Genomic DNA, 101,731 nt, shown 5'->3' with positions numbered 1-101,731 from the left:
GCCCGAGAACAACTGGTGTGCGGCACTTCCTGGATCTTGAGCAGCAGCGCGATTGGATAGCGGGCAAGATCGACTTGTTGGACGCGGACGAGCGCCAAGAGTCCCTTGAACAGCGCTTCAAATATGTCGCTCGATTTGAAAAACTCCTCAGTCGCCCGCAAGCGAGGCAACTGCTGGAGATTCTCGGGCTATACGGTCCAAACTGCATTCCGATCATGCGCAAGACCGAGCGCTACTACTGGTCGGTTTCCTGTCTCCCATCCACCTCGGACAAGCCGCTCATACGCGTCAATGCGAGCTGGATGGAGCTCTTCACGCTCTATGCCCACGGCGACGATATCCGCGCCCGATTCATCGTGCATCTTTCGGATTTCACTACAGATGGTTCAGCAACACCGAGCCGGGTGGACGAACACTTTCTTGAGCAAAGTGTCGCGATGCCAGAGCACGTCAGTTACTTCTTCCCGCGTGGTGCTGATATTTTCGGCATCAATGTGCGCGGCTCTGTCTCGATCCGCAAATTTCTCACAAGCCGCCGCGTACTGAGCGCAATCCGCACCTTCAACCTGACGCACATGAACCGGGGACGGAACGCCTATCAGGCGAGCCATTGCTACAGTGTGGCGGATTACATGCAGGCAGTTTGAGGGTTCAATAGCTCGTTGGCGACCATGGAATTCTGACCTGTCGGTTCGCCGCAATCCCCGCAATGCGGCTGATCAGCTCGGCTTGACCGCCACGATGCGGAGGAGCCGTGAAGTTCCATCCAACAGGATGATTAGTCGCCGCGTCGCCGGCGAACGTCGGCCGATCGCCGAGCGGACCACGCTATGCGGGGGTGGCCGTTGGTACAGCGCGCCCTCAGCCGCGGACGCTTCGATGAAACCTGATGCACTCAACGGTCACGCGGGTCGGACAGAAGGCTTTTATGAGGTCGCTTCGAGACGGCGTTCTCGGACACACGTGCAGATATAGACACTTAGTTTGGGTTGCTTGTTGGTCCGGGAGGCGCGCAAGTGGGCGCATGGCTTTCGAAACGAAGCGAATGCCGGCTGCAAGGAGGAAAACATCATGGACGTGTATGAGGCGGTTACAAGCCGATGGTCGGTGCGCGGGTTCAAAGGCGAGCCGGTGTCGCGGGAGGTGCTTGAGCGCGTACTGACCGCCGCGGCTTGGGCGCCGTTCGGATCGAACATCCAGCCGTGGTTGATTAAGTTCTCGAACGCGTCGGGATTGTCCCGCCCGCTGTCACATCTCCGGCAGGCCGGCCTTTCGGAAGCCGTCGACAAAGTGGTCTCGTACGGATGCATCGCGCAGCGGCTGGGAGCTGAGCCAATGGCCGATCGTGAAATGAGGGTGGGCGATCAGGAACAATTCTGCTTCTCGCCGCGCCTCCTGACTGTGGCCTAACTGCGCAAGCGCAGCAGCCAGGAATTTGCGTGAGTTGGTACGATACGTGTCTTCCCTGCGGAGGGTAGCGGTTGCCGCCTCATAGTCACGCGCGGCGTATTGCGCCTGCCCAAGATGACAAAGATACCAGCAGGTTGGGTAGGGGTTGAGCCGCAAAGCCTTTTCGATCTGCGCTAGTCCGTCGGCAACCCTGCCGTCCAGCACAGACATGTCCGACATGGCGGCCCAGGTGTCGGCGTGGTTGGGGTCCAGCTCCAGGGCCTTGGCGAAGGCGGCCTCCGATTCCTCCCATCGCCGCTCATAAGCCAAGATGGTCCCCAGAACGTAACGGCAGCCGGCATCGTTGGGATCCAGGTCGACGGCCTTCTGCGCGAATGTCACCGCCATCCGACGGTTAGGATCTTCGGGCTCGCCGAAATGAGTCCAGGCAAGCCAGCGGTTATAGGCGAGTAGACCGAGCGCCTCGGCATATGATGGCTCGAGCTCAACCGCGCGTTGGAGCAGCATATAGGCTTCACGCTCAGTTTGCGGGGACTCTTCCGTCAGACGGCGCGCACGCACACACAGATCGTAGGCCTCAAGGTTCTTCGGCCGATTGCGCTGCTTCGGGATCGTCAGCCGGCCGACCAGGGCTTCAACAATCTTGGCGTTAACTTCATCCTGTAGCTCGAAAACATCTTCCACCGTCCTGTCAAACCTGTCCGCCCACAAGCGCTGGCCGCCAAGTGCGTCGATCAATTGAACATTGATGCGGACACGGCCCATTACGCGTCTGGCGCTCCCCTCGAGGACGTAGCGGACGCCGAGTTCCCGGGCGACCAACCGTACGTCGACCGACTTGCCCCTATAGCCGTTCACGGAATTGCGCGCGATCACGAACAGGCCAGCCGTACGGGAAAGGTCTATGATCAGGTCCTCGGTCAAGCCGTCGACGAAAGGCGCGTCCGTTTCATCCCCACTCACATTCGTGAACGGCAATACCGCGATCGAGGGACATTCGGGCAGCGGCAATATGTTCTGCAGTGCATCCGGCCAATGCCACACGTGGACCGGGCGAGTCAGGTTCTCCAGGTAGCGTTCGCCTCCATCAAAGAACCGGTCGCCGATCTTGCCAACGATCTCGTCGTGAACTTTGGCTGAAATGCAGATACCTCCCGGTGCGGCCTGCGTCTCGAGGCGCGCCGCGACATTGACGCCGTCGCCGAGGACATCTGCACCGTCGTTAACGACATCTCCCAGATTGACGCCTACACGCAAGAGCAGGCGCCGGTCTTCGGACGCAGCAGAGGCGGCCCGTTGCATTTCCAATGCTGCTGCGACCGCATGCACCGCGCTACCGAATTCGATTAAGAATCCGTCACCCATGACCTTGAAGATGCGACCGTTGTTGCGCGTCACCGCCGGCTCGATAACGCCAGAACGGAGTTCCTTGAGGTTTGCCAGCGTTGCGACTTCATCAGCCTCCATGAGGCGTGAAAATCCCACCACATCGGCGACGACGATGGCAGCAAGGCGACGCTGAAGAGATTGGTCCGTCATGTGAGGACAAGCCTAACGACTGAGTTAGGAAGTTATTGTTCAACCGCGAGTGAGTCAATAAGAGGTAAGCGGTATTGTCCGGGCGATCTCCTCCCCCATCGAGCCGTCATCCTTCGTTGTGATCGCCGGCGTCAGTCCGCAAGCTGTCCGGGGTCATTCCAGTGAGCCCTTCGGCGATCTTGCGTTCTCTTAGAACCATGACTGCCTTCATGATGTTCGGCGCAGGACCCTGCCGACCGATGACTTGGGAGGGCACCTGTGCAACCACTTCCTCGCTTGCATGCAATCTGAACTGCTGAAGCGCGCACGAAGCGGAACAAAACCACACTTAGTCCACTCGAGGTTCAGGTCACGGTCTCGACGACCATCGAACAGGGGCGAGCAATGTGTTAATCGTCCTGGAAGGCATGAGATTAGAACGGACGCATCAACGGCTGGGTCGGGCGGTGACGCATATCTCGCCAGCTCGCAGCGCTGGCGGTCAAACTCCGCTGAGGCCGGCGGGCTGTCGAATAAGACTACACAAAAATCGAGAATACTCACTGAGGGATGAGGCAATGGACGAAGATCATACGAAACGCATGATCCTTGAATTCCTGAGGCAGCACACCTTGGCGGTCATTGCGACATGCCACCGCAACGGAACACCGGAGGCGGCTACGGTCGACTTCTCGGTGCGGGACAATCTTGAGATCGCGTTCAGCACTTTCAAGGACACGCGAAAGTTCGACAATCTCGCGGAGCGTCCCGGCGTCGCGTTCGTAGTCGGATGGGACGACAATATCACGGTTCAATACGAGGGTGAGGCAACAAGGGTTCCTGCCGCAGATATCGAACAATACCAGGAAGCTTATCTCCACAGCCTTCCGGCGGCCAGGGAGTTCATCGAGAGAGGGGTCGTGATGTTCAAAGCGACGCCACGGTGGATTCGATATTCCGATTTCAACAAGGAGCCTCCCGAGCTGATCGAGATTCAATTCTGACAGACACAACTGTTTCCGGTCGCCGTCCGAGAGCTCGACTAAATCGTGACACCCGCCTTGAGGGCAAGATAACCTAGAGGAACGCGGAGGATCGGGCGGCTTGGTCAGCCTGAAAGAAATAGCTTCGGCCGTGATGTTTCTCGCAAGTGACCAGGCTGGAGCTATGTCACGTGGAATCTCATGACCGGTAGATGGAAAGAGCCTTGATCGAAACCTGCGCATGAGGTGCGTTCGCGAGGTAGCAGTGCCGCCGGATTGCGCCGGGCTCGTTTCACGTCGCGCCGACGTGGTCGGTGGCAACTGCCCGAACCTGCAGGATGCGATCGATAAGGCCCCATTCCAATGCCTCTTCCGCCGTCATGAAGCGGTCGCGATCCATCGCTTGCTCGAATTCTTCGTAGGTGCGGCCGCAATGCTCGGCGTAGAGCCTTGTCATGCGATGTTTGGTCTTCTGCATTTCCTCGGCATGGATCAGCATGTCCGATGCCTGTCCCTGGAATCCGCCTAGCGGCTGATGAATATGGATGCTGGCATTGGGAAGGGCAGTCCGTTCGCCCGGCTGGCCGGACATCAAAAGGAACGAGCCCATCGAGCGGGCGGTACCCATGCACAGCGTATGCACCGGGGCGTGAATGTAACGCATCGTATCGTACATCGCGAGACCGCTGGTGACGACGCCACCGGGCGAATTGATGTAGAGATGGATTGGCCTTTTGGGGCTTTCGGCTTCGAGAAACAGCAATTGTGCGCAGACAAGTGCCGAGACCGTGTCGTTTACCTCTCCGTTGAGGAAGATGATCCGCTCACGAAGCAGACGGGAATAGATGTCGAAAGACCGCTCTCCTCTGCTGGATTGTTCGACGACCATAGGGACGAGTTGCATTGCTTCGCGCATCGGCGAACTCCAATCATTTCGAGATTTTTCGGGGGGCTTACCGCGTCAGGCGGCGAGCATGAGGGTCGGGCTGTTGCCGTTGGCGACCGTTTTCGCCAGCCGCTCCAAGGTGGCGCCGGTCAGCTCGTGGACGATCCGCAGGCTGGTTCCGCCCGATCCATTCGGGGCGATCGTGAAGGTGACGGTGCTTTCGAGATGGGGCGGGGTATCGTCGCGCAATTTGTAGCGGATTTCCTCGCCTGGCGTTTCGGAGAGCGACTGTGGCTCGGCAAGCGCCTCCCTCGGGAGCCACTTTTCCCTGAATTCCGCGATGCTGAGCGCCCGCCAGACTTTCTCCGGCGACGCGTCCAGTTCGTATCTCTGCTCGAAGCCGCTTTCCGGCACCTTCGCCTGCACCTTGGCCTTCATGTCGTTCATTGATCCATATCCTTCAGCAAGAGCTTCAGAGCGTCGATGCGAGCCGGCCAGTAGGCGTGGTATTTCGCCAGCCATTGCGCGATAACGGCCAGCCCGTCCGGATCGACCTCATAGTTCATGAAGCGGCCCTCCTTTTGTTCGCGCACCAGCCTTGCCGCTCGCAGGACCGCGAGATGTTGGGACATCGCCGGCTGGCTGATATCCATGCCCTGGCGCAGCGCGCTGGCATTCATGCTGCCGTTCGCGAGCTTTTCGAAAATCGTGCGGCGGGTCGGATCCGCCAGAGCACGGAAAATATCATGTTCGATCATGACAACACATAAGCACACACTTATGCGATTCGCAAGGCTGCACGGAGCGGGTTTGCGGATTTATGGCAGGGATGCCTTTTTGGCCCATGCCGAGTGATGATACTCAACCGCTTGGGATTCCTGAGCGGCGGGCCAAATGAACAATTGTGTAGCCGGGGGATTCGTTATGATGGACAGGAGGAACGGACACTCCTTCAAGTCAAACCTGTCAAACTTGGATCCGCCTGTACCATTGCGACAAGCTCCAAGCCTCGTTTGTATTTCACGGGATCTGATCTGACCGCGTTGGCCTGCTGCAAATTGTCTTGGAGATCGGCGACCTTTACAGGGCAGGCGATCTTGTTTTCGACTGCTCGAATAACAAACTGATCGTCGGTTTCGTCTTTGCGGCGGGTTAGAGCGTTCACCGCATCAATGACGCCTTTGCTGAATCCCAGTTGTTGAAGACGTTCGAGGTTCCACCCGTCGCACTTCTCCACGATATCGTGAAGGAAGGCGACTGTCTTTTCTTTTGCACCTTCGACGCGATCGGCCACTCGCTTGCAGTGGCTGATGTACGGATTGCCTGTCTTATCCGTCTGCCCCTCATGAGCTTCGGACGAAACCCGTTGCGCCAACTCGAGTTCAGATACTTCGTCTGTTGAAATCTCGCCATGTTTTGACATCGAGCACTTCCTCCGCAGCGAAAACGCAACGGGTATCTTCGCGGTTCCGTCAGCGGGCGCCGACATCGTCGCAGTCAACAAACAGTCAGATGACAGTTTGAAGCCCGAGTTCCACTACTCTGCCACTGGGAAGGCCGAAGTAGTCGGTGGCGTTGCCTGCGTTCTGCGCGAGAACGATGAACAGCCGATCCTGCCAGAAGGGCATTCCGCCTTTCTTCGAAGGAAGGATGGTCCGGCGTGACAGGAAGAACGACGTCGACATGATATCGAACTTCAGTCCGAGCTTGCGCACAAGCACCAAGGCGCGCGGAATATTCGGTGTCTCCATGTATCCGAAGGTAATCACCAGTCGGCTGAACAGAGGACTGAAACTCTCGAGAAAGATCTTCTCCTCGTCAGGTACGAACGGCTCCGTCGCGGTGACGACGCTGAGGATGACATTGTGCTCGTGGAGGACCTTGTAGTGCTTCAGGCTGTGCAGCAACGCTGTGGGCGCGCCTTCGACGTCGCTCGTCAGAAAGACGGCCGTTCCATGCACAGTGGGAGGCGGCCTCTTGGCAAGCCTGTGGATGACACCCTCGAGCGGAACTTCATCGGCGCGCGTGCGGGCGGCCAGCAGTCGGCGTCCCGCCATCCACGTCTGCATGATAAGGCCCATGGTGCATGCCACGGTGACCGGAACCCATCCTCCCTCAGGAAACTTGGCGATATTCGCGACGAAGAACCCGGCGTCTATGAGAAAGAGCGGGACAATGACGGCTGCAGTGGTCACGGTCGTCCATTTCCAGATGTGCTTCATCACGACGAAGAGTAGGACGCTGGTGATGAGCATCTCGCCTGTAACCGCGATACCGTATGCTGCGGAAAGTCCGCTCGAACTCCTGAAATACAGAACGAGCGCTACGACGAATACGAAAAGGAACGCGTTCACTTGCGGCATGAAGATCTGACCGGAGTGTGTCTCCGAGGTGTGCAGGATCTGGAGACGCGGTAGCACGTTAAGGTGCATGGCCTGACGAACAAGGGAATATGCCCCCGAGATGACTGCTTGGCTCGCAATGACCGTGGCCGCGGTTGCCATACACACGATCGGCACCCGCGCCCATTCCGGGTGCATATCAAAAAAGGGGTGTTTCGTCATATCAGGGTTCGCAAGCACGAACGCGCCCTGTCCGAAGTAGTTCAGAAGCAGGCAGGGGAAGACGAGAAAAAACCATGCCGTCACGATCGGCCGTCGGCCGAAATGGCCAAGGTCCACATAGAGCGCCTCCGCCCCTGTGACCGCAAGAAATACGGCTCCCAGGACAGCGATCGCGTGCCCGACATTGCTCGAGGCATAGAGAATGCCATGAAGCGGGTTGAGGGCACTGAAGATCTCTAAGTCGTCGAGAATATGGATGCCGCCGCTTATTCCGAGAATCAGAAACCAGACCGCCATGATGGGGCCGAACACCGATGCAACCCCGCTCGTCCCGAAGCGCTGCACGAAGAACAGCGCGGCAATGATGGTGACGGTGATCGGCACGATCCATCCGGAGAGCCCCGGGGCGACGACCTGGATTCCTTCGACGGCGGACAACACGGAGATTGCAGGCGTTATGATCGCGTCGCCAAGAAACAGGGAAGCGCCTGCGACGCCCAGAACGAGGATCCATGCCGGCTTCCCAACGAAACTCTGGCGTGCAAGCGTCATTAAGGACAGCGTCCCGCCTTCGCCTCGATTGTCGGCCCTCAGAACGAACGATACGTACTTCACCGTGACGACGATCGTCAGAGCCCATACAATCAGCGAAAGAATGCCGAGCACGTTCTCCCGGTGCGATCCCGATCCTGCTGTCGCATGCAGAGCCTCGCGAAACGCATAGAGCGGGCTGGTCCCGATATCGCCGTAAACGACACCAAGCGCTGCCAAAACCAAAGCGGGTAACCCGCTTCGTGTCTCAATCGCCAGTTCCGGGTCTTCGGATCGGAGTTGCGGATAGGTCACCGGGCAGTCCTGATGGGAGTGAGTATCTTTTCGAGGTTACGGCTAATGATCTCGTTGAACGTTCGACAGTTCGATTGGTTCGAAGGGGCGAACCACACCTCTGTTTGATCCGTCATTTTCTCCGACCGGCGCAGAATCGTGCTTGCCTTGCGGTCCAAGCCCTACCAAATGCTCGGAGCGTTAGCTCGCGGCCCGCGCGAAAACGTTAAAGCCCGGTCGCCATGGTACCAATAAACTCGTTCTCCTTGGTGCTGCGCCTGCCAGGATTGCGCAATACCTTACCACATTCGCGATATTGCACATGCGGCATCGCTCACTAGGTCGAGGCGAGTTCGCAGGGAGTGTTAACCATCGTATCTCGGGTCCCGCAATCAGCGTCCGAACGTTGTTCAGGGCCCCACTCCCACTTGCGCATGACCTGAAACTCCAGACTCCTAGATTCCGCTCCGCGCTACAGGCTGCAACCCGGATATTTGTAGAGGTCGGCTTGAGACAGATCGGGCGGGCATTTCATGGCGCCTGTGGCCTTCTGGCCGCATGACGATGCCTTAGTCTGCGATATCGATGCATAACGCCCCTGAGAGACGCGAACCTTGACGCATTGCTTCTTGTCGGCGTTCCACCAGGTATTGTTGCCGCCAACGTCAACATAGCCCCGCGCCTGCATTTCGCTCTCGGCGCCAGCGGCTCGCGAGCCCACGAGGTCGGCGATATCGGATGGCGATTTGGCGAACGCGGCCAAGGGCACCAGGACTGCAAGGCAGATTGCTATTGTCAGGCGCATGATGATTTCTCCATGGCATACATACCGCGTGACGTTAGTAGAACCCAGTATAGTTGAGCAAGGCTGTGCTTAGTCGACCGCTTGCTGCCGAAGACCGGCGGGCTTGAAGTCCCCAAGCACCGCCCACTGCCAATCAGCCGGCACCTACCACAAAACTGTAGATAACGTAGGTCACGCCATTTATTAGTGACAACTAAATCGGCTACGCTTATTCGATCTTAGCAGTTAACGGCTCTATCGAATGACACGGAGGCTGATTTGCGAAAGACGGCTGTGAACGGAGAACACCTCGGAGCAGGCGCTCGGGTTCAGTGCAGCATCCTTCTGCGAGGTGCGCTATTCGATGCCCGCAACATACCTCCATATTACCAGGACTTCTCATTCATCAAACATGCTCTCAAGACCATCTGTCGTGAGAACGGAATTGAGCGCGACCGCAGGGCAAGGGTCGAGGTCGCTGCTATGGTAATCGCCTTGTTTCAGGAAGGGGCACGTTCCGAAGGTGAAATCGTCGAACGCGCCCGCCAGAGGTGGTCGGAGGCAAGTATCCAATAGACACGCCGAGCGGCCGCGGGTCGCGTTGTCCCACGTGGCCCACGGCGTCAGGGATAAGTCCACTCTCGACATTCCTGAACCGCACTAGATGCGGGATCCACATGGGTTTGAGCGCATTCGACACCCAAGCGGAGGGGTCTGCTTCGATACTTCCGTATAATTGGAATGGACTGGGGGTTCGGCGATCATGATGTCGGTAGCCGCCGCGGCAGCGCACCCGCGATTTTGATTGAGCTCAAGTCTAACGGGTGCGTCTGGCAGCGTATGGGTTCAGTTTGTCCGTTTTTGCATACTCCTTCAAGTATCGGACATTGCTTCAGCCCTATACTTTGCGTGGCCCGTGCAAGCAAATGGACTCGCGATATGGCGAGGATGCCCGGCGTGTGGCTGCACGACAAGCCAAGGGGCTGCGAGCGGTCGGTCCACCGCCGCCGCGCCCTGGTGCAACCAACGAAAAATGGAAAGGATGCCCAGATGAATCGCGCACTCGATCGGCAGCCACCCAGTGAGATGTTTTCGAGAACGTCATTTCTCGACATCGCCAACGCGGCGTATATCGAAAGCCTGCAGTCGCGATATCTGGAGGATCCGAATTCTGTCGGTCCAGAATGGCGCGATTTCTTCTCCTCGCTTGGCGACAATGCGGTCGATATCAGAAGAACAGCGGCCGGCGCATCCTGGAAGTCGGCGAACTGGCCAATGTCGCTCAATGGAGACCTGATTTCCGCTCTTGATGGAAACTGGGCCAAAGAGCTTGAGGTGAAAGCAGGACAAGGGTCGCCGTCGGACGGTGACAGACTCTCCGCAAACCGCGATACGGCACGGGCATTGGCGATCATCCGGGCCTATCGGATGCTCGGACATCGGGCCGCAAAGCTGGATCCACTGGGTTTGATGACACCTGACGAAAGCGAGGAATTGCAGCCTTCCTCCTATGGGTTCAGCGAGGCCGATCTTGACCGACCTATATTTGTAGACGGCCCCTTCGGGGGCGAACTGGCCACTATGCGCGAGATCCTGGATCGCCTGCGTGTCTGTTATTGCGGGACGGTCGGCTACGAATACATGCATATCTCCGACAGGACGCAAAGGACATGGATCCAGCAACGTGTCGAACCGTTGAACGCTGCGACCGAACTGGCACCTGATCACAAGCGGCGGCTTCTCCAGAAGCTCGTGGAGGTGACAGGGTACGAGCGGTATCTCAACAAGAAGTTCGTCGGCACGACGCGCTTTGGGCTCGACGGCGGGGAGTCGACAATCGTAGCTCTCGAAGAGATCCTTGAGCATGGTGTGGCCCTTGGTGTAACTGAGGTCGTTTTCGGCATGGCCCATCGCGGACGTCTGAACGTCCTTAGCCAGGTGATCCACAAGCCACACCGGGCAATCTTCAGCGAATTCAAGGGCGGATCATTCCTCCCGGACGAAGTTGAAGGGTCCGGCGACGTAAAATATCATCTGGGAACCTCTTCGGATCGGGAGATCGGGGGTAAGAGGGTTCACCTGTCCCTGATCGCCAATCCCTCGCATCTTGAGATCATCGACCCTGTGGTGCTGGGGAAAGTCAGAGCCAAGCAGGAACAGCACGGCGATACAGCCGAGCGCACGACGGTCCTGCCGCTCCTGATCCACGGCGATGCGGCATTCGCCGGACAGGGGGTCGTTGCCGAGAGCCTCGGCCTATCAGGCCTGAAAGGCTACCGGACGGGAGGCTCGGTCCATCTGATAATCAACAACCAGGTCGGCTTCACGACCGACCCGAGCTACTCTCGGTCCTCACCTTATCCGTCCGATGTCGCCAAGATGGTCGAAGCGCCGATTTTTCACGTGAATGGCGACGATCCGGAAGCAGTAGTACGCGTCGGCAGGCTCGCGATCGAATATCGCCAGACCTTTCACAAACCTGTTGTAATCGATCTGATTTGCTTCCGGCTCTTTGGCCATAACGAGGGCGATGAGCCGTCGTTCACTCAGCCCGAGATGTACAAGGAAATTAGAAAGCACATGTCGACGCTCGACATCTACGCGGAGAGGCTGATCGCGGAGGGGGTTGTAGGGAAGGGCGAGGTCGAGGACGCCAGCGAGAGGTGGGTTGAGCACCTTGATCTCGAGTTGGAGGCATCCAAATCATACAAGCCGAACAAGGGCGATTGGCTGGATGGCAAATGGGCGGGACTTGGCTCTGGCAGGGCGGAAAGCGAGGATGAGAGCGATAGCGCTACAGGCGTCGAGGTGTCGACGCTAAGGACCATCGGCGACAACATCACAACGCTACCGGACGGTTTCCACGCGCACCCCACTGTCGGTCGTTTCCTTGAGGCGCGACGTAGGGCAATCGAGGCCGGTGCCGGCATTGACTGGGCGACTGCAGAGGCGCTCGCATTCGGATCACTTGCCGTTGAAGGTTATCCAGTTCGTCTCTCGGGGCAGGACAGCGAACGCGGGACCTTCTCGCAGCGCCATTCGGTGATCATCGATCAGGAAACCGGGGCGCGCTGCGCGCCGCTGGCTTCCATCAGTCCCGACCAGGCGCCGTGCGAGACTTTCAACTCGATGCTGTCGGAGCAGGGCGTCCTTGGCTTCGAATATGGATACTCGCTTGCCGAACCGAACGCGCTTGTTCTCTGGGAGGCGCAGTTCGGTGACTTTGCCAACGGCGCCCAAGTGCTGTTCGACCAATTCCTGTCGTCGGCGGAGCGCAAGTGGTTGCGGATGTCGGGCCTAGTCTGCCTGCTGCCCCACGGATATGACGGTCAGGGGCCAGAACATTCATCAGCACGGTTGGAGCGCTATCTGCAAAGTTCGGCCGAGGGTAACTGGCAGGTTGCCAACTGCACGACCCCCGCCAACTATTTCCATATTCTCAGGCGGCAACTGGCGCGCAATTTCCGCAAACCGCTGATCTTGATGACTCCCAAAAGCTTGCTGCGCCACAAGCGGTGCCGGTCGGACCTCGTCGACCTCGGCACAACGGGGCGGTTTCAGCGCATCCTTCGCGACGAGGGCGAAATGGACGATGGAAACCCGGTCAAGCTGGTCCCCGACAGCAAAATTCGGCGGCTCCTGCTGTGCTCGGGCAAGGTCTACTATGATCTTCAGGATGAGCGGGCTATGCGGGCCGACCAGCTTCGGCATCAACGGCGACCGGTCAGATGTCGCGCCACGTTGCGGAGGTTGGCCTGTTTATGAACGCGGCGTTCGCCGCATAGTTGCGAATGGCAATCAACATGCGTTTAAGTTGATGTCGTTCCCAGAAAGACGGGCACGAGGGCAGGTGGACTACATGACGTCCACGTTCAATCCGATCGATCGTCGTTGTGCGCGTAGCGTGCGTCCAAGATGCCGAGGCAAAGGCGCTCCAGCATCGACCTATCTGTCGTTCTCGCGCAGCAAAGCGAAGTGAGGTTCAAGGAAAGACCATGGATACATTGCAAGTCATCAAGGCGCTCGCGCACCCGGCACGAATGGATATACTGAATTGGCTGAGGGATCCGGAGACGTATTTTGGTGATCAGGAACATCCCGTCGCAATGGGCGTCTGCGCCAACCAATTCCAGCGAAGTGGCCTGGCGCAATCCACTGTTTCGGCACATCTTTCAGCGCTGACCGCGGCCGGCCTCGTCACGAGCAGGCGGGTGGGGCAGTGGATTTTCTACAAGCGCAACGAGGAAGCCATCGCGACGTTCTTGAAGCAGCTTACGGACGACCTCCAGGGAAACAGGAAAAGCGTGGATCGCTCAGGTCGAGGCGAGGTCGATAACCACACGGCCGCGTATTCTCCCGGCGATGATGTCCTCAGCAAGTTGGGGTAGTCTGGACATGGGTTCGACGGTCGTCATCTTTCTTAGCTTCTCCCTGTCGAGATCGCGCTCAAGACGTCTCCATGCAGCGAGGCGTTGCTCGAGCGGGGCAGCGACGGAGTCCATGCCGATCAATGCGACGCTGCGAAGAATATGCGGCATCACGGTACCCGTCAGATCCGCGCCCCCGGCAAGGCCACAGGCGACGATTGCGCCGCCTCGTACCGTCTGAGCAAGGATGTTTACCAGCGTGTTCGAACCGACGCTGTCGATGCCGCCGGTCCAACGCTCCTTTTGAAGCGGCGGTCCTTTCTCCTGAAGACTTGCTCTATCGACAAGGCCGGTCGCTCCCAGGAAAGCAAGGTAGTCGTGCGTCTCGGGACGCCCTGTCGCCGCCGTGACATTGTAGCCTTGCGCCGAAAGCAGCGCGACCGCGACCGAGCCAACACCACCAGCCGCCCCGGTGACAATTACTTCGCCTGAGCCAGGCTTTATCGTGCCCCATTTCTCCAGCGCATCGACGCACAGGGCTGCGGTGTACCCGGCGGTCCCTATGGCCATCGCCTCCTGCATCGAAAAGCTGTCGGGTAGGCGGATTAGCCACTCCGCCTTGACTCGTTGATATCGGCAATAGGCGCCCCATTCCGTCTCGGACAGTCCCCAACCATTCAGGACAACCTTGTCGCCCTGTTGCCATTTTGGCGAACGGCTCTCCACAACCGTACCCGCCAGATCCACGCCAGCGATCATCGGCATGCGTCGGGCGATGCGCCCCTTGCCCGTGATTGCCAGGCCGTCCTTGTAATTGAGCGTCGAGTACGCGATTTCGACCAGAACGTCGTAGTCCGGCAGTTCTGCCATGGAAATCTCACGAAACGCGCCGCTTGTCTTGCCGTCCACGCTGTCGATCACCATCGCCGGGAAGCTCTTTTCCATGACTGTCTCCAAAGTGTCGTCCGTGTAGCGGTCGAATTGGCATCATTCACGCCGTAGCAAGCGTCCGAGGCGGTGGCGCGTTCACGGCTGTCGCCCCGGACGGCCGGAACCTGTGGCGGTACTCGACGGGCGTCACATTTATCCGTCGCATGAAGGCGCGACGCAAACCGGTTTGATCCGCGAACCCGCACAGGCTTGCGACCCTCTTTAACGGCGTGTCGCTCTCTTCGAGAATTCGCCGAGCGGCTTCCACCCTGGCAGCCTCGACGTAATCGCCGGGGGTCATGTGGGTTTCGCGCTTAAACGTCCTGGCGAAATTTCGGCTGCTCATCCCAAGCCGTGCCGCCAATGTTTCGACCGAGAGGTCGCCCGCGATGTTGTCGACGATCCATTGTGTGATGTCGCGGATCGGACCGATCTCGGCCGCCTGCGCTTCGAGATGAACGCTGAACTGCGACTGGCCGCCGGGACGCTGGAGGAACAGGATGAGTTCCTTGGCGACCCGCAACGCAATGCTTCGGCCGAAATCCTCTTCCACCAGGGCAAGGGCCAGATCCATGCTCGCGGTGACCCCGGCGCTAGTATAGATTGGACCGTCCTTGACGAAGATCGTATTTGGTTCGAGTCTCACGGTCGGAAACATGTTGGCGAGCCGGGAAGTGGAATTCCAGTGCGTCGTCGCCCGACGGCCGTCCAGCAGCCCCGCCTTTCCGAGAAGGAAGGCGCCAGTGCATATCGAGGCGAGCCGGCGAACGTGGCGCGATTCCCGACCTATCCACTGCAGAAGCTTTCGATGATCCTCATACTCGCGGATGCCGGGACTTCCGGCAATCAACAAAGTGTCGAACCCTTCCAGAGTGTCCTTGATCGACATATCCGGCAGAAATCGAGTGCCGTTGAGGGCGGTGACGGGCTCCATCGTCAGCCCCACGATTTCAAGCGAATAGCCGGCTCGCCCTTTCAGCTGCGTCGTGGCCTCCGAGAACACGTCCATCGGCCCTGCCACGTCGAGCATCTGAACGCCAGGGATGGTGAGGATCGCGATACGCATGGTCGGCCCCTGCTTGTGGGCCGCCCGCAGGCTCCGGGCCGTGCAAGCGGCTAGAGTTTCGATCTTAGGTCGCGGTAGTGTCCGGTCAAGCGCTCGAGGTTAAACGCTCTGTTGAGGCCGCTCGGGTTCGGCAGGACCCAGGTCCTCGCTCCGGCGAACACCTCGTTCTGCCGTCCCCAATCGCAATCACCGCGGCCACTGATCGCAGCGAACGCAGCCTTTCCCAGGAACGCCAGATTGTCCGGTGAGAACCGGTTGATTTTCGCCTCCAGCTCGGGCGCAGCCGTCACGTAGTCGTCGGCAGTCAGTTCGGCAGCACTCCTCGTCGCCCGCGACACTGCGGCTGTTATCCCACAGCCATAAGCAAGCAGTTCCTGTTCCTCCTCCGCCCTCAACAGGCGAGGGGTGAAGTCTACCAGATGCAGAACCCGCCAGAAGCGGTTGCTGGGCGAGGAGAAATTGTGGCCGTCCCGCTCAGCGGTGACGGCCGGATTGAGGCCGCAGAAGACAACGCGAAGGCCAGCCGCCAGGACGTCGGACAGCCCCCCGCTCTGGATGGCGGGAGCATCAACATCGAGGCCGCCTTCGATAATCGTGTCGTTCTGCGGGTCTCCACACATGGTCACACCAGCGCACGGCCCTCGGCCGATATCACCGAGCCCATGTCCACGATTTCGTCCGCCAGGATCATCTCGTTGTGAGGCTTTCCCGACGGGATCATCGGCAAGCAGTTTTCGGTCTTCTCGACCCGGCAATCGAAGATCACCGGTCCGGGAGTGTTCAGCATCTCGATGATCTTGCCGTCCAGTTCCTCTGGCTTTTCCGCCCGGATACCCACGGCGCCGTACGCCTCGGCGAGCTTCACGAAGTCCGGAAGGCTTTCCGAATAGGAATGGCTGTAGCGTTCGTCATGCAGCAACTCCTGCCATTGCCGGATCATTCCCATGTATTCGTTGTTGAGGATGAATATCTTGACCGGGAGCCTGTACTGTACGGCAGTCGACATCTCCTGGATGTTCATCAATATCGAGGCCTCGCCGGCGATGTCTATGACGGCGCTCCTGGGATGCGCGAGCTGGACGCCGATCGCAGCCGGCAGGCCATAGCCCATCGTCCCAAGCCCGCCTGATGTCATCCAGCGGTTTGGCTCGCTCAGATGGAAGAATTGCGCCGCCCACATTTGGTGCTGCCCGACTTCCGTCGTGACGTAGACGTCGCGGTCGAGTGTCAGCGCCCGCAGCCGCTCGAGCGCGTATTGCGGCTTGATGACTTCCGACGAATTACGATAGCCGAATGCCTTGCGTGCACGCCACGCCTCGATCTGCTTCCACCAGGGCGCAAGCCTATCCCTGCGCTCTTGCTGAGGCTGGCGTGGCCACCCGGCGATGAGGTCTTCCAGGACAGACAGGGCATCGCCGACGATACCAACGTCGACGGGAACAATCTTTCCGATCGACGACGGATCGATATCGACGTGGATCTTCCGCGATCCCGGAGAAAAGGCGTCGAGACGTCCTGTGACACGATCGTCGAACCGGGCGCCGAGGCAGAGCATGACGTCGCAGTCGTGCATCGCATGATTGGCCTCGTATGCGCCGTGCATGCCAGGCATTCCGAGCCACAGGTCGTCGGAGGCGGGGAACGCCCCCAAGCCCATCAACGTCGAGGTAACGGGCGCGCCGACAAGGGCGGCAAACTCGCGTAGCCGTGCACTCGCCTTGGGCCCGGAATTGATGACGCCGCCACCGGTGTAGAGTATCGGCCGGCGCGCCTCGGACAGAAGCTTTATGGCCTCCGCGATGCTTGCCGGACTGCCTTTGATCTGCGGCTCGTACCGATGGAGAGGGATTGCCTCGCGGGGGCCCGAGTAACGCCCGCGCGCGACCTGGATATCCTTCGGGATATCAATCAGAACAGGGCCGGGCCGTCCGGTGGTCGCTATCCGATACGCCTCATGCATGACATGAGGAAGTTCTTCAATGCTTCTGACCAGATAATTGTGTTTCGTACACGAGCGCGTAATGCCGATCGTGTCGGCTTCCTGAAAAGCGTCGGTGCCGATCAGGTGGGTAGGAACCTGGCCGGTGATGACGATCAGCGGGATCGAATCCATCAGCGCATCGACGATGCCGACGACGGTATTGATCGCGCCTGGCCCACTGGTGACGAGAACGACGCCCGGCTTGCCGCTCGATCGCGCGTATCCCTCGGCGGCATGGGCTGCACCCTGCTCGTGGCGCACCAGGATGTGGCGAAGCCTGGGCTCATCCAAGAGAGCGTCGTAAATCGGAAGCACCGCGCCGCCCGGATACCCAAAGAGGACTTCAGCCCCTTGGTCGGCCAAGGCTCGCACGACCATGGCTGCGCCCGTTATCTCTTCGAAGTTTGCCGTCGCCGGCGTCTTTGCGGTGATATTGATCGTCATGATTGAGGTCCAGTCTTAGCCCACAGGCTCTAGGTTCTATCAATCCAATATAGGCGCGCGACACCTGTCCGGAATTTCAATTCCGCGGCAAAAACAGACAATCCTACGTCGTTTACGGCCATGGTTTCAGGTAGCAGCGGTGTCCTCGCCGACACACCATCAGAGTTGGCTCGGCGCTAGCTGTCGCGCCGAACTTCTGCAATCTGCATCATCACCGACTTGATGACGCCTTCGTCATGCAATTCGCCGACCAGTAGTTTGAACCAGCTGAATCCGACCCACAGGGCGACCTTGTCGTCCACCTCGGCGGCCTGCAACTCGCCGCGCGCTGCACCGCCACTCAGCATCCGTCTCACGTCGGCGGTGCGATCTGGAAGAAACCTGTCGCGCAGCGCACTTAGGGCCTCCGGCGTACCCTGCGCCTCGGCGATCAAGCCGCGAAGCGCCGCCCCGGCCGGGTGCGACTCCCAGAAACGCCACAGACTGGTCGTGTACTGCACAAGTTCTTCAACAAGATTCCCGGTGTCTGGAACCGGCACGAAGGTCGAACGCTCGGCGGTGTAGATCGCGATAAAAAGGTCGGCTTTCGTCGGGTACCAGCGATAGATCGTCGTTTTTCCTGCACCGGCTCGGCGGGCGACCTCGTCGACTGAGAAACCGGCGTAGCCCTTTTCCGAAATCAGATCCTTGGCGGCGGCAAGCACAGCAGCCTCGGCTTCCGGGTTGCGACGCGATCCAATGGATGTTCGCTTCTTGGCAGGGGCGGGTATCGGTTTCGTGGTCATTGACAAGGCGTACCTCAACTTCGTGGCCCCGATCAACAACGATTACACTACGAATGATCGACCAGATGAGCGCGCGACTCGGAGGGCTCAAAAGGAACCGCGAAGTACTGGGTTTCCCTCTCTACAAGGCCATTCGCAAATTCCATTATGCTCACCGAGTAAGAGGGCGCACCGTCGTAGGTGAGGACAAACTCCGTGACCCACAGGTTCCCGCTGCCGATGATGCGGTGCACGGAAAAATGCTTCTTGTTTGGTTGAACGAAGCGGCTTTCCTGGATCTTCCTGCGTCCCCGGATACGTTCTCCGGATTGCGGATATTCGAGCAGGGCATTCTCCTGATAGATTTCATGCTCCAGCTCGAAATCCCCGGCGTCCGAGGCTGCCCAATGCCGTTCGAGCGCCGCCCTGAGTTCTCGATCTTCCATCTTGGACATTCCTTCCTCGAAATGCTTCCAATCTCACTTGGCTGCTTGCACCCCGGTGACACGGGGAATGAAGCCGGGAACTCCGGTGTCGACCACGCCGTTGAAGCGGATGTTCGTGGTTATATGCTCGCGCATCTGAAGCATCGCATCCTCGGGCAGGGTGGAAAAGTCGAAGTTCTCCTCGATCCGCTTTGGGTTCTGAGACGTCGTCAGGAATGCCGTTCCGCGTTGGGCTGCCCAAGCCAATGCGATCTGAGCCGGCGTCTTGCCGAGGTGTTTGGCTATCGTGGTGACGACCGGGTCCTCGAGCAGGTTTGGAACCATTGCATGGCCGAGAGCCGCGAAAGCCAAGAGAACGATGCCGTGTTTCTGACAGTATTCCAGCAATTCCCACTCGGGAAGGTATGGATGCGACTCTACCTGCACGATGGCAGGCTTGATCCGTGCTTCCTCGACAATCTCCTTGAGCTTGTCGAGCGAGACGTCGGAGAGTCCGATGGACCTGCACCGGCCGCTGTCGACAAGTTCCTCCAGTGCGCGCCACGTGTCGACCAACCTGACGCCAGGATCGTATATGACGTGTCCGTACTCGTCTCGCGGGTCCTTTTCGTCGCCCGGCAGGAAGGCGAACGGCGTATGTATGAGATAGGCATCGACGTAGTCGACCTGGAGACGACGGCAACTTGCTTCGAAGGCAGGTCCGACCCGTTCCGGGCGATGGTTTGTGTTCCAAAGCTTCGTGGTGACGAAAAGGTCTTCGCGACGCAAGGTACCCGCGGCGATGGATTCGCTGAACGCCGCGCCGACCGCTTCTTCGTTCAGATATCGCTCGGCGCAGTCGAAATGGCGGAACCCTGTCAAAAGTGCCGCCTTGACCGCCTGTTTCGTCGCAGTCGCATCGGGTATCAGTGTTCCAAACCCGGCGACCGGGATCGCGCCGGTGCCATGGGAGAGGGGGATTCTCTTGAAGCGGAGCATATCTGGGGCTTCCATTTGCCAATCCTTCGTTTGGGGCAAAAACTTGCATCGGCGCGAGGTTTTTCTCGTTGCGCCTTAGCCAGACCAGCCGCGATGACATCACGCGTCCTTCCTTGTAAAGCGACACCGTTTCCCGGCCTATTGTACCTTGGTGTCAACACGCTTTCGCCAGCACCGCACCGGGCTCAGCCGACGTCATTCGGATTTCTGGCGGAGCGTTTTCGATCGCCATTGTAAAAAGCTCCTGGGCGCGGCTGACGCCTCGTAGTACGTGGGAACCGATCGATTGCAGACCATGGGTCTGCGAACGCGACACGATTGCCGCAAAGGGCGCGGACATGAGGAACTTGCGTTGCAGAGGTCTGCAAAGCGACGCAATGCGGCTGACCTCGTTTACGGCAGGGCCGATAACGGTGAAGTCGAGACGGTCCTGGCTGCCGATGTTTCCGTAGAAGACATCTCCCACATGCAGCCCGAGATAGACATCCGTCACGGGACGGCCTTCGGCGCTGCGTTGCGCATTAAGTGCTACCAGCCGCTTGTCGAGCAAAGCGCGCGCATGGAGCGCGGCTGCGCATGTTCGGCTGGCGACGTCGCCTCTGAAGATCGCGAGCGTCCCGTCGCCCATCAGTTTGAGCACTTCGCCGCCGGCTTCCTCGATCGAGGAGATCACCGCGTCGGAGTAGTCATTGAGCATGGGAATGATCTCTTCAGGATCGACCGTGTCCGAGATCCGGGTGAAGTTGGCGAGATCGGAAAACCATAGCGCTGCAGAGATGCGTTCGCTCCGGCCACGCGTGATCCTTCCATGCAGCACATGGTTGGCCGCGCCCTCGCCGAGATAGACCTTTGCAATGGTGGAGGCAACACCACTCACCACCACGCACTTGACCGCAAGTGCAAGGCACGGCAGGAGGTCGCGCAGCGCCTGCTCGTCTGCCTCGGAAAAACCATCGGGCACGCGGGTCCCGAACTGTGAGAAAAAGCAATCAATTCCGCCGATGGCGCCTGGATCGTCAAAGCGGTGTGCCGTGGCGATGAAATCGGTAAACCCATCCCGCTTCATCGTGTCGACGAGAAAAAAGTCGGCCGGATCGCCATTCAGCAGCCGTCGGCGCAGCTGCGTGCCGCCCGTCCTCTTCAGATAGTGGAAGGCAGAGCGCTGCCAGTCGCTCGGGATGCCACCTGGATCGGCGAAACCGAACTCGAAGACACGTTGCATCCATCGGGACCGATCCCAGCGGTAGGCTCGGCGTTCGTACACCGGATGCAGCGTATCCATGACGGCGCTTGCCCTGTCGATCTGCAATCCACCAGCGTTGCAGCGCTCGCAGAACCCCGCGAGCAGGTCCTCCTCCGGCAAGCCCTTCAGTCCGGATTGCATCAGCCAGTTGGTGATGTTCTTGGCGTGGTGGTCGTCCACGGGAGCAACTCCTGCTATTGACCGTTGTAATCAACAGTCGATCGGTGCGGCGGTTTTGCCTCATCTCGTCGTCAGCGGATGCGGTGGAGAGGGCTTCATCAGGGAGACGACGATCAGCCCTGCAATCGCGGCCATGAAGGTGATCCAGAACCCGTCGATATAGGCCTCGACGTTCGCTTCCCTCTGGACGATCGTTGCCAGTACCGCCACGCCGCGTTTCAGGGCTTCGGACTGCGACGTTGCCGGTGCAGACCCTGAGCCAAGCTGAGCGATCATCGAACTCCACCCCGGCGTCGTCCCAGTGACGTGAAGGCCGATCAGGTACGAGTGCAATTGCTCGCGCTGGCGCACCCAGGTCGTCATCGACGTCGCGACGGTCTCAGAACAGATCAGGCGCATGACCTGGACATAGGCGACGAGGGATATGGCGCGGGCCGGGTTCACATTGCTGAACAGGGTTGCCACCGCAGCAAGAAACACAATCTCTTCGCCGAACGTCTGCAGGATCACGATCAGCCGGAACTCGGGCAGCGACCATATGCTGGTCAACTGTGTACCAAGCCATGCCGATATTGCGAAGCATGTGAAGCCGATGATCAACGTCCAACGTTGCTTGAACGTCCGGACAAGAGCCACAGCCGTACCGGTTGCCGCGACGAGAAGCAGAACTGCGTAGGGTGCGGTGAAGTCGCCGATCTGCTCCGGACGCAGGCGCGCCACGCTGACCAGGAAGTTCGGTTCCAGCAGCGAACTGCCGAGACTGGCGATCATGAAGCAGGCGATGGCGGCGAACCCTAACGCGATGTTTCTGTGACGCAGGATTGAGATATGAGCCCAGGGATCCTTGACCTGCGTCTCGTGCCACAAGAATACGCAGACGAGAAAGGCCGTCGCGGCGAGAAGCGACACAACATACCCCGAGCGGAACCAGTCCAGACGGTTACCCTGGTCCAAGGCGAAATAGAGCGTCGTCAAAGCTACGCCAAAGAGCGCCATTCCGCCCCAGTCGGCACGATCCAGAAGCTCCCGGTCGACCTTCATCGGTTTCCCGCCATACCAGAACAGGATGCCGATGACGGGCGCGACAACGGCGCCCTGCCAGTAGAGCCATTGCCATCCAATCGTTTGGGTGTAACTGCCGGCGGCATACAGGCCGAGGTTTTGCGCGAACGGTATTCTCAGGACGTAGAACGAAAGAGCAAAGATCCAGTACTTCCGATCAAGGTTTCGAAAGGCAACCAAGAGCGTTGCGCCGACGAAGATGCCAAGCACCATTGCTCTTAGAGCATGCAATGCGACGAGAGGTTCGAAGCCGTGGGCAAAGGGGATCGCAACGGAGATGACGGAATAGAGAATAGACGGCCCGATCATGACCCTCTTGACGCCAAACACGCCGATCAACCAACCGATGCTCGGTGCAACGAGAATTTGCGGTGCCGTCGCGAAGGTGCTCAGCCAGGCACCCTCGTCGAAACTCAAACCGAACGCGCCGCGCAGGTCCGCGAGGCCGATGCTTGCGGTCCGGACGTCGAAGGCAGTCAGTATCGACGCCATGACCATGGCAACCGCGACATATCCTTGTCGCGGAAGATCGCTTGAATGAACGCGCCTAGACATCGCGCTTTCCTTTTGTAGCTATTCGGGTTGTGACCGACATACCTGGACGCAGGCGCTCAAAGTTCGGTTGCGTCGGGTCGATTTCGATGCGCACGGTCAGACGTTGGGCAACCTTTGTGAAGTTGCCGGTCGCATTGTCAGGGGGCAAAAGGGCGAAGGTCGAACCGCTTGCGGGCGATATTTTCGAAACGATGCCGTGGAGGGTTTCTCCCGGCAGCAGATCGACAGAAATATCGACGGGCTGTCCCTCGCGAACCAGAGCCAACTGGTTCTCCTTGTAGTTTGCGAGGATGTAAACCTTCGGAAGCGGCACGATCGAGATAAGGTTCGTGCCCGTAGCGACATAGTTTCCGAGCTGTACGCTCCGCTTCGCGACAACGCCGTCGACGGGTGCGCGCACATCGGCGTAGCCGAGATCAAGCTCACGTGCCGCGACGTCAGCCACGGCGGTGTCGACGTTCGCTTTCAGCACGTCGCGCTGTTTTGCGATCACGTCGAGCTTGACCCGCTGAGCGATGACGGTCGCGTCGGTCATCTTGGAGTTCGCCAACGCCCGCTCGTGAGCCGCGGTAGCCTTTTCCAACGTCTGGACCGAGCTCGCCCTGCCGTCGATGCCAAGTCGCGTCTGGCGTTCGAGCTCCTTGCTCGCCTGGATTTCATCAGCGGCGGAGGCCTGCTGCTGCGCGACGGCGACGTCGATCTGGGTGAGCTGAAACGTTCGCTGGGTGTCATTGTCTTCGAGCTGAGCACGGGCCGCTTGAAGCCTCGCTTTCGCAGCTCGGAGAGCGACTTCGAACGGCTTTCGGTCGATCGAGAACAACAAGTCGCCAGCTTTGACACGCTCGTAGTCGCGGACCGAAATCCCGTCGACCGTGCCTGCGACGCGGGCGCTGATAGAGGAGACGTCCGCATAGACCGCCGCGTCGTCCGTCGTTTGCACCGATCGGCTTGCGACCCACCAATCCCAGTTGGCTCCGGCGCCGACAACGGCGGAAAGAGCGACGACGATCGCTGTGACAGGCACGACGAACGAGGACGGTGATGCTTTGTTGGGGGAGGGAGCCGCCGGATGCGTGCCGTCCTGAGTTCCAGGCAGCGCCGTGACGTTGGTTCCCGACTGTTCAGTTACTTGGTTCTTGTTTCTCAACCAGGCCATTCTCTTCGTCCGTTTGGTAGATCCGAGGTTCGCCTTCCGTGACGCTCGCGGCGTCCCGAAAGAAATCGGCGATGTCGGACCGCGTGGGCTTTCAGGTTCACGCGGCAGATGCGGCTCGCCGTTCCGTCGCTTCGTAGATTGGACATACGAAGCTCCACGACCCACCTCCGCATCTTCCGACAGGAGGGTCGGCAACCGATCAAATTCGCCCACGGCGACTTGCGGGAACAAATCCCCGGGCCGCTCGAAACCAAACCCTCGGCTGTAATGCGACTGATATAAACGATACGTATCGTTTCAACAAGATACGACCTATGAAAATACGCTTGCCCAGCTATTCGTCTTTTGATGACCGGGCGGCGCCGATCCGCCATGAAAGCAGGCCCGTCATCGAGCCGCCATTCAACCAAGGTATCGGCGACACCTTCGTATAATGGAATGCGCGTCCGTTTTCGGATGTTGTCTTGTCACGGGACCGGGCAACATGTCCGCTTGCGGATCAGAAGCCTTGGATCTCAACCAAGCGGATGGGGAGTATGTCTTATGGCTCGCCTTCTTTCCGTCAACGTCGGGTTGCCGCGCGACGTCGAATGGCAGAACAGGATCGTCAAGACGGCGATTTGGAAGAGCTCGGTCGAGGGTCCACGCATGGCGCGGACGTTGAACATCGACGGCGATGGGCAGGCCGACCGGGCCGGACATGGTGGCAAGCAACGCGCGGTGTTCGTCTACCAGATAGACTCCTACCGGTACTGGGAAAGGCACTTGGGCCGAAGCGACTTTGTCTATGGGCAGTTCGGAGAAAACTTTACGGTGGACGGGCTTGCCGACGCTGAGGTCTGCATCGGTGACTGCTATCGCATCGGTGGGGCGCTGTTCGAGGTGACGCAGCCCCGTGTCACGTGTTATCGGCTCGGCATTCGCATGGACGTGCCCGAAATGGCGGCTCTGTTGGTGTTGCATGACAGACCGGGCTTCTATTTTCGCGTTCTTGAGGAAGGCTATGTCCAAGCGGACGACGCTATCATCAAGACCGCATCCGGAGAGGGCGGCATGACTGTCTCGGAGATCAACGCGCTGCTCTACAAGCCTGGCCATCGCCGCGACCGATTGGAACGGGCGCTGCGCAATCCGTCGTTGAGCGCTGGTTGGCGCCGTTCGTTCGAGGCTTTGCTCACACAATCGGCCGAGGGCGCGAAGGTGACGGGAAATGCTGGCCTGACGGGCGTGATCGAGACGCGCCCGGCGTGGGGTGGCTTCCGCGAGTTCCGCGTTGTTCGCAAGACGTTGGTGGTTAATCACGTCACCTCGCTTGAACTCCAGCCGTTGGACGGGAGGTTGCTGGAGAACTACCTGCCAGGGCAATTCATCGTGCTCCGGCTGCAGCCACGCTCGGCTCCGCTCCTACTTCGAAGCTATTCACTGTCAGGCCGCGCGGATGGCCAGTGTTTCAGGGTAACCATCAAGCGGGAGCCGCACGGTGCTGCCGGCAGATTCGTAAGCGAAGAACTGAACGAGGGTGATCTCGTGGAGGTGAGCGCGCCGCGCGGCAGCTTCACATTGATCCGCGGCGGCGGACCTGTGGTATTCCTGAGCGCGGGGATAGGGATGACGCCGGTTCTCGGCATGCTTCATTCTCTCGCGGCTGAGAAGTCTTCGCGGGAGATCTGGTGGCTCTACGGAACGCGCAGCAGCCTGGAGCATCCATTCGCACAGGAGGTACGCGAGCTCCTTCGATTGCTCCCGAATGCCCATGGCCACACCTGCTACAGCGCGCCCGCGCCAGGCGACCGACAGGGCACTGACTATGACTCGACAGGCCACCTGGACACGGCGATCCTCAAGACGCTTGGCCTTCCGATCGAGAGCGATTTCTACCTCTGCGGACCTGCGAAGTTCATGAGCGACCTCACGGAAGGACTTGCTGGCGTCGGAGTTGCGCGCCATCGCATCCACACCGAGATGTTCGGTTCCGGTTCATCCATAACGCCAGGAATCGCAACTTCGCCGCGACAGCCACCGCATCAGCCGGCGGGCGAGCCCGGCTCCGGAGGATTGGTCTCGTTCGCCCGCAGCGGATTGGCCGTGCGTTGGAACCCGAGCATGCACAGCCTGCTCGACTTGGCTGAGGCATGCGATGTGCCGGCTCGCTGGTCCTGCAGGACCGGCGTCTGCCACACCTGCGAGACCGGATTGATCTCGGGCTTGGTTACCTATCAACCGAACCCGATCGATGGAGCCGCGGATGGCAATCTGCTGCTTTGCTGCTCGCAACCGGCAGGTGACCTCGTCATAGACCTATAGAGGCAGGGGTCGCACAAACGGAGGAATTGGACATGAGATCAGACATCGTTTCGGGAGCCGTTTTTCCAGACTACGAACTCAGCGATCACACCGGCAAGCGTCGAAAACTCTCGGAGTTGCAGGCCATCTATCCCATGGTGCTGGTTCTCAGCCGAGGCAGCTTCTGTCCCAAGGATCGACGTCAGCATGAGGGGTTGCTACAGCTCTATCGAGAAATGGAGGTCGGGTATTGCAGGCTGGTGACGATCAGCACCGATACCATTGCCGAAGCACACGAGTTCCGCAGCGGCGTCGGGGCGCATTGGCCATTTCTGTCGGATCCGAGACGGACGATCCAGCAGGATCTCGAAATCGCGGAATACACGGACCCGGTTCATAATCCGATGATCCCCCATGTCATTGTCCTCGAACCCGGTCTGGTCGTCTACAAACTCTACAATGGCTATTGGTTCTTCGGCCGCCCGACAGTTGAGGAGCTTCGCCAGGATCTGCGCGAGGTCTGCAAGAAATCCTGGCCCGACTGGGACATCACGCAACCGGAGTTGCGGTCAGCTTGGCAGGAAGGGCGTAAGGATATGTTCTTTCCCTATGGCAAATCCATCGCACAAACCCTGGCCGACGGTTAGCTCACCGGTTTTCGGCGACCCGACAGAGCATCGCCAAGGGCCCGATCCGGATCGCAAGAGCTATGCCTCCTACTTTTCGTTCACAGACCCCGACGGCAACGGCTGGACCGTCCAGGAGATCACCGGTCGCCTGCCGGGGCATCGCGGCGATCACACACACCGCAGTTGACCGCGGCTGTCTGGGGCTACGAGCCCTGATCGTCGAGGTGGTATTCCACCGAAGAACGGTGACGACGACGCCCCAGACGCCACGGGATCGCATGTGGGGCCGGTGGTGACCATCCGTGATGTCAAGCCGGGCGCGTCATCGGCTGCGTTCTGCGAGTGCTCGACGGACGGCCTTTTCGAGGGCGTCGTCGAAGAAAGGTTTGAAAAGACAATCGGATGCGCCCTGCGCAAGGAGCCTTGACCGCAGGTTCTCGTCATGGTTCGCGGTTATAAAGACGATGGGGACCGAGCTGTTGCGACGTAGGAGCTCGCACTGCAGATTCGGCCCAGACATTCCCGTCATAACGACGTCGAGAAGCAGGCAGCTCGTCGTCGCAAGGGCGCCCGAAGCGAGAAACTCCTCCGCCGACGCGAAGGCGATGCTGTCGAGGCCAAATGATTGAAGGAGCGCGGGCAGGGACTCGCGAACCGACACATCATCGTCTACGACCGAAACCAATGGACGAACGCTTTCCATGGCCAACTCCGTTACGGCCACCATACGGTATATCTGCCAACCGGTCGGACCACCGCGGGAACATGATTGAATCTAGGAGTTGTTCAACCTCCAGTACATTGTACCAAGGTATCGGTCCGCTGGCCCTTGATGTCGTTTGCACGATTCAGGAACAGCCTCCGGCGTGGCCATCAGACACGCTATGCCGCCAGCGATGTGATACAGGACCGGTTTCGGGGCCCCATGGTGGGGAGAACATCTTCGTGAAGAATATCCCGGCGTTATTGGCGAGAGCGTCGATGGAACCGAACCGACCCACAGCCCTGCCAGCTACCAGCTCGGCCCTCGCCAGATCGCTGACCTCGCCGTCGACGAGTTCGAGACGGGTTGTCCGATCGGACTACCTGGCCTTGCTGATGCGCCTTGATGCCCCGACGACGTTCCAACCCTTGTCGAGAAATGCCTTCACCAGTCCGGCACCGATCGGCTGGGACACACCCGTGATCAAAATCGTCTTGTGCCCGCTCATTCCTGCCTCCAATCGCGCAGGCAACCCACCCGCCCGCAATCGTCGTGGCCGTGGTATCGGCCTTCGATTTGTGCAAATCGGCAACTCCCGGGAACAAGGCTTCAATCCTTGTTCCCATGGAAGCATCTCCCGAAATGAGACCTCAGGCTAGTGTGCCAAGGTGTCTCCGATACTATCGGATGATGGCCTGGCGCGAAGGGTAACCCTTTGCCGTGGTCCTCAATGCATGACTACCTGATCGCCGAGCCGGAGGCGCGCAAACATGTTGACCAGCTCGGGCAGAGAACGAGCATTCATTTTGCGCATCAACTGACCGCGATGCGCCTTAACAGTTATTTCGCTGATCCCAAGTTCGAAAGCCACCTGCTTGTTCAGGAGGCCGTGGACGACGAAGAACATGACCTCGCGCTCCCGGGGGCTCAGCATTTGATAGCAGGATCGAAGGGCGGCCAGCTCGCTATCTTCACGCGTGAGTGCTGCACTGCGTTCCATGGCACTTCTTATGGCCTGCAATAGCGCAGCGGTGTCGATTGGCTTGGTCAGGAATTCGAATGCGCCGGCCTTCATTGCGCGCACAGTGGTTGGCACGTCGCCGAAGCCGGTCACGAAGATGATCGGTATCCTCCTTCCATCCGTGGTCAAAAGGCTCTGAAGGTCGAGACCATTCAAGCCCGGCATGTTGACATCAAGCACCAGGCAGCTCGGCCCAGCGGGTCGCGCATATGAAAGGAAGTCCTTCGCAGAGGCGAAAAGCAGCGGCTGCCATCCTGCGGATGCGATGAGAAGTTCCAGGGATTCCCGGACGGACACATCGTCATCGACGACAAACACAACGGGTCTGTCCAGAGCCTGGGTCTGCGTCTTTGCCCGCTGATGTGCGACCGCGATGGTACTGTACATAGCTTTCTCCTTTTGACTTCGCTCAGAACCGTCAAAACGCTCGCCGAGACATTCGACCGCCCTCGGCAAGGAGCAGTCGGCGCATCTCTTCGCCGCCTTGCTGTACTGAGCATGACCGGTAAAACCTGCCCATTGCGTGTGAGCCTGCGGTGCGGGCCGCCCGCGTTCCGACGCCGAGGTTCATGCAATCGGTTTGCTTCATCTCCAAGAACGAATCGAACATCAAATCCGTGCGACCGGATCAGATGGAGCGGCGGTTCCCGTATCGAAACATCCTCGTCGAGAATGCAAACGACCAGCTCCTTCTTCATCGCCGCGTCCTCGCTTGACCGAGGCCCGTCGCCAGGATTTGTGGTGCCGAATACGAGGGAAGTCGGAAGCCGAAGGTCGCTCCTGCCTTTTCGTTGGATGACGCGTACATTTGACCGTTGTGGCCTTCGACGATTGAGCGGCTGACCGACAGGCCGATGCCCATGCCGTCGCTCTTGGTCGTGTGGAATGCCGTGAAGAGCTGTTCGATATCAATAGCGATACCCGAACCTGTGTCCCGGACCGCGAGCTCGACCAGCCCCTCTGTTGTGATCGCCGTTCGCAAGGCGATTTCCCGAGGCTGGTGCGCGAGCTCGCCGATTGCGTCGATCGCGTTGCGGAGCAGGTTCATGATAACCTGCTGAAGCTGGACCCGGTCCCCTTCTACCGCCGGCAGTTGATCTGAAAGGTCCAACCGCAGTGCGATCCTGTTCCTTTGCAGGTCGCTCCCGATCAAGCCTACAACCTCGCGTGCGGCATCATTGAGGTCAAGCGGTTCGAGCGTTGCGGGCTGCTTCCTGAACAGTGCCCGGACCTTCCCGACCACTTCGGATGCGCGCTGTCCATCCCTGATGGTCCGGCGTGCCGCTTCCAGAGCGCCCTCGACGTTCGGTGGTGTCGCGGCGAGCATTCGAAGAGACGTGCTGGCGTTCGTGATGATCCCCGAAAGCGGCTGGTTCACTTCGTGGGCTATCGAAGCCGTCATCATTCCGAGGCTCATCACCCGTGTGATCTGCGAAAGTTCGGCCCTGAATCGGTCGCGGGCTTCTTCGGCAAGACGTCGCTCCGTGATGTCCTGGCCGGCGCCGATGCATTCCACATGGCCATCGGGATACTCGAGACTGCGCGCAACGACCCTTAGATGGCGGACGGACCCGTCACCTGAAATGATCCTGGCCTCATATTCGGGATTGTAGGCGCCGGCGCGAATTTCGTCGCGCCGGCGTGCGAGAACCTCTCTGTCGTCAGGGTGAATCCGCGTCGCCACCGCTTCCATGGTGATGACGGCGTCCTTGTCGAAGCCGAAGATGCGGCTGAGTTCGTCAGAGAAAATGACCTCATCGGTTGCTAGCTGCCAGCAGAAGGTACCGGTGTGACTCATCCGCTCGCCTTCCGCCAACAGCATTTCGCTGTGACGAAGTTTGTCCTCGGCCTTCTTCCTGTCGTCGATGTCGGTATTCGTTCCATACCATCGTGCCACCGACCCATCTTCGGCGAAGACCGGGTTGGACCGGATCAGGAACCACCTGTATTCGCCATCGCGACGGCGGATGCGGGCCTCTGCTTCGCCGGGAACGCCCGCTTGCAGCACCTCTTCCCACGTCTTAAGAAGGCCGGCGACGTCGTCCGGGTGAACGACTGCCCACCAGTGGTCGGCCTCATCTGCCGCGATCCCGGCAAACTCAAGCCAGGGTTCGTTCAGATATTCCACCTCTCCGCTCGGTGCTGCGGCCCAGGCCATGACGGGAATGGCGTCTACGATCTCCTGGAGTTTCTGCTCGTTGGCCGCTCTGGCGGCCTCGGCACGCCTCCGGTCATCGATATCCGTCAGGAACACGTACCATGGCGCGGTCGAGGGGTCCGGGAAGGGAACGCCATGAACCTGGAACCATCGATAGTCCCCGACACTACCCTTTACGCGCACTTCCAGATCAAAATTCTGTTCGGCTGAGATTGCCTCGTTGAAGATCCTTATCGCTGTCGGCAGATCGTCGAGATGTATGATGTCAGCATGTTGCCAGTTTCGAAACTCTTCAAGACTAACGCCGCAATATCGGGTGAGCTGTGCGTTCACGGCTTCGACTACTCCCTCACTGGAAAGGATCGCGACCATACCCGGCATGCTGTCGACAAGACGACGAGCAGTGCGTTCGCTTTGGCGGAGCGCTTCCTCCGTCTGCTCGCGTTCGGCGATTTCCTTCTTCAGGGCCACGTTGGCAGTGGCGAGCTCCATCGTCCGCTCGGCGATTCGCTCCTCAAGCATTGCTGCCAATTTTGCCTGACCGACATGACGCGCCGCCTCGTTGACCGCGAGTGCGGCCTGATTGGCGCCGACGTTGAGTACAAGGCGCTCCTCTTGCGACAGGAGCCTGCCATGGCACCCCGCGACCAGAACGCCGGCAGCACCTCCCAATCCCACCTGCGCATGCGCAATGACCATCAGCCCTTGCCCGAGCGACAGGGTGGCGGAAGCCGGCCAGGCCGAAAGAGGTCCAAGTGCGGAATCGAGGGACGCGCCAACCTCCTGAGCGTTGATAGCGACATCGGAAGTCGGCAGTCTGGCCAGTTCCACGAGTGCTGGGTCATCTGGCAGCATCAGCCGAAGATAGAGCAGGTCGACATCCAGCATCGCCCGAAGGGCGTCGAGGAGGATATTGCCGATCTGAAAAAGATCGCCACCCGACCACATCGCTGGCAAGGCAACGAGCGTGATCAGGTCGCTCATGCATCGGCGACGCCAATCATCACGTGGTGCGGCACTCTTGGCGAGATCAACCATGGTTCTCACCGCGGTCGCGAGCCTCGCTCCTCCTCGCACGCCGCTCCCGCAATTCTTCCAGGAACTGCGCCGGGGCGACATAGAATGGATTCTCCTGGAGGACGCCGCCGACGACAACCATCGGATGCGTGCGGAGAACATCGACGACAGTTTCGCCGCCAAACTTTGCAAGATCATAAATGCAAATGACAACGTCGTCGTGCTGGCTCCAGACGTCGTTCACGCGCGCTTCGAAGGATATCAGATCCGCAATTTCGGATCGTCCGTCGCCGGCCCAGTCCATCTGGCATATGATCCGGCTTAGAGGATAGCCGTTGTCGGAGTTACCGCTCGCCAGCTTCTCGAAGACCGCAAGCATTCTGTCGGAATCGAAGCGACCATTGCTGAGATAGACATCGGCATTCGTTCGAATGTCGAGCTGACCGACGGCCTCCGCTTCTTCGGTGTCGATTCCTTCACAGCGGAGCCTGTCGAGGTGCGCGGGCCGCTGGCCGGGATTGACCAGATGAACGGCCTTATGACCGCATTCGAACCCATCGACGATGAACGGTATAAGCACCTTGTAGGCCTCATCCTCGCTGTTGAAGAAGGCGCAGACATGGCGGCTGTGGCCCAATTCCGAGCCGGCGAAGCGAATTGCATGAGCATGCGGTGCCATTTGCGATCACAGTTCTGGTTCCTGTCTCGCGCCTGGGCTCCGGATCTTTCGACGCTGCGGCCGTGGACTATTGTCAGCGACCGCCGCTCCCGCAACAAGGATGCGCCGATCATGAAATAGCGTCTATTGTACGATGGTGTTGGCTGCCGGGGCCCTTTTTGCAACGAGAGCGATGTTTCAGGTCAATGCAAAGGTAGTGGCGACGCCCAACACAATAGAGGAAGCTCCTCCTTTTGGCCATCCTGTCGACGAAGTGACAATGACCTTGAATGCGGAGAATTCTGCCGTCGGCGTGGAGAATAGAGATAATATCCGGGGAAAGCCGGCGACCATTCATCAAGGACCTGCTCCAGGCTGCTTCCAGCAACTTCCTCTGCGACCATATCCTCGGGTAAGTAGGCGAACCAGTAACCGCTCAAAGCGGCACCACCATTGCGTAGCTCGTACTGAAGGTAAGTCGGCCACCGACACGGACCGGGAGCTCTCTGCCATCCTCGGCAAACTCCCAAGCATAGCGCCCCGGATCGGGATTGGCGATGGTTGATGCAGACATGACCAACGAGGTCCTGGGGCGTTTGTGGTATGGAACGCGTCGCGAGATATTCCGGCGATGTGGCGGCCATAACGGCTTAACCAATATTCGCAAGCTGCGGCCATTCCGCTAGCCGCCGAGCCAAGCGGCATCTCAATTTTTGATTTTATTCGCTGACACGTACAATCAGCTTCCCGAAATTCTTGCCCTGCAGCAGGCCGATGAAGGCCTCGGGGGCATTCTCCAGGCCATCGACGATGTCCTCGCGGAATTTCAGGCGGCCGTCGGCCAGCCATGCCGACGCCTCACTGAGAAAATCGGGCCGCTGGTCTGCGAATTCGCGCTGAATGAAGCCACGCACCGTCAGGCTCTTGCGAAGCACGGCACGCATGAAGCCGGGGAGGCGATCGACGCCTTCTGCCGGTTCGTTGTTATAGTGGGCAATCAGGCCACAGACGGGTATGCGTGCGAAATCATTGAGAAGCGGAAAGACCGCTTCGGCAACGGGGCCGCCGACATTCTCGAAATAGACGTCAATCCCATCGGGGCAGGCTAACGCGAGTTGGGCGTTGAAATCCTTGGCGCGGTGATCGATCGCAACATCGAAGCCAAGTTCGTCGCGGACGAATGCGCATTTCTCCGGGCCGCCGGCAATGCCGACAGCCCTTGCACCTTCAATTTTCGCAATCTGGCCGACGACCGATCCGACGGCGCCGCTTGCTGCGGCGACAACAACGGTCTCGCCGGGCTTTGGCCTGCCGATATTGCGAAGTCCGGCATAGGCGGTGAAGCCTGGCATGCCGAGCACGCCGAGCGCCGCGGTCACGGGTGCCTGCGTGGCGTCAAGCCTTCTCAGTCCGTCGCCGCTCGATGTTGCGTAGGTCTGCCAGCCCGAATGGGACAGGACGATGTCGCCGGGCGCAAAATTGCTGTTGCGGCTGCGGATGACGCGGGCAACCGTGCCGCCTTCCATGACCCCGCCGATAGCAACGGGCGGAGCATAGGATTTCGCGTCGTCCATGCGTCCGCGCATATAGGGATCGAGTGACAGATAAAGAACCTGCAGAAGGACCTCACCCTCTGCGGCCGTCGGCAGGGGGCCGCGCTCGGTTCGGAAGTTCTCAGGCGACGGCAGCCCCCTGGGCCTCGATGCCAGCGTTACCCTTACATTTTCCAAGGCTTCGGGCATCGGATTCACTCCATAATCAAGATTGTTCATCTCTGCCTGACGGTAACGTCATCCCACCTCAGCCGCACGGTGCTTTTTTCCTTCTTTCAACTCCAAAGAGAAAGCGGTTTCTAATCGAGCTATTTATCTACTTATTGGATAGACAATATAGAAATATGGTGAAGCGATGTGATGACCTATCTTCTCAGCTTGCTGGACAGGGCCCCGGTCGAAGCTGGTGCGACCGCGGCAGATGTGCTTGCGGCGGCCGTCAAGCTGGCCGTTGCGGCCGAGGAACTCGGTTATCACGACGTCTCAAAGCCTGCAGGATCCATTGGGCGTCGCACCAGGCCGCACCGATCTGCCTGCGGAGATCGAGCAAGTGTCCGCTAGGGGCGGCCTTACGTCTGTCACGAAAGGCATCAGTGCGCTGCGCACCAGCGCCGACATCGGCTTCCGATTCGGGGCGCTGACCTGTTCATCAATTGGACCTGGTCAAACGATAGGGAAACGCAAATCGCAATCGCAGCGGGCGAAATCGAGTCTCCACACTTGAAACCGCCATTGCGCCATGCGACATGACAAAAAGATAAAGGGCAGCGCCCGTAGGCCTGCCCTTGATTCTTGTCCGCAGTAGATATGCCAAAGGCAGTGATCTGCTCCGCAGCGCACGTTTAATAACTAGGGTATACGGTAGCTCAATGCAACCCCTATTTTCCTGCATCCCTTCGGTATATGCCGAAATTGAAGGCGCTTTGACCCAGGTGCGAATATCTCGTTATCTCGCAGCCGCAAAAAATGACAAGCAATTGGCGCTCAGACTTTACGTTTGGAACGCACGACTATGCGAATGCCTCTACCTTCCGGTTCAGTTCACCGAGGTTGCCGTTCGTAACGCTGTTATGCGGCCGGTACTGCGGCGTTTCAAGGCTGACTGGTTCGAAAGACCCGCGTTCCAGAATATTTTGCCACCCCGCCTTGCGGAAGAGCTGAGTACCGCTGTCGCGAAGGAGCGACGTCGGCATGGCTTAAGTCTGACGGGCGGACACGTGGTTTCGGCACTTTCGCTCGGGTTTTGGGTGGCCCTTCTCGGCGTATCCTATGAAAATCACCTTTGGCACAACGGAATGGCGGACTCGTTTCCCAATGCACGAAATTCGGCGGACCGAGAAACAATCTACCTCTGCGTCGAGGAACTTCGAAAAGTCCGCAATGAAATCATGCATCATGCTGCGATCTTCGATCGGGGGCCGAAGGGAAAGCTCGCAACAGTCATGGATTTGCTCGGAATGGTTTCTGTGGAAACTAGGGACTATGTCGCCCGACTTGACACTCTAAGTCAGGTAATCAACGAGAGACCGCGATGCTAACGAGTACGGTGACTGCGCATTTGCTTTGAGCGATGAAGCGACTGCTATCCTTCATCCTACAGAAATCGTGAAGCACCCACGTGCATTGTCCTCGTTGAATCCTTCACAAGGATCCCTGTTCATCCCGCGGGCATCGGCCTAATACGTCGGCCCAGAGGCCTTCACGATTTCTAACGCTTCCTCGACGTGTTCGTGGTGGAGGATGGCATCAGCATGGTCGCTTATCCCAACCGGGCACCATAATCAGGTAGCGATATTCGCGGCGTAGCGAGTTGCCGCGTCGATCCGGTCCTGTGGTCCAAGTCTCGCCAGATGGGCTACGGTCGAAATCTGTAGCTTCAGAAGTGAGCCGCTTCCATGGCGCGCCTCTATATCCTTGTATTCGCAAAGGCGCTGTTCAAGCTCCGCCACAAGCGCCGGTTGGTAAAAGATCATTATCGAGTTCTTCATGCATAAGAGCAGCTACCACCAAGTCTCCGACACCAATCGCGTACTCGAAGTTTCTGACCGTTTGATTGCTGCCGTGCATCGATGCTCTCCCACCATTGATGTTCGTCCGGTCCGCGAAGCAATGCAATGCATGGTCGCCGTTCGTTGATCGTATCCGGTGCTTGTCGTACTGAAGGATTTTCCGGACTCTTTTGCGCGAAGCAGTTCGGGCATGTTCTCTCCAGCGAAAGGAGAATGCCCCTGAATGGAACTGCTTCACAAGGGCCGCTTACCAGGCGAGGGTTCGATATGGCAACAGGTACCGTCAAGTGGTTCAACACTGAGAAAGGTTATGGCTTTATCGGACCCGACGATGGTTCAGCGGATGTTTGCGTACACATCTCTAGCGTCCAACGATCCGGTCTGCGAGGGCTGAGCGACGGGCAAAAAATAGCTTATGAGCTTACTCGTGACCGACGCTACGGAAAGGCCGTCGCCGATCCCTTCAAGGCGTCCATCGTTGATTTTGGATGTAGCGATAGGCCGGAGGCGGCCGCAAAACATGAAACCTTTCGCGCGACATTATGTACACGGCGGAAATTATCCAATGCCGCGAGGCGGGCGACTGCTCGTCAGCCTAATGCCACCCAAGCGGATCATCACCGACAAGCTTTGCGATGGCGAAGCCAAGCATATTTTTATTCTGAGTATCGAGCGCCTATCCTTTCAATCAGTCGCCATGCAGATTTCAAATGGTCATTTCTTGACTTTCAATCGGTCATAGCCCTAGTTTCAAACAGTCATCAAAGGAATGAAGCTGTGGCGCTGTACCCAAGGCTCGTTGAGCAACGCATTGCCGACGCAATGTCAGACACGCGAGTCGTACTGATCATCGGTCCCAGACAATCAGGAAAAACGACGTTAGCCAAGAAGATGGCCAACGAGGGGAAGGAGTATTACACGCTGGACAATGCAACGACCCTGGACGCAGCGCGACAGGATCCAGTTGGCTTTGTAAGAGGTATGGATCGCGCCATCATCGATGAAATTCAGCGCGCGCCCGAGCTGTTGTTGGCCATCAAGGAAAGCGTGGATACCGACCAGCGCCCAGGGCGTTTCCTTCTGACCGGTTCAGCCAATCTCATGACGTCGCCACGCGTGGCAGACTCGCTCGCAGGGCGCATGGAGGTCGTTCGATTGCTGCCGCTTGCGCAAAGCGAGATCAGAACCGCTGGCAGCAGCTTCCTGCGCGACGCCTTTCGAAACGAAGCCAAGGCCGGAGAGCCAGTCTTCGGAGACGACCTTATGGCTGCAGTTTTGGCCGGTGGATATCCCGAGGCACTGGGCCGCAAAACCTTGAGCCGCAGACAGGACTGGTATGCGGATTATATCCAGGCGATCGTTCAACGCGACGTTCGCGATGTCGCGCAAATCGAGCAGATCGCTCAAATGCCGCGCCTGCTACGCATTCTGGCAGAGCATTCGGGACAGCTCGTGAACTATTCCAGAATCGGCGCGGCCATTGGGATGAACCACATCACAACGCAAAAATATGTCGGCATCTTCGAGAGCCTTTTTCTCGCTCGAACCGTACAACCCTGGTTTTCCAACAAACTGAAACGTCTCACGAAGACACCGAAAATACATTTCCTCGATTCCGGCCTTCTCGCATCCCTTCGAGACCTCTCTCTCGACCGCCTTCGCGACGACAGGGGTCAGTTCGGGGCGTTGCTGGAGACTTTCGTTTTTGGAGAGATCCTTAAACTCGCCAGCGGCGCGCAAACCCGCCTCGAGTTTTCGCATTTTCGCGACAAGCAGCAGAACGAAGTCGATATCGTCATCGAAGATACAAGAGGGCGGATCGTCGGTATCGAGATAAAAGCGGCAGCATCCGTCTCGAATTCCGATTTTTCGGGATTGCGAATTCTGGCCGAAGCATCCGGAGAACGGTTTGTTTCGGGCATGGTCTTGTATGACCACCAGAAGGTGATCCCTTTCGGAGAACGTTTGTCCGCTGTTCCAATATCGGCCTTGTGGAGTTAGCGCGTGAGAATTTCGCTTCAGTCTTCAGCCCCGATCATTCTTGAGACTTCCGAGATTTCGATAACAATGGGGGTCGGTCCAGGCGACAGGAACGCGGTTCACGGAGATCTACTCACCAGGGCAACTAAAATCCAACACCAAGGGGTAGACGATGGCACTCATGCTCGTCGTGGGTGCTGCTGACGAGCCTTGTGCTTGCTTGAATGTCACTGCTCATTGCGCGGGAGCCATGCGCGGACTGCCGCGCAGGACAAGTGCGAATGCGCCAAGTCCCAGAAGGGTGAGGCAAAACCCTGCCCATACCGCAGAGAGCAAACCCAAGCCGCTTCCGATGGCCAGCCCACCCGCAAAGGCGCCGATGGCATTTGCGACGTTGAGAGCGGCCAGGTTCATGGCACCCATCAAAGTTGGGGCTTCCGGCGCAAGTCGCGTAAGGCGGACCTGGATCGTGGGTATTGCTGTCATCATGGTTGCCCCAACGCAGAAAAGCCCGACGAAAAGCGTGGGGGCGCTGGAGCCGAAACTGGCAACGATCGCGAGTACGATCACGGCGCTGCCGAAACCCACCACAATGCCGCGTGCCGGGTGTAGGTCAGCAATTCTGCCGCCAAGAAGGTTTCCTGCCGTCATGCCGATGCCGAACAGGGCGAGAGCGATCGGGATCCATCCCGGGCTCATCGAAACGACATCGGTCACGAAAGGGCCGATGAAAGTATAGACGGCAAAGATGCTCGATACGCCAAGCGCTGCCACCAGCATCATCCACCAGACCGCCGGTTTGCCGAGCGAACTTAGTTCGCGGACGATTGAACCGCCATTCAAGGCATTCGTCCGAGGAAGCCATAGCCACAACGCGGCGGCGGACAGCACGCCGAGAGTTGCAACGGCAAAGTAGGTATTCCTCCACCCCAGGTTTTGGCCGAGGAAGGTGGCGAGGGGTGATCCGACGATCGTGGCAATCGTCAGGCCGCTCATCACGAGGGCGAACGCCTTCCCACCATGTCCCGGGCCGACAATATATGATGCCACGACAGCCCCCGCCCCGAAGTAGGCGCCTTGAGGCACGCCACTGATAAAGCGAGCCACCGCAAGCGTACCGAGGCCTGTCGCCAAGGCGGAGAGGATGTTTCCGCACACGAAGACAGTCATAAGCAACAGAAGCAAAGTTCTGCGGTTAAGATGAGCCGCGGCCAGCGTGACGAGGGGCGCACCGATCACGACACCGAATGCGTATGCTGTTATCGCGTTCGTGGCGGCCGGCAGATCGATCTGCAAACTCGCCGAGAACAGCTGCAGAATTCCCATACTCGCGAATTCGGATGTGCCAATACAGAAGCTTCCGAGCGCAAGAGCGAAGAGAGTGAGGCCGGCTTTCTGCCGTTGTCGCTGGTCAGTACAGTGAACGTTTACAGCGGCGCATTGGGCTTCAAAGGCTTTACTGAGCATTTTGGCCTCCGTTGATTTAAGGTGACCGCCTCGTCACGACGCGGTTTGTTTCATTTGGAGTTTCAGCAGCCGGTCAAGGGTGCCGCCACCGAGAACCTTACTGCTGAGAAGGCATCACGACTGTTAAATGACGCTTAGCTCCGAAAAATGTGCTGCAGCCATCCCGTGAGCGATCCTACGCCGTGCCGCGATTGCCGGCCGCGCCTGGAGCGGCTTGCAAGACAGGGCCTTTTTCTGGGCCGCATTTCCCCTCGCGCTACTGGGCCAGATAGCCCCCGTCGATATTCAATTCGATGCCGGTCACGTAGCTTGCCTCTTCGGAAGCCAGGTACAGACAGCCATATGCGATCTCGATCGGCTTGCCGCCGCGTTTCATCGGAGTCATGGCGATGACGGCATCGTTGAGTGCTGGCGCCTGTTGGTCCGTCAACGGCGTATGTATGAAGCCCGGATGCACGGAGTTGACCCTGATGCCGTCGGATACGAACGTTATCGCTGCGTTTTTGGACATGTTGCGGACAGCACCTTTGGCGGCATGGTAGGAATGCGCACCTGAAACTGCCGCACTGCCCCATATCGAGGAGATGTTGACGATCGAACCCGCCTGCTGCTTGCGCATGACACGAACTGCTTCCCGCATGCCGAGGAAGACGCCGGTCTGGTCGACGGCGATCATCTTCAGCCAGTCCTTCATCTCCAGCTTGTCGAGGGGTTCGTAAGCGATAATGCCGGCGTTATTTACGAGCACGTCCAGGCGGCCATGCTTCCGGAGGATCGCGCTAACGACGGTTGCCCATTGCTCTTCGCTGGTGACATCAAGTGTCACCGCTTCAACCCCTTCGGGGTATGATTGCTCAGGCGGCTTGATGTCGCCCGCGACGACGATGGCGCCCTCGTTATCGAAGAGTTCCGCCACGGCGAAGCCAATACCACCAGCCGCTCCCGTGACCAATGCAACCTTGCCTTTGAGTCTCATATCGCAACTCCCGGTCTGACGGTCTCGCAGGCGAAGGCGTCGCGGGGTGGGTGTGTTCTCCCCGCAATTCGCGATTGCCTTCATTCGCCGACGTATGGTCTTGTCAGGCCTGCTAGTCGCTGGCCGGTGCCAGAATTTGCATTCGCATCACCTTAACGCCCCCGTCAGCGAGTTCTGGTAGCTTGGCAAACCACTCCTTCACATAAGGCATTGCGTTATGGGCCTCGAAGTCGGTTTCGTTGGCAAATATCTCGTAGAAGATGAAGTGTCCGGGGGTCTCTCGGCTCTCCTGCAGGAAGTAGACGAGGTTTGCAGGATCGCTACGCACGAGGTCGATGAGTGGAAGCGTGATGGCTCTCAGTTCGGTCTCCTTGCCCGGTTTGGCACGGACCTCGGCAACGACCGAGTAAGCTCCGCTGGCAATTTTGGCATAGCCCTGTCCCGGACCTTCCTGTGCGAGCGCTTCCTTTTGGAGAACTGTTCCCGCGAGCAGGCCACCAAGCAGAATAGCCGAGGTTTGCAGCCGCAATGCTCTGATCATGTCATATCTCCCTTTCTCGCCCCATCGCAGTGGCCGCTGCCAAAGCCGGGACCGGTTTGAGACGTGATGTCGATGCCTTTTGGGTCTACTTCGCGGCGAGTTGGAGATGCGCTGCCAGCGCGTCGGCAAACCGCTTTTTCACCGGCCCGAGCGCCTTCACGAACTCCAGCTGTTCCCCCTCCGGGCCTTTGCAATAGATCAGTTCCCATCCGTCTGATGGCGCGACGGTCACCTTGTTGGTGTTAGCACTCAAAGGAGCCGCCTTTCGCTCCTCTTCAGTCGAAACGCGAATGATGCGATTTGCTCGTACCTGCGTCATTCCGCGTCGTGCGGACTCCGCCTCGAGATCGGCGATGAACTGGTTGAAGTCGACATCGTCTCCGACATGGAAGCAGATGTGCATCATTCGCGGGAAGGCCGGGCTCATGTGCTCCAGCGGTTCGGCGAAAGCCTTTGGGCCGCCCATCGGCTGGTCGGCATCGCGATACTGCAACAATTCGATTACGACATTATCGAACTGAATGAACCGCACGTCGAGGCGTTGGGTGCCTCCTCTGAGATCGGGAACGCCGATTGTCCGTGGATTTACGCCGAGTTGATTGGCGAGAATTTCCTGGTCGGCCAAAAGCGTGTTCTGGACCGCGTCGCCTTGGAAATCACCGTGGCGAAAGACTTCGGTTCCGCCGAGCACTGCCGTGTAGAACTCATAAGCGCGTTCCATGTTTTGTACGGTGAGGCCGAAATGCTGCACACCCTGGAGCCGGGCGCCTAGCGAACCCGTGGCGCGGGTTGCTGCCGGTGTTTCCTCGGCGAAGGCAGTGGCGCTACCGCCGAGGGCGGCGGCAATTCCGCCGAGCGCAACGCCTCCCGCAGCGCAAAGAACAGCTCGGCGATCCGGGTCGTCCGGTTGGATGGAAGTCTTTTGCGTGCGCGACATCGTTAGCTCCCGTGGTTCGTTGGGGTGATTGCGAAAATTCTAACGTGGATGCGCTTGCGAGGCTGGTTAAGATCGGGGAAATTCGGTGAACCGAGCAGCAATCCCGTCAGTACGATATCGACGCCTGTGGGCGGACTGCGGTCTCCGAGAGCGGCACCAACCAAAGGCTCATATGGGTATGGACAGGACGACGGGGCGAACCAGACGGATTGCAATCGTGTTGGGTGCAGGCGTGGGTATGTATTTCAGCATCGGGATCGTGCTGATCTATGGCTTTAGCGTTTTCATTGTACCGATCACCGCGGATACTCAGTGGGATCGGACAGTGGTGGCCGCCGTGGTCGCCCCGATAGCCATCGTAAACGGTCTCATGTCGCCCGTCGTGGGGGCACTAACGGATCGGTTCGGTCCACGTCGGGTGCTTATTGTTTCATCCGTGTCGATGGCGATCGGCCTGGTTGGTGTGGGAATCGCGCCAAATAGCCTGGAGACATTCATCGTGGCCGTCGTTGTGGCGAGCCTCATGGGCGCCGCGCAGACCGGCGTGCCCTATACCTATATGATCGTCGGATGGTTCTCCTCACGACGCGGTCTCGCATTGGGTGCCATGCTTGCCTTCGTTGGACTTGGGATCGCCACGGTTCCTCCCTTCCTCGCATTCCTGATTTCCGTGTGGGGCTGGCGCTTTGCCTTTGTGGCTGCTGGTCTGGTGTCCATGGCGGCTACGCTACCCGTCGCGCTTTTCGTTGTTCGCGACCCACCTGCACGTCGGGAGGTCGTGGGTTCAGGGGGCGAGGGCCACACTGTTCGCCAGGCGGTGGAAACCGCCAGCTTCTGGCTGATGCTGGCCGCCTTCTTTTTCAATTACTTCGCTGCTGCGGCCGGATCGATTTCACTCCCTGTCGTTTTGGCGGATCGCGGCGCCGATCCGGCGAATGCAGCTTTTGTCATGAGCCTTGTGGGCCTCGCTTTCATCGCCATGCGCCTCGGCTACGGGGCGTTACTCGACAGATTGCCGCCGGTGCCATTGACCAGCCTGGCCTTTTTGTCACCCGCTGTCGGTCACCTCATTTTACTGAGCTCGGAGGGTCTCATCCCAGTCTATGTCAGCGCCGTCTTTTTCGGCCTTGCCACCGGAGCGGAAGGTGACGCGATCGGTTACCTTCTGGCCAAGCGCTTCGGAATGCGCAGCTTCGGTAAGCTCTTCGGCATCAACTACATGGCTTTGACGTTTGGCGCCGGCCTCGGACCGGCCTCGTTGCATATCATGGCGGCCGAAGGCACCCACTACCTCGAGGCCTTCACGATCTTTGCCGTCATTGCGGCGATCGCTCCCGTGCTTCTGATCCTGGATGGTCGTACGCGATCGCTTACTGCTCGGGAGCAGACTGAGTACGCTTTCCGCGCCGAGTGACGGAGACGGCGGCCGCGCGCCCCTTGCCGACGTCCAAAACATTGAGGAGCTCGCGAGCTCTAATAAGATCACGGGTTGCGAACCCGTCGTTGAAGCGCCCGTAGACGGGCGCCAAAACTTCCGCAGCCTTGACGTCTTGATCAGTCTGAAGCCAGTGCTCGGCCAGAGCCGTCGCCGCGCGCAACTCCCATGACAGTGCGCCCTGCCGACGTGCCAGATCGATTGCTTGCATGTAAAGTGCCTCGGCGGGTTTGTCGGCCCGGTGGTCGCCCTTCTTGCCCAACAAATCCGCCTTTATGCGCAACAGTTCAGGCATGCACCAAATTTCGCCGGTCGAAGCCGAAAGTGCGAGGGCCTCGTCGATTGCCACGCGCCCCGCTTCGACGTCTCCATATTTTCCCAGATCTGCAGCATAGACGCCGATGTAGAATGGGCACCGCATGCGGAAGTCCACAGCGAGAAGCTCATCAAGCGCGCCTCTCAAGACTGCCAGTCCAGATGCGTCGCCGCTCTGCAGAAGCCACTCCGCGCGCAAGCAGCGGCCCATGGCACTCCAAACCGTCATGGCGTGTTCGGCGACATGAGCTTCGATGGCGACAAGCAGGCGCTCAGCGGCAACAACGTCTCCCGTCAGCAGTGCGATCGGGCAGGCAGTATGGACCACGGCATTGCAGAGCGCGAGGGCATGTTGCGCGGCGCGCGCTTCTTCCAATTGACGCTGTGCCATCGCAACCGCCTTGTCGGGATACCCCTGTAGCCAGGTAACGTTTGCAAGGGTGCCCCGCGCCGCAGATCGCGGGTCCAATTGAAACCGCGCAGTGTCCGAGCGAGTCACGGGAGGAATGTATCTGCCTATCATGCGTTCAAGGTGATGCTGTGCATCGGCAAGCTCGCCGAGGTAACGCAGGGCAGTTCCCGTCTGCCTGTCGACATTATTGCGTGCGTCGAGGTCGCCGCGATCGGTTGCCAGCTCTCGGATTTTTTCCGCCATCGCCAAGGCGGCGCGATGGTCGCCCGTCCATGTGAAATAGTCGCACAACCCCCAGAGACATCTGAGCTTGTAGTCGGTGTCGCCGAGCGAGTCGGCGCAACCGAGTGCTGCCGTCCAGGCTGCCTTGACCTCGGGGAGGGGGCCCCGCGTATGAAGTAGCGCGGTTCCATAGGCAAATTGCAGCTTCATTTCGTCCCCCGCATTGCGGCAATTGGCAAAGCGACTGCCAAGAGAGTGTTCCGCCCCCGCGCGACACTCCTCCATGAGCGATAGATGCTCCCAGAAGGGAAGAGCCGCTACCGTGAGCGCTACGCCGATGGCACCGCTGCGGTTCCCGGAGAACGCCCAACCCAAAGCACTGCGGATATCATCCATCTTCCGCCCGTACTCGGCGAGCCAGTCGGCGGTCGGCCGAATTTTCCATTCGGCCTCGGCGCGTTTGGCGAGTTCGAGGAGGTGTTCGGCGTGGCGTTGACGCATGCTGTCGCTTTCGCCGCTTTCGGCAAGTTTCTGCAACGCATATCTGCGTGTCGTATCGAGCAATCTGTACTGCGTCCCGAACTCTCCCCTCTCCGTCGAGACCAGCGACTTCGCAACGAGGTTCGCGACAGCGTGAATGCATTCAGAGCGGGGGCGACCTTCGTCGACCGCAACAGCGCAAGCGGATTCGAGACTGAAGGCGCCGGCAAAGACGGAGAGGCGTCGCAACAGGACGCGCTCAGGCTCGACGAGAAGACTGTAGCTCCAGTCCAGCGTCGCAGCCAAGGTATGGTGGCGAGCATCACGGCCACGCCTATCGCTCAACATATGAGATTGATCGGAAAGAATATCGAGGAGTTCGCGTGTACTGAATGCCTCCAGTCGAGGCGCTGCAAGTTCGATCGCGAGTGCAAGCCCATCGAGCCTGCGGCAGATCTCGGCAACGATTGGTGCGTTGTCGTCGCTAAGCTTGAACTCGTTGCGACTTCCAGCCGCGCGCTCGACAAAGAGCTCGACGGCTGGGAACGCCAACGCCCCGGCCGCAGAAAGTCCCGACGTCTCCGGTGGGGTTTCGAGCGGCGGCAGGCGGTGGATCTGTTCTCCAAGAACCCGTATTGGTTCTCGGCTTGTCGCGAGAATTCGCACCCTTGCTGCAGCAGCCAGAAACGCGTCTGCGCAAGCAGCCACCGCTTCGACAACATGTTCACAATTGTCGAGGACAAGCATGAAATCCCGGTCGACCGCAAAGGCGGCGATCGCAGCTTTGATATTTGCCGAGTGAACTCTCAATCCGATTGCCGTGGCGATCGCGGTCGGTACGAGCGTTGCATCGTTCACAGTCGCCAGATCAACGAACCAGACGCCGTGCTCATAAGCCGCGGTCAGTCGGTCAGCGATCGCGAGCGCCAACCTCGTCTTGCCGACGCCACCCGGACCCACGATCGTCACGAGGCGTGAGACCTCAAGGGCACGCCCGATCGCATCTATGGCAGGATCTCTTCCCACCAGACGTGTTGCTGAAATCGGCAGGTTATGTGTCCGGGTACCACCCTGAGGCTTCGCCGTGACGGAGGCGTCACTTTGTCCGAAAGCATGCACGGGAAACACGAACTGATAACCCCTGCCGCTCACCGTCGCTATATACTGCGTGCCGTCGGGGGCATCCCCAAGCACCCGACGAAGTGCCGCAACGTTCACCTTGAGATTGCTTTCCTCGACGAAAGTATCCGGCCAGGCCCGCGACACAAGCTCAGCCTTACCCACCAGCTCGCCGGGTCGCTCAATCAGGGCCGCCAAAATTTCCAGAGCGCGGCTACCGATACGGACGGCCGTCTGATCCCGCATCAGCGACTGCCGCTCCGGTACAAGCACATATGGACCAAAGGAATAAGAAAGCACCGCTGAAGCTCCGGTGAAAATGCAAAGCTTTTCAATACGTGAACGATCGTTTCGCGAAACCGCCCCTGCGCCCGGACAATAACGGCTATCGCATGCTATTGCAGATGTAGCCGGACATCCAGACCACGATGTCGGCTATGATAGCAGGGGCCAAATGAACAACTGTGTTGCCGGGGGGATTCGTTATGATGGACAGGAGAAATAGACACTCCTTCATATCAAACCTGTCAAATTCGGATCCGCCTGTACCATTGCGACAAGCTCTAGGCCTCGTTTGTTTTCACGGGATCTGATCCTACCGCGTTGGCCTGCTGCAAATCGTCTTGGAGATCGGCGATCTTTACAGGGCAGGCGGCACCGCTATTTGAGCCGTCATTGTCTCCGGCTGGCGCACAATCTTGCTTGCCTTGCGGTCCATGCGGACAGGAAACCAATGAGGTCGCCTCTGGGCTTCGCCAACCTCGTCATCGAGGCGTACACTGCCGCACTCCCATACCACCATGTGGACTTCAGAAGGTGCTAAAGGACATGATGGTGCATTTCTGAAAACATGCTATTGATTTTTGTTAAGTGCGAAATGCAGTCATGATTTTGGGAGGAGTCATGGTAGATATATTCTCGAAACGGGACGGTCCACGCCCCGAGGACGTTCAAATCAGGCAGGTCATCGAACAAAACAGAGGCCTGATCACCAAGCTCGCTGACCATCTCAGCAACGGACGCTACTCGAATTCCAAGAAGCCGCGAGCGACCCCTCAAGCCGAGGGTCTCACAATCCACATCGGTGGAAGCCCGGCTGCGGCGCCCGAACCAGAAGCCCGCATCAGAGTAACGCCCAACGACCGGATAATCGCCGTCGACGTGCATTCAGGACGGCAACTCCTGCACTTCGGGGACATTCGGGCGACCGGGAACGCGACTGCGTTCAAGCTGGCCACCGCCGACAACAGCTACGTGGCTCCGCTTGACGACGATATCGTAGGAGTGCTTGCCGATATGGACGGAGTTACTCTCGGCGCCGCCTACAGCGCTGCCGATCTCGCCGCCGACATCGGCCGTCGCCTCAATATCGCTCCTGAAGCGTGACACGCTCGCGCCCGCCTACGTTTTATCCGACGCATCGTATCGTTACTGGGACGCGAGACCTAGATGACTCAAAACACGAATGGCGTAACTGACTTTTCTATTCCCCGCTCACCGGATGCGGGATCAAGCGCAGTCGCATTGCGCTCGGACTACGATGAGACAACCGTGACCCGAGCCTGGGAGTGCGTGCTTGAGGGAAGCCGACACTCCTCGGTTTCAACGCTCCCAATACGTTCGACGATCAACGACTCCTGGCATCGCTGCGCCGATGGCGGAATCAACGCGCAACAAGACCATGCGCCAATCGAAACAGATCGCGAGGTCGTTGAGGCGAGATCGCGTGGCAGTTGGGAATTGCTCGAAGCCGCCGCCCGTCCTTTTGCAACGATTGGTCGGATGCTCGATGGCACGGGGGCAATGCTCGTGTTGGCTGACAAGGACGGCGTCCTGATAGATGTCATCGGTGACAAAAGAACTGTTTTCGACGGAAAGGACATACATCTCGGTATCGGCGGCAAGTGGACCGAGGATGTGGTTGGGACAAACGGGATCGGGACTGCCCTCTGGACTGGCGAACCTGTTTTTGTTCACGCCGCCGAGCATTTCTGTGCCGGGATCAAAAGGTGGACTTGCGCAGGGTCTCCAATACGGGATCCCTTCGACGGCAAGGTGATAGGGGTGGTAGACCTGTCCGGACATCCCGATATCTTTCGGCCCCACAATATCGCGCTGGTCACGGCCGCAGCTCGGGAAATTGAGCGAGCAATTGCAGATTCCCAGACAGCAGAGCGAATGATGTTGTTGGAGGCGTTCCTTGCTTCTGCAAACAACTACCGTGCCAGTGACGGCTTGCTGATCGTCGATCGTCAGGGCAGGGCGATCTTCCATAACAATGTGACCCTCCCGGAGGGGCGCCGCCTCGGAAATGGGTTGCGACCGAGCAGCATGAGCTGTTGGTCGCCGGAGCTTACGGGCTCCGGCTTCCTTGATACTCTCGCGACAAGTCTTCCGGAAACAATGCGGGACTGCAATGTCTGCCCCCTGGAGCTCGATGGCGATATCCGCGGTGCCGCATTGGTATTTCAGAAGAATTCGAGGGGGCGGACCGTATCGATCAGTCGTCGTCCATCTGAACGAGCACGCGATGAAAGCTCTATTATTGTTGGCCAAAGCAAGGCAATCCGGGCCGCGATAGACATTGCCTGTCGTGCTGCGGAAACGGATGATGTCACGTCGCTGCTAATCGAAGGCGAGACCGGTGTCGGAAAGGAGCTGTTCGCCCGCCTGATCCACGCTGGCAGCGGGAAGCAGACAGGCACTCCGTTCATAGCCCTGAACTGCGGAGCCGTGACGAAGGAGCTTTTCGGTAGCGAGCTATTCGGTCATGTACCCGGAGCGTTCACAGGAGCTTCGCGCGACGGGAAGGCGGGTGTGTTCGAGCTCGCGAACGGCGGCGTTCTAAGCCTCGACGAGATCGGCGAGATGCCGCTGGACATACAACCGTTCCTACTTCGCGTGCTTGAGGAGCGCGTCATCCACCGTCTCGGCGAGAGCCGCGCGCGGCCCGTCTCCGTCCGGCTCGTGGCCTCGACCAATCGCGACCTAAAGGAAGAAGTCTCGGCCGGACGCTTCCGTCGGGACCTGTTCTACAGAGTGAGTGCGGTGACAATCCACGTGCCGCCGTTACGCGAACGTGGCGATGATTCCCTCCTGCTTCTCGAACATTTCAATCGGAAGCTGGCGGAGCGAAGAGACATCTGTCCTCTTGAGTTTACCAATGAGGCTCTGGATGCGCTGCAGGCCTATCGTTGGCCGGGCAATGTCCGCGAGTTGCGCAACCTCGTCGAACACCTGCACCTTGTAGCAAGGGATCGAGTGATTGGCCTCGGCCATCTCCCAGCCGAAATCGCGGAGGTGCCAGGTTTGATCGGTTCCGCGGCAGGAGAAGGCTCGGTCCTGAGCTTCGCCGAGGCCGAGCGCCAGGCGATTCTCAAGGCACTGGCGGCGGAGCAGGGGAACCTTAGCAAAGTGGCCACCCGGCTCGGGATTTCGCGGCCAACGCTTTACCGAAAGTTAGAGCAGTTCGGAATCAAGCGCAGCTATGCCTGACGTATGAGACATTCAGACTGCTCGCGTCCCCAGGCCATTCTGGACTATCTGGACGCGAGATTCCTCGCGCCCAGACACATTGACGAAACGATCAAACGAGATCGAAGCGGTCAGCGTTCATAACCTTCGTCCAGGCGGCGACGAAATCCTTCACAAACTTCGCCTTGCCATCGGACTGGCCGTAAACTTCCGCTATGGCACGAAGTTGCGAGTGTGAGCCAAAGATCAGGTCTACGCGGGTACCAGTCCACTTGAACGCGCCAGTTTTGCGGTCTGTGGCTTGGTAGATGCCTTTCTTGCCCGGCACTGGAGCCCATACGATGGCCATGCTTAGCAGGTTGACGAAGAAGTCGTTCGTCAGTGCTCCTGCCCTCTCCGTGAGCACCCCATGCTCGGGATTGCCGACCTTCAGCACGCGAAGACCGCCGATCAGTACCGTCATCTCGGGTGCGGTAAGCGTCAGAAGTTGAGCTCGGTCCACGAGCGCTTCTTCGGGCTGCATGAATTGACGCTTGTTGTTGTTGACGTAGTTTCGGAACGCATCAGCCCGCGGCTCCAGCGGCGCGAAGGAATGTGCGTCTGTCTGTTCCTGCGAGGCATCCGTGCGGCCCGGTGTGAACGGGACGACGACGCTTTGACCGCCAGCCTTCGCAGCCTTCTCAACTCCGACGCCACCTGCGAGGACAATGAGGTCGGCAAGCGAAATTCTCTTTGCCAATCGAGTGCCATTGAACTCATCCTTGATTGCCTCAAGTGCGCCGAGGACCTTGGAGAGTTGCTCGGGTTGATTGACCTGCCAGTATTTCTGTGGTGCGAGACGGATGCGCGCTCCATTGGCGCCGCCCCGCTTGTCCGAACCGCGGAACGTCGACGCAGATGCCCAAGCGGTGCCAACCAGTTCTTCGACAGACAGAGAAGTCGCGGCGATCTTGTCCTTCAGAGCCATGATGTCCGCGTCGTTGACAAGTTCGTGGTCGACGACCGGGACAACATCCTGCCAGATCAAGTCCTCGGCGGGCACTTCCGGTCCGAGATAGCGCGCCTTTGGTCCCATGTCGCGATGGGTCAGCTTGAACCAGGCGCGAGCAAATGCGTCGGCGAATTCGTTCGGATTTTCGAGGAAGCGTCGAGAAATCTTTTCATAAATCGGGTCAAACCGCAGTGCCAAGTCGCTAGTGAGCATGCTTGGTAGTTGCTTCTTAGACGAGTCGAACGCGTCCGGTATGGAGGCGTCGGTGGTCTTTGCCACCCACTGTTTCGCGCCACCCGGGCTTGTGCTCAGCTCCCATTCGAACCCGAATAGGTTTTCGAAGAAGTAGTTGCTCCACTTGGTCGGTGTCTGGGTCCACGTGACCTCGAGACCGCTTCCGATGGCGTCCTTGCCCATCCCGGTCTTGAACTTGCTCGACCAGCCCAAGCCCTGTGCCTCAAGCTCATCCCCTTCGGGATCAACGCCCACGAACGACGGATCACCCGCTCCATGGGTCTTGCCGAACGTGTGGCCACCAGCGATCAGTGCCACCGTTTCCTCGTCATTCATCGCCATCCGAGCGAATGTCTCGCGAATGTCTCGCGCCGAGGCGAGTGGATCCGGATTGCCGTTTGGACCTTCTGGATTGACGTAAATGAGGCCCATCTGGACCGCGCCGAGCGGTTCATCAAGCTCGCGTTCCCCACTATAACGCTCGTCGCCAAGCCAGGTGCCCTCAGGACCCCAGTACAGTTCCTCCGGCTCCCATACGTCAGCTCTGCCGCCTGCGAAGCCAAAGGTTTTGAACCCCATGGATTCGAGTGCAACGTTGCCTGTCAGGATCAGGAGATCGGCCCAGGAGATCTGGTTGCCGTATTTCTGCTTGATCGGCCAGAGCAGACGCCGAGCCTTGTCGAGATTGACGTTGTCTGGCCAACTGTTGAGCGGGGCGAACCGCTGCTGCCCCATGCCCGCACCGCCGCGGCCATCGGTAACACGATAGGTGCCTGCGCTGTGCCACGCCATGCGAATGAACAGGCCGCCATAGTGGCCGAAATCTGCGGGCCACCAGTCCTGCGAATCCGTCATCAGCGCAGTCAGGTCTTTTTTCAGCGCGGCGAGATCGAGCTTCTTGAATTCCTCGGAATAGTTGAACTCGCCCCCCATGGGGTCCGAGAGACCTGAATGATGGTGGAGAACGTGAACGTCCAGCTGGTTGGGCCACCAATCGCGGTTGGATCGAGCTCGGGGCCGGTTGCCGTGCGCGATCGGACATTTACCTGCAGTCTCGGGTTTCTGGTCCATTTCTCTTCCCTTGTCGTTTGAGATGGCTACTGTTCAGCTTTTGTAGCGGTGAGGTGAAAAAAATGGCGCACGGGCTGACCTTCCTGCTGGAGTGCCAGCGGTCGCCCGAACGCCATCAAAACTTGAGTTGCTCTATGCCCGTCCCAGTCTTTCGGCCCCGCCACCTAACGCAGGACCAGCGGTGGGATCGATCTCGTCCTCCTCAAGGTCGCCGATAAGAGTCTCGGTCGTGAGAATGAGCTTGGCGACAGACGCCGCGTTCCGAAGTGCCGTGTAGGTGACGCGTACCGGATCGATGATGCCCGCCTCGATCATGTTCTGGTAATCGCCTGTGGATGCATTGTAGCCGTGACCGCTGTTCACGCGTGTCACCTCTTCGACAACCGCTGCCGGATCAGCCCCCGCGTTGATCGCGATACGGGAGAGGGGCCGGGTGAGGACGGATTTGACGAGACGCACGCCTTCCGAGACATCACCCTTTGTTTTTTCCAACAGGTCGTCCAGAGCGGGGGCTGCTTGCGCCAGCGCCGATCCGCCGCCGGCGACCACACCTTCCTCCACAGCAGCTCGGACGGCGTGCAGCGAATCCTCGATAAGCTGTATCGTACGCTTTTGCTCCACGGGAGTGACACCGCCTGCGTAGATGACTGCGGTGCCGCCGGAGAGTTTGGCAAGTCGTTCGCGCAGCTTGTCTTGCTCAATGTTCGGTGGCGCCACATCATACTGGCGCTGGACCTGCGCTTTGCGGGCTTCGATTGCGGCTGGATCGCCTCCGCCTCGAACGACGGTCGTGTGGGTCGAACTGGTCCTGACGCGTTCTGCAGAACCAAGATCGCCGATGGTCACGTTCTCAAGCTTGCCGCCAAGATCACGTGCAATCACGCGACCGCCCGTCAGGATTGCCAGATCCTCGAGAAGAGCTTTACGCCAATGCCCGTATTCGGGCGCGTGAACTACCAGATACTTCCCTGGCTTCTCCTGGCCCAGCAATGCGACGACAGCCTCTGGAGACATATCTTCGCCAAGGATCAGAAGGGGTCGCCCAGCCTCGTTGGCGATGCGACGCGCGGCATCGAGCGATGAAGGATCCTTGATCTTGAGATCCGTCATCAAAATGAGAGGGCGCTCAAGGACAGCCTCCATTTTCTCCTGATCCGTAACCATGTGATGGGAGAGATATCCGCGATCGAACGACATCCCTTCGACAACATCCAGTGTTGTTTCAGTCGTGACGCTGAAATCCGTCGTGATGACGCCCTCGGTTCCAACACGCTCGTACGCCTCGGCCACGAGTGCGCCGAGCTTCGGATCGGTAGCGGCGATGTTTGCCACCGCCGAAAGGACGCCGTTTGCCTTGGCGGGCTTGGCCTTGTCCTTTAGGGTCACCACGATCCTCTCGACGGCAAGATCAATGCCCTTGCAGAGATCGACGGACTTGGCACCGCGCTCGTTTGCTGCGATGCCCTCCTGGACGAGCGCGTTGGCCAGCACGATCGCTGTCGTAGTGCCGTCCCCAGCGATCTCGTTCGTTTGCATGGAGACTTCGCGAACCACCTGCGCGCCCATGTTTTCGAACCGATCGGAGAGTTCAATCTCCGACGCAATGCTGACACCGTCGCGCGTGACCATTGGTGTGCCGATCGGTCGGTCGATCATAGCGTTCATGCCGCGTGGGCCGAGTGTGGGCTCCACTGCGGCGGCGAGCCGATTGACACCGCGGGCCAGTGCGCGCCGCGCCGCTGAGTTGTGTAGCATCATCTTAGACATAGATCCTCCTCTACCGCCGCGGCGGTTCCTCACTTCGGTGACTTCAGTCTTCTTGACTTTAGTTGCTGGTCGTATGCGGCTGCCCGCATCGAGCGGGCACACGCCCGACGATGAAGTCGACCAGCGTCGGTTCACCGTCGATAACTTCCATTTCCTTGTAGCGGGTCGTCTTCAACCCGCGACAGATAGCTCCGTTGAATTCCATATTGATGCGGACACTGCGCAGATTGGCCAGGTGAGAGGGGAGATCCTGCTCCTCGATTACTGCTCCGTCCCAGTTCGTGATTGCGAGATCATGGGATGAAAGAGCAGGCCAGCGCGCCAGCAATGCTTCGCGGTAACGCAGGATTGGCCCTGCCAAGTCTCCTGCATTCAATGCCCGCGCGTCCAGGTTTGCCAAGGTTGCGTTGACGATAGCGCTGTCGGTCGCGTCGGTTCCACGAAGAAACAGGATCACAGCTTCCTGTCGACGCTGGAAAGCCTTCCGGCGGAACTTCTCGCGCAGCGGCTCGAGATCAGTATTCTCCGCAAGGGAGCCGAATATCTCCGCAAAGCTCTTGCCGGAGGCGACACCCTGGTTCACCTCGTCGGCGAACATATGGTCGTGCAGGGCTATCCTGAAGTGCGGCGACCAGGACAGTGCTTCGAGCGCCACCCGTATGTCCTCCAGCATCAGGAAAGCGAAGTTCGGAGAGCACCAGTATGTCGGCAGTCTGAAATCGACTTCGACATCACCGTTGTATGCGATCTCGGCCCGTTCGATGAATCCCATTTCGGTGACGGGTTCGTCCAGCTCCGGGTCGTTAACCTGTGCCAGGTGTCGCCAGAGTTCCCCCTGGCGACTTTCTCTCAATTGGGAGGCTGTCATCGTACTACTCCGCGGCAACGCTGAACGGAGTCGCTGCCAGTGCCTTCTTCTTGGCGGCGATGTCGATGTCGTAGAGACGAGCTGCGTTCAGACCGAGGATCTTTTCCTTGATCTCCGGTGTGAGGTCGACGCCACGCTCCTGCTTGATGTCTTCCGGTAGTTCGAATGCCCAGAACTTCTCAACGAGCCAGCGTGGCGTCCAGATGGCGTAGTCGGAACCAAAGAGGATCTTCTCCGGGCCGACCCAGAACAGCAGCTCCGAAATGACCTCGGCAAAGTACCGCGGGCGGGAGTGGATGAAGGGCAGGGCGACGGCAAGGCCACCGTAGACGTTCGTTTCCTGCACTGCGATCCAGCAGAAGTCGTCGAGGCGTGGCAGACCGCAGTGTTCGACGATCCAGTTCAGCCCCTGGAAGTCGGTTGCCGCGTAGTCGACGTCGTGTACGTCGAAGGAGTCCTTGTTCAACGGGATAATGGTCGGACCCTTGTGAACGTGGATGTTCTTGATACCAAGCTTCTCGCAGAGCTCGAAACAGCGATACGCGTCGGGATCGTTGAGTCTCCAGCCCTTGGAGGCACCGTTCCACTCGGCCGTGTACATCTTCACGCCTTGAATGTTGTAGGTTTCCTTCATGAAGTGGATATATTCGAGCGCCTTCTCGCCGTCGCGAGGGTCGAAGGATCCGTTCACGATGAAGCGTTCGGGATAGCGCTTGGCGACTTCGATGTTGCGCTCGATCGTGTTGAAGCCGTTCTTGTAGAAGTCCTTCAGGTACGTGGACTGGATGATTGCGACATCGTCCGGCCCGTCGATGAAAAGGTCATTATAGAAATCGTCGGCGCTGTACTTCTCGAACTTGCTCTTCTCCCAAAGCAGTTCCTTGGGGCTGAGCGCCGTGTGATATCCATAGAAACATTCGATAAACTGCTTGCCATGGATGTTTCGCTGATTTTCCGGGCTGCCGTCCCAAAAGTGGGTGTGGCCATCGACGACGAAAATCTCTTTGCCTTCGGGTGTGACGAACATTTTGCTCTCCTCCAAAAAATCTTTCTGCTCCAGGTGGCGCGCCTAGATTGGCGCGCCACCCCGAAATCGGTCCGGCCTCAGATGTAGTCGAAGACCTCATCCATGTTGCCGAACAGGATCACCTCGTTGTCATCGATGCGAACCATGCGGCCGTAGTGGGTGGAGGTATTCACCTCGAAGATCTCGGCCGTCATCTCGCGCCCGAGGTATTCGCTGATCTCGTCCATTTTGAAGATCAGCTTCCCGTTGCCATCGATCCGGATCATCGCGGGCTGATAGGTAACGATCACCCCTGGCTTCTTGCTCATGAACTCGGCGATAGCTCGCGCCTCGACTGAGTCATTCATGGTGACACCACACTGGTGGGAGATCGTCTGCTCGAAGGTGATGTCCTTCATCGACTTGAAGATGTTGTCGTGCGACGTATCGCGTGCAACGCTTGACATATGTGAGCCTCCTTGGCCTAGCGCTTGAGATCGAGTTCGCTGAGAATGGTACCGATGCGTTCCTGCGACTTGGCCTGGACGTCGGCGAACGATATCGGTTTGGAGTGGGGCATCGACCAGATTGGCTGCAGCCCCGCCGCCGCCTTGTCAGCGAGCGCTCCGTGCTTCGAAATCCAGGACTGGAAGACCTTCCTGTTGGCGTCGCCGTGGATGTTGTCGTTGGCGAGCAGGTAGACAAGGTCGATGGTGTTCGCGAGATTTCGCTCGTAGTCGGCCTCGGCGGCCGAAACGACTGGCGGCGTGATGAAGTCGTGGTTGGCTGCCGCGGCCTGCATCAGGAAACCGGACCGGAAGAGTTCGCCGACCAGAGGCTCGAACACGAGGTTGATCGCGAAATACTGCTCGAGATAGTCCTCCGTGCCCATGATGGTCTCTACGGCCCGGCGGGTCGGCTGCCAGATCGGGTCTTCAAGCCAGGTCTTCTTGCCGAGCTCGTCGTCCCAGCCCTGAATGTCCATGCCAATTTCGGCAAGGTAGAGCGTTATGTCCTGGGCCAGGCGGAGTTTGTACGACGAGTTGGTCAGCGTCGCATTGTTGATCATCTGGGTGTAGCCGTATCGCTGGGCCTGCATCAGGGACGTGCCCAGGCCGAACTCCACATGCTTCCAGGCGCCAAGATGAGCCTGCAGGATCTTGACCCAGGCCTTGTCGAAAGTCGCTGGCGCGCCAGCCCGCCGAGCGTTCGTGATTACGCTCTGCACCATCGTCTCGATCTTCGACTGGCGCTGGTAGTGCGTCCTCTCCCATTCCTGGTCAGGTGCGCGGAACGCGTGCCAGTTGGAGCTCTTGATGACGGTGTTGTCCTTGACGTAGGCGCCTTGGCCGTTCGCGAAGGAAATGATCCAGTTCTGGATCAGGTATCGCTCCGGATCCGGTTGGACGTCGACGGTGACATCCTCATAATGGGTCGCGCGTTGACCCTTGGGTTCGAAGTAGCGGTATCTGCGGCTGTCGGAATCCGCGAATATTGCCGCTCCTGCTGCTCCTGATCCGACTGAACTCGAAATTGCAGGCATAGTTCTCACTCCCTTGTTTCGATGGATGGTGCTGTCCGGTCTTCGTCCAGCTCTAGTGTCCCGGAGCTCCTCCGGACGAAGTCGTGAATTTGTCGAAGAAGATGCGTTCGCTCTCGAAGCCGTTCATGAACAGAACCGGCTGCAGCGCATCGATCATCGGTGGAGGGCCGCACGCATAGACGTCACCCTGGCCGTCGATGCCTAGCTCCTTCAGCTTGGAGTCGACCGCCTCGTGGACGAACCCGCGCTCTCCAGACCAGTCGCTGTCTTCACCCGCATGCGACAGCACCGGGATGAATGTCACCTCCGGGTGGCGGGCAACGAGTTCGGCGATGCGATCGAGATGGAAGAGATCATCGGCGGTTCTAGCCCCATAGAAGAAGTAGACAGGGCGCGACTCGACGCTCAGCAAGTGGTCGTTGAGGATCGACCAAACCGGAGACATACCTGAACCCGCGCCCACCAGGACTAGGGGGCCTCCTCGGCCTTCTCGTCGGAAGCAGGTGCCGTAAGGTCCGACAACGGTGACTTCGGCACCGACCCGGATTCCTCCAGAGTCGAGTTCGCCGGAGAATTTTCCCTCAGGATACTTTTTGATGATGAAAGAGAGTTTTTGGGTTTCGCTCGGCGAATTTGCCATGGAGAACGAGCGTGTAATCGTCTCCCCTTTTTCCGTGGTGACCGTGATGTCGACATATTGCCCCGCCCAGAACTTCATCGGGGATCCGAGTTCGATCTCAATGCCTCTGATATCGTGGGTGAGCTTCTCGAAGCCCGTGATCCGCCCGCTGTAGGACTTCACGGCGATCGATTTCGACAATACTTCCTCGTCGTAGTTGAGAAGCTCCACTTCCATGTCGGAATAGGCGATGGAGCGACACAGCAATATGTGGCCTGTATCCTTCTCCATGTCATTGAGGGCGAAGGTTGAATACTTGAGCATGTCGACTTCGCCGTCGAGCAACACACATTTGCAGGCAGAACATTGTCCTTCCTTGCACCCGTGAGGCAGGGCGATTCCCTGGCGGAACGCGGCATTGAGAACTGTTTCGCCGTCCTCCACCTCGAATTCGACGCCGACAGGCTCCAGCCTCACCTTATGCGCCATGGCATGCACTTTCTGAGCGTCAGCCATTTCGATAGTCCTCCAAACTTCTGCCGACTCCCCGAAGGCAGCGGCGTCTTCCCGAAATGAGGAGGCCGGATGCTCGGCCTCCCGCGGCTAAAGCCTAATGGCAGGGGTTGATGGTGAAGCCCGCGCGGTAGTCCGAAAGGTGTGCTTCGCGATCTGCGGAGGACATTTCGCGCAACAGTGTCAGTGGCGACTGCAGCGTGTGGCCGCGGATGTCGTCGAGTGTCCACATGTCCTTTGCGTCAAAGCGCAGATGCGGCTGCGGGACGAGCGTCTTGCCGTCGGAGCGAACGAAGTTCAGGTCCTTGACGGCGTCGGCCAGATCCCAACCGTGGTAGAGCGTCTCCCACTCGCGCTTCCCGCTGAAGCGGCCCATGGCAGGCGTCGGGCGCCCCTGGTATTCGTCAGCGAATGCCTCAACTGCGGTCCAACGGTCGAGCTCGTGGGCGAAGGTGTGAAGCTTGCCGTCGATCTCGTCCACCACAATGTCCTCGCGGATCAAGCAGGGGACGAGGCAGCTCCAGCAGCGATGCGGGTAGACATAGCCGACATCCTCGTTGAAGGTGATGATCGTCTCGCCTGGTCGGCTGAGTTTGTCGTACCACTTCCAGAACTCGCCGAACTGTGCGTACCAGCCCGGGTACTTATTCTCGAACCAGTCGAAGTCAGCTTCTCGTTGAGCCTCGATGCGCCAGAAGTTTACTGGCCAGCCGACGGCGAAGAACTGGGCGACCTTGTGGACGTAGTGCTTCTTGGTGATGCGGTTCCAGGCTTCGTGCACGTCGTCGTGATGGACCTTGATGCCGTATTTTTCGAGCGGCAGCATGTACGTGCGGTAGTAGTCCTCGAAGATCCAGCGGTGCCACATCTCCGCGTAAGATTCCTTGTTCTTGTCGCGGTTGGTGGTGCCGTACTCGATGAATGTTCCGATCGCCGCGTCGACGATCGCGTGGTTCTGCCAGAACGCATAGCGCAGGTCCCGCTCAAGCAGGAGGTGGTTCTCCGGCTCCTTGAGTGCTGCCATCAGAAGCGAATGGCCGTTGCCAATATGTCGACTTTCGTCGGACTGGACGGACAGGAAGACGGTTGGCAGGGCATAGTCGCCGTTGCGCGCGGCTTCCGAGGGCATTGCTACGAAGAGGGTGTTCGTGAAAGCCGTTTCGGCCACTACCGTCAGATAGAGGCAGGCTGAAGTCATCACGTCACCAGTGATGAAGCCTTCGCCGAACTGGCGGCCGATCGTCGTGGCGTAGCACTTGCCGAAGGCTTCCTCGGTGATGTCGAAGCCCGCAGGATCGATGTAGTTTTCCATGTACCATTTCTTCAGGTTCATCTGAATGGTCGAATGGCGGAACTCGTCGACCATCTGCATCGTGAACCCAGTACGGAGATCTTCTCCGGGCGCGATACGAGCGACCATGGCCATCGAACGTGCGGCGGAAATTTCCGGGAAGGGAATGATCGCGAGGAAGAGCTTCATCCACTCGACCCAGCGTGGCTCAACGTTGCGGAACATGTCGCCGCGAAGTGCTGCGTCGAGCGCCCCGTATACGCGGTTGTCTTTTTCTTCTTGCATCGGGAAGTAGGACCGGAGGACCTGCTTCATCGGATCACGGGGAGCCTTGGTGATCTTGTAGTCGGTCGGGAAGGTCATCGCTTCCTGAACGTAGGTCGGGTTCCAACCGAGGTCGGAAATCCTTTTCGTTGCCTCGCCGACAGAAATGCCTCGTTGCGAGGTAATCTTATTAAGCGTCAAAGACGACATCGTCCTCTGCCTCCACTTTGTTGCGCCGAGCTCTTAGGCCCGGCAGGAAACGGCGCGAGCTGCGCCGAGAGCGAGAGTTGGAACGGCACGACAAAGGGATGCGCGTCCGCGCTCCAGGAGTCGGCAGTTCAGTCGGTTGAGGCAAAGGTCTTATGGGAACATCCGGCCTCCTCGACCGGAACACGATGCTGTTCCCCACTTCCTTCGTTCTTTTGTGATCGCTTTGAGCGGTTATGGGAAATGGAGTTGCAAGGCCCGTGCCAAACTCAAAAAGACCGCCTTTTAGGGGGTTCCCAGGGTTGGTCGCTCAACGGAGTGTAAAGGAATATTACAGGTGTAATTGACAAATGTAACTTTATTTAACTTCGTAGGAAAATCAGGTAACGCATTATTTTATATAAATAAAATGATCGACTTCTTTGCGGTGTTGATCTATGGTCGTCGCGTTGTGACAGTCGAGGCATCAATGGCCGACGAGAGCGAAAATCACGGATCACTACCGACGGCGGCGAATGATGTCGCTGACAATCTGGTGGCGCTGATGTCGCGCGATCTGGTGTTTGTGATGCGCTTTCTAGGTGAGAGCCAGAACCTGATGCAGGGTCATTTCCAGCGGTTCATCTTGGAAGAACTTTCACTCGCCGAGATCACCCCCGAGACGCATCCCATGATCCACGCATTCGCGGAAAGGCATGCCATTCTACTTCGCGATTTCGTGTTTTCCGGCGTCTCGCTTTCAAAGCAATTGCGTGTCGAGGAAGTTGAGCGCCTGACGAATGATCCCATGATCCGCGTCGACGTATGGGACCAGCTCCGCAGTCATATCGACATGGCCAAGCAGCAGTTCAGAAAGCAGCTACCCGACTTTCCCGCTGCTCTCGAAACCTGGAGAGCGCCAGGAGGCACAGCACAATGAGGGCCTTTAAAGACCAGTCCAATCAGGAACCGCTACGGCGCAGACTAGAAATGGTCGGGCGTATTTCGTCCCTCACGGCAACGGCACACAAGCTGATCCAACAGGCGTCGGGGGTTGAGATGGAGATCATGCGGCTTGAGCTTGCCTTGGCAGATGACCCCGCCGACGAGAAGCTCGTTTCGGCTTTGAGAGAATCCGAGGAGCAGGCATCGGCAATCAGGTCCGAGCAGACCGAAACCAACGCAGCCATTGAAGCGGCTGAAGCGGCAGTGAAGGACATCGACCTTCTGATCGCGAAAACCAAGGGAGGATGATAAATGAACCAGCAGTCCACCCCCCCATTGACCCTGTTCGATCTACTTGCTCGAAACTGGAAGCTACAATCTGCGGTCCGACGCGTCTGTTTCAACGATGACAACAGTCTGCTGGCGGGCGTTTGCGACGACGGAACTGTCGTGTTTGCGAGGATGGCTGACAATGAGCCGCCCGAAGCGCGTATTTCGACGGACGATGGCAGAGCGGCCATCATGCCCCGGCAGGGTAAGCCAGCCCCATTGATCAGAACGCGAATAAACGGAGCAAATTCCGTTTACGCCTTCACTGGCGGCGGCTTCCTTGTCGCAGGAGAAGGCGGGGTCGCCCATGTTAGCCGATCGGGCGAGACCGTTGGGACTGTGCTGTCGTCTGGTGCAAGGCTTGCCACCTTCGACCTGTGTCGTGCCACGGGCGCACTGGCCTTCACATCCGACGGTAGGTTGACCATTCATCCTGAGGGGAACCTCGCCGAGAAGTTCGAGGCGGAACACCCGGCTGGAGGAAATCCAACGTGCGTTGGATTTTCGAGCGACGGTACCATGGTTGCCGCTGCTTCCGGTGATTACCTCGCGTTGTATCGCTGCCGGAACGGATTGGAGCCGACCCTGCAGGTTCCGCTGGGAGGGGAGCCATTGTCGTTGACGTGGGACGCTGAAGGAAGATGGCTCGCGCTGGGCGTAGACGGCGCAGGGTTACTCTTGGTGGACGTTGAGGCCGGGCAGCACGTATTTCTTGGTGACTTCCCGGGCCGGGTTGCCGACGTGCGTTGGTGCGCGCTGGAACAGGCTTTCGTTGCCTCCGGAGCATTTCGTGTCGCGGCATGGTCGATGGGGAGCCCGCCGTTCCAAGACCACTCCCGGGGTGCTCTTACAACAGGTCGAACGGGAATGGCGTTAGTCGAAGCGGTGGCGGTTCAGCCGACAGGTCGTCTTGTCGCCGCTGGCTACGGCAATGGTCAGGTCGTAATCTGCTCACTGGGCGCCCCTGATGAGCTCGTCGTCCGTTCAGTCGGTGGCCCCGTGACGTCACTGCAGTGGACGAATGATGGACAGCACCTTGGTCTGGGAGATGCGCTTGGCAACGTCGCCATCGTCAGCTTCCCAGCTCAGATGTTCAAGTGATCAAACAGAAAAGGGAGGACACCAATGCAGGATACACTTTCCGAGGAGCAAAAGGCAAAGGACGAATTCTTCGAAAGGATATCGCTCCTTTCGCAGGAGATGGTCAAAGCCTACGGCAAGGACTTTGCCATGGGAGCACTGGTTCTTGGCGCGCGCTGGATCGCCGAAGGAAAGGCTGGAGCCGCTGGCGAGGCTTCCCTCTCAATGCAATAACGCCCGTCAAACGGGACAGAGGTTAGCGAAAGTTGGGGTGCCTCAGTTCCGAATCAGACCTGCCTCGGCCGTTGACGGGGCAGCTCTGATCTTCTCCTGCTGATAGAGAAGACAGACTGTCCGAAGCATCGACGCAAGACTGGTCGCCACGCCATGGCGCTCAACCGCCTCGTAATGCAGTTGCTCGATCAACCTTGCTCTCGGGACACCCTCGACTGTGGCCATGTCATCGAGCGTCTCCCAGAAGGCAGCTTCGAGCCGGATGCTCGTGGAATGTCCCGCAATCCGAATTGAGCGGGTGACTTTGAGGAAGCGATCATGTTCGCGACGTGTGAGAATCCTGCACATCATTTCATTGTCCTCACCTTGCCTTCGTGCTTCGATCCCGTTCTCCGGCCAGCGAATGGCCAGAGAACGCTCGATGAGGTTAATTGCCGACCGCGTTCAAGGAATGAGAACGGCCCGCCCATGGATCTTGCCGTTGTGCAGATCCTTGAGCGCCTTGTTCGCATCGGCGAGCTTGTACTCGACCGTGGTGAGGTTCACGAGTCCGCGATCTGCCAGAGCCATGAGCTCCACCAGTTCGGCCCATGTTCCGACGAGATTGCCGATGATGTTCTTTTCGGTGATGACCATATCGACGGTGGGCACGCGAATGTCCTCTCCGTAGCCGACGACGTAGTAGCTACCCATCGGACGGGTCATGGCCAAACCCTTGGTCGTGGTCCCTCTCTCACCGACAAAATCGATCACCGCTTCGGCACCCTGACCCTGCGTCAGCTGGAGTACAGCTTCGACCTCGTTTCCATCCGCTTTCACGAGCTCGTCGGCGCCCATCTTTCCGGCCAGCGCGAGGGACTCGTCCGACTTGTCGACAACGATTACGTCGGCTGCGCACATCGCCTTGAGGCATTGAATGCCGATGTGACCGAGCCCGCCTGCGCCGATAACGACACATTTTTCTCCAGGAAGGAGATGGCGAGTGGCCTTCTTGACTGCTCGATACGCAGTCAAGCCCGCGTCAGAGTACGGGGCAACGTCCTTCGGGGCGAGTGTTTTCGGCAGTGGGACGATGTTGCGCTCCGATGTGCACAGGTACTGGGAGTAGCCGCCGTTGCAGTCCAAACCCGGGAATTTGCCTGGGCCGTGCATGTCGAATCCACGTCGGCACGCAAGGCAGGTCCCTCCAGATATTTTGGGGTGAACGATCACCGGATCGCCCACCTTGATGCCTTCGACCTCCTTGCCGATCGCTTCCACCCAGCCTGCATTTTCATGCCCCATGATGAGGGGCAGCAGGTTGTCTCCATTGGGATCCATGTGCGGCCGCCAAACACCCTCGATGATGTGAAGGTCGGTTCGGCATACGCCAGCGCCTCCTATACGCACGATCACATCGGTGGACTTCTTGATCTGCGGGTCGGGAACCTCTTGCAAGGACACCCACTGATCGCCTGTCAGATTGTCATCGTACTTGTTCAGAACCTGCGCCTTCATTTGATGTCTCCTCCGTCGGCGGTGTTGATGAACATTGCACCAGACATCGGAGCAAACGGCGTTCCATATGAAATAATATCGGTTTTTCAGTTGGTTACCCATGTTCTGTTGGCGGCAGGTTGTTCGCAGAATGAACGCAGACTGGGTGTCATCTGTTCAGTTTCTGGCCACTTGAGGTCCAACACGAATGCGTTGATGCATGAGGAGGAGCTATGTCACATCTTTCAGGAATGGATCGAGCAAGAAGTGCCTTGGAAAGGGGAGATCGTGTACCCGCGGGGTCGCTCCAACCGATCGTCGCTGATAGCTGGCAGAGGTGCCGCGATGCGGGGCTAGATCCTCGCGCCGACCCTATTGCGAAGGTGCTTCCATTCTCCGATGTAAAAAGAAGACGGGAAGCAGCCGCCCCGCTGCGCCAGTTGGCACTCGCAGAGATGCGGCTACTACACTCTCAGATCGCCGGATCGAACTTCATCATCGCTCTCGCGGACAGGGACGGAATCGTGCTTGATACGATCAGCGATCACGAGTTTGCCCAGAGCGCTGCGGGCCGAGCGATCATTCCCGGCAGTGGTTGGCACGAAAACGAGCGGGGAACGAATGCGTTGGGCCTGGCAACCTTGACGTTAAAGCCTACTGCCGTTTACGGGCGGGAGCACTATTTTGCGTCCCACGGGCATCTCAGCTGTATGGCTGCGCCGATTCTCAATTGCCGTGGTGAGATGCTCGGGCTTCTCGACGCATCGTGTGCGCATGATGCACGACAGGAGCACACGCACGCCCTTGTAAGGATGGCGGCCGCTCAGATCGAGAACGGTCTCGTCTTCCAGGAATCCGCGGATAGTTTCGTTTTTGCGTTTCACCCTCGGGCGGAATACTTGGGTACATTGTCCGCAGGATTGATCTCGGTATCGGCCTCAGGAGATGTCACTTCTATCAACCGATCAGGACAGGCGCTTCTGGCGGGGCTCCCGGCGTTGCTCGGGTCCCACTTCGATGCGCTATTCGAAGCGGGCTTCCATGGGGCTTTGGACGGGCTGTTGAGTGGAGGGGTTATCCGAATTCGTGATCTGACAGGCAGCGGGCTCTTCATGGCCTGTCGACAGATTGCCCAACGGAGCAACGTTGCTGAATTGAGAGGCCCTCAAAGAGCCTTCGTTCCCGCGTTGATATCAAAAGCCGACGCTCCCGACTTCGTGTGCGAGGACAACTCCATCTCGACGTTGCTCGCGGAACTGGCGGATGCGGTCAGTCTCGGGATGCCTATCCATGTTACCGGAGAGACGGGAACGGGAAAGGAGTTGATGGCGCGGCATATTCATAAACTGAGCCAGCGAAAAGGTGAGTTCGTGCCCGTCAACTGCGGGGCCGTTCCGGAGGAACTCTTCATCTCCGAAATTTTCGGGCATGAGCAAGGGGCGTTCACCAATTCCCGCATGAAGGGAGCGCCCGGACTTGCGCGCGCAGCCCATCGAGGAACGCTATTCCTGGACGAAGTGGCCGACATACCACTTTCCGCGCAGACATCTCTACTTCGCTTTCTCGACAACATGGAGGTCCGTCCCGTCGGTGCGCACAAGGTTGACAAGGTCGATGTCCAGATTGTCTCTGCCACCAATCGCAGTATCGAGGAGATGGTGGAACAACGGCTATTTCGTGCGGACCTTTTCTACAGGTTGAATGCGTTCACCGTCGACCTACCGCCACTCACGGCGCGCAGCGATTTCGCGACGATCGTACGCAATCTCATGGAAGACCTGGCACCGGGATTACCCGTCACAGACGCTGCGATTGCAGCGCTCCAGCGTCGCAAATGGCCGGGCAACATCCGCGAACTTCGCACCGTTTTGCAGCGTGCGCTGGTGCGACGCCGGGGCGAGTATGTGGACGAAGAGTGTTTCCAGGAACCCTTGGCCGCCTCGGTTACCTTAAACAACTGCTGTGACGAATGCAGGGATAGCCCGCTCAACTCTGCCCGCTGCAGGGAGATCAGAACAGTCCATCGGCGGACCGGAGGTAATATCTCGCGAACTGCGCATGACCTTGGTTTGTCGCGAACTACAGTCTACAAACACGTCCGGTAGACGTGAGACCGGTGCGGTAGGCGTCATTGTTTGGGGATTCGGCGACCTTTTGTTTGCTTGGAAAGGTGCTTAACCGGTATCGGCTATTGCTCATTTTCTGTGGAAATGGCGAACAGGTTCAGGATCGGAATTTATCACCCATCATTAAACGACACCGGCCTTGCGAAGCCCTTCCATGACGAGCTCGAAATCGGCGGGGTTCTTGAAGGGCAAGACTTTGCGGCGGTATTCCAAGGAGTAGTCGGGATTGACGCGCAGCACCTCTTGCCACGTCGCCCGAGCCTCTTCGAAACGGCCGAGGTGTCCGTAACAGGCGGCCAGAAGCGCGCGCGAGACGTCGGTGACGGGATTGCGACTCACGCGCTGCACCAACAATCTAACGGCCTCTTCGTACCTTCGCAGTTGAAACCAGGCCCAGGCCTGAAAGTGGAGAACGACATCCGGAAAGTACGGGTTCAAGATCCTGGCCCGATCGAAACAGGCGAGTGCCTCCTCGGATCTGCCTGAATAGAGAAGTGCCTCCCCGAGGCTGACCTGCCCTTCGGCGAAGTTCGGATTGAGATTTATTGCACGCTCGGCCTCGCTGATAGCTCTATCGTGCTGTCGTGAGTAGAGCCTGACCACACTCAGTGCCCAGTGGGCCACCGGATCGCTATCATCCCGTGCCACCGCCAGCGTCGCATTCTCTTCGGCTTGTTGAATCGAGCGCTGCGGCGACGCGCTCCACCGGTTCAAATAGTCGAGCCCGTGGGTCAGGGCGAGAAAGGCGTGCGCCGAGGCGAAGTTCGGGTCCAGTTCGACGGCATGTTGCAAAAGGTCGCGGGCGTCGCTGTTCGTTTGCTTCGTCAGGCGATGCCACAGCTCCCGGCCGCGCAGGAAGCAGTCATACGCCTCGGGATGCCCGGTCTGCCCCGGCACCAGCCTTTTCCGATCGCCCTCTGTCAGGTTGACCGCCAGCGCGTCGACGATCTGCTGCGTTACATCGTCCTGAACAGCGAATATGTCGGTTAGGTCGCGATCGAATCGCTCCGCCCATAGATGTCCGCCGGTGGTCGCGTCGATAAGCTGCGCCGTAATGCGTACCCTGTTCCCCGATTTGCGTACACTGCCCTCAAGAACATACCGCACGCCGAGATTCGTGCCCACCTCCTGCACATGGGCGTTCTTGCCCTTGAAGGTAAACGACGAATGGCGGGCGATGACGAAGAGCTGCCTCAACTTCGATAGCGCCGTGATGATGTCTTCCGAGATGCCGTCGGCGAAGTAGTCCTGTTCGGCGTCACCACTCATGTTGGCGAAGGGCAGGACGGCGATCGACAGCTTCGGCGACGTTACCGTCGCCGGTTGGCTCGTCGTGGTTTCCGAGGCCGCGGTTGCCTTGGTCCCAGCGCTGCCGACTTGGAGCGAATAGACCCGGATTGGTTCGGCGATGTTCTTGAGTTGCGTGTTGCCGAGATCGCTGACCGAGAGGTCCAGCCTCGCCTTGACTTGGCGATAGGCATCCTCGGATAGGCAGATCGCGCCCGCCGCGGCGACGCCCTCCAATCGCGAGGCAATGTTGACGCCGTCGCCCATCAGATCGCCGTCGCTTTCCTCGACGACATCGCCCAAATGGATACCGATCCGGAACTCGATGCGACGGTCCTGCGGCACGCCGTCATTGCGTTCAACCATACCGTTCTGCACCTCAATGGCGCAACGCACGGCATCCACCACGCTGCGGAACTCGACCAGCGCGCCATCGCCAGTTCGCTTCACCACCCTGCCATGGTGAACGGCGATCGTCGGATCGATGAGATCGCTGCGCAGTGCCCGTAGCCTCGCCAGGATGCGTTCCTCGTCGGCGCCGGCAAGCCGGCTGTACCCAACCACGTCCGCAGCCAGGATTGCAGCCAGCTTTCGGCTCTCGCTCATGGCGCGGTCTCCTCACTTTCAGGATAGCAGGGAGACAGGGAGCAAGAAAGAACTTTCAGCCGCTGCTCAGAGCGTCCTCGGTTGCAATCGAGCTGGAGGCAGCCGACGTCGTAGCCCTACGCAATGACTGCTCTTCAGGCTTCCGGCCGATCGACGCTGTCGTTGCAGAAGCCCGCTCAAGGTCAGGTCACGACGATGTCCGAGCCGCTCGAATATATGCTCTTTGAAGATCTGCAGCCTGTGCGTCGGCCGGAGTTGTTGCGCCGGCCGAAAAGGATCAGGTCGAGGACCGCGATTGCTATCAGGCCGCTGGATATATTGTATCGATACCGATCATGGACGAATTCGGATGATCGTTTTCCCAGTGCGCCGCTCGGTCGAGTTAAAGGTGGCAATAGCGCTATCGAGTGTAGAGATGTTGCCGATGTTCGTCCGGAGGCGTCCGTCCCGTACACGCTGAACGATTTCGTCCAGCTGGGCACGATTGGATTCAACGACGAAGTCGATTGCCAGACCGTCGGCGGGCCGCGCCTCGACTGGCCCAACAATGGACACCAGCGTTCCTCCGGCGCGTATGAGGCCCGCAGAACGCTTTCCAATATCGCCGCCAATGACATCATACACCAGATCGACGCCACCGACGTCTTCGAGGACATCGTTTTCAAGATCCACGAACTCCAGGGCGCCGAATTCGAGAGCCTTCTGACGGTCGGCGGAGCGTCCGGTGCCAATGACATAAGCACCGAAGTCGCGCGCTAGCTGCACTGCAATCGCGCCAACTGCGCCCGCGGCACCGTGTACGAGGATGCTCTGGCCAGCCTGAAGACGGCCGTGCTGAAACAATCCCTGCCATGCGGTCAGGCCCGAGATTGGCAAGCTCGCGCCCACCGCGAAATCGACTTCGCCTGGCAGCGGCGCGAGATTGCGCGCCTCGACAGCCACGTATTCCCCTAAGGTCCCGTCGCGATACCAATCCGTGAGGCCGAACACCCGCTGCCCCACCGACAGTCCGGTCGTGCCATAGCCCAGAGCGGTGACCACCCCGGCCAGCTCATGCCCGGGGACCGACGGTGTCCGCTCGCGGCCAACCCGGTCGACCCAGGTCGAGGGCCAGGTCAGTTCTGTCGGGACGAATCCCGCCGCATGAACCTCAACGATGACGTCGTTTATCGCCGCCTGCGGCTCGGGCCGCTCCACCAGCTTCATGCCGGCCGTTCCCGCGGCTTGATCAGTTGCTATGATCGCTTTCATGGGATTTATCTCCTCAGAAGTTTGTTGCTTCAGACTAAATTGCTTGCGGAAAACTATTCGATCTCGCACACAAGAGGCTGTCGGTTCGCTTCCGCGCCGACCGTGATCTCGAGTTGGTGTGCGATGTCGAAGAGATCGCCGCCCGAGTTCGATGGAGCCGCAGCGCCGTGAACCCGGGATGACATTCAACCGCGCGATGGTGGCGGGCGCTTCATCGTCAGAAGCGCAGTTACATCGTCCAGATCATCGGTCGATGAGATGGCAAGGGTCAGCCATTTCCCGTCGACATACGTTTTGGCCTCATCGTAGCGTTTGACCAGATGCGGGCGCCAAACATAACGCCGCTCCTCAAACTTCTCTCGTTCTGCTCCGCCCATGACCACGACAGCCGAAAACCGCCGGTATTCCGGCACCAGCGTGGTGAACGCCTTGGTTTTCTTGTAGCGCAAGGACCAACCGCGGTTCCTGCCACCGTAGAGCCAGTCCGGCTCGAAAACTGCAGGATAGAACTCGTCGATCCAACTGCGCAGTTCGGCCCAATGTCCGAATGCCTGCGGTCCGATCCATTCTCGAATCGCGCTGTCGTCTGGCGGCGCTGCATGGTCGGTGATCCTGTCGCCGATCTGTGGAAGCATGGTGGTTGGTAAAATCATCTGAAGTCTCGTTATTGTAAGTCCGGCAGGCCGGAGGGGTTAAGATGAAGCTGTGCAGGGGCTTGCGGCGCCGTATCGCATCAGGGTCAACCGGTGCTCGGCAGGGCGGCAGGACCGCTGCGCATGCCTCGAGGCTCCCTCACCACACTGAGGTCGAGAGCGGCGAGGACTTTCTTTCTAGCCAAGGGCGCTTCGTTCCAGTCCAGGAACGCGGTGGCCTGCAAGGGGAGAAACTGCTGGGTCTTCAGCCCAATGCAGCTGAGTGCCAGCGACAGATAGGGGGTGAGAAAGTCCGGCTGGTTAGCTCGCTCACCGCTAAAGATGGCTCCGGAGGCGACACCGATAAAGACCGGACGGTCCCGGAGCATTCCCACCTTCCCAGCGGGTGTCGACTTCATTGTGCGACCGACGCGCAGAATTTGATCGATCCAAGCCTTGAGGGCCGAAGGGATCGCGAAGTTGTGCATCGGCGTTCCGATGACAATCACATCAGCTGCTTCGACTTCCTGGATAAGCGCTTCCGAAACATCGAGAGAACCTTTCGGAGGGGCCGACAACGTGGTCGGCGTCGATAACGCCACCGCATAATCAGCCACCGCGTGAGGCAAGGGTTCGGTCCCCAGGTCACGCCGGCTGACGCTTGCGCCCGGTGCAACTTCGAGAAGCTTTTCGACGACTGCCGCAGAAAGCTGACGGCTATGCGATTGTCGACGCGGACTGCTATCAATATGGAGGATGTTCATGTGATTGATCCCAGTGACTTCGATAAGTTGCGACGGGATAGGATCAGATCGACCCGGCCGGCGTTACGGCGGGAAAATCTTTCTCGGGATCGAAGACGTTGTTGAAGAAATTCGTCAGCGTGTACATGGCGACCAGTGCCACAATCTCGATGGCGTTCGCGTCCGTGTACCCGACATCACGGACGGCTTTCAGATCGGCATCAGAAACGTGTCCGCGGGTCTCAATGACCTTGCGCGCAAACTGGACTGCGGCGTCGCGCTTTGGATCGTTGGCGTGGCCCTTGCGTGCGAGAATGATGTCGCTGGCCGGCAGCTTGGCCATGTGTTCAGCAGTGAAACTGTGAACCGTCAGGCAGTAGTTGCAACCGTTCACCTCGGAAACGGCGAGGCCGATACTGTCGCGTGTCTTCACGTCGAGCGCCTTGCTCAGGGAGCCGAGCAGGGTTGCCCACGCGTTGAACGCGATCGGGCTCTGCGCGAAGGCTGCCATCATGTTGGGCGTGAACCCGATACTTTTGGTGAACATATCGAGGGTCGGTTTCGACTCGGCCGGGACCTGATCCGGCCTCAGGGTAGTGGTTCTGGGCATCTAAATCTCCATAAGCTTTTGATTGGACTGCAAATCATGCGAAGGACAGGACATCGGCCACCGGCATGCGCGGCTTCTGCGGCCAGTTGCCGGCCCGCTCCGGCCCTACGGTCAAAAGCATGACCGGGATTTCGTCTTCGGCCAGGCCGAACTCGCTGTGCACGGCCCCTGCGTCGAAGCCGATCATCGGCGTCGTACCGAGGCCAAGGGAGCGAGCTGCATAGATGATCGCGGAGGTGCCAAAAGTAGCAGAGCGTACCGCTTCGTCGCGCTGCCGCTGGGGTTGATCGTCATAGAGGCCGCGAGCGGGTGCTTCCCACTCCGCCACCAGATGCGCCGGCATGATGCCGGCCTCCACCACCGGGGCGAGGCGCTCGGGGACGGTGCTGGCATCGGCCAACCGACCGATGACAATGAATGTGACGGCGGCTTCGGTGATCGCTGGCTGATTCCAGGCGATCGGACGTAGCCGGGCCTTTGCCCCTTGCGTACGGACAGCGATAAACCGCCAGTTCTGTAAGTGGAACGATGTCGGCGCGGACGTGCCGATCCGCACCAGATCTCGGATCTCATCGTCGCTCAGCGCGGCGGTGGTGTCGTAGTATTTGGCAGCGCTACGGCTCAGAATGGTTTCGATGACGGCATTCGTCGGCGTCGGTTGGTTGGCTGCGTTGCTGATGTAGTTCATTGGGTTGCTCCCGCATCAAGTGATTACGGAACCCAATTTACCGACCAATTTGAGAATAACGAGACTGAATTATCTCAATATGATGCTCGAAAGGATCAATTGTGCGGGACTTTCCTAACCCGGGCCCGTTTCGCCGCCGTGCGCCTGTCTGCGCCATTCCCCGGGTGTCATCCCCATTCTCTCCGCAAAGACACGCCGGAATGCCGAAACGGATTGATAGCCGACCGTTTCGGCCACCGCCTCGGTGCTGATCGCCGGCTTTTTCAATTCGTTGGCTGCCAGGCTCATACGCAGATCAGTCAGTAGATCGAGGGCCGAACAACCCAGCCTGTCCTGAAAGTGTCGCATAAATGTAGCACGTGACATGCCGCACAAGTCTGCGAGATCGGGGAGTTTCCAAGCTTGGGCCGGGTCGGCAAGCATGGCAGCGATGGCTGGAGCCAGCCGCGGATGGCCGGCTAGTGCTAACAGACCTTCGGGGGCTTTCTCGGACTCACTTGCGGCGCGAAGCACGAGTGTAAAAAGGGCTGAAGAAAGCGCATTGAGAACCGCGCGCCCTCCTGCTCGGTCGCCGGCCGATTCCATTCGCATTAGCCCCACTAGACTTGCCAGTTGGTTGGAAGCCGAACCACTATCTCCATCGCCGTCCATGGCGCGCGTCACGAGATTTGTGGGCAGGTAGTTGCGGACCAATCTATCATGGGGCGCAGCAATAAAGAATCGGCCACACAACAGATCGAGTCGCTCTCCCTGGCTGTCATTTTCGCTCAGCATCCAACCGGCGGCCCCTTGGTGCTGTTGAGTGGGGATCGGTGTTTGCCCGCTACCGTCGTGCAGCACATGCGCCGCACCGTGAGGTAGCAACACAATATCTCCGCTCACCAGCTCCCTCGCTGTTCTTGTCTCGGGATCCTCGAAAACGGCTCGACCCTTGACGATGACGTGATAGGGGATTTCGTTCGCCGCCGCCCGGCTCCAGGCCACGCGCCATGGCGCACCGTAGGCACAGCGGACCTCGAGCTGACCGGTGACCGTGATGATTTGCAGGAGATGGCTCAACCAGTCGACTTCAGACATTGGACCTCGGGGAGATAAACGGCTCAAGCACCTTATCTATCCTAACGATGGCTGTGCGCGCTACATGGCCTCGTGTGCACGACACCGGCGGGGCAATTGAAAGCTACGCAGGCTCCCTGATTGCACAGCCGGCATAAGAGTGAAGAGAGTGTCGTGTTCAGAAACCAGCGCGCCACGACGGGTAACCGGGAGAACAAGCAAAAACGACGGTTCAGAAAGGGTGACGCCGGGACCAAATCCAACCCGAACCACGAGGGCCAGCATGAAGTCTCCCAGCCGCTCCAATCCTTCCCTTGGCTGCCAAAACCGCCGCTAACCTTGATGGCAATACTAGCAAATAATCGCTGTCGTGATTGAGCCTATTCGGATTTCAGGAAACGGGCTTGTCCAGACGAGCGGAGCTGATCTAGCGTTTTGCCCAAACAGTCTCCCCCGCCTGCGCCGTTTACGGCCTCCGCATGGCCGTGTAGCGTTATCTTGCCAACGATATTATCCGAGGCAAGGTAGATAGCCGTGTGGTCTTTCGTTACCCGCGACAAGTGGAATGCAAGGTACGAGCTTTTAACTTTGCACATTACAATAAACGGAAATTCATCAAGAGGGGTTTGCGTTTCCTGTGCGCGGGCGACAGCGCCGGTCGCCTGGTTAAACCCAAGCGAAACGCAGAGCATGACTAGCATCGAAGCGACGATGTTGAGTGATTTGCCCACCTTCCGGCCCGGCGCACGAGTCATTGGCTCTCCCCTCCAATTCCGCAATCACAATTTTCAGTTTTAGCAATCATAGGGTACATCAAACCAAGTATCTTGGGAATATTGCTGGGGCGACGGGAGTGCTTCGATTCAGAGAGGGTGAGGTGCGAAGCGCGCTCTACGACTTCGCAAACGGCTTCAACCTAAGCCTACTCTTGTGATCGCTCGGCCCGGGCGCACCGCTGGGAGCCTCCCCCCGGAAGTAAGCCTTCTGCCATTTGTCCTGGGACGCCTTCGAATCCGGTTCGGTTAGGGCTGCATTGAAGGTGTTGCGGCTCTTCGTCCACTGGTCATATTCCCTCTCCAGATCCGGATTTTCCGACAGATTGCGGACGTCCGGGGCGATGCCCTCGAGACTTCCTCGCGCGAGTGGAAACAGGTGGCAGTAGGGTTCGTCCGCTTCAAAATACACTTTCTGGAACGGTCGGGTGAACTTCCAGTTCATCGTGAAGGTATATGGAGACCAGTCAGTCTCGATGACGCCTGATAGCGGGGCGATGGCATCCTTGGGCCGGTTGAGTGGGCCAGTGACGAAGAGGTCGACCCCAGATTCCGTCCGGAAGAGGCAAGGCACGTGGAACGTCAGGACACCGTCACCGAAATGGCTGATGGCGGATGCAGTCGTTCCCGACCGGGATTTGATGCGAATGGCATCCTTTCCCTTGCGCCCGTCCCACACGGCCGAAAACGGTGTCGTGCAAAGGAGTTCCCAGCCATGCGCATTAGCTATGTTGAGGGGCAGGCACCGATAGGCGAAACGCTCGTCGGTGCCGTCCATCCAATCGCGTTCGACAGGAGCCGGGCGAATGCGGACATCGTGGCCGTCGATGATGTAGGCGGTCAGTGATTTCATTGGATGATATCGCCGCTTGAGTGTAGGCGGCGATCTTTGTCACGATGTTCCTCGTCCAGCAACTCTCCTACCACTTGAACCTCAATCCGACTTGCCCCCCGAACATGTTGTTCTTTGCTCCGTCGACATCGAAGGAGTAGCTGAGGTCGCCGAAGGCCGACACGTTCTCGCTGATCTCGTATGCGCCGCCCAGATTAACCTCCAACCACGTGCCTTCGGTCTGGGTGACCAATGGGAACGTATTAAACGTCACTGTCTGGTCGGCCGAGAAGCCGTGCCAGAGGTTTAGTCCGAGATGGCCATACGCCGGTCCCGAGCTATACTGCAGGCGAGCGCCAATCCGTCCGGTAAAGGAATCGAAGGCCTCGTTGGTTATCTTCGAGAACCGGTCACTGGTGTCGTCGAAGTCGATGCGTTGCCAGATGATCTGCGCCTGCGGTTCGATCGTCCAACCCTCGGCGATCACGAAGGGCAGACCCGTTTCCGCCGACATTGCAAAGCTGGTCCCATCGACGTCGGATGCGATGCCCCGGTTCGACCGGCTGGTTCCGTTGAGCCACCCGTACTTGGCGATGACGTCGACGTACCAGCCTTCTGGCGAGAGGTGTGTCCAATAGGCTGCCACACTGTCTTCGGAAAGGTCCAGCGTCCCGGCCGACAGATTGACCTGACCGAAGATGTTGCCGCTGATGTCTCCGTCCGTATTTGCATGGGTGTAGAAAAGGCCGAAGCGTTCCGTGTGGCCATTGTCGTGTTCGATCTCGTAGAGATCGCTTCCGACCTGAATGCCCCAGTAGTTCCCGTCGAACTGCGGTCCGACGTCGTAACCCGCAATGCTGAGTGTGGCATTGGTGCCAAGATCGCTGTTGGCGCCGAAGATTCGGCCCCAGACGCCGGGCGGTGGCCCGTCGCCGTCGCCTTCAGATGCATCTCCCTGTGCGCCTGGCCCAGAATAGACCAGAGCCCCGACGCCTGTCAGGAACGACTGGTCGCCGCGTCGCTGATGGAATGTCCCCATCGTCATGAGGCCCATGCGCTGCGCGACTAGCGGCGCGATCACCTGCCCCGGTACCTCCGGCCGAATGTTTGGAATCGGCGGTGGAGGAGGCGAAGGTGGTGGAGGAGGCGAAGGCGGTGGTGGCGGCAGCGGCGGCGGCGGTGGCGGCGGCGGCGGCGGTGGAGGCGGAGGCGGCGGCGGCGGCGGCGGAGGCGGAGGCGGCGGTGGAGGAGGCGGAGGCGGCGGTGGAGGAGGCGGCGGCGGGGAGATCGTGTTGCGCAGGAACCAGTCGTTGTCGGTGTCAACAGCCTGGGAAACGCCGCCGCGATAGAGGAAGTACTCGAACGGGCCGGCGGCGACCGGGCCTCCGAGTGTAAAGGCACTCGTCGTCGTCGTGCCTCCATTGATGGCGTCGACGACCTGGATACCGTTGCCGTTTGTCAGCGCGCCCTGGCCGTCGACGTTGGTAACGAGGATACTCGTCGAGCCGCTTGCCTGCCCGGTATCGATGACCAGCTTGTCCGACGGTGAGTTGTCCGTGTCGAGATAGGTGTGAAGGAAGAGCTGTCCACTCTGGCCGACGTAGTTGCCAAGGATCCTGAAAGTGTCATGCAACGAGGTGCCTGCACCCGGCACGTCGTTCGTCATGTCGATGATGCCGGCATTGTTGACTGTCACGAGCAGCGATGAGTCGGACGGCACGATCGCGTAGCCATACGAATTTCCGGCCTCGATGCGGCTGGTGGCATCGACCGAGATCGTGCCGGTTCCCGTCACGGAATCGCCAAGTGTCAGCACGCTTGTCGTATAGATGAACGTCAGCTTGGACTGGTTGATGATATTGATGGCTTCCCAGTTGATGAGGCTGGACGGTGCGTCGCCACTCTGGCTGCCATCGTCGTTGGTGGTGCGCTCCCAATTCAGTGTGTCGTTGCCGAGCCCACCGTCGATGATCTTGCCCGCGGTCAGATTTGCCTGCGATAGAAAGCCGAAGTTCGCGACATCGTCGCCATTGCCCATTTGCACCGTGGCTGCGACGTTGCCAATCAACCAGGTGAAGGTGTCGTTGCCATCACCCATGTCGACCGACGTCTGGACCGTGCCGGCAACGAGGGCGAGGATGTCGTCTCCTGCTCCGAGGCTGATCGATCCCGCGAAATAGCCGTTGTTGATGACTGTGTCGTTCGATGTGCCGGTGCTCGTCACACCGTTCTGAACCGTTCCCGCGCCAAGGTTGAGAATGATATTCGTACCAGTGCCCTGCAAGAGAATGTTGCCGTCTATCCGGCCCTGGTTATTGAGCGTGAAGCGGTCGTTGTCCGTCGCGACCAGCCCGTTGGTCAGCGTTCCGTTGTTGTTGAGCGTGCTTGTGCCCGGGCCTGTTATTTCAATGTTGTCGGTGAAGCTTGCCGTGGCGTCGGCATTAATTGTCACCGATTGTCCGATGTAGTCGGGTCCCGGACCGGTTCCCGAACAGTCGAAGACCCCTGATCCCGGCGCAGTTTCGACACAGGCCGCTTCCGCTCGCGTCCCGCCAATCGCCAGGAGGGCGATCGACGCCACCGACGATTGCAGCAGAAGATATCGCAGCGACTTTGAAGTCGCCCTCGGGAAATTCAGTGCTTTGACCGGTGCGGTTCGGCAGTCGTCGCTCGTCGGGCACTCGCTCCGAAATGGACCGCGAACCCTGTGTGCATACGCCGGATCAATCATCGATTACCCCCAGTAGCCAGCTTAGAAGCAAGTGTCGGTTGAGTTTTTCAAGCTGTCAATTGATTAGGTCTAGCTGAAGCATTGTATTGGGGAGGTCATGTGGTTCTTCGGCAACAGTGTCGAGTGTCTTGAAAAATATGACAATTTCACGGGCATGAGCGCCGCGGCCGAAGGCTCGATGGTTGATACGGTTGGTTCGTCCACTGTGATTAACACTACCTCAGGGCGATTTTTATGGGGAGGACTTGCGGGAAGCCAGCCCAGCTTCCCGCACCCTTGGGAGGGACCTGTGACGCTCAGATGAGCAGAAGCTTCTTGAGTACCGAGAAGACCTCCTTGTAGGGCAGCTTGGTCGCGCCCGCGATTGCGAACGGCAGGAGCGCTGCAGCGGCGACCGGCAGCAATGTGTTGCGGTTGACGAGCATCGAGGACATTTTGCGCGTCTGCTCGTACTGCTTCGTAAGATCAACAGGCTCGATTGCCTGTTCCGCTTCGTTGGCATCTGGTGCAACGACGTTCGCTCCGATCGACTTGCGCTCTGCAGCCCGCTGCTGCGTCGTCGCTCGCGCCGATAGGGTCAAAAGCGTCTTGTCCTTCAGCTGCGTGAGCGGTTTCGAGAAGGCGGAGAGCGGATAGGCGAAGAAGGCGAGGACGACCAGAAGCCAGACGGCCATGATGGTCGTGAGGGTCGTGGCTGACAGATCGGCCTGCATTTGGTGTTTAGCGACCGCAGCCGCCATGCCGCAGCTGATACCGAAGACGAAGAGAACGTAGGCGTTCGGATATTCCGCGAGGAAAGCGAGGCCGCCTTTGCCGTCCGGATGGGTCGACACCAGCCTCAAGTCGAGGTGTGCGATGCTTCGCAGCAGTTCAGCCCAGACCAGGTGTCGCCAGATACCGCGGACCAACAGGAAGATGAAGAGCGGTATGCTGATGAGGACGCACCACCAGCCCGCCAAAGTCAGATAGTGGGCTTCCCCAGCCACCGTTGCCGCCCAACTTGTCGATGGAAGCTGCTTGAACGTCGTGAAGGCAAGAACTGCGCAGACGACTGCTAACGCCACGCACACGAGCTCCGCAAGCACGGAATCACGTCGCTTAAGCGCCGTATCCAACGCGCCCAACGCTGCGCCCTGCAAGGTTGGCGGTATCAAAGGCGCGCGGAGGAATTGTCCAAGCTTTCGCCGCAATCCCGCTTCGACCGCCTGCTCGGCGGCCAAAAACGCGGCAATGCCAACGAAGAAACGCGCCCAAGGACCGGGGTCGGTAAGATAAGCCTTCAGGGTCGGAGTCTCCGAAGCCAAGGTTGGTAGGGTCAGAAGGAGAGGAACGGCCCACGCGACGGCTACGAACAGAATGATTCGACGGCGGGTATAGAGGTTGCTCTCATGAACGAGTTTGAGCCGCCGTTGAAGCTCGAAGAACGGTCCGCCGTGCGATGCAAGGAACTCCGGCAGATCCGCAGGTTGATCGAATTTACTGACAGGCGCAGGCTTCGTCTTCGTCATGCTCAGTCCTCGGTGACCGACCAGCGGTCGCCAGGATTGAGGAGACCCTTCTGCTGGACGGCGATCACATCGCCGAGCGGCTGCGTCCAGTCGACGTCGTCGCTCATTATCTTGACGATGGCTGGATAATTGAGCAGCGAGACGACGCTGCCGCCCCAATCGGCCTTGGGTTTCAGTGATGAGTTTGTCTCGACCCGATCAAGAAACCGGGACGCTTCCACGACCTGCAGCGGATAGAGTGAGGCCGAGGTTACCAGTGCGACGAGTTCGTCACGATAGAGTGCGATCCGGGCGACGAGAGCCTGCATGTCTTCATCGCTCAGTTCGGTTGAGGCCGCGCTCCTGGCCGTTGCGGATATTTGCGAGGCAGCCGCTTGGTCCTGCGCGTGGACCATGTCGGCGCCGCAACCGATGAACGTTACCGCCGCGAGAGAGATCGCTGAGCGTCTTGCGTAGGCGTTTAAGAAGCGAAATGCCATCGACACGTCTCCGGGAGCTGGCGGGCTGCTCCACCGCCTTGGCAAGCCGTCGGGCAAACCATCTAACTTCAGGGAGGCAGCCGAACAAAATTCGCGCAGGTCCGAAAGTACTTTACGGTAAACTTGAACGTAACAAAGAAGGATCGGGCAACGTTCAGGCTTAGGCCTGGCAAAGCGATCTACTGAATTGGCACGGGAGGCGGGCGCGCTTCGCCAAGTCCTTGCCTGGTCCACTCGTACATACGGACGTCGGTTCGGAAACTGCCAAGGCGAGCCGTGGCCAGATCGAGGATATCGATCACGACGGCCGTCCAGACCAAAGTAAGAAGGAGAACAAGGAAACGCACGGGTCGTCCCTTGATCCCGAACTGATATCCGAGGGTTGCCATGCTCAGCACCATGACCCCGACGAGCAGCCAGAAAATCTGGGCGGGCAGGCGGGTATCAAGCGCAAACCTCTCGGAGGTTCCGGTATCAAAAGTCTCGTTGACAGCGCTCATCAGGGCTGCCGTGACGGCGTCCGGGCGTTGGCGAACGATAGCAGTGACCTGGCTCCAGATTTCCTGCTGCAGCGCGGAGGTTTGCTGGTTCGCCTTCTCGATCGACTGCTGATCGCGCCCCGCACGAACAAAGCCTTCACGGACGTCCAGATATTCGCCGAGCAGCTTGGCGATATCCAATGCCTCGGGCGAACCGATGGCCTGCGCGCGTAACCATGCCGTGCCTATAGCGTTTGCCTCGGCAAGAGCATCCTGACGCCGCTCGTTGAAGCGGGCGCTGGAATAGGACAGGGTCAATGCCAGTACGAAGGCCAGGAGCCCAAGCATGCCGCCGACGACCACGCCCACGTTTTCTGGTTGGCTGGTGCCTCGCGACTTGGCGCGCTTGCCAATCCGGTAGCCCACTTCATGAGCCGCCAGTTGAAGGCAAAGAAGGACAAGACCCACTCCCCATATGCTGATCTCGGCGATCGAAATGATGAAGTTCAATGATGATTTCTCCATGTATAGTTGAGTATGCTGTGCTTGGACGACGGCTTGCTGCCGAAGACCCGCGGGCTTAAAGTCCCTAGGCACCGCCCGCTTGCCAATCAGCCGGCGCTTCCTAGGGCGGTCACCAACACCGCACCCCACAAGGCAAGCAACACGTTACCGATTGCATAGCCAAGCCCATAGCCCAAAGTCGGTACGCTGCTTTTGGCGACATCCTGGACGGCGGCGAGGGCAGGGGCAGAGGTACCTGCTCCGCAGCAGGTTCCGAGAAGCACTCCCTCGTTCATCTTGAAAAGCCGAGTGCCCGCGAGGACGGCAAGCCCATGCGAGGCAACGACAACGACGATCGTGATCAGCACAAGAGCAGGCCCCGATGCGAGAAGACCACTCACAAAACTCGGACCTGCTGAGATGCCGACACATGCAATGAAGGCCGAAAGCCCCACGGAATCAAAGAGCCATAGTGTGGCCGCGGGAACAAAGCCGAACGTTCGCCGCCGGGCACGGAGCCAACCGGCGACGAGCCCGCCAAGAAGTGTCCCCACAGCCACGCCTAGCCCCAATTCCAAGGCGCCAATCCGCAACGCCGGAATACCGATGACTCCGCCGAAGAAGATAAACATTGCGACATAGACCATGTCTGTCGCCGTCGTGGGCCGGTCGGCATAACCTACGGCAGCAGCGGCTTCCTCGACATGCTTGCGGCTGCCGACGATGGTCATCACGTCGCCCCTCTCGAGTTTCAAACCGCCGTACGCAGGAAGCTCCTCGCCCAACCTGGTGATCTTGCGCAGGAAGATCGTGCGTGCCTCAGGCTCCCGCCTGAGTTCAAAGAGTGTCTTGCCAATGACCGATTTCTTCGTGACGACGACATCGAGCGTTTCGGTTGGTATATCAAGCAATTCCGCGTCATCGATTTCCCTACCGATCCCGGCGCCTTGGTCCACCAGCAGACCACGCAGTCCGGCCACCGCGACAACGTCGCCGGTCTCAAACCTGAAATCGGGATACGCAGCTACAATGTCCTTGCCTCGTCGAATTTGCTCGACGTAAGCTTTGGCACCAGGAGGCACTTGCGCTTCAGCGTCGGAGACACTCATTCCAACCCATCGCGGGTCAACGACGAAAGAGCGCGCTTCAATCGCGCGTCTGGCCGTCTCCCCGGTCGTTTGACCTTCCGATGGCGCGTTGAGTTTTGCCTCCATCTCAGCGCAGGCTTCCTGTAGTGGTCGCGCCAGCAGCCGTGGCAGTAGTTGCGACAGCACAAGAATCGTTGCGATTACGCCAACGAGATAGGAAACAGCGAACGCCGTCGCGACGTCCGCCTCAAAGGCGCGCTGAACCGCCTCTTGGGCACCGGTTTTTCGGAAGGTATCGATCGCCACGCCAACTGTTGCGGACTCGGTCATCGCGCCGGCAAGCAGGCCTGCGGCACTCCCTACCTTCAGGCCCAGCAGCGCGGCCAACGCCCAAACGACAGCAAGTCCTACGACACAGACCAGCACGGTGATGGCGATCTGGGGTAGCGCCTCGCGATTGAGGCTCCGGAAGAATTGGGGCCCTGTGCGGTAGCCGATCGCAAAGAGAAAAAGGAGGAAGAACGCCTGTTTGACATCGTTTGCAACCTGAACACCGGTCTGACCGATCAGCACACCTGCGATCAAGCAACCGGCCACCGATCCCAGTGTGAAACTGCCGACCCTAAATTTTCCGACGGCATAGCCGATGGCGAGCGTGAGGAAGAGAGCAAGCTCCGGATGGTCGTTGAGTATTTGGGAAAGCGTCTGCATGTACCACCCGGATTTTCGTTGACGGCCAGAAGGGGCAACGCAGGATCAGAGCGAAGGCGCTTCCGCGGGGAGCCAGCCCACTCTCCCCGCAGCCTCCGGAAGGCGTTATCGCGTGATGAACCTGAGCGGATTGATCGACACGCGCTGACAGTTCACTGCATCCGCCTTCTCACGCCACCTCGGTACAGACGAGATGGCTAAACGTGCCGACGGGATAGGCGGTCATGAAGGCCGAACGAATGATCGCTTCGGCCGGGCCGAGTGCGTCCACGATTGCCAGGCCCTCCGCTTCGGCGGAAGTGAAGGGCAACTGCCCCGTTACGATTTCGGCTGCGACTGCCTGCGACATCACGACGACACTGTCACGGTTGCCGCTCTTGTCAGCTTCCAAGCGCGGTGCCGACGGGTTCGCTTTGACGTCGAAACCGCCAAGCGTCGGGTGGAAGTATCCCCATGTCCTGCTCTCGATCATCAGGACATAGAAGTTGGGCAGCGCCATCAGTTGCGACGTCGATAAGACCTGTTCCAGTCGCTGCTGCACGGAAGTCAGAAGCATAACCGCCTCATGCCGCGATTGCGCCATGTCCTTCTCTTCAGCCGGTGCTTCCGGCAGGAGACCATCATCGATCGCCTGCCGGGTGGCTACTGCAACCGCAAGCGTCAGCGGATGCTCGACTGCAAACTCGATCGTCAACGAGCATATGGTGCACATGCGATTGCAGCTCCTTCGGGCTCAAGCAGTGACGATTGGGAACCAGAACTCGAAGTTGTCGAGCAGGCCAACGAACTCCGAGAGTTTTTTCGGATCACCGGTGAGCTTCGCCTTGCCCTCGACCACCTGCTTCTCCATCGTCGAGGTGCCAAGCATCACGTCGTTCAACGCCTCGCGGGTTGTGACGATCGAGACATCAGCGCTCGGCGCGCTCTTGTCCTTGGAATAGTGGATCGCGGAGTTCTCGACGCCGACGAGATACTTTTCGTTCGTGTCGGTCAGTTCCATGCTGATCTCGATCGTCTTGCCCGCTGCGCGGTCTCCGTTCAGCCTCACCCCGAGGAAGTCGAAGAACATGTCGATCGGCATTGCCCTGATCGTGTCGGGGCTCGCCGTGTTCGGAACCGGGAGCTCGGTTACACCTTCGCGCAATTCGCGTGCACCCGTCAGATAGAAGTTGCGCCATGGTCCGGATTCGGACTGGTAGCCCAACTGCTCGTAGGTGTCGGCAAGAAGCTGCTTGGCCGCGACGTTGTTGGCATCGGCGAAAACGACATGGTTCACGACTTCAGCCACCCAACGATAATCGCCCTGATCGAAGGATGCCTTCGCCTGTCGCAGCACGTTATCGGCACCGCCCATGAAGTCGACATAGCGCTTGCCGGCTTCGGTTGGCGGTAGCTGGTGGAGGGTAGCAGGCACGCCGTCGAAGAAGCCGAGGCGAAGATTATATTGCGCCACGGCGTCGTGATAGACGGTGCCGTAGTAGCTCCGGCACGCCCATGTCGTGGCAAGTGCCTGCGGAAGGCGGATGACTTCGCCGATCTCTTTCGGCGTCATGCCGCTGTTAGCCATCCGCATGACCTGATCGTGGATGAAGCGAAACATGTCGCGCTGGCTCTTGAGGTGGGCGATGACGCGGTCATTGCCCCATGTCGGCCAGTGGTGGGAGGTGAAGAGGACCTCGGTCTCGCCACCGAACATGTCGATCGACTGCTGCAGATACTTTGACCACAACAGACCGTCGCGAACTTTAGCGCCACGCAGCGTATAAAGATTGTGGAGTGTGTGGCAGGCGTCTTCGGCGGCGCAGAACGCCTTGTACTTCGGGATATAGAACATGAACTCCGATGGTGCTTCCGATTCCGGGGCCATCAGAACCTGCAGTTCGACGCCGTCGATGGTGATCTTCTGGCCCGTTTCGGTTGCCCAATCGGTCGGCAGCGCCAGCCCGATTTCACCCGTCGACGTGGTCTTTCCGAGACCACCGTCAACCTGACCCTGCGGTCCCCGTGGCAACAGGTTGCCGTACATGTAGCTGGCGCGGCGGCTCATTGCGTTGCCGGCGATGATGTTCTCGCCGACCGCGGCCTTCGTGAAGTCCTCTGGTGCGACGATCTTGACCTTGCCCGCGTCGATGTCCGCCTGGTTCACCAGACCGCGTACGCCGCCATAGTGATCGACGTGACTATGGGTGTAGATGACCGCGACGATCGGCTTGTCGCCGAGCTTCGGAATGACAAGCTCTTTCCAGACGGCTCGCGCGGTCTCCGAGCTGACCAACGGATCGATGACGATATAGCCGGTGTCAGTGCGGATGATGCTCATGACCGACAGGTCGTAGCCACGAGCCTGATAGATGCCGTCGACGACCTCGAACAGACCATGGATCATGTTGAGCTTGGCCATTCGCCAGAGGCTGGGGTTCACCGTATCTGGAGCGTCGTCGGTCTCGGAGGTGCCAAGGAAATCATAGACGCTGAGGTCCCACACCGGCGTCCCTTCCGCATTCTTGATGATGGCGGGATCCGGCAGCGCCGCTAGCAGACCGCGGTGCGAATCCTTGAAATCCTGGACGTCGTCGAACGGGAGGCCATTGCGATAGAGCGCGTTGTAATCAAGTGTGGCCTTCGTGGCGGGCTTGGCTGCACTGCCGCTTCGAGGAACTGGGGGCGCATCCTGTGCGCTTGCATTTGCCGATTGGCCGACGAGCGTGACGGCCAGACCCGCCGATGCCATGCCACGAAGGAATTCCGATCTGCTGATGCCATTGCCGTCTGACGAGGTCATTGCGTTCTCCAATCCTTGAGGGGTGGGCTAGCGCGCCAAGACGGATAGTATGTAGGTAAGCAGATTTGGTAAGCACGTTACGGTAAATGCCAATGTAACAACGGATGCAAACGCAGGAGAACCGACGACCGCTTGTTGCGCAAAACACACAAAGCGGGAGCGGGATTGATCGGGCGAGTTATTGCAGCGCGACCATGACGCCAGCTCGGCTTTGCTGATTGTCTAGTCCTGTCTAGTGCATCAAAGCTCCCGGTCGAACTTGGGTTCCCGGCTGCGGGTCATACCCGGCTCGTCGTCTCCACCAGTGCCAACTGCACATGAAGACGTTTGATATCTCCGTGGAGCGTGGCGAATGGTTACCTTGGCATCTTCGTCATGGAAAACGAGGCGGCTTCAACCTCGAAATCCACCTCCAGTTGCTTCGTCGACTTAGTGGACATGACCAGCTTCCCTGAGCAGAGCATGGAAGGTCCGCATGGCGTCGTTGATGTCTCCAGCACATTGGAACCACCGCGGTGAGCGCATTACAATCGAGGAGCCGACGGCACTGTAGTACCCGCAGGCGCGATGTGTTGGTGGGTCAAACGCGATGTCGAAGTAGCCGAGCGGGCCACCGGAAGCCATGTCGTAGACGTCAGCCGAATACAGGCCCCAACCTTGATGGTTCGGCATCATGATTATGATCGCCATCAGAAGGGGGTGAACCTCGGCCATCGTCGCCCTCCTGGGTAGCGTCCTGTAGGTTCCCGCAATTTGCTCAGCGCGCGGCTGTCCGGCCGGCATGTGTGACATGGCCGTGATCCTCATTTAATGTTTGTATGTTCTTATTATGTTCTGTTTTGTGGCAGAGTCAACATCGAGATAGCGGCGCAACGGAAACTCACTTCGGGTCTGGCCCAATGTCGAATTTCAACGCACTCGAAATGCGGCATACCTGCAAGGGTATCGTGGGTTCAAATCCCACCCTCTCCGCCATAAAACGTATTTGATTTCATTGTTTTAAGATTGGACTGGTAGCGAAGGTCGAAACCTATCGCGCGCGCCGGATACGAAAGAAGCGGTTCCAGCCTGCACTGCCAACGTTTTTCAAGCTTGAGTTCCACTTTTGCTTAATTTTGGCAGAGAAATCTGTTTGTATCTCATGGATGGAAGCCAAGATCGGTTGACTCTCAAGAATTATGATTTTCGGCGCTCAAAGGCATTTGGCTGTAACGCATAGCACTCAACGCCCCTTGAGTCCCACAATTCACCTTTTTTGATAGACAAGCCGCTTTGAATGCCCAGGCGCAAAAGAATCTGGCCACGGCCGAGCGCATCCGTGACCTATATGAAGAACTCAAAAGGGAGTTTCCGCAGATCCTGACATCACAGTGGAGCACTGCTGCGTTGGATTTCTTGTACTCGCGGCCGGTGTTCAGAAATAATGTGTTCACCAAGAAATCAGGAATCCCGGAGACATCGGCACACCGATTTACCCGCATTCTCGCCGAACGAGGTCTTATTCGGACTCTCGAACCGCCCGCTGGTCGCCGGCCCGCTCTCTACAGTTTTGAACCGCTGCTACAGATCGTTCGCGACTAGCCACAGTCGCGGCGCATCTGGCGTGTGGCTTTTATCACATTCTGTCGCTATGTAGCCCCCGCGCCGAATAAGCGCCGACCTGACCGCGGAGAGGTGGCAGAGTGGTCGAATGCACCGCACTCGAAATGCGGCATACCTGCAAGGGTACCGTGTGTTCAACTCCCACCCTTTCCGCCATAAAACTATAAGAAATCAATTGTTTACGGCGTTTTTGCTTTGAATTCGGGCGCCGCTCGCTCGTCATTGCAATTGCAATTGATTGCAGGGCCACTCTGACGGCGCGTCCGGTGCGGCTTCCTTCTTCTTCCAGCCAGCAACCGTCAATCGCGCGTAGCAGGCCACGCCTAGCCCGTTTGAAGCGCTGCCGATATCTCCGCAAGTGTCGCCTTCTCGGCGTCGCTGACGGCGACGCCGCCTATGCCCATGAAGCCACCCTCCTTGGAAGCCTCCGCCACTCGCTGGCTGATCTGGTATAGCCAGGCCTTGACGGCCGCCGCATCGCCTGGAGCCTTGGCCTCGATAATCGCTCTGGCCTGCTTGAGCACCTCGATGCACTTGGTCTTCATTTCGTCGGGTTTGGCGCCTTTGAGCTTCGCCTGCAATCCGTCTCGCGCGGCATCGCGTCCTTCCGAAGTTTCGAAATCGCCGACGAGCGCTAAGATCAGTGGATTTGCGTCGCCGGTCTTGGCTTGCAAGAGCGCGCTACTACTTGCAAGGCTCTCCTTGAGTGTGCCCCAGAGACCGCTTGGCTCCGCCGCAGTCACCGCGATGCCGGCCATCATCACGCTCTGCAGAAGGGTCTTCCACTCGTCTGTGGTGAACGTCGATTTGTCAGCCATGGCTGCCACTCCCTTGCTCATTGGTTTTCGTCGGCACAAGTGTCGGCGATCTCGCAGCTGTCACGCGGACAGGGCGGCGAGCTTCGTCTTCAATGTGTCGATGGTGGGCTTCAGGATCTCGGAGACCCCAGGGATCGCCAAGACCTTGTCAAACAATCCGTTGAGCGTCGGTATCAGCGGGCTTACCAGTGCCGTAAGGGCGGCCCGCTGGCCAGCAGAAAGCTGTCCCAGCACGGCGCTGACCTTGTCGAGTTGGTTCCCTGCATCTTGCAGCTTTGGCAAGGCGGCGTTGGCTGAGGCTGCGTCGGTTATTCCGGTGAGCGTCGTTTGAAGGCTGGCAAGGCTGTCCTTGACCTGCTTGCCGACGTCGATTCCGCCGACCGTCAAGCTCTGCTCGCCCGTGGCGACCTGGGGAGTAACTGGCTGGCTCTGCCGGCCAAACAGATAGAAAAGCACGCCTGCAATAACCAAGGCCGCAACCAGCCAATAGAGCCAGTTGCGCGATGCGGGCGGTGCGGTCGCGGCCGCGCGTTGCCCGGCGCCGCTGATGGACGAAACGGACGAGGCTGCGCTGCGTGCTGTTTGGCCGGCGGCCGCTGTAGTCGCTCGCGCCGCAGCGCCGAGCGACCCGAGCAGGCCAGCGCCGCCGAGTAGTTCGCTCATCCCCGACGGCAATGCAGCGGCAATATTGTCCTTCTGGCTCGCGAGCAATCCGGCGATGCCGTTGGCGCTGAGATCGCCGCCGCTGTGCTGGGCGAGGCCTCCCATGACAAGCGGCGCCAGCGTTCCAAGCAACGACCCGCTTGCATTCTGATCCAGACCAGAAATCTTGCCTATGGCATTCGCAAGCGCTCCGCCATCTTTGGAGCCGAACACCGACGAAATGATTTGCGAGCCGCTCTGGGCAAGCGATTCCGGGCCGCCCGCTGCGAGCATTCCAGCGAGATTACCAAGCGATCCGCTCTGCTGTCTGGCGGCGTCGGCGATCTTCTGCGCCCCACCTGGTTGTGCGGCAATACTCCCAAGCCCTGCTAGAACTGCCGGCACGGCAGCACCCAAGGCGCTCTGCACCTTGCTGCTATCGAGCCCCAGAGCTGCCGCGATACGCCCGATCACATCAGGCGTCAGCATCTGCATGACATACGAAACAAGATTGCTGGCCATTGGTGCCCCTCCCCAAGATGTCGTTGATAACTGCCCTTTTCTCCGAGCCATCTACTCGACGGCTTGGTGACTGGCTGCAAACGATTTGCGCTTCTCGGAGTTCGCCCCCCGACTTGGTTGTCAGAATTTCCAATCTACTTTTATTAGCATTTAAAGATACATTGCACCAGTTTGTATGTCGCTGGGTGGCTATTGTCGGGCGCGGAACCCATCCGACGCGGTCTAGCCAACGACGCAGTCCATCCTGATCGGCTCCCACGCGAGCCACGTCGGAAAGCCCATCGATCATCGTGACGGGCAGTGCCCATGGCGGGATAATCCTTGGCACCCGCCGAAGGACACGCGTGATCGACAACAGCTGTTGGAGATCACATGGCGTCGATCGGAAAGCTCAGGGGACGCTGGGAGGAACAGGTGCGCCGGCCCGGCAACAGCCCCGCCGCAAGTCGTTCGACGGTAGGCTCGAAGCCGAAAAGTGGCTGGCGATTCCGTCTGTCGCTCCCGGTAAAGACGTGGGACTACCTGAATTCAATCAAACAGGCTGCCCATTCGCAGGATCAGCTTTTTGTCGAAGAGGTGCCCCCTATCGAACATCCACTTCAGCGCCTGCGTGTTACTCCATGCGCGTTTGTAGGGGCGGACGCTCGTAAGGGCGTCAAACACGTCGCACACAGTGCATATACGAATAGGCAAACTCAATTGATCGGCTCTAAGGCCAAGCGGGTAGCCGCTTCCGTCCAGGGCTTCATGGTGAAATCGGCAGATTTCAAGAACCAGGTCAGAGACTTCCGGATATTGTTTAAGGAGCATGTAGCCGCGCTCGGGATGACTGCGTATGGCTTTGCGCTCCGCATCTGTCAGTTGTCCGGTCTTGTTGAGGATAGCGTTTGGTATCATCAGCTTGCCAAGATCATGTAAGAGGCCGGCTAGGGTCAGTTCCTTAATCGTTTCCTCTTCCAGGCCCGACAGGTGGCCGAGCCCCGTCATGAGCCCTCCGACCGCGAGCGAGTGCACGTAAGTTCCCTCATCCTTTGTCTTCAGCCGCGTGACTTCGACCAATAGATGGGGCGAGGCCTTTAAGGAGGCGGCTATGTGCCTGGCTGCGGGGGCGAATCGATCGATATCGAATTTCCCTAATTTGATATCTTCAAAACCGTCGCGCAGAATCCCGGTAACTTGAGATACAGTGTGCTGGATCCGCGTGCGCTGGTCCAGCTCCTGCACAGACTTGGGCTGGAGGTCTTCGTCCGCCTGTCGGAAAACCGGTATCCCACAATCGACCCTGCTCTTTACCCGGTTGACCAACACGTTTTCCGCCGACGAGGCGAGTATAGAATGCAGAGCGGAATCCGTTTCCAACAAGAAGCGTCGGCCGGAGAACTCCAAGTCCGAGCATTCTACCGATTCAATAAACATTCCTTTGCGAAGCATAGACTTCGGAATGCGCAAGATCACGCTTAGCGACTCCTCATTGCTGATACTTTTCCCCTTTTAAGGGTATATCTAATATCTAATAAAAAACCTTTACGTGTTTCGATAGAAAGCTGCGGTTGCGGCAGGCTGAGCCGACCGGAACGAGAGGATATTCAGGCACCCTTGTCTGCCTACTGGCGAGGCAAGGACTCGTCGCAAGTGTGAAGATGATACGTATCTTGAGACGCCGGGATAATCCTTGGCCCCCCGTCAGAGGAGAGTTGGCTTATCGGACGATGATCGGTTTGAGCCAGCAGGATATCACTTCGTTCCGTGACGAGCGCTTGCCGAAGCGTTGTCTGCGTCGATGAGGACGGCAAGTCGTGGCGACCGAGGCTCACCTGGCATGCGTGTTTCTCCACAACTCTAAGGTGTTGCGGGCCAAGGCGTCATGCGCCCATTGAGCCCAGAGATATGTGGGAGGCAGCCAAAACCACCCGCCAAGCTCGTCACCGACAACCTCTGACTTTCCGGCCGCGACGCACGCTGCAGTAAGGAGGCAGATCCAGGCGGCCCGTTTCTCGTGATCCCTCTCAGCCAATACAGTGCCTACCAGTTTGAGGTTCTGCCATCCGATCGTGTGAAACAGATTTTCGAGAACGCCACTATCGACAGCGTGATCATACAGCCAATCGAACTTCTTGCGCTTGCCCGCCGCCGGCATTGCGAAGCGCGCTTCGGGTAAAAGAACCCCTAAGAATGCGTTGGGAAATGCTTCAATAATCGAGGCACCAATCCGAACTGTCCTTTCCACTACAGTATTCCGGGCGGCGAGATGCACGACCTGCTCCGCCGTCTCCGCTGCGGCACGCCTCAAGTCGCGTCCATATCCATGATGGCTCAAGCCCGGCTTGCATCGCACTTGGAAGGAGCCGCGAATGAAGATTCGCTCACAGAGACGTTCGAGACTGTCGGCCGAACCGAGAGGAACAAGAGGACCGTCGATTGCGATCACAGCGAATGTCGTCGCTGAGGGAATGTGCTGACTACGGCGCTGCCAGTCGGTGTATGTCTTTGTAGCTTTGAATGCTCCACCTTTGCTCCAAGCGATACCCGTCGTTGGTCGCGATCTCGAGAAGCCGACGTCGATACCCAGCAGCACAATACCGTCTAAATCCACCATAGCCTCCCCGTTTGGTGTCGTGCACCACGCTAATCACTATGATCAGCCGCCCCATTGTTTCGACATCGAAAACATGTCGAGTTCCTTAGTGGCGAAAAACCAACTCTGGAAGGACAACCTCCCACGCTTCACGGCGAAGCGTGCCGCGAAATTCCTCAGCATTGTCGAGCTTTCGCCAACGGATGATTGCGCTAACCTCGCCACGAACGAACGACCCGTCCAAGGGACGGTAGCCCTGAGCCATCCGCCCGACCGTCACTCCGTCACTGGTTCGAACCTCCCAACGTCCGTTGTTCTCTGTCAGTTGGACGGGATCGCCGGTTTGTATCTGCGCCAGAGCCTGATGTACCGGATGGATTGCCGTCTGCCTGCCCACCCAGGACAAATCCACCATGTGCGGCTCTACGGTCTGGTATCGCAAGCCAAAGTCGGTTTGCGAAGACTTAACCGGAGTTACCCGACGCTCCAGCAATTTTGCCGCGGCCTCGCGCAGAATCGGATGCCTATCTTGCATCGACAAGATCGCCAAGCTGCGCTTCGCCCGGGTCATAGCGACATAAAATAGCCGGCGCGAGGCGTCGCGGTCTTCCTCTTTCGATTTCCGGTCCCAACCACCATCAAGGATAATTACATCATCAAACTCCAGTCCCTTGGCACGATGCGCGGTCAGAAGCATCAACCCATACTGCTCCTGACGATTGTCTCGAACCCATTCGGCCAACATCTCGATGATGTCTATGACTGGAACCGCTTTCCCGTCGATTTCGGAGTCAAGTGCCGCGATACCTTCGGCGATCAGAGCCCACCAATCATTCGAAGGCTGTCTGGTGACAAAAGCTTGCATGGCTTCAGCCGCAATCATCTTCGTTGGCTCGGCCTTGAGGAATTTGAGGAATTCTCTCACTTCCCGCAAACGCCAAAACGGAGGCATACCTTCGCTAGCGAGTTGCACCGGCACACCACGCGCCTCACAATAGCTACGCACTGGTTCCAGAAGCCGCCATTCTCGTGCGATGATCGCCGCCTTAGCCCAGGACCAGTCCGGCACCAGTTGCGACAGGCGGATCAGTTCATCGACGGCTGCGATGGCCTGCGCTGCAGGGTCTGGCGCAGTGCGCAAGAGCTGAACCCGGCCCTGCGCGACCGGATCCAACAAAGTTAGTGAGCCGCCTTGTTGTGCCTTAGCCCGATTTCGATTGATCACGATGTCATGGCCGGTCTTCATCCGGTGAGAAGCTGGCGCAATCACCTGATTGGCCGCATCGATAATCGCCACTGTGGAGCGATAGTTCTCAATCATATAACTGGGCTTGGCAGAGTAATCAGCCTCGAAGCGTCGGATGAACTCAATCGACGCGCCGGCAAAAGCATAGATGTTCTGGTCGTCATCACCCACTGCAAAAATGCTGAGGCGCTGGTCAGGGTCGTCGAGCGACCGGCCCGCCACGGCAGCGATCAGGGAATATTCCTCGGGACCGATATCTTGATACTCGTCGACTAGGATCCAGCGATAGCCTTGAATTAGGGTTTCGCGGAGGGCTTCGGCTTCGACCTTCGGAAGGCCTTCGCCTTTCAGTAGGTTGACGGCCTCCATCACTATCTTGTCGAACTCGTGCGGGGTATCGTCTTCGCCTGCAAAACTTGCTCCCACCAGTCGCATCGCGAGCGCGTGACAGGTGGAGACCGTTACGCTGTTCGCGTCGTCGCCGATCAGCTCCTTTAATCGCTTGCGGATTTCGACTGCCGCATGCCGGTTATAGGTAAGCACAAGAATACCACGCGGGTCTTCCCGTCTGACCCGCACCAGATAAGCAACGCGATGCACCAGCACCCGTGTCTTCCCGGAGCCTGGTCCTGCAAGGACTAACACGTTCGTCTGTTCGCGATCATCGGCGACAATCTTCGACTGCACCGGGTTACCAAGACCGTCCACGATTTGCCGCCAGCTTTCCGGTGTCGTTTGGCGGCGCAATTCGCCCGCTCGATCCGGCAACCAGCGCTTCAAGAAGGCTTCCTTGTCCAGCTTGAAATAGTCAGCCGAGAGCAGCTCGGCGTCCTTGGTTGAGGTTAGACCGCGCTCTGCATACGCGGCCATGATATGTGTCTGGATGGTCTGCTCGCTGTAATGATCCTCGAGAGGCGTGAAGTCCTTTTGAGTAAATTGACCACCACCGGGGCGAAGGTGAACGGTGATCGCTGGGCGGAAGATCGTCAGACCCCGACCAAGTGTGATCACGCCCTGTTCATGCATCCACATAAGTGCCCTGCCGAGCAATTTGGTCGCATCCCGAACCGAGCCCTTCAGGAAAACGTCACCCATGATGGCGGCTTGCATCTTGCCCATCGTGGTCTCAACCCTGAGATCTTTGCCGCGCGTGCCTTTCGCCACCAACCCTTCGAGATGCTGGAGCAAAAGCTCTGCACCGCGACGCCGGGCTTCCGCAGTTCTGCTCACCATTTCCCAGGACCGCTGCAGCCGCACCAAGCAGGTGTTCCGGTTCACTTTACGCAGATGGATGTTGCCACGCCCACCTTCCTCGTCGCGCCCGTCCTGCGCCAAACTCCGAAGATGCGCCTCAATCAGATCCGGGCGTGCCCCGACATGGCCCTGATCGCGAAGAATTTGACAGGTTGCTGCGAGAAGTAGGGGGTGCGCTTCGCCACCCTCTGCATCGGGCGACGCTTCACGCATCGCTGCGATCAACGCGGTTTCCAGGGCCGTGGCGATTTGGAAGCGCTGTTTTGATGCGCCCTCGACCCCGACATGAATGAAGATCGTAATGGCGGTATCGTCGGTCGCGATACCAAGCGTCTCCAGATCGGACAAAGCCTTCCGAAGTGCCCCGCCTGTCAGACCACTAGCTCCGGAAAGCTCGTCCGTCGAGACCCCGGCATCTGGGGAGGCCGTGATTAAATGCCGCACGAGGTCCAGAAGTTGCTTGCGCCGGCTTCCGGCGAGCTCGGTCTTCGACAGGATCGCCTCGGCCTCTTCCATGGTGCGGATTCGCAGGGATGAAGGAAAGACCTGCACGCGGTTCTCTTCCCGTGTCAGCAGTGTGGATTCTTCGAGCCAGGCAACCGCAGTCTTGACCCGCGTGTCATCAGTTGCGCTGTCGCGTTCAAATTCCTGTGCTGTCTCTTCCCGCACTATTTCGCCTGGGGTGGCGACGACCTCGCCGCTAGATTTCCCGCGAGTATCGAGCCGACGGAGAGCTTTTAAGATTGCGCCTATCTCATGCCGTGCCAGACGCGAGCGCGCGTTAAGGGAGAATTGCCGCTCGACATCCTCGGTATTGAACAGAAGCACACAGATCGCGGGATCGCGGTCACGGCCGGCCCTTCCTGCTTCCTGCAGATAGTTTTCGAGCGAACCTGGAATATCACCATGCACCACGAGCCTGATATCGGGCTTGTCGATCCCCATGCCGAAGGCGTTGGTCGCGGCAATGACCCGCAGCTCACCGACACGGAAACGCTCCTGCACTTCCTGCTTGCGTTCGGGCGTCAAGCCGGCGTGAAAGAAGTCGGCGGCCAATCCCTGCTGCTGTAGGAAATCCGTGATACGCTCGGTCGCAGATCGCGTTGCACAATAAACAACCGCACCCGAAGCACCATCGCGCGGGAGGGCGCGTTCGATCGTATCGAGAATATCGGCTAGCTTGCGGTTACGATGGGTCTCTTGAACTTCGAAGGTAAGGTTCTCACGGGTTGCTCCGCCGTCGAGAAGGAGCAGTTCCACGCCAAGGCGAGACTGGAAGTGATCGCGGATATCACGCACTACTTCCGGCTTGGCCGTCGCAGTCAGGCACACCACTGGCGCGGGCTCCTGATCACCGGAGTACTCACGGATAAAGCGCGAGATGTAGCGGTAGTCGGGTCGGAAATCATGTCCCCACTTTGAGACGCAGTGGGCTTCATCCAGGATCCAATATCCGATCTCCCGCTGCGAGAGGACCGAGCGCACCGAGGGGCTACGGAGCTGCTCGGGCGAGATTAACAACATGGCAGCATCGCCTAGACGCACCTGATCCAGGGCAGCATGGCGTTCTGGCATTGAGAGAAGCCCGTTGATTGTAACGCAGCCGCTGATTCCGTGCCGCGCGAGACCTTGAACTTGATCGGCCATCAGTGCGACGAGAGGCGAAATGACAACAGAAAGCGCGCCGATCTTGTCGAACCGCGCCAACGCGGGAATTTGGTAGCAGACAGACTTCCCGGTTCCAGTAGGAAGGATACCGAGAACGGATTTACCCTCCATGGCCTCTGCAACAATGCGTTCCTGCAAGGGGCGTCCGGCATCGTCCTTTGGCTCCGGTCGAAAGCTGTCAAAGCCAAACCAGCGCGAGAGCGCTTTCCTCGGGTCGTTCTTTTCCTGGCACCAGTGGCAGCCTAGGTCGTCGCACGCGCGATCGCGGAGATGCCGAACGATCAACGATGCCTCACGGAATTGCGCCCGCACCCAAGGCGGCATAACAGAATCCCCGCCTGCGACCGAGACCCACGAGAGTGCATATGCCATCGGCCACCCGAGCTGTGCTGAGGACAGGCGGTTCAGTGTTTGCTGAATCCGCCAAGGGCAGGCGTGACCATCGAGCAGTTCCATCATCGCCTTCGTGGCCTGTTCCGCTCCAGGCCTAGGCGCTCTGCGCAAGCTGGCAAACAAGGCATCGAACCCATCACTCCCCGGCATGCAGGTGGTCAGGTAGTGGTAGGCGATAAGAGCGGCAGGCGTCTCCTGCACCAAGGCTGCAAAGGCTGCGATCTGGTTGGCCAGCACCTCGAGGACGAGGCGTGCATCCAGCTCCGGATCGTTAACATGTCCTGCTTGCAACCGCCCGTCGTGATTGTGCTTGACCAAACGGTGATATGGATTGCGCGGAAAGGCTAGGGGATTTAGCCAAAGTGTATCAATTGGCTTTGCTGCTAACTGCGCGAAACGTGGCCGCACGGCTGCGAGGTGTGGAAGATCAAATCTGATTATGTTGTGACCAAGCAGGAAGTCGGCTTCGGAAGCGAGGCCCTCGAGACCGTCAAGCGCGGCTTCGCGGTTTCCGCTTCGGAAAACCACCTTTTGGCCCTGGGAACGAACGGCGGCAAAGGCGAAAATCTTGGCTTGGCCCGGATCAACCTCAAGGTCGATCGACAGGCAACGGCTAACGAGAGAACCATCAATGTGACTGATCTCGACTCCACCCATGCGTCAGTCTTCCACTGGCGACATCAACATCCTGATTTTCCGAGATAAGCACGACGGACGAGCGCACGCTAGGGGTGAGAACATGCGACGGCGGCTCCGCCCGAGAAGGTGTGTTCCGCGTAACGCCGATTTCGCAGTGCCGGATTAGGAAGCAGGAAGCTGGGATATCCGCGGTAATCTACCCTTAACGGCTTCAGCGAGCGGCCCCTAGGTGTCATGGGTAGACCATCGTTGCGCAGTGATAACGCTTGTGGAGGTCGATATGGCTGAGAAGAGTTGCTCAGACCCTGCGTCGTCGGTGTGCCGGCACCGGTGACTGTCCTTAGCCATGCGTGCTCTTGGTAGACAAAGTCTCGTTCTTCGACACGATTGCCCTTGCAAAACTGACAGATGCCTGAGTTGTCATTCTCGCAACCCTTCCGCCGTTCGGCTTCCCGCACACAGAGACCGTAAGACCTTGATTGACTGAGTAATTCATGCCTCTATTCAGGGCACAACGGCAGAAAAGGGAGCGGGCACTGTGCGAATGAATTCCACTCGGGTCGGACCTGGCTATCCGCAGCTCGTCGTTCTCTTCGGTGCAACGGGCGATCTCTCCCGGCGCAAGCTGCTGCCGGGGCTGTTTCATCTCATTAAGGCCGGCTTCATCCCGGGGTGCCGCATCGTCGGCGTCTCGCTCGACGAGATCGATGCCGATGGTTTCCGCGCCATCGCACGCGAGTCGCTGAACCAGTTCCTGACTCGCAAGTTCACCGAGGCCGAATGGGAAGATTTCTCCGCTTCGCTTGACTATGTCTCGCTCTCTGCCGGCGCCGGTGTCCTGAAGGAAGCGGTGAAGCGGGCAGAGGTGGCGCTTGGGCCGGAGACGCGGCGCGTGCACTATCTCTCTGTGCCGCCTAAGGCGGCGCTTCCGGCCGTGCAACTCCTTGCCGAGGCCGAACTGGTCGAGCGTTGCCGGATTATCATGGAGAAGCCATTCGGGACGGACCTTGCCAGCGCTGTGGAACTGAACACGAAACTGCACGAGGTTTTCGACGAGAAGCAGATTTTCCGTATTGACCACTTCCTCGGCAAGGAGCCGGCGCAGAACATCCTGGCTTTCCGCTTCGCCAACGGCCTTTTCGAGCCGATTTGGAACCGTAACTTCATCGATCACGTGCAGATTGACGTTCCGGAGACGCTAGGGCTTTCCACTCGCGCCGCCTTTTACGAGACGACAGGCGCCTATCGCGACATGGTGGTAACCCACCTTTTTCAAATCCTCGCCTTCATGGCGATGGAGCCGCCCACGGCGCTGGAGCCGGCGCCAATCTCGGAGGAAAAGAACAAAGTGTTCCGCTCCATGCTGCCGATCGAGCCACGCGACGTGGTGCGCGGCCAATACATCGGCTATCGCAAAGAGCCTGGGGTCGATCCGGAGAGCGACACCGATACTTTCATCGCCTTAAAATGCGCCATCGACAACTGGCGCTGGGCGGGTGTGCCCTTCTTCCTGCGTACGGGAAAACGTCTGGCCGAGGGGCAACGCATCATCTCGATCGCCTTCCGCGAGCCACCCAAGTCGATGTTTCCGGCCGGTTCGGGCGTTGGGGCACAAGGACCGGATCACCTCACGTTCGACCTTGCCGATGCCTCAAAGGTCTCCCTGTCCTTCTATGGCAAGCGGCCCGGCCCCGGCTTCAGGCTCGACAAGCTGTCATTGCAGTTCGCCATGAGTGAAACCGGATTGATCGGCGAAGTCCTCGAGGCCTACGAGCGCCTGATCCTCGACGCCATGCGTGGCGATCACACGCTGTTCAACACCGCCGAGGGTATTGAGCGATTGTGGGAGGTCTCGCAACCTCTTCTGGAAAACCCACCACCAGTGCGCCTCTATGATCAGGGCGGTTGGGGGCCGAAATCGATCCACCAGCTCATCGCCCCGCATGCCTGGCGCCTACCGTTCGAGCGAGCCTGGCGAGATTCGGCCAAGGAGTAGCCGGCTTTCTTGCCGGCATGCATATCCGGGCAATCAGATTGTCATGGAGCTCTTCGCCACCGGCGAGGTCCAAGCTTATTGATTAGCGCAGCCTATCGCGAACAATCGTGCTTGCGTCGAACGATTAAATCTTCTTCTTGAGAGATGTTGGTTTGTCCTCGCCCAAATAGTGCGAAATCTCTTTATGCCGCCCGTTCGCGACGTTCAGCCATCGCCGTCCATCTGAATCGCCTCAGCGAGATCGCGCATTGAGGGCCGTGACCGGGCCAGTGGTCGAGCCACGCGCCATGGCGAAAGCGCACTTCAAAACCCTAACCTGACAACGCCGTTCTGCCTCCAACTCTTGTGCACCTTCACTTCGCGAGGACGAGGACTACGCAATAGTAGCTCATCGTCGTCAGTAATAGCAGCGAAGCCGATGCCGCGAAAAGCACTCGTTTCCCTGCGCTGGCCACCGTCCGCATATTGACCGAGAGGCCAAGCGCGGCCATCGCAACGACCGTCAGGCCGCCCGAGATCGTCAGGAGGATCGGGATGAGGGCGGTGGGAATGAGCCCCATCGAACGGGCGATCACGACGACGACAAAGCCGATGATGAACCAGGGAACAAGACCGCGCTGCGCCTGCGCGCAGTCTCCGTGGTCCGTCCGGAGAAGGCCCAGAACGAAGATGACCGGCCCCAACATCAAGACGCGCAGGAGCTTGATCACTGTTCCGGTCTGCACGGCGACCAACCCCGCAGGGGAGGCAGCAGCAAGGACCTGCGGCACCGCATAGACGGTCAGGCCGGCCAGCGCACCATATTGTCTCGCCGTCATACCCGCATAGACATAAATCAGCGGCAAAATGAGCAAGGAGGCAACGCCCAGGACCGCGGTGAAGGCCAGCGCGGCAGCAACCTCATCGGAATCCGCATCGATGACCGGCGCCACGGCGACGACGGCGGAGTTGCCGCATATCGAATTGCCGCAGGCGATCAGCATGGCGAGCCGGTCCGACAGGCCGCACATACGAGCGACGAGGAAGCTGACGCAGATCGAGATGACAACGATCGCCACGACACAGACAACAAGTGTCACACCGGCACTCCACAGCGTCCCGAAACTCAGGGACACGCCAAGGAGCACGATGGCGATCTCGAGCAATGTCTTGGAGCTGAAGCTGATACCAGGCTGCCAGGATTTCCTGCTGGGCAAAGCCGTCCGCGTGACGACCCCGATAACGATCGCAAAGACGAGCGCTTCCAAAGGACCGACGCCGAACACGGCAAGCTCGAGCCGCTCGAACAGATAGGCAGCGGCAGCAACGGCAATACAGACGAGCAGGCCAGGAACGATCTGGCTACTATGTTTGAAACAGTTCTGGAGGGTCATCGGGCACCTGGAATTCAGAGATTGCCCTTCAGATTTTTCAGCTAATCGCGTCGACTTCCATCGAATATTCTTCTACGTTTTATTCGAGAAAGTAGAATGGTTTCCCATGACCTTTGAACAGCTTGCAATTTTTGTCGCGGTGGCGGAGCGCGAGCATCTCACCAAGGCCGCCGCCTCGATCAATCTCACGCCATCCGCCGTCAGCACGGCCATCAAGAACCTGGAACACCGTTACGGTGTCGAGCTTTTTCACCGAGTCGGCCGGCGCATCGAGCTGACGGAGAGCGGACGGATTTTTCTCTGCGAGTCAAAAACGCTGCTGGCAAGAGCCCGCGCAACCGAACTTGTACTCAGCGAACTCGGCGGGATGCAGCGCGGGACGCTCAGCGTCTTCGCCAGCCAGACGATCGCAAGCTACTGGCTGCCTTCCCGGCTCATGCGGTTTCATGCCTCTCACCCCGGCATCGACCTCAACCTCACCATCGGCAACACCCGTACAGTGGCCGACGCCGTCATCAATGGCGAGGCCGATGTCGGCTTCGTCGAGGGCGATCTCGATGAGCCGGCGCTTGCCGCATCGGTGATCGACCAGGACGAACTGGTGGTCGTTGTGGCGGCAACCCACCCCTGGGCTGGCGCCAAGACGCTTGCCGCCAGCGATTTCACGACCGCCCGATGGGTGATGCGCGAGGTGGGTTCTGGAACCCGCTCGGTATTCGAGCATGCGCTGGCCAATATCGGTGTCAATTCGGATGATCTGAACGTCGCGATGGTGCTTCCCTCCAACGAGGCGATCCTGTCGGCACTGAAAGACAGCATATGTGCCGCCGGCGTTTCCCGCCTTGCCGCCCAGCAGCACATCGAAGCCGGCAAGCTGATCGAAGTCAATTTCTGCCGGCCGATTCGCGAGTTCCGACTCCTTAGGCACAAGGAGCGGCACAGCAGCAAGGCCGCCTCGAGGCTAATCGAGATGTGCCGCCATTCGGCTCAAAGCTCAACCAGCGCTGCAACGGTTAAGGCAAACTCTGTGCCGGCTCGATAAGATTCCGGGGCCGGCGTTCCTACAGCCGACATCGTCGTAGCGATTGTTCCACAACAGCGGCTTATGTGGCAGATTTTCTAATAATCAAGCAGATGTCGTTCCGCTATATGGTCGGTGGAAAACAGGAGGTGTCTATGCCCACCACCCCGCATAGGAGCAAAAGCCCAGACGCCAGCGTGCCGCTGAATATGCGGATCAAGCCTGTGACCCGCAACTTGATCGACCGCGCTGCTGAACTACTCGGCAAGACGCGCACGGATTTCATCCTGGAAGCCTCTGAGAGCCGCGCGGAGGAAGTGCTTTTCGACCGTACTATCTTCACGGTCAGCCCCGAAATCTATGCCGAATACCTTGCGCGACTGGATGCGCCCACGCAGCCCAATCAGCGTTTGAAACGCACCATGTTGATCAAAGCGCCGTGGGATGAGGCCTGACTCTCAGCGCACCGGCACCACTGCCCGATCGGCCCGTCGACGATAGCCGCCCGGGGTACCCCGATCTGGCGATATCCCCCGGCCTGCCGACCCGCCCCCTAGGTACTTTCACACTGTGAAATCTTGTTCTAGTCACCTGGAACTAAAGTAAGCTTCATTTTGTTTGGCTTCTGTTAGAAGAGCAGGAGTTGATTGATGGTTGGCAGGCAAGCAGGCCTCGTCGTTCTGAGCGAGGCAGATAGAAATTTCCTGGAATCTCAGGTGCGCCGGCATAAAGCGCCGCGCTCCTCGTCGGATCGATGCCGGATGGTCTTGCTGTGTGCGCAGGGTCTGCAAAGTAAAGACGTTGCCGAGCGTCTTGGGCTCCACGAGCATACGGTTGGCAAGTGGCGCCGCCGGTTCATACAAGATGGCATTGAAGGGCTGACAGATGAATATCGTGCCGGTCGACCGCGAACTGTCTCTGATGCCCAGGTTGCTCAGGTCGTCGAGCGTACATTGAACACCACCCCCAAGGATGCCACGCACTGGTCCATCCGTTCGATGGCAGCCTCCAGTGGACTTTCGCATACCACCATCCGTCGGATCTGGACCGCCTTTGGCCTGCAGCCGCATCGTGCCGAGACATTCAAGCTTTCCTCTGATCCGCTCTTCGTCGATAAGGTGCAGGACATCGTCGGTCTTTACATGTC

General features: G+C 58.8%; 81 protein-coding genes, 1 tRNA gene and 7 pseudogenes. 25 read left to right on the top strand and 64 right to left on the bottom strand.

What is annotated here, in order from left to right:
* Both AS026_RS24605 and AS026_RS40470 read left to right on the top strand, forming a co-directional pair.
* On the top strand, positions 1 to 647 hold a 647-nt coding region (locus AS026_RS24605), incomplete at its 5' end, for a hypothetical protein (protein WP_063805924.1).
* Positions 648 to 1,071: 424 nt separating this feature from the next.
* A pseudogene (locus tag AS026_RS40470) lies at positions 1,072 to 1,215 on the top strand (nitroreductase family protein); the annotation flags it as partial.
* A 33-nt stretch (positions 1,216 to 1,248) separates the two neighbouring features.
* On the opposite strand, the gene AS026_RS24600 reads toward AS026_RS40470, so the two are convergent.
* Complete coding sequence (locus AS026_RS24600) at positions 1,249 to 2,949, bottom strand: adenylate/guanylate cyclase domain-containing protein (protein WP_062372348.1); 1,701 nt, start codon at positions 2,947 to 2,949, stop codon at positions 1,249 to 1,251.
* A gap of 557 nt (positions 2,950 to 3,506) precedes the next feature.
* Here AS026_RS24600 and AS026_RS24595 point away from each other — a divergent pair.
* Complete coding sequence (locus AS026_RS24595) at positions 3,507 to 3,932, top strand: pyridoxamine 5'-phosphate oxidase family protein (protein WP_062372345.1); 426 nt, start codon at positions 3,507 to 3,509, stop codon at positions 3,930 to 3,932.
* A 271-nt stretch (positions 3,933 to 4,203) separates the two neighbouring features.
* Here AS026_RS24595 and AS026_RS24590 read toward each other — a convergent pair whose 3' ends face one another.
* From AS026_RS24590 to AS026_RS24565, 6 genes are all read right to left on the bottom strand, one after another.
* The gene (locus AS026_RS24590) at positions 4,204 to 4,827 is read right to left on the bottom strand and encodes an ATP-dependent Clp protease proteolytic subunit (protein WP_062372342.1); all 624 of its coding nucleotides are present in this window, start codon (positions 4,825 to 4,827) and stop codon (positions 4,204 to 4,206) included.
* Between the two features lie 45 nt (positions 4,828 to 4,872).
* Positions 4,873 to 5,244 (bottom strand): SRPBCC family protein, encoded by a 372-nt coding sequence (locus AS026_RS24585; RefSeq protein WP_062372338.1) that lies wholly within the window; start codon positions 5,242 to 5,244, stop codon positions 4,873 to 4,875.
* Positions 5,241 to 5,555: an ArsR/SmtB family transcription factor gene (locus AS026_RS24580; protein WP_062372335.1), complete on the bottom strand. Its 315-nt coding sequence runs from the start codon at positions 5,553 to 5,555 to the stop codon at positions 5,241 to 5,243. The genes AS026_RS24585 and AS026_RS24580 overlap by 4 nt, the downstream gene beginning before the upstream one ends.
* Before the next feature lie 194 nt (positions 5,556 to 5,749).
* A complete protein-coding gene (locus AS026_RS24575; RefSeq protein WP_062372333.1) occupies positions 5,750 to 6,220 on the bottom strand; it encodes an HD domain-containing protein in 471 nt (156 codons plus the stop codon).
* Between the two features lie 85 nt (positions 6,221 to 6,305).
* On the bottom strand, positions 6,306 to 8,207 hold the full coding sequence (locus tag AS026_RS24570) for a potassium transporter Kup (protein ID WP_062372329.1): 1,902 nt from the start codon (positions 8,205 to 8,207) through the stop codon (positions 6,306 to 6,308).
* Positions 8,208 to 8,658: 451 nt separating this feature from the next.
* On the bottom strand, positions 8,659 to 8,991 hold the full coding sequence (locus AS026_RS24565) for a hypothetical protein (protein WP_062372325.1): 333 nt from the start codon (positions 8,989 to 8,991) through the stop codon (positions 8,659 to 8,661).
* A 1,029-nt stretch (positions 8,992 to 10,020) separates the two neighbouring features.
* Between AS026_RS24565 and AS026_RS24555 the strand changes: the two genes are divergently transcribed.
* Both AS026_RS24555 and AS026_RS40465 read left to right on the top strand, forming a co-directional pair.
* On the top strand, positions 10,021 to 12,735 hold the full coding sequence (locus tag AS026_RS24555) for a 2-oxoglutarate dehydrogenase E1 component (RefSeq protein ID WP_100248197.1): 2,715 nt from the start codon (positions 10,021 to 10,023) through the stop codon (positions 12,733 to 12,735).
* A 230-nt stretch (positions 12,736 to 12,965) separates the two neighbouring features.
* Positions 12,966 to 13,256: pseudogene (locus AS026_RS40465) on the top strand (ArsR/SmtB family transcription factor); the annotation flags it as partial.
* Between the two features lie 27 nt (positions 13,257 to 13,283).
* Here AS026_RS40465 and AS026_RS24550 read toward each other — a convergent pair.
* The 10 genes from AS026_RS24550 to AS026_RS24505 all read right to left on the bottom strand — a co-directional run bounded on the left by AS026_RS24550 (position 13,284) and on the right by AS026_RS24505 (position 24,142).
* A complete protein-coding gene (locus AS026_RS24550) occupies positions 13,284 to 14,282 on the bottom strand; it encodes an MDR family oxidoreductase (protein ID WP_062372322.1) in 999 nt (332 codons plus the stop codon).
* A 46-nt stretch (positions 14,283 to 14,328) separates the two neighbouring features.
* Positions 14,329 to 15,333 carry a GlxA family transcriptional regulator gene (locus AS026_RS24545; RefSeq protein WP_062372319.1) on the bottom strand — a complete coding sequence of 335 codons (1,005 nt, stop codon included), beginning with the start codon at positions 15,331 to 15,333 and terminating at the stop codon, positions 14,329 to 14,331.
* 50 nt (positions 15,334 to 15,383) lie between these two features.
* Complete coding sequence (gene mug / locus AS026_RS24540; RefSeq protein WP_062372317.1) at positions 15,384 to 15,953, bottom strand: G/U mismatch-specific DNA glycosylase; 570 nt, start codon at positions 15,951 to 15,953, stop codon at positions 15,384 to 15,386.
* Between the two features lie 2 nt (positions 15,954 to 15,955).
* Positions 15,956 to 17,758 carry an acetolactate synthase 3 large subunit gene (locus AS026_RS24535; RefSeq protein ID WP_062372313.1) on the bottom strand — a complete coding sequence of 601 codons (1,803 nt, stop codon included), beginning with the start codon at positions 17,756 to 17,758 and terminating at the stop codon, positions 15,956 to 15,958.
* Positions 17,759 to 17,934: 176 nt separating this feature from the next.
* A complete protein-coding gene (locus AS026_RS24530; protein WP_062372310.1) occupies positions 17,935 to 18,543 on the bottom strand; it encodes a TetR/AcrR family transcriptional regulator in 609 nt (202 codons plus the stop codon).
* 47 nt (positions 18,544 to 18,590) lie between these two features.
* Positions 18,591 to 18,968: a nuclear transport factor 2 family protein gene (locus AS026_RS24525; protein ID WP_062372373.1), complete on the bottom strand. Its 378-nt coding sequence runs from the start codon at positions 18,966 to 18,968 to the stop codon at positions 18,591 to 18,593.
* A 33-nt stretch (positions 18,969 to 19,001) separates the two neighbouring features.
* Positions 19,002 to 19,961: an aldo/keto reductase gene (locus AS026_RS24520; protein ID WP_062372306.1), complete on the bottom strand. Its 960-nt coding sequence runs from the start codon at positions 19,959 to 19,961 to the stop codon at positions 19,002 to 19,004.
* A 139-nt stretch (positions 19,962 to 20,100) separates the two neighbouring features.
* Entirely contained in the window at positions 20,101 to 21,369 is a 1,269-nt protein-coding gene (locus AS026_RS24515; RefSeq protein ID WP_062372301.1) for an adenylate/guanylate cyclase domain-containing protein, read from the bottom strand.
* A gap of 60 nt (positions 21,370 to 21,429) precedes the next feature.
* Positions 21,430 to 22,986: an MFS transporter gene (locus AS026_RS24510; protein ID WP_062372297.1), complete on the bottom strand. Its 1,557-nt coding sequence runs from the start codon at positions 22,984 to 22,986 to the stop codon at positions 21,430 to 21,432.
* Positions 22,979 to 24,142, bottom strand: a complete 1,164-nt coding sequence (locus AS026_RS24505; RefSeq protein WP_062372294.1) for an HlyD family secretion protein — start codon at positions 24,140 to 24,142, stop codon at positions 22,979 to 22,981. The genes AS026_RS24510 and AS026_RS24505 overlap by 8 nt, the downstream gene beginning before the upstream one ends.
* Positions 24,143 to 24,685: 543 nt before the next feature.
* Here AS026_RS24505 and AS026_RS24500 point away from each other — a divergent pair.
* The 3 genes and pseudogenes from AS026_RS24500 to AS026_RS43655 all read left to right on the top strand — a co-directional run.
* Positions 24,686 to 26,446, top strand: coding sequence for an MOSC and FAD-binding oxidoreductase domain-containing protein (locus AS026_RS24500; protein WP_062372291.1), 1,761 nt, complete (start codon positions 24,686 to 24,688; stop codon positions 26,444 to 26,446).
* Between the two features lie 32 nt (positions 26,447 to 26,478).
* On the top strand, positions 26,479 to 27,072 hold the full coding sequence (locus tag AS026_RS24495) for a redoxin domain-containing protein (RefSeq protein ID WP_062372288.1): 594 nt from the start codon (positions 26,479 to 26,481) through the stop codon (positions 27,070 to 27,072).
* Between the two features lie 37 nt (positions 27,073 to 27,109).
* Positions 27,110 to 27,270 (top strand): annotated as a pseudogene (locus AS026_RS43655) (VOC family protein); the annotation flags it as partial.
* Positions 27,271 to 27,376: 106 nt separating this feature from the next.
* On the opposite strand, the gene AS026_RS24490 reads toward AS026_RS43655, so the two are convergent.
* The 7 genes and pseudogenes from AS026_RS24490 to AS026_RS24470 form a co-directional block, all read right to left on the bottom strand.
* The gene (locus tag AS026_RS24490) at positions 27,377 to 27,757 is read right to left on the bottom strand and encodes a response regulator (RefSeq protein WP_062372369.1); all 381 of its coding nucleotides are present in this window, start codon (positions 27,755 to 27,757) and stop codon (positions 27,377 to 27,379) included.
* A gap of 232 nt (positions 27,758 to 27,989) precedes the next feature.
* Positions 27,990 to 28,265: pseudogene (locus tag AS026_RS43650) on the bottom strand (SDR family NAD(P)-dependent oxidoreductase); the annotation flags it as partial.
* Between the two features lie 219 nt (positions 28,266 to 28,484).
* Positions 28,485 to 29,165, bottom strand: a complete 681-nt coding sequence (locus AS026_RS24485; protein WP_062372284.1) for a response regulator transcription factor — start codon at positions 29,163 to 29,165, stop codon at positions 28,485 to 28,487.
* A gap of 307 nt (positions 29,166 to 29,472) precedes the next feature.
* Positions 29,473 to 31,974, bottom strand: coding sequence for a PAS domain-containing protein (locus tag AS026_RS24480; RefSeq protein WP_062372281.1), 2,502 nt, complete (start codon positions 31,972 to 31,974; stop codon positions 29,473 to 29,475).
* Positions 31,967 to 32,632, bottom strand: a complete 666-nt coding sequence (locus AS026_RS24475) for an MEDS domain-containing protein (protein WP_062372278.1) — start codon at positions 32,630 to 32,632, stop codon at positions 31,967 to 31,969. Before AS026_RS24475 ends, AS026_RS24480 begins: the two co-directional genes overlap by 8 nt.
* Positions 32,633 to 32,814: 182 nt before the next feature.
* Positions 32,815 to 33,255, bottom strand: a complete 441-nt coding sequence (locus AS026_RS44640) for a LysR substrate-binding domain-containing protein (protein ID WP_082728596.1) — start codon at positions 33,253 to 33,255, stop codon at positions 32,815 to 32,817.
* A 75-nt stretch (positions 33,256 to 33,330) separates the two neighbouring features.
* Positions 33,331 to 34,353, bottom strand: coding sequence for an NADP-dependent oxidoreductase (locus AS026_RS24470; RefSeq protein ID WP_062372365.1), 1,023 nt, complete (start codon positions 34,351 to 34,353; stop codon positions 33,331 to 33,333).
* 171 nt (positions 34,354 to 34,524) lie between these two features.
* Here AS026_RS24470 and AS026_RS44300 point away from each other — a divergent pair.
* Positions 34,525 to 34,641: pseudogene (locus AS026_RS44300) on the top strand (alkane 1-monooxygenase); the annotation flags it as partial.
* Positions 34,642 to 35,945: 1,304 nt separating this feature from the next.
* Here the strand turns inward: AS026_RS44300 and AS026_RS24455 are convergent.
* Entirely contained in the window at positions 35,946 to 36,137 is a 192-nt protein-coding gene (locus AS026_RS24455) for a hypothetical protein (RefSeq protein WP_131815343.1), read from the bottom strand.
* Positions 36,138 to 36,440: 303 nt separating this feature from the next.
* Between AS026_RS24455 and AS026_RS41760 the strand changes: the two are divergent.
* Positions 36,441 to 36,644, top strand: a pseudogene (locus tag AS026_RS41760) (cold-shock protein); the annotation flags it as partial.
* Between the two features lie 306 nt (positions 36,645 to 36,950).
* A complete protein-coding gene (locus AS026_RS41755; protein ID WP_062372261.1) occupies positions 36,951 to 38,174 on the top strand; it encodes an ATP-binding protein in 1,224 nt (407 codons plus the stop codon).
* A gap of 213 nt (positions 38,175 to 38,387) precedes the next feature.
* Here the strand turns inward: AS026_RS41755 and AS026_RS24440 are convergent, their stop codons facing one another.
* From AS026_RS24440 to AS026_RS24425, 4 genes are all read right to left on the bottom strand, one after another.
* A complete protein-coding gene (locus AS026_RS24440) occupies positions 38,388 to 39,620 on the bottom strand; it encodes an MFS transporter (RefSeq protein ID WP_062372257.1) in 1,233 nt (410 codons plus the stop codon).
* 256 nt (positions 39,621 to 39,876) lie between these two features.
* A complete protein-coding gene (locus AS026_RS24435; protein WP_062372253.1) occupies positions 39,877 to 40,596 on the bottom strand; it encodes an SDR family NAD(P)-dependent oxidoreductase in 720 nt (239 codons plus the stop codon).
* A gap of 112 nt (positions 40,597 to 40,708) precedes the next feature.
* The gene (locus AS026_RS24430) at positions 40,709 to 41,137 is read right to left on the bottom strand and encodes a putative quinol monooxygenase (RefSeq protein WP_062372250.1); all 429 of its coding nucleotides are present in this window, start codon (positions 41,135 to 41,137) and stop codon (positions 40,709 to 40,711) included.
* A gap of 85 nt (positions 41,138 to 41,222) precedes the next feature.
* A complete protein-coding gene (locus AS026_RS24425) occupies positions 41,223 to 42,074 on the bottom strand; it encodes a VOC family protein (protein WP_062372246.1) in 852 nt (283 codons plus the stop codon).
* A 172-nt stretch (positions 42,075 to 42,246) separates the two neighbouring features.
* Here AS026_RS24425 and AS026_RS24420 point away from each other — a divergent pair, with 172 nt between their 5' ends.
* Positions 42,247 to 43,488, top strand: a complete 1,242-nt coding sequence (locus tag AS026_RS24420) for an MFS transporter (RefSeq protein ID WP_245307618.1) — start codon at positions 42,247 to 42,249, stop codon at positions 43,486 to 43,488.
* Here AS026_RS24420 and AS026_RS24415 read toward each other — a convergent pair.
* Positions 43,445 to 46,357, bottom strand: coding sequence for an ATP-binding protein (locus AS026_RS24415; protein ID WP_062372238.1), 2,913 nt, complete (start codon positions 46,355 to 46,357; stop codon positions 43,445 to 43,447). The two genes, AS026_RS24420 and AS026_RS24415, sit on opposite strands and share 44 nt — an antisense overlap.
* A 603-nt stretch (positions 46,358 to 46,960) precedes the next feature.
* On the opposite strand from AS026_RS24415, the gene AS026_RS24410 reads away from it, so the two are divergent.
* Both AS026_RS24410 and AS026_RS24405 read left to right on the top strand, forming a co-directional pair.
* Entirely contained in the window at positions 46,961 to 47,443 is a 483-nt protein-coding gene (locus AS026_RS24410; RefSeq protein ID WP_062372232.1) for a hypothetical protein, read from the top strand.
* 63 nt (positions 47,444 to 47,506) lie between these two features.
* Positions 47,507 to 49,552 carry a sigma-54-dependent Fis family transcriptional regulator gene (locus AS026_RS24405; RefSeq protein WP_082728594.1) on the top strand — a complete coding sequence of 682 codons (2,046 nt, stop codon included), beginning with the start codon at positions 47,507 to 47,509 and terminating at the stop codon, positions 49,550 to 49,552.
* A gap of 91 nt (positions 49,553 to 49,643) precedes the next feature.
* Here the strand turns inward: AS026_RS24405 and katG are convergent, their stop codons facing one another.
* The 8 genes from katG to AS026_RS24365 form a co-directional block, all read right to left on the bottom strand.
* Positions 49,644 to 51,827 carry a catalase/peroxidase HPI gene (katG, locus tag AS026_RS24400; RefSeq protein WP_062372229.1) on the bottom strand — a complete coding sequence of 728 codons (2,184 nt, stop codon included), beginning with the start codon at positions 51,825 to 51,827 and terminating at the stop codon, positions 49,644 to 49,646.
* A 132-nt stretch (positions 51,828 to 51,959) separates the two neighbouring features.
* Complete coding sequence (gene groEL / locus AS026_RS24395) at positions 51,960 to 53,594, bottom strand: molecular chaperone GroEL (RefSeq protein ID WP_062372226.1); 1,635 nt, start codon at positions 53,592 to 53,594, stop codon at positions 51,960 to 51,962.
* 58 nt (positions 53,595 to 53,652) lie between these two features.
* Complete coding sequence (locus AS026_RS24390; protein WP_062372224.1) at positions 53,653 to 54,462, bottom strand: iron-sulfur cluster assembly protein; 810 nt, start codon at positions 54,460 to 54,462, stop codon at positions 53,653 to 53,655.
* A 4-nt stretch (positions 54,463 to 54,466) separates the two neighbouring features.
* Positions 54,467 to 55,489: an amidohydrolase family protein gene (locus tag AS026_RS24385; RefSeq protein WP_062372219.1), complete on the bottom strand. Its 1,023-nt coding sequence runs from the start codon at positions 55,487 to 55,489 to the stop codon at positions 54,467 to 54,469.
* A gap of 77 nt (positions 55,490 to 55,566) precedes the next feature.
* Positions 55,567 to 55,935: an MmoB/DmpM family protein gene (locus AS026_RS24380; protein ID WP_062372216.1), complete on the bottom strand. Its 369-nt coding sequence runs from the start codon at positions 55,933 to 55,935 to the stop codon at positions 55,567 to 55,569.
* A 17-nt stretch (positions 55,936 to 55,952) separates the two neighbouring features.
* Positions 55,953 to 57,011: an aromatic/alkene monooxygenase hydroxylase subunit beta gene (locus tag AS026_RS24375; RefSeq protein WP_062372211.1), complete on the bottom strand. Its 1,059-nt coding sequence runs from the start codon at positions 57,009 to 57,011 to the stop codon at positions 55,953 to 55,955.
* A 52-nt stretch (positions 57,012 to 57,063) separates the two neighbouring features.
* Positions 57,064 to 58,146, bottom strand: a complete 1,083-nt coding sequence (locus AS026_RS24370; RefSeq protein ID WP_062372208.1) for an NADH:ubiquinone reductase (Na(+)-transporting) subunit F — start codon at positions 58,144 to 58,146, stop codon at positions 57,064 to 57,066.
* Positions 58,147 to 58,240: 94 nt separating this feature from the next.
* Positions 58,241 to 59,908 carry an aromatic/alkene/methane monooxygenase hydroxylase/oxygenase subunit alpha gene (locus tag AS026_RS24365; protein WP_062372205.1) on the bottom strand — a complete coding sequence of 556 codons (1,668 nt, stop codon included), beginning with the start codon at positions 59,906 to 59,908 and terminating at the stop codon, positions 58,241 to 58,243.
* 340 nt (positions 59,909 to 60,248) lie between these two features.
* On the opposite strand from AS026_RS24365, the gene AS026_RS24360 reads away from it, so the two are divergent.
* From AS026_RS24360 to AS026_RS24345, 4 genes are read left to right on the top strand one after another with little or no spacing between them, the layout of a single operon-like run.
* The gene (locus AS026_RS24360; protein ID WP_205634485.1) at positions 60,249 to 60,824 is read left to right on the top strand and encodes a hypothetical protein; all 576 of its coding nucleotides are present in this window, start codon (positions 60,249 to 60,251) and stop codon (positions 60,822 to 60,824) included.
* Positions 60,821 to 61,138: a hypothetical protein gene (locus AS026_RS24355; RefSeq protein WP_062372202.1), complete on the top strand. Its 318-nt coding sequence runs from the start codon at positions 60,821 to 60,823 to the stop codon at positions 61,136 to 61,138. Before AS026_RS24360 ends, AS026_RS24355 begins: the two co-directional genes overlap by 4 nt.
* Positions 61,139 to 61,141: 3 nt before the next feature.
* Positions 61,142 to 62,260: a WD40 repeat domain-containing protein gene (locus AS026_RS24350; RefSeq protein ID WP_062372199.1), complete on the top strand. Its 1,119-nt coding sequence runs from the start codon at positions 61,142 to 61,144 to the stop codon at positions 62,258 to 62,260.
* Between the two features lie 24 nt (positions 62,261 to 62,284).
* The gene (locus AS026_RS24345; RefSeq protein ID WP_062372196.1) at positions 62,285 to 62,473 is read left to right on the top strand and encodes a hypothetical protein; all 189 of its coding nucleotides are present in this window, start codon (positions 62,285 to 62,287) and stop codon (positions 62,471 to 62,473) included.
* A gap of 42 nt (positions 62,474 to 62,515) precedes the next feature.
* On the opposite strand, the gene AS026_RS24340 is transcribed toward AS026_RS24345, so the two are convergent.
* Entirely contained in the window at positions 62,516 to 62,824 is a 309-nt protein-coding gene (locus tag AS026_RS24340; protein WP_062372193.1) for a ribbon-helix-helix domain-containing protein, read from the bottom strand.
* A gap of 93 nt (positions 62,825 to 62,917) precedes the next feature.
* Positions 62,918 to 63,970 carry an NAD(P)-dependent alcohol dehydrogenase gene (locus tag AS026_RS24335; RefSeq protein WP_062372189.1) on the bottom strand — a complete coding sequence of 351 codons (1,053 nt, stop codon included), beginning with the start codon at positions 63,968 to 63,970 and terminating at the stop codon, positions 62,918 to 62,920.
* A gap of 212 nt (positions 63,971 to 64,182) precedes the next feature.
* Here AS026_RS24335 and AS026_RS24330 point away from each other — a divergent pair, with 212 nt between their 5' ends.
* Positions 64,183 to 66,054 (top strand): sigma-54-dependent Fis family transcriptional regulator, encoded by a 1,872-nt coding sequence (locus AS026_RS24330; protein WP_063805946.1) that lies wholly within the window; start codon positions 64,183 to 64,185, stop codon positions 66,052 to 66,054.
* Positions 66,055 to 66,198: 144 nt separating this feature from the next.
* Here the strand turns inward: AS026_RS24330 and AS026_RS24325 are convergent, their stop codons facing one another.
* From AS026_RS24325 to AS026_RS24245, 17 genes are all read right to left on the bottom strand, one after another.
* Complete coding sequence (locus AS026_RS24325) at positions 66,199 to 67,968, bottom strand: adenylate/guanylate cyclase domain-containing protein (protein WP_062372171.1); 1,770 nt, start codon at positions 67,966 to 67,968, stop codon at positions 66,199 to 66,201.
* Positions 67,969 to 68,301: 333 nt separating this feature from the next.
* On the bottom strand, positions 68,302 to 69,219 hold the full coding sequence (locus AS026_RS24320; protein WP_062372167.1) for an NADP-dependent oxidoreductase: 918 nt from the start codon (positions 69,217 to 69,219) through the stop codon (positions 68,302 to 68,304).
* 185 nt (positions 69,220 to 69,404) lie between these two features.
* A complete protein-coding gene (locus tag AS026_RS24315) occupies positions 69,405 to 69,872 on the bottom strand; it encodes a DUF3788 domain-containing protein (protein WP_062372161.1) in 468 nt (155 codons plus the stop codon).
* 86 nt (positions 69,873 to 69,958) lie between these two features.
* A complete protein-coding gene (locus tag AS026_RS24310) occupies positions 69,959 to 70,615 on the bottom strand; it encodes an FMN-dependent NADH-azoreductase (protein WP_062372157.1) in 657 nt (218 codons plus the stop codon).
* Positions 70,616 to 70,658: 43 nt separating this feature from the next.
* Positions 70,659 to 71,204 carry a carboxymuconolactone decarboxylase family protein gene (locus AS026_RS24305; protein WP_062372154.1) on the bottom strand — a complete coding sequence of 182 codons (546 nt, stop codon included), beginning with the start codon at positions 71,202 to 71,204 and terminating at the stop codon, positions 70,659 to 70,661.
* A 34-nt stretch (positions 71,205 to 71,238) separates the two neighbouring features.
* Positions 71,239 to 71,892 carry a nitroreductase family protein gene (locus AS026_RS24300; protein ID WP_062372151.1) on the bottom strand — a complete coding sequence of 218 codons (654 nt, stop codon included), beginning with the start codon at positions 71,890 to 71,892 and terminating at the stop codon, positions 71,239 to 71,241.
* Positions 71,893 to 72,006: 114 nt separating this feature from the next.
* Entirely contained in the window at positions 72,007 to 72,969 is a 963-nt protein-coding gene (locus AS026_RS24295; protein ID WP_062372148.1) for an AraC family transcriptional regulator, read from the bottom strand.
* Between the two features lie 359 nt (positions 72,970 to 73,328).
* Positions 73,329 to 73,703 carry a hypothetical protein gene (locus AS026_RS24290; protein ID WP_062372145.1) on the bottom strand — a complete coding sequence of 125 codons (375 nt, stop codon included), beginning with the start codon at positions 73,701 to 73,703 and terminating at the stop codon, positions 73,329 to 73,331.
* 136 nt (positions 73,704 to 73,839) lie between these two features.
* Positions 73,840 to 74,574 carry a DUF6065 family protein gene (locus tag AS026_RS24285; protein WP_062372143.1) on the bottom strand — a complete coding sequence of 245 codons (735 nt, stop codon included), beginning with the start codon at positions 74,572 to 74,574 and terminating at the stop codon, positions 73,840 to 73,842.
* A gap of 67 nt (positions 74,575 to 74,641) precedes the next feature.
* Positions 74,642 to 77,284 (bottom strand): autotransporter family protein, encoded by a 2,643-nt coding sequence (locus AS026_RS24280; RefSeq protein ID WP_062372141.1) that lies wholly within the window; start codon positions 77,282 to 77,284, stop codon positions 74,642 to 74,644.
* A 296-nt stretch (positions 77,285 to 77,580) separates the two neighbouring features.
* Complete coding sequence (locus tag AS026_RS24275; RefSeq protein ID WP_062372137.1) at positions 77,581 to 78,792, bottom strand: hypothetical protein; 1,212 nt, start codon at positions 78,790 to 78,792, stop codon at positions 77,581 to 77,583.
* 2 nt (positions 78,793 to 78,794) lie between these two features.
* Positions 78,795 to 79,271 (bottom strand): DUF3300 domain-containing protein, encoded by a 477-nt coding sequence (locus tag AS026_RS24270; RefSeq protein WP_062372135.1) that lies wholly within the window; start codon positions 79,269 to 79,271, stop codon positions 78,795 to 78,797.
* A gap of 179 nt (positions 79,272 to 79,450) precedes the next feature.
* The gene (locus AS026_RS24265; protein WP_082728593.1) at positions 79,451 to 80,260 is read right to left on the bottom strand and encodes a bestrophin-like domain; all 810 of its coding nucleotides are present in this window, start codon (positions 80,258 to 80,260) and stop codon (positions 79,451 to 79,453) included.
* Positions 80,261 to 80,361: 101 nt separating this feature from the next.
* The gene (gene aspT, locus AS026_RS24260; protein ID WP_062372130.1) at positions 80,362 to 82,053 is read right to left on the bottom strand and encodes an aspartate-alanine antiporter; all 1,692 of its coding nucleotides are present in this window, start codon (positions 82,051 to 82,053) and stop codon (positions 80,362 to 80,364) included.
* A gap of 169 nt (positions 82,054 to 82,222) precedes the next feature.
* Positions 82,223 to 82,765 (bottom strand): hypothetical protein, encoded by a 543-nt coding sequence (locus AS026_RS24255; protein ID WP_062372128.1) that lies wholly within the window; start codon positions 82,763 to 82,765, stop codon positions 82,223 to 82,225.
* A gap of 21 nt (positions 82,766 to 82,786) precedes the next feature.
* Positions 82,787 to 84,835: an alkyl/aryl-sulfatase gene (locus tag AS026_RS24250; protein WP_245307616.1), complete on the bottom strand. Its 2,049-nt coding sequence runs from the start codon at positions 84,833 to 84,835 to the stop codon at positions 82,787 to 82,789.
* A 429-nt stretch (positions 84,836 to 85,264) separates the two neighbouring features.
* Positions 85,265 to 85,627 (bottom strand): hypothetical protein, encoded by a 363-nt coding sequence (locus AS026_RS24245; RefSeq protein WP_245307614.1) that lies wholly within the window; start codon positions 85,625 to 85,627, stop codon positions 85,265 to 85,267.
* Between the two features lie 876 nt (positions 85,628 to 86,503).
* Here AS026_RS24245 and AS026_RS24235 point away from each other — a divergent pair.
* Positions 86,504 to 86,593 (top strand) — tRNA-Ser (locus tag AS026_RS24235).
* A 167-nt stretch (positions 86,594 to 86,760) separates the two neighbouring features.
* Here the strand turns inward: AS026_RS24235 and AS026_RS24230 are convergent.
* The 6 genes and pseudogenes from AS026_RS24230 to AS026_RS24210 form a co-directional block, all read right to left on the bottom strand.
* Positions 86,761 to 87,255, bottom strand: coding sequence for a hypothetical protein (locus AS026_RS24230; protein WP_018859145.1), 495 nt, complete (start codon positions 87,253 to 87,255; stop codon positions 86,761 to 86,763).
* 60 nt (positions 87,256 to 87,315) lie between these two features.
* A complete protein-coding gene (locus AS026_RS24225; protein WP_062372123.1) occupies positions 87,316 to 88,419 on the bottom strand; it encodes a DUF937 domain-containing protein in 1,104 nt (367 codons plus the stop codon).
* 528 nt (positions 88,420 to 88,947) lie between these two features.
* Positions 88,948 to 89,874 carry an HD-GYP domain-containing protein gene (locus AS026_RS24220; protein WP_062372121.1) on the bottom strand — a complete coding sequence of 309 codons (927 nt, stop codon included), beginning with the start codon at positions 89,872 to 89,874 and terminating at the stop codon, positions 88,948 to 88,950.
* A gap of 288 nt (positions 89,875 to 90,162) precedes the next feature.
* Positions 90,163 to 90,240 (bottom strand): annotated as a pseudogene (locus AS026_RS44635) (NYN domain-containing protein); the annotation flags it as partial.
* Positions 90,230 to 90,994, bottom strand: coding sequence for a DUF429 domain-containing protein (locus AS026_RS24215; protein ID WP_245307613.1), 765 nt, complete (start codon positions 90,992 to 90,994; stop codon positions 90,230 to 90,232). The gene AS026_RS24215 and the pseudogene AS026_RS44635, both read right to left, overlap by 11 nt.
* A gap of 106 nt (positions 90,995 to 91,100) precedes the next feature.
* The gene (locus AS026_RS24210) at positions 91,101 to 95,621 is read right to left on the bottom strand and encodes a RecQ family ATP-dependent DNA helicase (RefSeq protein ID WP_245307620.1); all 4,521 of its coding nucleotides are present in this window, start codon (positions 95,619 to 95,621) and stop codon (positions 91,101 to 91,103) included.
* Between the two features lie 378 nt (positions 95,622 to 95,999).
* Between AS026_RS24210 and AS026_RS43635 the strand changes: the two genes are divergently transcribed.
* A complete protein-coding gene (locus AS026_RS43635) occupies positions 96,000 to 96,260 on the top strand; it encodes a hypothetical protein (protein ID WP_245307624.1) in 261 nt (86 codons plus the stop codon).
* A 478-nt stretch (positions 96,261 to 96,738) separates the two neighbouring features.
* The gene (gene zwf / locus AS026_RS24205) at positions 96,739 to 98,190 is read left to right on the top strand and encodes a glucose-6-phosphate dehydrogenase (protein ID WP_062372114.1); all 1,452 of its coding nucleotides are present in this window, start codon (positions 96,739 to 96,741) and stop codon (positions 98,188 to 98,190) included.
* Between the two features lie 353 nt (positions 98,191 to 98,543).
* On the opposite strand, the gene AS026_RS24200 is transcribed toward zwf, so the two are convergent.
* On the bottom strand, positions 98,544 to 99,563 hold the full coding sequence (locus AS026_RS24200) for a YeiH family protein (RefSeq protein ID WP_062372111.1): 1,020 nt from the start codon (positions 99,561 to 99,563) through the stop codon (positions 98,544 to 98,546).
* Between the two features lie 106 nt (positions 99,564 to 99,669).
* On the opposite strand from AS026_RS24200, the gene AS026_RS24195 reads away from it, so the two are divergent.
* The 3 genes from AS026_RS24195 to AS026_RS24185 form a co-directional block, all read left to right on the top strand.
* Positions 99,670 to 100,605, top strand: coding sequence for a LysR family transcriptional regulator (locus AS026_RS24195; protein WP_062372109.1), 936 nt, complete (start codon positions 99,670 to 99,672; stop codon positions 100,603 to 100,605).
* Between the two features lie 134 nt (positions 100,606 to 100,739).
* Positions 100,740 to 101,039, top strand: coding sequence for a type II toxin-antitoxin system TacA family antitoxin (locus AS026_RS24190; protein ID WP_062372107.1), 300 nt, complete (start codon positions 100,740 to 100,742; stop codon positions 101,037 to 101,039).
* A 195-nt stretch (positions 101,040 to 101,234) separates the two neighbouring features.
* The coding region (locus AS026_RS24185) for an IS630 family transposase (protein ID WP_131815316.1) at positions 101,235 to 101,731 on the top strand (497 nt) is incomplete at its 3' end.

Source organism: Rhizobium altiplani, from assembly GCF_001542405.1.
Lineage (GTDB): Bacteria > Pseudomonadota > Alphaproteobacteria > Rhizobiales > Rhizobiaceae > Rhizobium > Rhizobium altiplani.
Note: the sequence above shows the minus strand (reverse complement) of the source record. Positions and strands in the feature narration are given on the sequence as shown.

Coding starts and splice junctions, on each gene's coding strand:
- AS026_RS24600 (WP_062372348.1), bottom strand. CDS start 2,949: ATGACGGACCAATCTCTTCAGCGTCGCCTTGCTGCCATCGTCGTCGCC.
- AS026_RS24595 (WP_062372345.1), top strand. CDS start 3,507: ATGGACGAAGATCATACGAAACGCATGATCCTTGAATTCCTGAGGCAG.
- AS026_RS24590 (WP_062372342.1), bottom strand. CDS start 4,827: ATGCGCGAAGCAATGCAACTCGTCCCTATGGTCGTCGAACAATCCAGC.
- AS026_RS24585 (WP_062372338.1), bottom strand. CDS start 5,244: ATGAACGACATGAAGGCCAAGGTGCAGGCGAAGGTGCCGGAAAGCGGC.
- AS026_RS24580 (WP_062372335.1), bottom strand. CDS start 5,555: ATGATCGAACATGATATTTTCCGTGCTCTGGCGGATCCGACCCGCCGC.
- AS026_RS24575 (WP_062372333.1), bottom strand. CDS start 6,220: ATGTCAAAACATGGCGAGATTTCAACAGACGAAGTATCTGAACTCGAG.
- AS026_RS24565 (WP_062372325.1), bottom strand. CDS start 8,991: ATGCGCCTGACAATAGCAATCTGCCTTGCAGTCCTGGTGCCCTTGGCC.
- AS026_RS24555 (WP_100248197.1), top strand. CDS start 10,021: ATGAATCGCGCACTCGATCGGCAGCCACCCAGTGAGATGTTTTCGAGA.
- AS026_RS24550 (WP_062372322.1), bottom strand. CDS start 14,282: ATGGAAAAGAGCTTCCCGGCGATGGTGATCGACAGCGTGGACGGCAAG.
- AS026_RS24545 (WP_062372319.1), bottom strand. CDS start 15,333: ATGCGTATCGCGATCCTCACCATCCCTGGCGTTCAGATGCTCGACGTG.
- mug (WP_062372317.1), bottom strand. CDS start 15,953: ATGTGTGGAGACCCGCAGAACGACACGATTATCGAAGGCGGCCTCGAT.
- AS026_RS24535 (WP_062372313.1), bottom strand. CDS start 17,758: ATGACGATCAATATCACCGCAAAGACGCCGGCGACGGCAAACTTCGAA.
- AS026_RS24530 (WP_062372310.1), bottom strand. CDS start 18,543: ATGACCACGAAACCGATACCCGCCCCTGCCAAGAAGCGAACATCCATT.
- AS026_RS24525 (WP_062372373.1), bottom strand. CDS start 18,968: ATGGAAGATCGAGAACTCAGGGCGGCGCTCGAACGGCATTGGGCAGCC.
- AS026_RS24520 (WP_062372306.1), bottom strand. CDS start 19,961: ATGGAAGCCCCAGATATGCTCCGCTTCAAGAGAATCCCCCTCTCCCAT.
- AS026_RS24510 (WP_062372297.1), bottom strand. CDS start 22,986: ATGTCTAGGCGCGTTCATTCAAGCGATCTTCCGCGACAAGGATATGTC.
- AS026_RS24505 (WP_062372294.1), bottom strand. CDS start 24,142: ATGGCCTGGTTGAGAAACAAGAACCAAGTAACTGAACAGTCGGGAACC.
- AS026_RS24500 (WP_062372291.1), top strand. CDS start 24,686: ATGGCTCGCCTTCTTTCCGTCAACGTCGGGTTGCCGCGCGACGTCGAA.
- AS026_RS24495 (WP_062372288.1), top strand. CDS start 26,479: ATGAGATCAGACATCGTTTCGGGAGCCGTTTTTCCAGACTACGAACTC.
- AS026_RS24490 (WP_062372369.1), bottom strand. CDS start 27,757: ATGGAAAGCGTTCGTCCATTGGTTTCGGTCGTAGACGATGATGTGTCG.
- AS026_RS24485 (WP_062372284.1), bottom strand. CDS start 29,165: ATGTACAGTACCATCGCGGTCGCACATCAGCGGGCAAAGACGCAGACC.
- AS026_RS24480 (WP_062372281.1), bottom strand. CDS start 31,974: ATGGTTGATCTCGCCAAGAGTGCCGCACCACGTGATGATTGGCGTCGC.
- AS026_RS24475 (WP_062372278.1), bottom strand. CDS start 32,632: ATGGCACCGCATGCTCATGCAATTCGCTTCGCCGGCTCGGAATTGGGC.
- AS026_RS44640 (WP_082728596.1), bottom strand. CDS start 33,255: ATGGCCGCCACATCGCCGGAATATCTCGCGACGCGTTCCATACCACAA.
- AS026_RS24470 (WP_062372365.1), bottom strand. CDS start 34,353: ATGCCCGAAGCCTTGGAAAATGTAAGGGTAACGCTGGCATCGAGGCCC.
- AS026_RS24455 (WP_131815343.1), bottom strand. CDS start 36,137: ATGATCTTTTACCAACCGGCGCTTGTGGCGGAGCTTGAACAGCGCCTT.
- AS026_RS24440 (WP_062372257.1), bottom strand. CDS start 39,620: ATGCTCAGTAAAGCCTTTGAAGCCCAATGCGCCGCTGTAAACGTTCAC.
- AS026_RS24435 (WP_062372253.1), bottom strand. CDS start 40,596: ATGAGACTCAAAGGCAAGGTTGCATTGGTCACGGGAGCGGCTGGTGGT.
- AS026_RS24430 (WP_062372250.1), bottom strand. CDS start 41,137: ATGATCAGAGCATTGCGGCTGCAAACCTCGGCTATTCTGCTTGGTGGC.
- AS026_RS24425 (WP_062372246.1), bottom strand. CDS start 42,074: ATGTCGCGCACGCAAAAGACTTCCATCCAACCGGACGACCCGGATCGC.
- AS026_RS24420 (WP_245307618.1), top strand. CDS start 42,247: ATGGGTATGGACAGGACGACGGGGCGAACCAGACGGATTGCAATCGTG.
- AS026_RS24410 (WP_062372232.1), top strand. CDS start 46,961: ATGGTAGATATATTCTCGAAACGGGACGGTCCACGCCCCGAGGACGTT.
- AS026_RS24405 (WP_082728594.1), top strand. CDS start 47,507: ATGACTCAAAACACGAATGGCGTAACTGACTTTTCTATTCCCCGCTCA.
- katG (WP_062372229.1), bottom strand. CDS start 51,827: ATGGACCAGAAACCCGAGACTGCAGGTAAATGTCCGATCGCGCACGGC.
- groEL (WP_062372226.1), bottom strand. CDS start 53,594: ATGTCTAAGATGATGCTACACAACTCAGCGGCGCGGCGCGCACTGGCC.
- AS026_RS24390 (WP_062372224.1), bottom strand. CDS start 54,462: ATGACAGCCTCCCAATTGAGAGAAAGTCGCCAGGGGGAACTCTGGCGA.
- AS026_RS24385 (WP_062372219.1), bottom strand. CDS start 55,489: ATGTTCGTCACACCCGAAGGCAAAGAGATTTTCGTCGTCGATGGCCAC.
- AS026_RS24380 (WP_062372216.1), bottom strand. CDS start 55,935: ATGTCAAGCGTTGCACGCGATACGTCGCACGACAACATCTTCAAGTCG.
- AS026_RS24375 (WP_062372211.1), bottom strand. CDS start 57,011: ATGCCTGCAATTTCGAGTTCAGTCGGATCAGGAGCAGCAGGAGCGGCA.
- AS026_RS24370 (WP_062372208.1), bottom strand. CDS start 58,146: ATGGCTGACGCTCAGAAAGTGCATGCCATGGCGCATAAGGTGAGGCTG.
- AS026_RS24365 (WP_062372205.1), bottom strand. CDS start 59,908: ATGTCGTCTTTGACGCTTAATAAGATTACCTCGCAACGAGGCATTTCT.
- AS026_RS24355 (WP_062372202.1), top strand. CDS start 60,821: ATGAGGGCCTTTAAAGACCAGTCCAATCAGGAACCGCTACGGCGCAGA.
- AS026_RS24350 (WP_062372199.1), top strand. CDS start 61,142: ATGAACCAGCAGTCCACCCCCCCATTGACCCTGTTCGATCTACTTGCT.
- AS026_RS24345 (WP_062372196.1), top strand. CDS start 62,285: ATGCAGGATACACTTTCCGAGGAGCAAAAGGCAAAGGACGAATTCTTC.
- AS026_RS24340 (WP_062372193.1), bottom strand. CDS start 62,824: ATGATGTGCAGGATTCTCACACGTCGCGAACATGATCGCTTCCTCAAA.
- AS026_RS24335 (WP_062372189.1), bottom strand. CDS start 63,970: ATGAAGGCGCAGGTTCTGAACAAGTACGATGACAATCTGACAGGCGAT.
- AS026_RS24330 (WP_063805946.1), top strand. CDS start 64,183: ATGTCACATCTTTCAGGAATGGATCGAGCAAGAAGTGCCTTGGAAAGG.
- AS026_RS24325 (WP_062372171.1), bottom strand. CDS start 67,968: ATGAGCGAGAGCCGAAAGCTGGCTGCAATCCTGGCTGCGGACGTGGTT.
- AS026_RS24320 (WP_062372167.1), bottom strand. CDS start 69,219: ATGAAAGCGATCATAGCAACTGATCAAGCCGCGGGAACGGCCGGCATG.
- AS026_RS24315 (WP_062372161.1), bottom strand. CDS start 69,872: ATGATTTTACCAACCACCATGCTTCCACAGATCGGCGACAGGATCACC.
- AS026_RS24310 (WP_062372157.1), bottom strand. CDS start 70,615: ATGAACATCCTCCATATTGATAGCAGTCCGCGTCGACAATCGCATAGC.
- AS026_RS24305 (WP_062372154.1), bottom strand. CDS start 71,204: ATGCCCAGAACCACTACCCTGAGGCCGGATCAGGTCCCGGCCGAGTCG.
- AS026_RS24300 (WP_062372151.1), bottom strand. CDS start 71,892: ATGAACTACATCAGCAACGCAGCCAACCAACCGACGCCGACGAATGCC.
- AS026_RS24295 (WP_062372148.1), bottom strand. CDS start 72,969: ATGTCTGAAGTCGACTGGTTGAGCCATCTCCTGCAAATCATCACGGTC.
- AS026_RS24290 (WP_062372145.1), bottom strand. CDS start 73,703: ATGACTCGTGCGCCGGGCCGGAAGGTGGGCAAATCACTCAACATCGTC.
- AS026_RS24285 (WP_062372143.1), bottom strand. CDS start 74,574: ATGAAATCACTGACCGCCTACATCATCGACGGCCACGATGTCCGCATT.
- AS026_RS24280 (WP_062372141.1), bottom strand. CDS start 77,284: ATGATTGATCCGGCGTATGCACACAGGGTTCGCGGTCCATTTCGGAGC.
- AS026_RS24275 (WP_062372137.1), bottom strand. CDS start 78,792: ATGACGAAGACGAAGCCTGCGCCTGTCAGTAAATTCGATCAACCTGCG.
- AS026_RS24270 (WP_062372135.1), bottom strand. CDS start 79,271: ATGGCATTTCGCTTCTTAAACGCCTACGCAAGACGCTCAGCGATCTCT.
- aspT (WP_062372130.1), bottom strand. CDS start 82,053: ATGCAGACGCTTTCCCAAATACTCAACGACCATCCGGAGCTTGCTCTC.
- AS026_RS24255 (WP_062372128.1), bottom strand. CDS start 82,765: ATGTGCACCATATGCTCGTTGACGATCGAGTTTGCAGTCGAGCATCCG.
- AS026_RS24250 (WP_245307616.1), bottom strand. CDS start 84,835: ATGACCTCGTCAGACGGCAATGGCATCAGCAGATCGGAATTCCTTCGT.
- AS026_RS24245 (WP_245307614.1), bottom strand. CDS start 85,627: ATGTCACACATGCCGGCCGGACAGCCGCGCGCTGAGCAAATTGCGGGA.
- AS026_RS24230 (WP_018859145.1), bottom strand. CDS start 87,255: ATGGCTGACAAATCGACGTTCACCACAGACGAGTGGAAGACCCTTCTG.
- AS026_RS24225 (WP_062372123.1), bottom strand. CDS start 88,419: ATGGCCAGCAATCTTGTTTCGTATGTCATGCAGATGCTGACGCCTGAT.
- AS026_RS24210 (WP_245307620.1), bottom strand. CDS start 95,621: ATGATGGAACTGCTCGATGGTCACGCCTGCCCTTGGCGGATTCAGCAA.
- zwf (WP_062372114.1), top strand. CDS start 96,739: ATGAATTCCACTCGGGTCGGACCTGGCTATCCGCAGCTCGTCGTTCTC.
- AS026_RS24200 (WP_062372111.1), bottom strand. CDS start 99,563: ATGACCCTCCAGAACTGTTTCAAACATAGTAGCCAGATCGTTCCTGGC.
- AS026_RS24195 (WP_062372109.1), top strand. CDS start 99,670: ATGACCTTTGAACAGCTTGCAATTTTTGTCGCGGTGGCGGAGCGCGAG.
- AS026_RS24190 (WP_062372107.1), top strand. CDS start 100,740: ATGCCCACCACCCCGCATAGGAGCAAAAGCCCAGACGCCAGCGTGCCG.